The organism is Thauera sp. AutoDN2 (genome assembly GCF_051280715.1).
GTDB lineage: Bacteria > Pseudomonadota > Gammaproteobacteria > Burkholderiales > Rhodocyclaceae > Thauera.
Genome location: NZ_JBNCAR010000005.1, coordinates 56,517 through 162,295, shown reverse-complemented (window position 1 = coordinate 162,295; position 105,779 = coordinate 56,517). Strand labels below are relative to the sequence as shown.

104 protein-coding genes and 1 pseudogene (1 of these 105 only partly in view) are annotated in these 105,779 nt (G+C 64.6%); 56 read left to right on the top strand and 49 right to left on the bottom strand.

Annotation, left to right across the window (positions count from 1 at the left end):
- The 8 genes and pseudogenes from ACPT9U_RS05290 to ACPT9U_RS05255 form a co-directional block, all read right to left on the bottom strand.
- Positions 1–205 (bottom strand): annotated as a pseudogene (locus ACPT9U_RS05290) (hypothetical protein); the annotation flags it as partial.
- 242 nt (positions 206–447) lie between these two features.
- Entirely contained in the window at positions 448–1,527 is a 1,080-nt protein-coding gene (locus ACPT9U_RS05285; protein WP_435750120.1) for a tetratricopeptide repeat protein, read from the bottom strand.
- A gap of 62 nt (positions 1,528–1,589) precedes the next feature.
- Positions 1,590–3,431: a TniQ family protein gene (locus ACPT9U_RS05280; protein WP_341648039.1), complete on the bottom strand. Its 1,842-nt coding sequence runs from the start codon at positions 3,429–3,431 to the stop codon at positions 1,590–1,592.
- A complete protein-coding gene (locus ACPT9U_RS05275; RefSeq protein WP_435750119.1) occupies positions 3,431–4,537 on the bottom strand; it encodes a TniQ family protein in 1,107 nt (368 codons plus the stop codon). The genes ACPT9U_RS05280 and ACPT9U_RS05275 overlap by 1 nt, the downstream gene beginning before the upstream one ends.
- Positions 4,538–4,576: 39 nt before the next feature.
- A complete protein-coding gene (locus tag ACPT9U_RS05270) occupies positions 4,577–5,509 on the bottom strand; it encodes a TniB family NTP-binding protein (RefSeq protein ID WP_341648041.1) in 933 nt (310 codons plus the stop codon).
- A gap of 16 nt (positions 5,510–5,525) precedes the next feature.
- Positions 5,526–7,469 carry a Mu transposase C-terminal domain-containing protein gene (locus tag ACPT9U_RS05265; RefSeq protein WP_435750118.1) on the bottom strand — a complete coding sequence of 648 codons (1,944 nt, stop codon included), beginning with the start codon at positions 7,467–7,469 and terminating at the stop codon, positions 5,526–5,528.
- Complete coding sequence (locus tag ACPT9U_RS05260; RefSeq protein WP_435750117.1) at positions 7,450–8,085, bottom strand: Tn7 transposase TnsA N-terminal domain-containing protein; 636 nt, start codon at positions 8,083–8,085, stop codon at positions 7,450–7,452. Before ACPT9U_RS05260 ends, ACPT9U_RS05265 begins: the two co-directional genes overlap by 20 nt.
- Before the next feature lie 270 nt (positions 8,086–8,355).
- Positions 8,356–8,586, bottom strand: a complete 231-nt coding sequence (locus tag ACPT9U_RS05255) for a helix-turn-helix transcriptional regulator (RefSeq protein ID WP_435750116.1) — start codon at positions 8,584–8,586, stop codon at positions 8,356–8,358.
- Between the two features lie 360 nt (positions 8,587–8,946).
- On the opposite strand from ACPT9U_RS05255, the gene ACPT9U_RS05250 reads away from it, so the two are divergent.
- From ACPT9U_RS05250 to ACPT9U_RS05240, 3 genes are all read left to right on the top strand, one after another.
- Positions 8,947–9,927, top strand: coding sequence for a hypothetical protein (locus ACPT9U_RS05250; protein ID WP_435750115.1), 981 nt, complete (start codon positions 8,947–8,949; stop codon positions 9,925–9,927).
- Between the two features lie 479 nt (positions 9,928–10,406).
- Positions 10,407–11,084 (top strand): DNA adenine methylase, encoded by a 678-nt coding sequence (locus ACPT9U_RS05245; RefSeq protein ID WP_341648046.1) that lies wholly within the window; start codon positions 10,407–10,409, stop codon positions 11,082–11,084.
- Positions 11,072–11,950 carry an 8-oxoguanine DNA glycosylase gene (locus tag ACPT9U_RS05240; RefSeq protein ID WP_435750114.1) on the top strand — a complete coding sequence of 293 codons (879 nt, stop codon included), beginning with the start codon at positions 11,072–11,074 and terminating at the stop codon, positions 11,948–11,950. The genes ACPT9U_RS05245 and ACPT9U_RS05240 overlap by 13 nt, the downstream gene beginning before the upstream one ends.
- Here ACPT9U_RS05240 and ACPT9U_RS05235 read toward each other — a convergent pair.
- From ACPT9U_RS05235 to dnaA, 10 genes are all read right to left on the bottom strand, one after another.
- Positions 11,888–12,571, bottom strand: a complete 684-nt coding sequence (locus ACPT9U_RS05235; RefSeq protein WP_435750123.1) for a nitroreductase family protein — start codon at positions 12,569–12,571, stop codon at positions 11,888–11,890. The genes ACPT9U_RS05240 and ACPT9U_RS05235 overlap by 63 nt on opposite strands.
- Positions 12,555–13,139: a 7-cyano-7-deazaguanine synthase gene (locus ACPT9U_RS05230; RefSeq protein ID WP_435750113.1), complete on the bottom strand. Its 585-nt coding sequence runs from the start codon at positions 13,137–13,139 to the stop codon at positions 12,555–12,557. Before ACPT9U_RS05230 ends, ACPT9U_RS05235 begins: the two co-directional genes overlap by 17 nt.
- An 8-nt stretch (positions 13,140–13,147) precedes the next feature.
- Positions 13,148–14,383 carry a PfkB family carbohydrate kinase gene (locus ACPT9U_RS05225; protein WP_435750111.1) on the bottom strand — a complete coding sequence of 412 codons (1,236 nt, stop codon included), beginning with the start codon at positions 14,381–14,383 and terminating at the stop codon, positions 13,148–13,150.
- Complete coding sequence (locus ACPT9U_RS05220; protein WP_341648050.1) at positions 14,380–14,706, bottom strand: hypothetical protein; 327 nt, start codon at positions 14,704–14,706, stop codon at positions 14,380–14,382. Before ACPT9U_RS05220 ends, ACPT9U_RS05225 begins: the two co-directional genes overlap by 4 nt.
- A 221-nt stretch (positions 14,707–14,927) precedes the next feature.
- Positions 14,928–17,159, bottom strand: coding sequence for a DEAD/DEAH box helicase (locus ACPT9U_RS05215; RefSeq protein ID WP_435750110.1), 2,232 nt, complete (start codon positions 17,157–17,159; stop codon positions 14,928–14,930).
- Positions 17,128–18,423, bottom strand: coding sequence for an ATP-binding protein (locus tag ACPT9U_RS05210; RefSeq protein ID WP_435750109.1), 1,296 nt, complete (start codon positions 18,421–18,423; stop codon positions 17,128–17,130). Before ACPT9U_RS05210 ends, ACPT9U_RS05215 begins: the two co-directional genes overlap by 32 nt.
- Positions 18,420–20,828, bottom strand: a complete 2,409-nt coding sequence (locus ACPT9U_RS05205) for a TerB N-terminal domain-containing protein (RefSeq protein WP_435750108.1) — start codon at positions 20,826–20,828, stop codon at positions 18,420–18,422. The genes ACPT9U_RS05210 and ACPT9U_RS05205 overlap by 4 nt, the downstream gene beginning before the upstream one ends.
- Positions 20,829–21,564: 736 nt before the next feature.
- A complete protein-coding gene (gyrB, locus tag ACPT9U_RS05200) occupies positions 21,565–24,060 on the bottom strand; it encodes a DNA topoisomerase (ATP-hydrolyzing) subunit B (RefSeq protein ID WP_418364086.1) in 2,496 nt (831 codons plus the stop codon).
- Between the two features lie 61 nt (positions 24,061–24,121).
- Positions 24,122–25,234: a DNA polymerase III subunit beta gene (dnaN, locus tag ACPT9U_RS05195; RefSeq protein WP_418364085.1), complete on the bottom strand. Its 1,113-nt coding sequence runs from the start codon at positions 25,232–25,234 to the stop codon at positions 24,122–24,124.
- 45 nt (positions 25,235–25,279) lie between these two features.
- Positions 25,280–26,794, bottom strand: a complete 1,515-nt coding sequence (gene dnaA, locus ACPT9U_RS05190; RefSeq protein WP_435750122.1) for a chromosomal replication initiator protein DnaA — start codon at positions 26,792–26,794, stop codon at positions 25,280–25,282.
- A gap of 322 nt (positions 26,795–27,116) precedes the next feature.
- On the opposite strand from dnaA, the gene rpmH reads away from it, so the two are divergent.
- From rpmH to ACPT9U_RS05110, 16 genes are all read left to right on the top strand, one after another.
- The gene (rpmH, locus tag ACPT9U_RS05185; protein WP_002926183.1) at positions 27,117–27,251 is read left to right on the top strand and encodes a 50S ribosomal protein L34; all 135 of its coding nucleotides are present in this window, start codon (positions 27,117–27,119) and stop codon (positions 27,249–27,251) included.
- A gap of 1 nt (position 27,252) precedes the next feature.
- Positions 27,253–27,615, top strand: coding sequence for a ribonuclease P protein component (rnpA, locus tag ACPT9U_RS05180; protein ID WP_418364084.1), 363 nt, complete (start codon positions 27,253–27,255; stop codon positions 27,613–27,615).
- A complete protein-coding gene (yidD, locus tag ACPT9U_RS05175; RefSeq protein WP_418364083.1) occupies positions 27,612–27,821 on the top strand; it encodes a membrane protein insertion efficiency factor YidD in 210 nt (69 codons plus the stop codon). Before rnpA ends, yidD begins: the two co-directional genes overlap by 4 nt.
- A 20-nt stretch (positions 27,822–27,841) precedes the next feature.
- Positions 27,842–29,500 (top strand): membrane protein insertase YidC, encoded by a 1,659-nt coding sequence (yidC, locus tag ACPT9U_RS05170; RefSeq protein WP_418364082.1) that lies wholly within the window; start codon positions 27,842–27,844, stop codon positions 29,498–29,500.
- Positions 29,472–30,824 (top strand): tRNA uridine-5-carboxymethylaminomethyl(34) synthesis GTPase MnmE, encoded by a 1,353-nt coding sequence (gene mnmE / locus ACPT9U_RS05165; RefSeq protein ID WP_418364081.1) that lies wholly within the window; start codon positions 29,472–29,474, stop codon positions 30,822–30,824. The genes yidC and mnmE overlap by 29 nt, the downstream gene beginning before the upstream one ends.
- 105 nt (positions 30,825–30,929) lie before the next feature.
- A complete protein-coding gene (locus ACPT9U_RS05160; RefSeq protein WP_418364080.1) occupies positions 30,930–31,700 on the top strand; it encodes a sulfite exporter TauE/SafE family protein in 771 nt (256 codons plus the stop codon).
- A gap of 154 nt (positions 31,701–31,854) precedes the next feature.
- On the top strand, positions 31,855–32,241 hold the full coding sequence (speD, locus tag ACPT9U_RS05155; RefSeq protein WP_418364079.1) for an adenosylmethionine decarboxylase: 387 nt from the start codon (positions 31,855–31,857) through the stop codon (positions 32,239–32,241).
- 2 nt (positions 32,242–32,243) lie between these two features.
- Complete coding sequence (gene speE, locus ACPT9U_RS05150) at positions 32,244–33,128, top strand: polyamine aminopropyltransferase (protein WP_418364078.1); 885 nt, start codon at positions 32,244–32,246, stop codon at positions 33,126–33,128.
- A gap of 129 nt (positions 33,129–33,257) precedes the next feature.
- On the top strand, positions 33,258–34,544 hold the full coding sequence (rsmB, locus tag ACPT9U_RS05145) for a 16S rRNA (cytosine(967)-C(5))-methyltransferase RsmB (protein WP_435750107.1): 1,287 nt from the start codon (positions 33,258–33,260) through the stop codon (positions 34,542–34,544).
- On the top strand, positions 34,495–35,106 hold the full coding sequence (locus ACPT9U_RS05140) for a DUF4390 domain-containing protein (RefSeq protein WP_418364076.1): 612 nt from the start codon (positions 34,495–34,497) through the stop codon (positions 35,104–35,106). Before rsmB ends, ACPT9U_RS05140 begins: the two co-directional genes overlap by 50 nt.
- Complete coding sequence (locus ACPT9U_RS05135) at positions 35,103–37,220, top strand: sensor histidine kinase (RefSeq protein WP_418364075.1); 2,118 nt, start codon at positions 35,103–35,105, stop codon at positions 37,218–37,220. The genes ACPT9U_RS05140 and ACPT9U_RS05135 overlap by 4 nt, the downstream gene beginning before the upstream one ends.
- A gap of 8 nt (positions 37,221–37,228) precedes the next feature.
- Entirely contained in the window at positions 37,229–38,476 is a 1,248-nt protein-coding gene (locus ACPT9U_RS05130) for a sigma-54-dependent transcriptional regulator (protein WP_418364074.1), read from the top strand.
- 105 nt (positions 38,477–38,581) lie between these two features.
- Positions 38,582–39,985, top strand: a complete 1,404-nt coding sequence (gene trkA, locus ACPT9U_RS05125; RefSeq protein ID WP_418364073.1) for a Trk system potassium transporter TrkA — start codon at positions 38,582–38,584, stop codon at positions 39,983–39,985.
- A gap of 13 nt (positions 39,986–39,998) precedes the next feature.
- On the top strand, positions 39,999–41,456 hold the full coding sequence (locus ACPT9U_RS05120) for a TrkH family potassium uptake protein (RefSeq protein WP_418364095.1): 1,458 nt from the start codon (positions 39,999–40,001) through the stop codon (positions 41,454–41,456).
- 101 nt (positions 41,457–41,557) lie between these two features.
- The gene (gene hemE / locus ACPT9U_RS05115) at positions 41,558–42,628 is read left to right on the top strand and encodes a uroporphyrinogen decarboxylase (RefSeq protein ID WP_418364072.1); all 1,071 of its coding nucleotides are present in this window, start codon (positions 41,558–41,560) and stop codon (positions 42,626–42,628) included.
- A 385-nt stretch (positions 42,629–43,013) separates the two neighbouring features.
- Positions 43,014–45,194 carry a primosomal protein N' gene (locus tag ACPT9U_RS05110; protein WP_418364071.1) on the top strand — a complete coding sequence of 727 codons (2,181 nt, stop codon included), beginning with the start codon at positions 43,014–43,016 and terminating at the stop codon, positions 45,192–45,194.
- Between the two features lies 1 nt (position 45,195).
- On the opposite strand, the gene ACPT9U_RS05105 is transcribed toward ACPT9U_RS05110, so the two are convergent.
- Together ACPT9U_RS05105 and can are read right to left on the bottom strand one after the other, a co-directional pair.
- Entirely contained in the window at positions 45,196–46,110 is a 915-nt protein-coding gene (locus tag ACPT9U_RS05105) for an ROK family protein (RefSeq protein ID WP_418364094.1), read from the bottom strand.
- A gap of 13 nt (positions 46,111–46,123) precedes the next feature.
- Positions 46,124–46,771: a carbonate dehydratase gene (gene can / locus ACPT9U_RS05100; RefSeq protein WP_418364070.1), complete on the bottom strand. Its 648-nt coding sequence runs from the start codon at positions 46,769–46,771 to the stop codon at positions 46,124–46,126.
- A 214-nt stretch (positions 46,772–46,985) separates the two neighbouring features.
- Between can and ACPT9U_RS05095 the strand changes: the two genes are divergently transcribed.
- From ACPT9U_RS05095 to ACPT9U_RS05055, 9 genes are all read left to right on the top strand, one after another.
- A complete protein-coding gene (locus ACPT9U_RS05095; protein ID WP_418364069.1) occupies positions 46,986–47,975 on the top strand; it encodes a YcjF family protein in 990 nt (329 codons plus the stop codon).
- A 125-nt stretch (positions 47,976–48,100) separates the two neighbouring features.
- The gene (locus ACPT9U_RS05090; protein ID WP_418364068.1) at positions 48,101–48,568 is read left to right on the top strand and encodes a hypothetical protein; all 468 of its coding nucleotides are present in this window, start codon (positions 48,101–48,103) and stop codon (positions 48,566–48,568) included.
- Positions 48,569–48,583: 15 nt separating this feature from the next.
- Positions 48,584–48,946 carry a PepSY domain-containing protein gene (locus ACPT9U_RS05085; protein WP_418364067.1) on the top strand — a complete coding sequence of 121 codons (363 nt, stop codon included), beginning with the start codon at positions 48,584–48,586 and terminating at the stop codon, positions 48,944–48,946.
- The gene (locus ACPT9U_RS05080) at positions 48,946–49,608 is read left to right on the top strand and encodes a response regulator transcription factor (protein WP_418364066.1); all 663 of its coding nucleotides are present in this window, start codon (positions 48,946–48,948) and stop codon (positions 49,606–49,608) included. Before ACPT9U_RS05085 ends, ACPT9U_RS05080 begins: the two co-directional genes overlap by 1 nt.
- A gap of 5 nt (positions 49,609–49,613) precedes the next feature.
- Positions 49,614–50,996 (top strand): sensor histidine kinase, encoded by a 1,383-nt coding sequence (locus tag ACPT9U_RS05075; RefSeq protein ID WP_418364065.1) that lies wholly within the window; start codon positions 49,614–49,616, stop codon positions 50,994–50,996.
- A gap of 85 nt (positions 50,997–51,081) precedes the next feature.
- A complete protein-coding gene (locus tag ACPT9U_RS05070; protein WP_418364064.1) occupies positions 51,082–51,684 on the top strand; it encodes a TetR/AcrR family transcriptional regulator in 603 nt (200 codons plus the stop codon).
- Positions 51,681–52,880 carry an efflux RND transporter periplasmic adaptor subunit gene (locus tag ACPT9U_RS05065; RefSeq protein ID WP_418364063.1) on the top strand — a complete coding sequence of 400 codons (1,200 nt, stop codon included), beginning with the start codon at positions 51,681–51,683 and terminating at the stop codon, positions 52,878–52,880. Before ACPT9U_RS05070 ends, ACPT9U_RS05065 begins: the two co-directional genes overlap by 4 nt.
- Positions 52,877–54,088, top strand: coding sequence for an ABC transporter permease (locus ACPT9U_RS05060; RefSeq protein WP_418364062.1), 1,212 nt, complete (start codon positions 52,877–52,879; stop codon positions 54,086–54,088). The genes ACPT9U_RS05065 and ACPT9U_RS05060 overlap by 4 nt, the downstream gene beginning before the upstream one ends.
- Before the next feature lies 1 nt (position 54,089).
- Entirely contained in the window at positions 54,090–54,815 is a 726-nt protein-coding gene (locus ACPT9U_RS05055; RefSeq protein WP_418364061.1) for an ABC transporter ATP-binding protein, read from the top strand.
- A 53-nt stretch (positions 54,816–54,868) separates the two neighbouring features.
- On the opposite strand, the gene ACPT9U_RS05050 is transcribed toward ACPT9U_RS05055, so the two are convergent.
- From ACPT9U_RS05050 to ACPT9U_RS05015, 8 genes are all read right to left on the bottom strand, one after another.
- Positions 54,869–55,411: a hemerythrin domain-containing protein gene (locus ACPT9U_RS05050; protein WP_435750106.1), complete on the bottom strand. Its 543-nt coding sequence runs from the start codon at positions 55,409–55,411 to the stop codon at positions 54,869–54,871.
- A 52-nt stretch (positions 55,412–55,463) separates the two neighbouring features.
- A complete protein-coding gene (locus ACPT9U_RS05045; RefSeq protein WP_435750105.1) occupies positions 55,464–56,741 on the bottom strand; it encodes a TRAP transporter large permease in 1,278 nt (425 codons plus the stop codon).
- Entirely contained in the window at positions 56,738–57,238 is a 501-nt protein-coding gene (locus ACPT9U_RS05040) for a TRAP transporter small permease (protein WP_435750104.1), read from the bottom strand. Before ACPT9U_RS05040 ends, ACPT9U_RS05045 begins: the two co-directional genes overlap by 4 nt.
- Before the next feature lie 101 nt (positions 57,239–57,339).
- The gene (locus ACPT9U_RS05035; RefSeq protein ID WP_435750103.1) at positions 57,340–58,320 is read right to left on the bottom strand and encodes a TRAP transporter substrate-binding protein; all 981 of its coding nucleotides are present in this window, start codon (positions 58,318–58,320) and stop codon (positions 57,340–57,342) included.
- A gap of 55 nt (positions 58,321–58,375) precedes the next feature.
- A complete protein-coding gene (maiA, locus tag ACPT9U_RS05030) occupies positions 58,376–59,014 on the bottom strand; it encodes a maleylacetoacetate isomerase (RefSeq protein ID WP_435750102.1) in 639 nt (212 codons plus the stop codon).
- Positions 59,015–59,022: 8 nt separating this feature from the next.
- Entirely contained in the window at positions 59,023–60,216 is a 1,194-nt protein-coding gene (locus ACPT9U_RS05025; RefSeq protein WP_418364055.1) for a 3-hydroxybenzoate 6-monooxygenase, read from the bottom strand.
- A gap of 60 nt (positions 60,217–60,276) precedes the next feature.
- Positions 60,277–60,987, bottom strand: a complete 711-nt coding sequence (locus ACPT9U_RS05020; RefSeq protein WP_418364054.1) for a fumarylacetoacetate hydrolase family protein — start codon at positions 60,985–60,987, stop codon at positions 60,277–60,279.
- 32 nt (positions 60,988–61,019) lie between these two features.
- Positions 61,020–62,060: a cupin domain-containing protein gene (locus ACPT9U_RS05015; RefSeq protein ID WP_418364053.1), complete on the bottom strand. Its 1,041-nt coding sequence runs from the start codon at positions 62,058–62,060 to the stop codon at positions 61,020–61,022.
- Positions 62,061–62,227: 167 nt separating this feature from the next.
- Here ACPT9U_RS05015 and ACPT9U_RS05010 point away from each other — a divergent pair, with 167 nt between their 5' ends.
- The gene (locus ACPT9U_RS05010; protein ID WP_418364052.1) at positions 62,228–63,148 is read left to right on the top strand and encodes a LysR family transcriptional regulator; all 921 of its coding nucleotides are present in this window, start codon (positions 62,228–62,230) and stop codon (positions 63,146–63,148) included.
- A gap of 12 nt (positions 63,149–63,160) precedes the next feature.
- On the opposite strand, the gene ACPT9U_RS05005 is transcribed toward ACPT9U_RS05010, so the two are convergent.
- The 4 genes from ACPT9U_RS05005 to ACPT9U_RS04990 all read right to left on the bottom strand — a co-directional run bounded on the left by ACPT9U_RS05005 (position 63,161) and on the right by ACPT9U_RS04990 (position 66,392).
- Positions 63,161–63,883 (bottom strand): uracil-DNA glycosylase family protein, encoded by a 723-nt coding sequence (locus ACPT9U_RS05005; RefSeq protein ID WP_418364051.1) that lies wholly within the window; start codon positions 63,881–63,883, stop codon positions 63,161–63,163.
- 3 nt (positions 63,884–63,886) lie between these two features.
- Complete coding sequence (locus tag ACPT9U_RS05000) at positions 63,887–64,210, bottom strand: AzlD domain-containing protein (protein ID WP_435750101.1); 324 nt, start codon at positions 64,208–64,210, stop codon at positions 63,887–63,889.
- Positions 64,210–65,013 carry an AzlC family ABC transporter permease gene (locus tag ACPT9U_RS04995; protein ID WP_435750100.1) on the bottom strand — a complete coding sequence of 268 codons (804 nt, stop codon included), beginning with the start codon at positions 65,011–65,013 and terminating at the stop codon, positions 64,210–64,212. The genes ACPT9U_RS05000 and ACPT9U_RS04995 overlap by 1 nt, the downstream gene beginning before the upstream one ends.
- 92 nt (positions 65,014–65,105) lie before the next feature.
- Positions 65,106–66,392, bottom strand: coding sequence for an AmpG family muropeptide MFS transporter (locus ACPT9U_RS04990; protein WP_435750099.1), 1,287 nt, complete (start codon positions 66,390–66,392; stop codon positions 65,106–65,108).
- Positions 66,393–66,546: 154 nt separating this feature from the next.
- On the opposite strand from ACPT9U_RS04990, the gene ACPT9U_RS04985 reads away from it, so the two are divergent.
- Entirely contained in the window at positions 66,547–66,864 is a 318-nt protein-coding gene (locus tag ACPT9U_RS04985) for a hypothetical protein (protein ID WP_418364047.1), read from the top strand.
- Between the two features lie 57 nt (positions 66,865–66,921).
- Here ACPT9U_RS04985 and metW read toward each other — a convergent pair whose 3' ends face one another.
- A complete protein-coding gene (gene metW / locus ACPT9U_RS04980; protein ID WP_418364046.1) occupies positions 66,922–67,509 on the bottom strand; it encodes a methionine biosynthesis protein MetW in 588 nt (195 codons plus the stop codon).
- Positions 67,510–67,589: 80 nt separating this feature from the next.
- Complete coding sequence (gene metX, locus ACPT9U_RS04975; RefSeq protein ID WP_418364045.1) at positions 67,590–68,717, bottom strand: homoserine O-succinyltransferase MetX; 1,128 nt, start codon at positions 68,715–68,717, stop codon at positions 67,590–67,592.
- 194 nt (positions 68,718–68,911) lie between these two features.
- Between metX and thiS the strand changes: the two genes are divergently transcribed.
- The 9 genes from thiS to ACPT9U_RS04930 all read left to right on the top strand — a co-directional run bounded on the left by thiS (position 68,912) and on the right by ACPT9U_RS04930 (position 76,622).
- Entirely contained in the window at positions 68,912–69,115 is a 204-nt protein-coding gene (thiS, locus tag ACPT9U_RS04970) for a sulfur carrier protein ThiS (protein WP_418364044.1), read from the top strand.
- Positions 69,116–69,239: 124 nt separating this feature from the next.
- Positions 69,240–70,025 (top strand): thiazole synthase, encoded by a 786-nt coding sequence (locus ACPT9U_RS04965; protein ID WP_435750098.1) that lies wholly within the window; start codon positions 69,240–69,242, stop codon positions 70,023–70,025.
- Positions 70,022–70,828: a tRNA (guanosine(46)-N7)-methyltransferase TrmB gene (gene trmB / locus ACPT9U_RS04960; protein ID WP_435750097.1), complete on the top strand. Its 807-nt coding sequence runs from the start codon at positions 70,022–70,024 to the stop codon at positions 70,826–70,828. Before ACPT9U_RS04965 ends, trmB begins: the two co-directional genes overlap by 4 nt.
- A gap of 30 nt (positions 70,829–70,858) precedes the next feature.
- Entirely contained in the window at positions 70,859–72,700 is a 1,842-nt protein-coding gene (gene sppA, locus ACPT9U_RS04955; protein ID WP_435750096.1) for a signal peptide peptidase SppA, read from the top strand.
- 55 nt (positions 72,701–72,755) lie between these two features.
- On the top strand, positions 72,756–73,388 hold the full coding sequence (locus tag ACPT9U_RS04950; RefSeq protein ID WP_435750095.1) for a YbhB/YbcL family Raf kinase inhibitor-like protein: 633 nt from the start codon (positions 72,756–72,758) through the stop codon (positions 73,386–73,388).
- A complete protein-coding gene (locus ACPT9U_RS04945) occupies positions 73,388–74,323 on the top strand; it encodes a cobyrinic acid a,c-diamide synthase (RefSeq protein WP_435750094.1) in 936 nt (311 codons plus the stop codon). The genes ACPT9U_RS04950 and ACPT9U_RS04945 overlap by 1 nt, the downstream gene beginning before the upstream one ends.
- Positions 74,324–74,339: 16 nt before the next feature.
- Positions 74,340–75,479 carry a toxic anion resistance protein gene (locus ACPT9U_RS04940; RefSeq protein WP_435750093.1) on the top strand — a complete coding sequence of 380 codons (1,140 nt, stop codon included), beginning with the start codon at positions 74,340–74,342 and terminating at the stop codon, positions 75,477–75,479.
- Between the two features lie 23 nt (positions 75,480–75,502).
- Positions 75,503–76,306, top strand: coding sequence for an alpha/beta fold hydrolase (locus tag ACPT9U_RS04935; RefSeq protein WP_435750092.1), 804 nt, complete (start codon positions 75,503–75,505; stop codon positions 76,304–76,306).
- A gap of 91 nt (positions 76,307–76,397) precedes the next feature.
- Positions 76,398–76,622, top strand: coding sequence for an OST-HTH/LOTUS domain-containing protein (locus ACPT9U_RS04930; RefSeq protein ID WP_435750091.1), 225 nt, complete (start codon positions 76,398–76,400; stop codon positions 76,620–76,622).
- Between the two features lie 167 nt (positions 76,623–76,789).
- On the opposite strand, the gene ACPT9U_RS04925 is transcribed toward ACPT9U_RS04930, so the two are convergent.
- The 7 genes from ACPT9U_RS04925 to ACPT9U_RS04895 form a co-directional block, all read right to left on the bottom strand.
- Complete coding sequence (locus tag ACPT9U_RS04925; RefSeq protein ID WP_435750090.1) at positions 76,790–77,098, bottom strand: type II toxin-antitoxin system RelE/ParE family toxin; 309 nt, start codon at positions 77,096–77,098, stop codon at positions 76,790–76,792.
- 2 nt (positions 77,099–77,100) lie between these two features.
- Positions 77,101–77,385: a CopG family transcriptional regulator gene (locus tag ACPT9U_RS04920; protein ID WP_435750089.1), complete on the bottom strand. Its 285-nt coding sequence runs from the start codon at positions 77,383–77,385 to the stop codon at positions 77,101–77,103.
- Between the two features lie 508 nt (positions 77,386–77,893).
- Entirely contained in the window at positions 77,894–79,117 is a 1,224-nt protein-coding gene (gene hemW, locus ACPT9U_RS04915; protein WP_435750088.1) for a radical SAM family heme chaperone HemW, read from the bottom strand.
- Positions 79,118–79,127: 10 nt separating this feature from the next.
- Positions 79,128–79,733, bottom strand: coding sequence for an RdgB/HAM1 family non-canonical purine NTP pyrophosphatase (gene rdgB, locus ACPT9U_RS04910; protein WP_435750087.1), 606 nt, complete (start codon positions 79,731–79,733; stop codon positions 79,128–79,130).
- Between the two features lie 26 nt (positions 79,734–79,759).
- Positions 79,760–80,491 (bottom strand): ribonuclease PH, encoded by a 732-nt coding sequence (gene rph, locus ACPT9U_RS04905; RefSeq protein ID WP_418364033.1) that lies wholly within the window; start codon positions 80,489–80,491, stop codon positions 79,760–79,762.
- Between the two features lie 11 nt (positions 80,492–80,502).
- Positions 80,503–81,420: a PP2C family protein-serine/threonine phosphatase gene (locus ACPT9U_RS04900; protein ID WP_418364032.1), complete on the bottom strand. Its 918-nt coding sequence runs from the start codon at positions 81,418–81,420 to the stop codon at positions 80,503–80,505.
- Positions 81,421–81,432: 12 nt separating this feature from the next.
- Positions 81,433–82,380 carry a serine/threonine protein kinase gene (locus ACPT9U_RS04895; RefSeq protein WP_435750086.1) on the bottom strand — a complete coding sequence of 316 codons (948 nt, stop codon included), beginning with the start codon at positions 82,378–82,380 and terminating at the stop codon, positions 81,433–81,435.
- 92 nt (positions 82,381–82,472) lie between these two features.
- On the opposite strand from ACPT9U_RS04895, the gene ACPT9U_RS04890 reads away from it, so the two are divergent.
- From ACPT9U_RS04890 to ACPT9U_RS04875, 4 genes are all read left to right on the top strand, one after another.
- Positions 82,473–83,339, top strand: coding sequence for a YicC/YloC family endoribonuclease (locus ACPT9U_RS04890; protein WP_435750085.1), 867 nt, complete (start codon positions 82,473–82,475; stop codon positions 83,337–83,339).
- A 75-nt stretch (positions 83,340–83,414) separates the two neighbouring features.
- Positions 83,415–84,029: a guanylate kinase gene (gene gmk, locus ACPT9U_RS04885; protein WP_435750084.1), complete on the top strand. Its 615-nt coding sequence runs from the start codon at positions 83,415–83,417 to the stop codon at positions 84,027–84,029.
- A 2-nt stretch (positions 84,030–84,031) separates the two neighbouring features.
- On the top strand, positions 84,032–84,247 hold the full coding sequence (gene rpoZ, locus ACPT9U_RS04880; protein ID WP_418364028.1) for a DNA-directed RNA polymerase subunit omega: 216 nt from the start codon (positions 84,032–84,034) through the stop codon (positions 84,245–84,247).
- A 17-nt stretch (positions 84,248–84,264) separates the two neighbouring features.
- On the top strand, positions 84,265–86,472 hold the full coding sequence (locus tag ACPT9U_RS04875) for a RelA/SpoT family protein (protein ID WP_418364027.1): 2,208 nt from the start codon (positions 84,265–84,267) through the stop codon (positions 86,470–86,472).
- 28 nt (positions 86,473–86,500) lie between these two features.
- On the opposite strand, the gene ACPT9U_RS04870 is transcribed toward ACPT9U_RS04875, so the two are convergent.
- Positions 86,501–88,195 carry a diguanylate cyclase gene (locus ACPT9U_RS04870; protein WP_435750083.1) on the bottom strand — a complete coding sequence of 565 codons (1,695 nt, stop codon included), beginning with the start codon at positions 88,193–88,195 and terminating at the stop codon, positions 86,501–86,503.
- Between the two features lie 194 nt (positions 88,196–88,389).
- Here ACPT9U_RS04870 and ACPT9U_RS04865 point away from each other — a divergent pair, with 194 nt between their 5' ends.
- Both ACPT9U_RS04865 and ACPT9U_RS04860 read left to right on the top strand, forming a co-directional pair.
- Positions 88,390–88,578 (top strand): DUF3460 family protein, encoded by a 189-nt coding sequence (locus ACPT9U_RS04865; RefSeq protein WP_435750082.1) that lies wholly within the window; start codon positions 88,390–88,392, stop codon positions 88,576–88,578.
- Between the two features lie 56 nt (positions 88,579–88,634).
- Positions 88,635–90,083 (top strand): exonuclease domain-containing protein, encoded by a 1,449-nt coding sequence (locus tag ACPT9U_RS04860; protein ID WP_418364024.1) that lies wholly within the window; start codon positions 88,635–88,637, stop codon positions 90,081–90,083.
- Between the two features lie 25 nt (positions 90,084–90,108).
- On the opposite strand, the gene ACPT9U_RS04855 is transcribed toward ACPT9U_RS04860, so the two are convergent.
- Positions 90,109–90,804, bottom strand: coding sequence for a Crp/Fnr family transcriptional regulator (locus tag ACPT9U_RS04855; RefSeq protein WP_418364023.1), 696 nt, complete (start codon positions 90,802–90,804; stop codon positions 90,109–90,111).
- Between the two features lie 300 nt (positions 90,805–91,104).
- On the opposite strand from ACPT9U_RS04855, the gene narL reads away from it, so the two are divergent.
- From narL to ccmI, 10 genes are all read left to right on the top strand, one after another.
- On the top strand, positions 91,105–91,749 hold the full coding sequence (gene narL, locus ACPT9U_RS04850; RefSeq protein ID WP_418364022.1) for a two-component system response regulator NarL: 645 nt from the start codon (positions 91,105–91,107) through the stop codon (positions 91,747–91,749).
- 72 nt (positions 91,750–91,821) lie between these two features.
- The gene (gene ccmA, locus ACPT9U_RS04845) at positions 91,822–92,448 is read left to right on the top strand and encodes a cytochrome c biogenesis heme-transporting ATPase CcmA (RefSeq protein ID WP_435750081.1); all 627 of its coding nucleotides are present in this window, start codon (positions 91,822–91,824) and stop codon (positions 92,446–92,448) included.
- On the top strand, positions 92,442–93,110 hold the full coding sequence (ccmB, locus tag ACPT9U_RS04840; protein ID WP_435750080.1) for a heme exporter protein CcmB: 669 nt from the start codon (positions 92,442–92,444) through the stop codon (positions 93,108–93,110). Before ccmA ends, ccmB begins: the two co-directional genes overlap by 7 nt.
- A 57-nt stretch (positions 93,111–93,167) precedes the next feature.
- The gene (ccmC, locus tag ACPT9U_RS04835) at positions 93,168–93,956 is read left to right on the top strand and encodes a heme ABC transporter permease CcmC (RefSeq protein WP_418364019.1); all 789 of its coding nucleotides are present in this window, start codon (positions 93,168–93,170) and stop codon (positions 93,954–93,956) included.
- Positions 93,956–94,189 carry a heme exporter protein CcmD gene (gene ccmD / locus ACPT9U_RS04830; RefSeq protein WP_418364018.1) on the top strand — a complete coding sequence of 78 codons (234 nt, stop codon included), beginning with the start codon at positions 93,956–93,958 and terminating at the stop codon, positions 94,187–94,189. The genes ccmC and ccmD overlap by 1 nt, the downstream gene beginning before the upstream one ends.
- Positions 94,186–94,629, top strand: a complete 444-nt coding sequence (gene ccmE, locus ACPT9U_RS04825; protein ID WP_418364017.1) for a cytochrome c maturation protein CcmE — start codon at positions 94,186–94,188, stop codon at positions 94,627–94,629. Before ccmD ends, ccmE begins: the two co-directional genes overlap by 4 nt.
- Before the next feature lies 1 nt (position 94,630).
- On the top strand, positions 94,631–96,613 hold the full coding sequence (locus ACPT9U_RS04820; RefSeq protein ID WP_435750079.1) for a heme lyase CcmF/NrfE family subunit: 1,983 nt from the start codon (positions 94,631–94,633) through the stop codon (positions 96,611–96,613).
- A gap of 21 nt (positions 96,614–96,634) precedes the next feature.
- Positions 96,635–97,228, top strand: a complete 594-nt coding sequence (locus ACPT9U_RS04815; RefSeq protein ID WP_418364015.1) for a DsbE family thiol:disulfide interchange protein — start codon at positions 96,635–96,637, stop codon at positions 97,226–97,228.
- Between the two features lie 40 nt (positions 97,229–97,268).
- Positions 97,269–97,763, top strand: coding sequence for a cytochrome c-type biogenesis protein (locus tag ACPT9U_RS04810; protein ID WP_418364093.1), 495 nt, complete (start codon positions 97,269–97,271; stop codon positions 97,761–97,763).
- The gene (ccmI, locus tag ACPT9U_RS04805; RefSeq protein ID WP_418364014.1) at positions 97,760–98,986 is read left to right on the top strand and encodes a c-type cytochrome biogenesis protein CcmI; all 1,227 of its coding nucleotides are present in this window, start codon (positions 97,760–97,762) and stop codon (positions 98,984–98,986) included. The genes ACPT9U_RS04810 and ccmI overlap by 4 nt, the downstream gene beginning before the upstream one ends.
- A gap of 51 nt (positions 98,987–99,037) precedes the next feature.
- Here ccmI and alr read toward each other — a convergent pair whose 3' ends face one another.
- The gene (alr, locus tag ACPT9U_RS04800; RefSeq protein ID WP_435750078.1) at positions 99,038–100,099 is read right to left on the bottom strand and encodes an alanine racemase; all 1,062 of its coding nucleotides are present in this window, start codon (positions 100,097–100,099) and stop codon (positions 99,038–99,040) included.
- A gap of 95 nt (positions 100,100–100,194) precedes the next feature.
- Positions 100,195–101,526: a D-amino acid dehydrogenase gene (locus ACPT9U_RS04795; RefSeq protein WP_435750077.1), complete on the bottom strand. Its 1,332-nt coding sequence runs from the start codon at positions 101,524–101,526 to the stop codon at positions 100,195–100,197.
- A gap of 134 nt (positions 101,527–101,660) precedes the next feature.
- Here ACPT9U_RS04795 and ACPT9U_RS04790 point away from each other — a divergent pair, with 134 nt between their 5' ends.
- Positions 101,661–102,128 carry a winged helix-turn-helix transcriptional regulator gene (locus ACPT9U_RS04790; RefSeq protein ID WP_418364011.1) on the top strand — a complete coding sequence of 156 codons (468 nt, stop codon included), beginning with the start codon at positions 101,661–101,663 and terminating at the stop codon, positions 102,126–102,128.
- A 257-nt stretch (positions 102,129–102,385) separates the two neighbouring features.
- Here ACPT9U_RS04790 and ACPT9U_RS04785 read toward each other — a convergent pair whose 3' ends face one another.
- The 4 genes from ACPT9U_RS04785 to ACPT9U_RS04770 all read right to left on the bottom strand — a co-directional run.
- Entirely contained in the window at positions 102,386–103,282 is an 897-nt protein-coding gene (locus tag ACPT9U_RS04785) for a LysR family transcriptional regulator (RefSeq protein WP_435750121.1), read from the bottom strand.
- Between the two features lie 303 nt (positions 103,283–103,585).
- Positions 103,586–104,332, bottom strand: a complete 747-nt coding sequence (gene phbB / locus ACPT9U_RS04780) for an acetoacetyl-CoA reductase (protein WP_435750076.1) — start codon at positions 104,330–104,332, stop codon at positions 103,586–103,588.
- A gap of 10 nt (positions 104,333–104,342) precedes the next feature.
- Entirely contained in the window at positions 104,343–104,786 is a 444-nt protein-coding gene (locus tag ACPT9U_RS04775; protein WP_435750075.1) for a phasin family protein, read from the bottom strand.
- Positions 104,787–104,894: 108 nt separating this feature from the next.
- Positions 104,895–105,779, bottom strand: partial view of a PHA/PHB synthase family protein gene (locus ACPT9U_RS04770; protein WP_435750074.1) — the 3' portion only. 876 nt of this gene lie beyond the right edge of the window; only the last 885 of its 1,761 coding nucleotides appear in the window; the start codon falls outside the window, past its right edge; the stop codon is at positions 104,895–104,897.

Sequence of the window (105,779 nt, the reverse complement as noted above, 5' to 3'; positions counted from 1 at the left end):
TGTCGCCCTGGTCACTGCCGGCTCCTCCCTGATGAATGTGGGAGGGATTGTTCCGCGTGGGCGCGGGCGGGCAAAGAACGCCGCTCAGTGACCGGTTACGCTCGAGCAACTGCAGCGCATCCAGCATCACCGCGTGCGCCTGAACGGCGGCGAACCGGTGGCGGGGGTGTCGACGCTCAGCACGGAGCAGAACGAGGTGCTTCATGCCTTAGGGATAGGAAAACCAGCGGCGCCGGAGCAGTTGGCGCTGTTGTAGTGGCATTTTTGAAAGTTCGCTCTAGAAAAAACAAATACTTGCGAGCGTAACTGTCGAACTCGGGAGACTCCTCCCTCAGTCTGCCCTCGTCTGGGTCGAGTTCGCAGTGCATCATTGCAGTCAAAGATGTCTGGAGGCGTGTCTATGGCATTCAGCTAGTGCGGGGCGTTCACTGCTATTGAGTCGCCCTGCTAGCTCACGGGCGCTTTCTCGCCAAATGGATAGCGGCGTGCCCGAGCCCAAGGCCAAACTTCCTTACCAGCTCGAGTAGTTACCTTGCGAACCATCTTTCGTGAGACTCGATCATCAATGCCTTTGACGAACGCATCAGCGCGCGCGCCCCAATCGGCCCGCGTTGCTGTGTCGTTCTCAAAGACGAGAGCTTCGCTGATCGCCATCAGATCGGCACGTTCGCGCAGCACATCGGGCGAATTGAAAACCCAATCGACGAAGTCGGTCTCCTCATACGTCCAGAGATTCGTGGGCGAAGCGAGATACTCGCTCGCGGCGCGAGGCCCGTTGAGGTCGGAGTTGTTACCGGAAACATGCTCGTCAAGGGGGAATCGGCCGGTGAGCCCTTCTGCCACGTAGACGTTGCCTGCGATGCCCTTGCGCAGATATGTGCAGGCGTCGACGTAGTTGCTGACCCGTAGTGCGCACAAAGCCGCGCGGTACCAATTTACGGGAGCTTCGCCGGTGAGGGCGAGGTAGTTCGGTAGTGTGCTTACATAATCGCCGCTGATCAGATTAATGTCATTGACAAGCAGGCGTACGCCCAACTCGTCTTCGGGGCTCCAGCGGAGGAGCTTGTTAGCCAAAGCCTTCGCCTTGCGCTCGTCTCGCGCAGCCATCAAGGTAAGCAAGTAGCCATGAGCGATCCGGAGGAAAGGGCGATTGCCTGGGTAAGCCCATTTGATCTGGCCGCGGAAACCCTTTGGAATGAATTTGATGGCGCGTTTGTATGCCTCCTCATAAACGTCATCCGATTCAAAATACATGACTAGCTTTCGGAATAGGCTGCCCAGGAGGATAGATGTTTCGAGGTTGTCAAAATCCTCGTGGAGATTGATTGCGATTTCCAGCGCATCTTCGAGTTCGATTCGGCCTGAGTCAATGTCTTTCAAAAGCGCGTCCACGGACTTTTGAGCCGTGAAATTGTCGCTAAATACGCCTTCTTTAAAAGGCTTGCCGTTTGGCATACGGCCTTCAATAACTCGGAAAGTATATTTCATAATCGTTTCCTGGTTGCCAAAGTCATCAGCGCTGTTCATTTTCCGTAACATATTGATGAATAAGGCGTGGCGGTTTATTGGGAAGAGGGATGAGCATGAGGTCAAGCACGACAGCGATCAGCGCGACCGGCGGCAAGGAATAGGTCACGGGCGAATTTACCGCTCGTTGTGGTGACGTCTCTTCGCCATACATATTGTCGGCACAGTGCGCCAGCGAGTCTCGGGCCTGCCACCGGTTTGATCCCGGCGGAGATCAACCGCTTTGCCATGCCCCTTGGGTCGGTTTTGAGCAGGGCTGCAAGTTCCGGTGCTAAGACGTAACTGCGCCGAAACCTCTTCAGCGAAGCATCAGATACGGTTTGGGTCTTCCTCTTACCGTGACGCTCTGTGTCCGTGCGCAAGAGTCCGAGTCGGGCAAGTGCGTAAGCCACTTCTTCTTTCACGCCGAGTTCTTTCGCGGCTTGCGAGACCGACATCCCCGACGCTTGACGTTGTCTGGACTGACGCCAGGAGCGTATCTCCTGCTCGTCGAGCAGTAGTTTGCCGAAACGGATGCGAGTGCCGCCGGGGGAAAAGGCACGGAGACGCCCATTCACTATCGATTGGGCCAAGGCCGAAAACTCGGCTTGTGTCATGGCCAGATGTCGAGCGACGTGGGCAACCGACAAGACCGGAGTGTCGGGCGGCGTGGGCAGGAGAGGAGTGTCGTGAAACTGTTCGAGCGACACAGGATCAATCCACCACCTCGCACCTCGGCGAGGCTTACCGCCAAATGTCATGAGAACGCCTGCTTCTGCCAATTGGCGGGTGCGAGTCTTTCCGATGGCGAGGCGTTCCGCTGCCTGCTTAAGGGTGACCGCCTGACGGAGCCGCTCAAGCAATGGGGCTGCGAGGTTTACATCCACCACGCGGGCTTGGCGACCGGACGGGTATCTGTGTTCTCGAGACTGCATCTGCCCGCTAGCTACCAAGTAGTCGATCAGCGGGGCATCGACACCGAGGGAACGCGCCGCTTCGCCGCGAGACACCCAGTGGTGGTTTTCGATCAGATCTTGGCTGAGGTTTCGGTTTCGGAGCGCGACTGGCGCGTGCCAGCAGTCGCGAACATACTCCTCGAAGGCGGATCGAAGAAAGTCGAATTGACTACCTGCCAAAGCCTTGTAGAGGTCATGGTAGAGGGGGCCGATGGCGCGGGGAATCTGCCATGTTTGTTCGCTCTTGCGTCGAGTGCGAATGGAGTCGAGAAGGCGCATGAAGCCGTGTGGCCAGTTGGACAGCGCCTGTCCTGCCTGTGCAGCGATGGGGCTGGCGACGCTTAGCGCACCGACGTTTGAAGTCTTCATCGGTTTTGTTCGCGAAGTTGGAGAGGCTCTGACGCCGAGCCGGAGCGCAACTTCGTGGAAGTCGATAAGACTCAGTATGCCTCCCGGTTTTTCGCTCGTTCTCTTGCTGTACAAGAGTCTTTCCTCGAACTCACGCGCGATCAGAAGCGCACGAGCGTCGGCGGTGGCCTGAATGGCGGGTGTCCCCTCGAGCGGTGTCGAGCATTGGTCGCAAGCGAAGGTCGACATCGTTGAGCTCGTCAGCGTTTCGTTGCACGATGGGCAGCGGTCGATCAGTCCAAGCTTATGACGGGTGCAGCAGGTATAGAGGCTCAAGTGCCATGAAGCGCGCCAGTACGCTGCCTCCGCCAAACAGCGAGGGCAGCACCGAGTGGCGCGGTGAGCCCAGAGGCGAACAGGGCTCGTGCCTGGTCGACGTAGCTCGTCCGATTCGATACGCCAGTGGTCTGGCGCGTCAGGATGCGTCTCTGCTTCGGCATCAGCGCGATAGGCTTCGACCAACTCATCACCGGAGATTCCGTTCATGCCGGCGAGGCGATACAGATAGCCGAGAAGCCCCTCCGCCTTGAGAACCGTCGGCACGAAAGCTAAACCCAGCATCAGCCTCTCCCGCGGGCGCACTCGCATACCGGAAGGCTGTTGCTACGTGCCTTCCAGGCAGAGGGGGTTTGGATGAATGCGGCGACGGCCTCTGCAAACCATTTGTACATACGGGCCGACAGCCAGCGTTCAGCGGCGAGCATGACGGGCTGTAGTGCACGATAGGAGGTGCGCGGGCTGTAGGGAGCTTCCCTCTGATGCGAGTACGCGAAGCGAAGCAGTGGGAAGACGCCTGTTGGCCAACAGGCGAGAGCTTGTGCCGCGAGCTCAAATCGTTTGGAAACGTGTGAAAGTCTTACGACTGGTCGGGTCCGGTCCAGATTCATCTTGGCGTAGTCGGGGTTGACCGAGCCGAGGAAAGTCGCGAGGTCGAGGAGTTCGGAAAGTGTCGTTTCGGGCGGCAACATCGACGAGTTCCGTTGAAGGCCGACTTGTTTGCTGCCGATGGCCGTTTTGTATCGCTGTGCGATCTCCAATGCGAGATTTTGCGCTGCGCTACTGGCGCGCCGACGCGGTTGATCCCGCAGATTCGCACCGCAGGCGCACTGCATATATCCCGGCCTTGTCGTGCTCAAAAGGGTGTTGGTGTTACATGCGCAAGAATCAACAAGGTAGATTCCATGTTCTTCGCATACGGCCAGAGGAGCGAGGCTCCAGTAGGCCTTGCCGTAGCCGTACTGCTCCACACAATCCGGACAGAGTCGGCTTGTCGTGAGTGCCAACTGCCCGCGCTGGAAGCGATGGCCATCCAATAGCACCGTCTTGCGATCTACTTCTGCGGGGATCATGGGTTCAAGCTGCGTATAGCCCTCTCCGAGGCTATTCATGAGCTGACGGCAGCGCTCCAACGAAAGCGCGCGCCCCGGTTTCCAGCGCAGCGCCAGGGCGACTTCCGAGAGTGAGCTGAGCCCATTCAGATCTACTGCGCGGTAAGCGAAGCTCTCTAGGCTCTCCCATGGCTGCGGCGCCACGCGGACCAGGAGGTTCACTTCCGGCATCATCATCTTGTTGATGACACGGCGGGCATGATCGCGCGTGCGTTGTGCCCGCAGCCGTTCTTGGTGGACAAAGACGGCCTCGTAGAACACGTCGTCGTAGACTCTCATCACACAATACCCGGCGTTGCCGCCGGGCATCCTCACGATTCAGGCTGCGGGGTTGTCGAAGTGCTCGAACGGCTCGTGTATCCCGATGAGGGGAACGAAGTTGAACTCGGCAGCAAACGGATTGCGATGGCTCGGAACTTGGCTCCAAACCTCGTCCCTGAAGGCATTTGCCAGCACCTCCAGGTCGACGCCATGACTTCGTCCCTGGGATACAAGCCAGACCGCGCGGTCCAAGATTTTGATCAGGTAGTCGATCAAACCGAAGCAGGCATGGTGGAGCCGGCGGAGCATGTCGTCGGTCACCAACTTCACCGTGGGGACAGGCAGGATCCCACCGATTGCATTGACTAGCGCTGCAAACTGGTTCTGGTCCTCACGATTGTCCCAGCGCAGTCGGTCGTAAAGAACGCTGGCCGAGAATCTTCGGCGGAGCTGCTCGTTCGCCCACAGGAGCTGCTCGGTTCGCGGCAGGCCGACGAGGACGAACGTGGTTCGGGTAGCATTCAGCAAGCTCTTGATCCAATCGGCCGCTTCGTACGCTGTGGCGCGCTTGTAGTCGACAAGGTGTTGTGCCTCATCGAGAATGATCAATTCCACGTCCAGGTTCTCGAGCAGTTTGACGATTCGCTGGAACTTCACCTCGGCTGAATGGCGGCGCGACGTCGCGAAGGGATCCCCCAGTGCGAGCAAAACGGCGGTCGCCAGATTCTTCTTCGACGGAGAGGATGGAATCTCCACCCTGATCGCGGCGCAGCGCTTTCCAGGCACAAAGCCGCCCTGGAATGTGGCGCTGATGAACTCCTGGATCAGCGTGGTTTTGCCAACCCCACTGGGGCCCTGAAGTAAGAGTCCTTTGCTCGTCCGTGAGCGCAAGGTGTCCTGCCGCACCTCCTTGAGGCGTTCAAATGCGCGCTGTGCCTGCAGGGTGTCAATGAACTGCCGCCGCAGGGAGAAATCTTGGGTTGTATTCATGATGATGTCGTCCTTGTCAGATCGAGCGGGGCCGGATGCTCATCGCCGGCAATTCACTGGGCGGCTCATAGATCGGAATTGGCAGGGGTGATGCCGCTGCAACTTCCGTGCCCTGGCTTGACCGAGGTTGGCCGTCTGGATCCGTCTTGGTCTTGGTTGCAAAGCGGCGTTGCCGCATCTTGTTCGACTTCCGCGCTGCTTCCGCTTCGGTCATGATGCTGGCGTATGCGATTCGAACCTGGCGCTGATCGTTGGCGTCACCTTTCTCCTCGCGTACGCGTGCCCGAGCTGCCTTGTAGATGTCCCTGCTCATTCCGACCATCTCCTTGTCCTTGTTGGGGACCTGGAGGAAGGTATTTCTGAACGGGTCACGTACCCACAGATACCCGAGGTCGTCGCGGTAGCGGACGTCAACTCGTGCTTTGGGACCAAGCCGTCGTCCCAATTCGCCTAGCTCCGGAGAGTGGTACTGCTGGCCATCGAGCTCGATGCCGTAATGATGAACGGGTGCAGAATGCCGCAGCCCTAACACCGCCTCGAGCGCGTCCAGATCATTCGGCAAGCGTGGGGTGCGTTCGGTCTCTCCAGCCCGCCATACTTCCGCTGGCGTCTTGCCGTAGAGTCCTCGATGCGGTTTTTGGTGATAGACATCGACGATCCATTGCATGACGAGCGCCTCAAGCTCCTGCAGGGTGAGGCAAGCGCGTTCCTCGGCGGGGTAGTCACCACGTTCTCGTGAATTCGAGAACGTAGTGCCGCGGAGGCAGTGGATAAGGGCAACAGCCAGTGTTCTGAAAAAGCGCTCTACGGCCCCCTTCATCTGCGGCCCCCTCGAGCGAGGGTAGAGGATCTCAATGCCCAGTTCGTCGAAGGCCAGCACCAAGTCCGACGCATGGAACTCCGCGGCATTATCCGGAACGATGACCAGTGGCATGCCGCGCGCTGGCCAGTCGTTCTCCACCTGCGGATGCTTCTCCAGCCATGCGTCCTTCGGTCGAATGGCACGTTCGATGACCCTGAGCACGCTCTCGGTATTTGGCGCCGCCAAATGAATCAAGAACGACATGACAAGGCGGCTGCGCCGGTCGAGCACCACGGTGATGTAAGGCCGGCCTATGACCTTGCCGGTCACAGGGTCGACGACCAAAAGATCCAGGAGGGTGTGATCGATTTCCCAGCGATCCAGAATCTGCTTCACGAGCAGCTTGCCCGTGGCGTCTCGGTGCTTCTTATCCGCTGCGTATTTGCCGAGGCGAGCGCAGTCGACAAGATACGGATCAAGCCGGTCGATGTAACGCCGGACCGTCATCTCCGATGGCAGTTTCAATTGATCAGCTGGCAGGAGACGGGTGTTCTCCTCTGCGACCCGCAAGACGAAGGCGTCATAGAGATGACTCACCGTAGGGCGTTCTGGTCTCAGAAAACTTGTCTCGAGCGTTTCTTCAAGGAGCTCCTCGAGTCGGCCTTTTAGAACATGGGTGCGCCCCTTCTTGGTGTGGGCAGGTACAAGGCGCACGGTACATTTCCCACGCAGGTAGATCCGCGCCCAGCGTCTCACCGTTGAAGGACTGGGCGGCTTCGCGTCGCCCCTGCGCGTCGCGATCCCCTGGATCAAGCCCATCAATTTCCCGTTTCCCGGGAGAACGCCATTTCCCTCCTGGAGCAACTCGTCCAGGTAGGCTGCTCGCCGCAGGGCTTCTTCTGTGTGTGCCTTTGGCCAGCAAGTGAGGTCAGGCGGGGCATTGCGGACGCTTGGAACCCGGCCGAGAAGTGGCTGCTCCTCGCTGACCAGGATGTCCTTCTTCTCATATGCCGAATAGAACTCCTTTTCGGTCATCACCACCGGCTCACCAAATTCATCCTTGAAGGCCAGCTTGCGATTCATGTGGCGTCCCGTCAGTACAAGGTGGCGCCCCTTCATCTCGACAGCGAGATTCTGCTTAAGCAAGAAAGTCAGCATGACGATGCCCTCCCGTCAGGAAAATCTGGGAATCCGCTTGAATCACCTTTTCAAGATCAAGGCCGACGAGGCCCGCGCCCAGCAGACGCCACGCCAGATCCTTGCCCAGGAGTTCCTCAAGGTCGGAAAGGACCTTGGGGCTTGCAACGTGCAACTGACGCTCAATCGCCTTCACCTCGACCGGAGGGAGGGGGGCGCGACGGTGATACATCAGGCCTGCGACGTTGCTGCGGCGCGGTTCTTGATGCAGCCACGTGTCGGTGACGACGACAAACTTGGAGCCGTCGCGAGCGAAACGGGCGTGAGCCGCTGACATACGTGCAGCGACACGAGCGACCGCGAGTCTTGCCTCAGGCTTCACTTCGCACCAGACATCCTTCCCGTCGGTGAGGAAGACGCGAAAGTCCGGGAAATAGCGCTGCATCTCATCCCCGACCTGCAGTTCCAGCTTCATTGGTTGGACGATGAAGCTCGCAACCGTCGGGGAAAGCTCCAGGAAGCGCACGAATTCCGCCTCGAGGATCGACTCGCATGGAGTGGGATGAGGGTTCTTCCGCGAAGGGATGATGGCGCGGAAGTGGTTCGAGCGCCGTGTGACGACTTTTCTGACTGACATGATGGTCTCCTGCTCGCCGATTACTTCTGAGCAATACCTGCCCATCGGCAACCGACCGATGTTTCCAGGGAGCCTTCGGAAGGGCGAATGCAGCCCTCGGAAAGCCCGATTTCGTCGAAAAGATGTGGGGATGATCTTGACGCGTGCCTGGAACAGGCGGAGACTTCAGTCACCACACTGTAGTACCGCTGTACCCAGACGCGATCATGGCTCCCGGCTTTGGTCGCGTTTTACATTGGTGCCTCCTTTATCGCTCTGCGGTCGGCTTTATCAGCCGGGCCGCGTGGTTGATGATGTCCCTGGCAACTCGTCCTCCGGCGGAAGACAATCTGCCCCGTAACGCTGAGCGATCCATGTTCGAACGATCGCGGGCTCCCACCGTCTCGACCGCCCGACCCAGTAGTAGGGCGGAGCCTCTCCTGCGCTGATCAACTTCTCCAGGGTTCGCAGGGAGATGCTGAGGAGCGCTGCAACTTCCTGCGCTGACAACTGTTTTTCCATCGTGAGCACTTCCGTGCAGCTAAATGCATTGGGATGAAGTTTCCTGCGGCGCGCCGGCGCGTACAATGCGGCGGTCAAAACAGAAAGTGTGCACACCTCAGGTCATAAAGCGCTGATGAGAAAGCGTTGTTCTGCTACATGATCTGATAATGCACTAGGCATTGAATGCAGGCGCAGTGGCTGAGAGCTCGACATTTTCGACTTAGTGCATCTGCGTTGCTCGCGGAGGGCTATGCGCTACTCCATCACGCGGCAGCATTCGCTGCGCCGGAAAACCCGCGCTCTCGCCGTGCTTCGAACACACTCTTTCGTGAGCACCTTGCGGGTCTTCCGCTTCGCGTTGCCGAGCAGGCCGCGTCCTTGCGCGATCTTCCGGTCGTAACCTCCAAGTTCCTGGCCGATCTTGGTGCGCTCGGCCTAGGAGACGCCTCACTTCGTCGGCTCACCAACACGACAACCTGGGACCTTGGCAAGGACGTCGACTACGGGGAGTTCTTGCGCCTTGATCCTCATGCCTTGTTTGGCAGGTGCTATGAGTTCCTCTTTTCGAGAAGGCGCCGGGCCCAGGTCAGCGAGCTAGATCTCTATTTACTTGTGCTGATGGGCCTGGCCGCGACAGGCTTGCGGGAGATGCGTTACTGCGAGTTCTGTCCGAGGTGGGCTTGCCCCGGCTCGAGTTTGTGCGTCCATCACAGCCAATCCCGCTTGGCGCCCGGCACGCCGTCAGAGAAGGCGGCCCGGTATCGGATTGGCCGCGAGGTCGGCGAGATCTTTCGTCGCCATGTTCCCCAGGTCCCTGTTCAGGTCGACCTGACGGACTCGACTCTGCCCGCTTTCCTTGCGCACTTGCTGTGGCGCGCGGCGAGCCCAAACGAAGCGAGGACAGCGGGCGCGGTGAGGCGGCAGATTACAGACAGTCCGGCATTGCAGGAGTTGATCGGCGAAGACTTCGACTCCTTGGGCAACGATCGGCTTTACTCCCGTCTCCAGGAAACGGTCGACCCCTACGAGGTGCGTCCTGCGGCGTGGCTGTGGAAGTTGCGGCTGCTCCGGTTGTGGTCAGGTTATGCGGCAGCCGTCGTTGCTCGACCACGTAAGACTCCTTTCGATGCCTGGCTGCGGCTGGTGAAAGCGAGTTTTCTCGAAAGAGAGGGCCTCACGAGGGCAGAGATCGCGCGCCGGCTCAAGCTGTCGCCATCTGCGATCTCGAACTGGCTCCGACGTCATGAGGCGAACTCTCTACAGGAAGCGGTTAAGAAGCATATCGAAGACAGTCGGATGACGTTCAGGACCGATCGGGCGCTACTTTTGGATGTTGAACCTGACGAGAACCTTCCATGACGAGAAGCGCCAGCGGCGCACTTGGGCTGACCTGATGGGTACAGATCGGCGCGCATGCTCTTCGTAAATTTCGTGTTTACGGGTTCCGACCCGGTCTGGGCATAGTGCAAGCCTCTTGTCGGCCAAGAGCGAACGACCCTGCGCGCCTCACATGCAAGCAATGCAATTCAGTTATGACAAAGGAGTTTAACCGAGTCTCAGCTCCAAGGTGGCGGGACAGACACACGTCCTCGTCCTGTTCAGGTTGTGCTGGCGAAGGCAAGCCTCTCGCAACTGAGCTGCCTGGTGAGGCTAGAGCTCTGGCCGGCGACAATTAGCCTGCCCGGCGTGTCAAGGCAATTGACGCTGGGCAGAGGTCAGTAGTCTTTCGCGAAAACTGGGAAACACGACTTGTTCGCCACAGCCGTACGGGAGGGTTTGCCCGTCACCCCGATCAGACCCGCTTGCATTCATCGTCAGAACCGACGATGATTCACGACATGAGCTACCCCGGCGGAAAAGGCAAGTGCTATCAGCGGCTGATCAACCTGATGCCGCCCCATGAAACCTATATCGAGACTCACCTCGGTAGCGGCGCCGTGTTGAGGAACAAGCGACCGGCCAAAACCACGATCGGCATCGACGCTGACGAGCGTGTTGTTTCAGCGTGGTCGCAGAGCACCCCGATGGGGTGCAAGGTGGTTCAGGCCGATGCGGTCACTTTCCTGGAACAGTACGCGTTCCTTGGAAACGAGCTGGTCTACGCAGATCCACCCTACGTGGCGGCTACGCGCCGTCGGACGAAGATATACCGATACGAGTACTCGGACGCAGATCACTCCCGCCTTCTGGATGTACTCGCTGCGCTTCCATGCATGGTGATGATCTCGGGCTACGAGAGCCCCCTCTACGAAGAACGACTTCGAGGGTGGCGAAGAGTGTCGTTCTCTGCCAATACACAAAGAGGGCTTCGCCAGGAATGTGTCTGGATGAACTTTTCGGAGCCCACGCAATTACACGATGCGTCGTTCTTGGGCGCGACGTTCCGCGAGCGCCAAGCTGTCAAACGACGGCACCAGAGGCTGTTTGAGCGCTTTGGCCGGATGGATCCTGTCGAGCGTGAACACGTCTTGCAGGTGCTTAACACCCGCTACAACGAAAGGGCATGCACATCATGATGCAAACTGCCGCGGTATTCACAGGCGCAGTGGTCATCAAGGTCGATCTTCCCCCGCCCGATGCCGAGACACTACCTGGCGTGCCATGGGGCGCGGTCGAAGCCTTCCCTACACCCGCGTACTGGACATACCAGGTGATCGCGCGGCGGATCTGTGGCACCCCAATTCGATATCGTTTGGGAAGCACCCTTGCCGAAGAGGTAGCAGCTTGCCTACTTGGTGGCCATGGCATCCCAGCGGCGGTCGGCGTCGCCGCTTTCCAGAAGCTGAGATCGTGCGGCGCCCTTCAGGGAACGCCCACCGAAGCACAGATCGGGGAGCTGCTATCGGAGCCACTCGATATCGATGGCCGACACATTCGATATCGCTTTGCGCGGCAAAAGGCGCGGTACCTGAGTGCCGCCCTTGCGCGCCTTTCAGTCGAGCAGCCGCCGCTGACAAGCGGGCGGGCTCTGCGCGATTGGCTCATTCAGCTGCCAGGCGTCGGGTTCAAAACCGCCTCGTGGGTCGCGCGCAACTGGCTCGACGCCGACGACGTCGCCATCCTCGATATTCACATCCTCCGTGCCGGAGCACTCGCACGCTTCTTCGACGAGGATATGAGTGTCGAGCGGAACTATCTTGAGCTGGAAGAACGCTTCCTGCGGTTCTCCAAGGCAATCGGCGTCCGCGCTTCCGAGCTAGATGCTGTGATGTGGCACGAAATGATGTCCTCGCCCCGGACGATCACTCAGCTCATGGGCGGGAATCGAAACGGGGTGCGCCCAAGTGAAACGACCATGGCGCCTGTATCTGATCTTCCGCTAGTCCGGCGGCGCCCCCACAAAGGCCGCTCCGACCCCCGCCAAGCCAGGCTGATCGAGTAGCCGTCCCACCCAGGGCTCGCCCGTTACGCCCAAAGGACAGTAGTTCAAGCCTAGAGCCTCCGCGGCGAGCGCAAGAAAACCCAGCAATACCCCTGCATCCCGCCAGACAAGACTTTCCGCAGCTTCGTATTTTGCAGCGGTCTTGCCTGGCTCTGCCGCCAAGATGAGAAGCGTTGCGGATGTTGCCGGCAGGACACTGTGCATCTCAGCCAATACCCCGCTTGGCTCGAGTTGGGTAATCACCTCGTCCAAGGCGTGACTCACTGGGTCATACCTGAGCCATCGGCCGGCCTGCGGATCGATCACCAGCAGGTGAATGGGATGAATCGCTCCGGCAGACGGGCAGGGACGATGCGACAAAGCAAATCCAAGCTCATCGCGTCCTGTCCCTTGCACTTGGCAGGTCAGCCAGGTCAGCTTGCTCAACATCTCCAAGCTTAGTCGCGAGAACACGCGCTTTGTGCGCCTCTGTAGCAATAGCTCTGCGCATGAACGACTCGACCCAGAGGGAAACGCAGGCACGGGCAGGGCGATACGGGCTCCTAGCGGCCACTTCAAGGGCGCGTAGCGCTGCGGAGTCTCTCGCGGTCGGGGACTTCCCAGATCAACCCAGCCGTCCATCAAGCTCATTGAGTACCTCGAAGTACTTGTTGCAGCCACGGCAATTGGCACAAGCAACATTCGCCTTATGGCAACTATGTGCCCAAGCGAGGAGCTCACGGGGCACGCCCGCTTCGCGAACGAGTTCCACAGTCCCAAGGTGAATGGCGGGCGCTTCGACCCGTATACCTCCTTCCTGCAGCGCAACCAGGGCGTTCATCGCGTCGACAAAGTCCGAGGTGCCGTCGCGGTGGGTTGAGTCCGATTTGACCGTGCCGATCATGAGCCTCCCCACGCCAAGTGACAGCGATCTCGCCGCTGCGAACGTAATCAGGATCTGGTTCCGGTACGGCCACCAATCACTTGCTGGGGCATGGCAGTCGGCATCGGCGCCTGCCATGTCGCCGGAACCCAGCGAACGGCAGTCGATCCGCACGACATGGTGCTCAATCCCCAGCCGATTACAGATCAACTGCGACGCGGTGATTTCGGCTTGGGCAGCCAACTGGCCATAGTCGATCGTTATCCCGATCTCGGGCCTTTTCCACCAGGCGATCGAGAGCGAGTCCATGCCGCCCGACAGGAGCAAGGCTGATCTCATAGCCTGCAAGCCGTCCAGAGCGCCTGATAGATCGAACTCACGTAGTCATCGCAGAGCAGGCAGTCCGAGCCGCCCATCATTTTCTTGTTCTCGTCGGACTCGTTCTCACAGTAGACGACGACAGGCTTGCCTTTCGCCCGCGCGTAACCGATCTCATAGACCGTTCCTGGATCCATTCCATCGCCGACTGCGAAGATCAAATCGGCATCGTTGATCCCCTCGAGATCAAGGGGAACGACATCCTCGGCGCTTCCGTGTCCGACGTCATGGTAAGGCGAGAACACCTTCAACCCTGCGGCCAACAGGTCGCATCTGGCCTGCTCGATCAGCCATAGCTGAGCCAGACTGAAAAACGGACCTGCCAGATAAACCTTCGGGCGCTGGCCCTGAAGAAACGCCTCGGATGGAACGATCGGGCTCAGAGCGAAGGACGCCAGCGCCTCAGGGGTCGCAAACCCACGGGTCTGGCAGTAATAGGCAGTCGCACGCGAAGCAAGGTCCGCGCTTTCTGCAGCGCTTCGTCCTTCGTGCAGCCACCGATAAGCAAAGTGAGCCGCGAAGTTATCTCCGGAGCCAATCTTCCAAACCTTCTGCGACTGGTAGGCAGGAACGGTCGCCACGCCGTGTTGATCACGGACCAAGGCACCCATTGCACCGCGTTTGATCACCACGACGGCTGCACGCTGCTGTTGCATGAGTTCGCCGGCCATCGCCTCTACGGAAGCGTCCCTTGCCCCTGTTAACAAGGCAGCCTCATGCTGGTTCAGCACAAGCGCGAGTTCGTCAGCCGTCGAGCCATTTGCGTGAAAGGCTTCAGGGGCGTAAGCATCTTGGGGGTCGTAGACCACCTTTTGGCCATGAACGACTGCATCTCCGTCCATCATTCCAAAACGAAGCACTCGTGAAGCGGACACCCGTAAGGGCGCCTCAACCGCTCCTCGCCCCAGAATTCTCGGCGTTGCAAGGCCATGGTCGTAGTCGAAGGCGATTTCTTGAACGGATTCGTTTCTGGCGACGTGAAATCCTTCGAATGCACCCCTCGAAGCAAGCACCTCGGCAGCTGCCGGATCAAGATACGAGTGCAGCGACACCGACGCCCCCATCGATGCCATTGCAGAGGCCGCCCTGCCCGCCGATCCGTAAATCTCGCGCCAGGCTGGGCGCATGCAACGCTCCCGGTACACGCCCCCTACGACGGCGATGTCGGCGCCAGTGCCATCTTCGCCACTCATCGTGCGCTTACCCGGACAGTCACTTGGCCGTCACTCTTCCCGATCACCGTTGCAACGTAGTGCGTGCCGTCAGCGATGCACTCTCGAAGTTTTTGAACGTCTGGCGACGCAATACCGCCCGCCAGCTCATTATTGAGCATCGCAACGACTGTCGTGGTGCTCCCCATCTGCATCGTCCTCACATCCAGCTCATCGCCGACGGCAATTCTCTCCACCACTGCGGGCTTCGGAGAATTTAGCTGCGTCGTGATCACCAAGGAGTCGCAGCTACTCGCCCCGCTCGAGAAACCGATACCGCCAGAACTGCCGCTGGAACCAGACATTGGAGACTCCTTACGCTGTTTGCTAAGACGCTGAACCGAGAGGATGCGACGGAGATATTTTCATGTCAATAGCAATTCGGGAGGCTCTGAACTATTCAGAGCCGGCAAGAATACTGAGGACATAGATCGCGCTGCCACCATGAAGCAAGGAGCGCAAACGACGATCATCGGAGTCGGTTTAAATGGCTGACTTGGACAAGCGTGCTCAGAACATCGATTGATCAGGGGCTCCTTAAGGCCTGTGCGAGGGCTTGTGCGCCAACAAGGTCTAAGTGCAGCGAAGCAAAGGACCTCCGCAAAAGTGGTTCGGGCAACGCCCAGTCCCATTTCTCGCGGAGAAGGTTCTTCGCCTCCGCGAGAACCTGTATCGGGTCTGGTGCAGGCAACTCGGCAATATCCGCTAGTGCGTCCGATAGCCGGTCAGGCGATATACCCGACACCGTCAATGCAACCCCCTCGTTGGTCGCTGACAGCCCGACATTGGCAAGGAGCATGGCAAGGCCATCGTTCACCCAATCGCCCCGCCAAGTTAGCAGCACCGCGTCGTTGCCCTTGGTGAACAGCCAGTTGTTGCTGAGGTCGGCGAGCTGGTAGAACTCGCGAGCCTCATTCAATAGTGCTGCAGCACCGGCATCCAGGAATGGCACCGGGTTCGCTTCCATCAGGACCTGGCGCATCTCCTGTCGCACGACGTCATGCACCATGCCGGCGCCACCATCGAATGCGGGAGGAGTTCCGCCCTTGTCCGGCGCTACGACGATGATCTTCTTCTCGGAATCTACGTCGATGACACGCCAGCGTTTGCCGCCAAAGATGATGCGTTGGCTGGGTACCAGGGGATGGGAAACGGGGAGTGAGCCCAGCAGCCGTCCGTCGCAGACGATGCGAAACTCCTCGTCAGAGGCGAAGGCAGCATAGAACTCGTAGAGGTTTACCAGCTTCTCGCCGAGTTCACCGTGCAACAAGAGGCCCGAACTGTCTTGGATAAGCAGCTGCTTGTCCCCCAAGTGACGTAGCAGCAGGACGAAGTCATCGCGGGTGATGTTTGAGAACGCGCCGTCCTTGACTAAGCTTGCCCACAGCTCTGCCGCCGTGGCGCCTCCGCGTTCTGCAAGGACTGACAGAAGCTGTTGAACAAGGGTCGACGCGTGCAGCCCGTCGACCCTTGGTGGTTCGAACCATCCTCTGATGAGCAGGCGGACCATCGCTATTGATTGGACCAAGCCCTCGCGGAGGCAATCAGATAGGCCAGATTTCGGATTCAGCTCAGGTTCGATACAGTAACCACGCAGTATGGCTGGTTCGCCTTTGCGGCGCCCCGAACGGCCGAGTCGTTGGCGCAGACTCGCTACGGAGGGCGGTGGACCAATCTGACAGACGCTCTTCACTGAACCGATGTCGATCCCGAGTTCGAGCGTGGTCGTGCAGATGGCGGTCGCTGGTTTCGTCCCGTCCTTCAGTGCCCGTTCGGCTTCCTCGCGAAACTCCTTCGATAGGCTGCCGTGATGCGGCCAGAATTCGTTGGGGACGTTATTTCGCTCGCAGGCCCGCCTTAGCAAGTCGGCGTAGATCTCGACCTGCCTGCGGCTATTCGGAAAAACAAGGTTGTTGGAGCCACGCAGGGCCTTATAAAGCTGTTCGGCCACCTCCAGCGTGCTTCCTTTGACAAGATCCTCCATATCGGGGGCTTCGATGTCTGGCGCTTCCTCTACCCGCGGTGGCTTCTCCACGTAGCCCTTGATGAGCACCTTCAGCTCCTGCCCACCGCTCTTGGCAACAATCAACTCAACCGAACTTGCTCCATCGGGCCGAAGGAAGCTGGCAGCAAGCCCCATATCCCCCAGAGTCGCGGACAGGCCCACGAGAGGGAGCCGTCGCCCAACGGTTCGTTCAAGGCGGTGAAGCAACGATTGAAGCTGCTTGCCTCGCTCGGAGCCAATGAAAGCGTGCAACTCGTCGATAACGACGTATCGAAGGCGGGACATCAGGCCAGGCATAGCGGTGCCGCGTCGCACGAACAGGGCCTCGAGAGACTCTGGCGTGATGAGGAGCACGCCGCGGGAGTCTTTGACGAACCTGTGCTTCTTGCTAGCCGCTATGTCGCCATGCCAGGCAACAACAGGGATGTCCAATGACTCACACAACTCAGACAGCCGACTCCACTGGTCATTGATGAGTGCCTTGAGCGGCCCGATGTAGAGCACCGAGCCGATGTCCGGCTCGTGTCGGAGCATATGGGTCAGGATGGGGAAGAACGCAGCTTCGGTCTTCCCCGCAGCGGTAGCGGCGGCCACGATGACGTCGCGGTCGGCATCGATGAGGGCTGGAATCGCCTTCTCCTGCGCATCGCGCAAGGCGGTCCATCCCTCGCTCCAGATCCACCGCTGGATACGCTCGTCCAGCCGCTGGAAGGCTTGGGAGTCAGAGCTTGAAGCTGGCGAGCTCGTCGTCATCCTCAACCGCCGTGTCCGCGGCGCCGCCCGTGTCTTTCTCGACGGCGACGTGCCCAAGGAGCTCCGTCCAGTCCGCGGTGGGGTTCTGCTCAAGGATGGCCAGGAGATTGATGAAGGCGGTGATGGTCGTCCGCGGCGTTCTGAAGTAGGCCTCCCCAAGGCGTTGAGCGCAGTGCGCCATAAAGGCGGGGATCGCTTCGTCCGGAACCAGGTACTTGGCTGTGTCACCGCCGGCATAGACGTGGCGCAGCTTGTTGAGGAGCACGTAGAAGTCCTCGGGCGTAAGGCTTGCAAGCCGAAGAACGGGCCCCGAATAGTCCACCATGCCGGCCTTGGCGAAGGTGTTTTCCGCCAGGCGGGACTGCAGGGCCGTGTAGCTGTACAAGCCGCGACGCGTGTCCATCAGGAACTCGGGGGTGCCTCCAAGCACTATGCCGAGACCCTCCGCAGAGCCCTGCAACGAGTCGTTGAGGATGCGGAGAATCTGCTCGTAGTTGGCGTTACGCGCCTGTGTGTTGGCGAGTTTGTAGAGGTTCACCAACTCATCCAGGCAGACCATCAGGCCGCTATAACCTGCAAGCCGGATGAATCGGGCGAGCAGTTTCAGTTGGTCGTATATCGAGGCGTCGTCGATGATGGTGCGTACGCCCAATGCAGCGCGGGCGTCCGTTTTGGTCGTAAACTCCCCGCGGAGCCAGCGGATGGCATCTGACTTGAGCTGCTCGTTCCCTTGGTCAAAGCCTCGGCAGTATGCGGCGATGACCTCGGCGAAGTCGTAGCCATTCACCATCTCTGACAGGTGGTCCAGTCGCTCACGCACGATGGCTTCGCTGGGTTTTCCGCTCGTCTTCGCTTCGGATTTGGCCTGCGCGATGAATTTCTCGACGATACCGGGGAGGGCTCCCCCATCCGGCTTTGTTCGCGTGGAAAGATTCTTGGCCAGCTCCGCGTAGAGCGAGCGGGCTTGCCCGCCGGTCGCATGGAGTCGGCGGTCGGGGTTAAGGTCCGCATGCATCGTGACGAGCTTCTTCTCCATCGCGATGGCGCGGACCAAGTTCAAGAAGAACGTCTTCCCCGAGCCGTACTCACCGATGACGACTCTGAACCCGGAGCCTGCGTCGGCGATGCGCTCCACGTCCTTCATCAGAGCCTCGAGCTCTTTCACTCGGCCGACCTGAATCAGATGCTGGCCGACACGCGGAACGACACCCGCGCGTAGCGATTGGATGACCGCATCACGGTCCTTTGCGCGAATTGTGCTCATACGGGGAGCGCCTCCAAGACTTCCTTGTTGATTTCAATCGGGTCGTCACCTTCGGTGAGGGGCGCATCGAGCGCGTCCAGCACGGCCTCGTTGATGTGCTCTAGCGCACCATCGAGCATCAATTCCATGTCAGACGCAGCATCTGCGAGCTCGCCACGGAGCCAAGAGGTCCTTGAGACAAGAATGCGAACAAAGGCCGAATGGTCTGCATCGAGACCAAGAATTCCGGGAGCTGCCGCGGGCTCATCCTCTGGTACCGACCCCATAAGCGGGGCGGACTCCTGCTGCTCTTCGTCCACAAACACCTTCGCGAGCAGTTCCGAGACCTCGGCGGTTTCCTTTTCCAGTTGCGCGATACGAGCGGGATCCAGGGCGAAGCCCGCTGTCCCACCGATGGCGGCCACAACAGGTGTGACTTGCGTGGTGGATGTGGTGGGGACGACGTTTGGCGCGGGGCTCGCATGCAGGTCCGAGTAAACGAGCTTGGTGTCCAGCGCCAAGGCTTTGTAGGTGCGCTCAAGAAACTTCACTTCGGCGGGGCTCACGACGCCGTCAGCTTGCGTGAGATGCGCAAGTAGCCGGCAGATTGAGCGGCGCGCGTCTTCCGCCAAGGGCTCCAGCTTTCTCTTCAGGCTGGCCAGCGTCGCGGGTTGGTCGATGCCCAGGCGCAGGTGTGCTTTGAGTCGCTTCCGTTGGGTGTCGCTCAAATGAGCCCAGGCATTGATCTGCTTGGTCAGCGACATCAGTTCGTGAGCAGACGCCTCGCCATCTGCATGAACGGCCATGCAGGCCAGATCGAGGGTGACCGCCGCCGCACGATACGCGTGTCCGGCCCGGGCGGTGCTGTCCTCCGGCAGGGTAGCGAAGAGTGCAACCTTGTCCTCGGCCTTGGGTGTGCGACTACCGGCAAGAACGTCGGGCTCCAGGCCGATGTGCAGGGATTCAAGTGCGCGGGCTAGGCCAATCACCTTGTCGCGAGACAGTGCCCCAGCGCTCTTTAGGCGGCCGGACAGTTCTCCAAACGCCATCAACAGCATGCCGTCGCCGACGCGGCTCTTGAGGTCATCCAGTTCAGCACGAACTGGGGCAGGCCAAAGCTCGACGGGTAATTGAAGCAAGCCTTCGAGGGCGTGCGCCTTGTCGGGATTTCGTCCGATGAAGCGACTGTATGACTCTAGGGACTTCGTGCAAGCGTCCACTAACGCCTGCAGCTTCTGGATGGGGCCCTTGACCGCCGTGACGTCTGGCAGGTCGCCGACATTTCGACGCATCTCTTGTCTTCCGAGAGCACCTGATGCGGGTTGGTAGGTGACCTGGAGCTTCGTCTTATTGAGCCGGAGCACGAATCCATCGCCGAAGTCTTCGGCGTATTTGCGGTTGAAGAGAGCCTTGAACTCGGCCTCACACCGCGACACGGGAGTGCGGCGGTAGATGTTGGGGTCGTTCAGCGCCCATGCCAAAGCCCATGATGCCGGAATGGGCTTCTGTGCAACCGCTAGGTGCCCGAGGCCTAGCTTCAAGCTCAGGGGAAGCTCGTAGCCTTGCTCGAGGGCCGAATTGACGGTGGGTGGGTCGGGTGCGAAGGGTTGGCTACGGTAGTTGTCGGCCTCGATGAAGGCTAGGAAATGGCTCGCATACCGGCGGAAGGAGTTGTTGTCGCCATAGATGCGAAGTAAGCGACGCACCTCGTTCCTAATGACTTCAACCTCACCACGCTCACTCGTACCTGAGCCGAGGTCGACAAGGACTCTGCGCTCCAGGCCGTAGAAGTACAGGAACACGTATCCGATGTTCGCGTCTGGGGCGCGTCGGCCATCAACCAGCCACTGAAGGTATGCGCGGCGAGCATCGGGCGAGATTGAGGAGTAAGAGGGCCAGTAGTCAGTCAGGCGATCCGACCAGTCGACGGGGCTGCCGGTCACGCGCAGTTTTGGATTGATGGCAGAAGGCTCGGTGTGGCCGTAGTCATCGTGAGGGTTGCTTCCGATGTAAAGCATGCCTCCGGGTACATCGAAGCCCGCAACGTTCACTTTCTCGCCGGCCGGCACCCAACGCAGGCCGCTACTAGCCACGGGTGATGCCGGAACCCGGTACCCATCACTGTTCGTGGCGTCATCCAGGCGGAAGTTAGCGAACTCATCGTCCGGCTCGCCGCGTGCCGTCTTGAGGCTTCCTGTCGCCCGTGCCGGCGCGGATGCCCGATTAGCGGTTCCAGCCTGCGCCGTCGGCGGCTCAGCGGTCGCCTTGGCCTTGCCTCCGAATAGGTTCTTGGCGAGCCAGGCGACTAGCACAACTCCTCCAATGATGAAGAGGAAGACCCAGACGTCCTTGGGTACGGACGCGATAGTCCCGATGATTATGGCTGCCATGATGAGCAGCGGGCTCGACCCCGATTTCTTTGCCATGCGTGCGATGTCCCGGGCTTTTTCAGATGTGCCGACGACCTCTCCGGCTAAACCGGCGTCCTATGGTATTTCGGTAGGAGCGGGCGAACAACCTGCCTGGAGATTCGGCCTACGCATCGTGATGTTGCTCCTCACGGAACGCTGCTTGCTGATATCTCGAACCGGGACTGAAGAAGCTGGGGTCGTTCTGGGCAGTTCAAAGACGCTACCCGGCTCAGCACTCTTGGCTCGCCCTCGGGGGGCAGGGTAAAGCGTGGAGCCCCATCGACCACCCGTGTTGGTGACGACGACATCGATCCGAATGATCTGACGTACAAGGCGGACTTCAAGAAATGGATGTTCGACGGGCTGATGAACTCAGTCTTCTTCCGCTACACCCGTCCCGAGATTCCATCGAGTGTCGCGGAGCCTTCTAGCTGCCTCAAGTAGGCAGCTAGAAGGCTCCGCGCTCTACACGCTCGCCTGCATCAGACGGTTGAACGGACGCCTCGAGTGACCATGCACAAGCCGCAATCGGGAGTCGCCCGATGTGACTAGCTACGACGCGAACCTCGAGAGCGAAAGCATCCGCAATTGCGACATCCTGAGAGGCGGCGACAGGATCCCGCTGCCTTGCCGGTGAACCCGTCAAGAGCCACTGGCTTGCCTCAAAGGATCCAACTCTGCTCAAAGTTCGCCGCCCGTAGCTGAGCAACTATTTGTTAATTTTCTCAAATTTTCTGTGAACCTACAACTATCAGACATCGATGTTCTGCGCGTACAGCGCATTGCCCTCGATGAATGCCCTTCTTGGCTCCACGTTGTCGCCCATCAGTGTGGTGAAGATCTCGTCGGCTGCGATGGCGTCGTCGATCTGCACGCGCAGCAGGCGGCGCACGGCGGGGTCCATGGTGGTTTCCCACAGTTGCTCGGGGTTCATTTCGCCGAGGCCCTTGTAGCGCTGCTTGCTGAGGCCGCGTTCGACCTCACTCAGCAGCCAGCTGATCGCGTCGGAGAAGCGTGTGACCGCCTGGCGCTTCTCGCCGCGGCGGATCTCGGCGCCCGGCCCGATGAGGCCGCTGATGGCTTCTGCAGCGTTGCGGATGCTGCGGTAATCGCCGGACACGAGGAAGTCGTGCTCGACCCAGCCGAACTTGCGGTTGCCGTGGTGCAGGCGCTCGATGGTGAGGCGCCAGCCTTCGGATTCTTCGTGGTATTCGGCGTAGATCTGCAGGCCTTCGGGCAGGTGGGGCTGGATGCGCTCGGCGGAGGCGCGGGCGGCGGCCTCGTCCTCGAGGCTGACCTCGAGGTCGTGGGCGAGCATCACCTGCAGCACTTCGGGGTCGATGTAGCTGGCCAGGCGGCGGATGACGGCCTCGGCGAGCAGGTAGCTGCGGGCGAGGCCGCCGAGCGCTTCATCGGTGATCGGCGCTGCACCTTCGCGCGGGGTCAGGCTGGCGCCGTCGAGCGCGAGCTTGAGCAGATGGCCGTTGAGCTCGTGGTCGTCCTTGATGTAGATCTCGGTCTTGCCGTGCTTGATCTTGTACAGCGGCGGCTGGGCGATGTAGATGTGCCCGCGCTCGACCAGCTCGGGCATTTGCCGATAGAAAAAGGTGAGCAACAGGGTGCGGATGTGCGCGCCGTCGACGTCTGCGTCGGTCATCAGGATGATGCGGTGGTAGCGCAGCTTCTCGGGCTTGTAGTCGTCCTTGCCGATGCTGGTGCCGAGTGCGGTGATCAGCGTGGCGATCTCCTGGCTCTGCAGCAGCTTGTCGAAGCGTGCCTTCTCGACGTTGAGGATCTTGCCCTTGAGCGGCAGGATCGCCTGGAACTTGCGGTCGCGGCCCTGCTTGGCGGAGCCGCCTGCGGAGTCACCCTCGACGAGGTAGAGCTCGCACAGTGCGGGGTCCTTTTCCTGGCAGTCGGCGAGCTTGCCGGGCAGGCCGACGCCGTCGAGCACGCCCTTGCGGCGGGTCATCTCGCGCGCCTTGCGCGCGGCGTCGCGGGCACGGGCGGCTTCGACGATCTTGTTGCAGATGGTCTTGGCGTCGATCGGGTTCTCGAGCAGGAAGTCGCCGAGCTTGTTGGCGACGACTTCTTCCACCGCCGGACGCGCTTCCGAGGACACCAGCTTCATCTTGGTCTGGCTGGCGAACTTGGGGTCGGGCATCTTGACCGACAGCACGCAGGCGAGACCCTCGCGCATGTCGTCACCGGTGATGTCGACCTTGGCCTTCTTGGCGATCTCGTTTTCTTCGATGTACTTGTTGATGACCCGCGTCATCGCCGCGCGCAGGCCGGTAAGGTGGGTGCCGCCGTCGGCCTGCGGGATGTTGTTGGTGTAGCACAGCACCTGCTCCTGGTAGCTGTCGTTCCACTGCATGGCGACCTCGACCGAGAGCTCGGCGTCGTGGCCCTGGCCGGTGGGGATACGCGTGGTGCCGGTGGCGTAGAAGACGTTGGGGTGCAGTACCGTCTTGGCACGGTTGATGTACTCGACGAAGCCCTTCACGCCGCCGGCGAAGGCAAAGTCCTCTTCCTTGCCGGTGCGCTGGTCGACCAGACGGATCTTGACGCCGTTGTTGAGGAAGGAGAGTTCGCGCAGGCGCTTGGCGAGGATGTCGTAGTGGTACTCGACGGTGCCGAAGATCTCCTCGTCGGCGAGGTAGTGCACCTTGGTGCCGCGTTTGGTGGTTTCGCCGATGACGCGCGGCGGGCTCACCTCGACGCCGTCGACGCGCTCGATGACGCGGTTCTGCGGCTTGCCACGCTCGAACTCGAGCAGGTGACGCTTGCCGTCGCGGGCGACGGTGACGTGCATCCACTTGGACAGCGCATTGACGCAGGACACGCCCACGCCGTGCAGGCCGCCGGACACCTTGTAGCTGTTCTGATTGAACTTGCCGCCGGCGTGCAGGACACACATGACGATCTCGGCGGCGCTGCGCTTGGGTTCGTGCTTGTCGTCCATCTTGACGCCGACCGGGATGCCGCGGCCGTTGTCGGTGACCGAGATGGAGTTGTCGGCGTGGATGGTGATGACGATGTCGTCGCAGTGACCGGCCAGAGCCTCGTCGATGGAGTTGTCCACGACCTCGAACACCATGTGGTGCAGGCCGGTGCCGTCGGACGTGTCGCCGATGTACATGCCGGGGCGCTTGCGCACGGCTTCCAGCCCTTCGAGCTGCTGGATGCTGGATTCGTCGTAGTCGTTGCCCCCTTGCGGGGCCGGCGTGTTTTGCGGTTCGGACATGGTCATCTCGGTGATTCGTAAAGAACGGGGTGCTGCGGTGAAGCCTTCGCCTGCTGCTCGATCAGATGCGCATCGGCATCACGACATACTTGAACTTGTCGTTGTCCGGCAGGCTGATCAGGGCGCTGGAGTTGCCGTCGTTGAAGCGCCACTCGACCGTCTCGGAGGAGAGATTGTTGAGCACGTCGAGCAGATAGGTGACGTTGAAGCCGATGTCGAGCTTGTCGCCGTGGTAGTCGATTTCGAGCTCATCCTGCGCCTCTTCCTGCTCGGCATTGCTGGATACGATGCGCAGCAGGCCGTCCTCCAGCACCATGCGCACGCCCCGGAACTTGTCGTTGGTGAGGATGGCAGCGCGCTGCAGGGCAGCGAGCAGGGGCTGGCGCTCGAAAGTGATCAGATTGGGATGGGCTTGCGGGATCACGCGCTCGTAGTCGGGAAACTTGCCGTCGATGAGCTTGGTGACGAGCTCGATGGCGCCGAAGCGGAACACGGCCTGGTTGCCGGCGAGCATGATCTCGAGCGGGTCGTCGCTGTCGGCAAGCTGGCGGGCGAGCTCGAGCACGGTCTTGCGCGGCAGGATGGCCTCGCTGCGCTGCGAGTTGAGCGGCGCGTCGAGGTCGGAGGCGGCGTAGGCGAGGCGGTGGCCGTCGGTGGCGACCATGCGCAGTTCGCCGCCGTCGGCGATGATCAGCAGACCGTTGAGGTAATAGCGGATGTCCTGTTGCGCCATCGCGTAGGACACCTGTGCGAGCTGGCGCTTGAAGGCGCGCTGGCTGATCGACAGGCGCGCATTGGCGTCGGCGGGCGGGTTCAGGCTCGGATAGTCGGCGGCGGGCAGGGTTTGCAGCTGGAAGCGGCTGCGGCCGGCCTTGACCGTGAGGCGCTTGTCGTCGAGCGTGAGGCTGACTTCGTTGGCGTCGGGCAGGGCGCGCAGGATGTCCTGCAGCTTGCGCGCGCCGACGGTGATCGCGACGTCCTCGCCGCCGATGTGGCCGCCGGTGGTGGTGCGAATCTGGATCTCGATGTCGGTGGCCAGCATGGTGAGCTGGTCGCCGTGCTTTTCGATCAGCACGTTGGACAGGATCGGCAGCGTGTGGCGTTTCTCGACGATGCCGGCGACCGACTGCAGCGGGGCCAGGAGCGCATCGCGGGTGGTGGTGAGCAGGAGCATGGCGTCAGATCGGGTCGATGGGTTGATCGGAGGGATTCAGTCGGTTCAGCCGCGCAGGACCTGGGTGAGCACGTGGACGTCGTGGTTCAGTTGCGCGTCGCCGAGGCGTAGCTCGGTGATGGTGCGGCATGCGTGCAGCACGGTGGTGTGGTCTCGTCCGCCGAAGGCTTCGCCGATGGCCGGCAGCGACATCGGCGTGAGTTCCTTGGCCAGCCACATCGCCACCTGGCGCGGGCGCGCTATGACGCGCGTCCGCTTCTTGGAGTGCATGTCGGCAACCTTGATCTTGTAGTAGTCGGCGACCGTCTTCTGGATGTGCTCGATCGACAGCTGGCGGTTGTGCGCGTGCAGCAGGTCCTTGAGCGCCTCCTTGGCGACCTCCAGGCCGATCTGGCGGCCGTGAAAGCGCGCGTAGGCGACCACCTTGTTGAGCGCGCCCTCGAGCTCGCGCACGTTCGAGCGCAGGTTCTTGGCGATCAGGAAGGCGACGTCGTCGTCGACCAGCACGCGCAGGGCCTCGGCCTTCTTCTTGAGGATGGCGACGCGCATTTCGAGCTCGGGCGGCTCGATCTGCACGGTGAGGCCCCAGTCGAAGCGCGAGATGAGGCGGTCTTCGAGGCCCTGGATGTCCTTGGGGTAGGTGTCGCAGGTGATGACGATCTGCTTGCGCGCCTCGGTGAGGGCGTTGAAGGCGTGGAAGAACTCTTCCTGCGTGCGGTTCTTGTTATTGAAGAACTGGATGTCGTCGATGATCAGCATGTCGAGCGAGCGGTAGTAGCGCTTGAACGCGTCGAAGCTCTTCTGCTGATAGGCCCGCACGACGTCGGCGTAGTAGTCCTCGACATGCACGTAGCGGATGACCGCGCGCGGGTTGTGGCGGAACACCGCGTTGCCGATCGCGTGCACCAGGTGGGTCTTGCCGAGGCCGACGCCGCCGTAGACGAACAGCGGGTTGTAGGATGTGCCCGGGTTCTGCGCCACCTGCATGGCGGCGGCGCGAGCGAGGTCGTTGGCGCGGCCGGTGACCAGGGTGTCGAAGGTGAAGTCGGGGTTGAGGCGGGTCTTCTCGTAGGCGAGCTCGAGGCCGGTGGCGGATTCCGGGTCGCGGCCGGCAGCAGAAGGCGCAGACCGGCGGCTGCGGACCGGCGCTGCCACGAGCACATCCTGAGCGGGGGCGCCGTCGCCGTCCGCAGCCGGGTCATCTGCGGTGCTGGCGGTTTCGGTTACAAGTGCAGCGCTGGGCGCCGCTGCCCGAGGAGCGGAGGCAGGCGCCTCGGCTGGGGCACGTGAGGTGTTGCGCGCTCCCCCCCCTGCGCCGGCGGGCGGTAGTTGAAGTTCGATCGCAAGCGGGGTGCCGGCAAACTCATCGCCGAGGGCTTCGATGCGGCGCAGGTAGCGCTCGCGCACCCATTGCAGCACGAATCTGTTGGGCGCCAGCAGTGTCCATGCCCCATCTGCGCCTGCTTCGGCCCGCAGGGTCTTGATCCAGGTGTTGAACTGCTGCTGCGGCAGCTCCTGTTCAAGGCGCGACAGGCAGAAGGACCAGAAATCTTGACTCACGGTGTCGGGGCGATCGGGCAAGGGCGAACGGATCTCGTTGGGTTTCACGATGCACAGCCCCGTGACGCGCGGTGGGCACGCATCGGACTGCGCTGCGGCCTTGCGGGGCCGCGCATTGGGGTAAGGTGCCTGCTGAACACCCGGAGCCGGTTCTCGGCATGCGCTACGCACCGTGGGTGCGCCTTCGGGCGGCGAGCACTCGAGCCTCGCATTCTAACCCCGCGAGCATGACTTATCCACAGGCTTGGCCAAAAATTCTTATTGACAAACATGGGATTATCCATTTAACTCTCGCGTTTGACCTAACACTGGCAGTCCGATCATGAAACGCACTTATCAGCCCTCCGTTGTCCGCCGCAAGCGCACCCATGGCTTCCTGGTCCGCATGAAGACCCGTGGCGGCCGTGCGGTCATCCGCGCACGTCGTGCCAAGGGCCGTCATCGCCTCGCCGTCTGAGGTGACGCTGCCCACGGGCGCTGACCAGGGGTTCCGCAGCGCTCACAGATTGCACAAAACGGATGAGTATTCATCCGTTTTTGCTTTTCGGCGGGCCTTGCGCGGGCGGTTCTACATCGTGCATTACCGGCCGAACGACCGCGACACTGCACGGCTGGGTGTCGTGGTAGCGAAGAAGCTTGCGAAACGTGCAAACTTGCGCAACCTGGTCAAGCGCATCGCGCGCGAGATCTTCCGGCGTCATCGCGAGTCCCTGCCCTGCATGGATCTCGTCGTGCGCTTGCATGCACCGGTCGCCAAGGCGACGCGCGCAGAACTGAACCTCGACCTGCTTGCTTTGTTGCAAAGGCTTCCCCGCTCATGAAATCCGTATTGATCGCGCTGGTCCGTTTCTACCGCTACGCGATCAGTCCCATGCTTGGGCGCAATTGCCGTTTTCATCCGACCTGTTCGGAATACGCGATCGAAGCGATCCAGCGCCACGGTGCGCTGCGTGGCAGCTGGATGGCTGCCAAGCGGGTGGGGCGCTGTCATCCCTTCAATCCGGGCGGGTATGATCCCGTTCCCTGACCTGAGACAGAACGACTCCGATGGATCAACGCCGCCTCATCCTATTCCTGGTTTTTTCCTTTGCGCTGGTCATGCTGTGGGACGGCTGGCTGAAGCACAACCAGCCCCCGGCGCCCGTGGCGCAGCAGACCCCCGCAGGTAGTGCCTCAGCGCAGGACGGCGCCGTGCCCACGCCGACGATCGGCGCGGCCACCGGTCAGGCCGCCGTTCCGGGCGAGCAGGGAACCGCAGTGGCTGCGGCCGCGCGGGCGGTGGTCGAGACCGACTTGCTGCGTGCCGAGGTGTCCTCGCAGGGCGGGGATGTCGTTCGCCTGGAGCTCAAGCAGCACAAGGCCAGCGGCGCCGCCGAGGGGAATTTCGTGCTGCTGGACGACGGTTCGATCCATCAGTACGTCGCCCAGTCGGGTCTGATCGGCGATGGGCTGCCGACGCACAAAACCCTGTTCGAGCTTTCCGCGCGCGAGCTACGACTCAAGGATGGCGATGATGCGCTTGTGCTGCGCCTGCAGGCGCCCGAGCAGGACGGGGTAGCCGTGACGAAGGTGATGCGTTTCACGCGCGGCAGCTACCTGATCGACGTGTCGTACGAGATCCGCAATGGGTCCGCACACGCGATTGCTCCGCATGCCTACTTCCAGATCACCCGCGATGGCAACCCGGCTGAGCAGATCGAGGCTTTCGGCGTCAACACTTTCACGGGACCGGCCTTCTTCACTGAGGCGGCCAAGTTCCAGAAGGTCAGCTTTGACGACATCACCGACAGCAGCGCCAAGTTTGCAAAGACGGCAAACGATGGCTGGGTGGCCATGGTGCAGCACTACTTCGTGAGCGCCTGGCTGCCAGAGCAGGGCGTGCAGCGCGAGTTCTTCGCGCGTGCGCTGGGCAACAACCTGTTCTCGGCAGGCGTGATCCTTCCCGTGGCCGAGGTCGAAGCGGGGGCTGTCGCTACCGTCGGCACCCGCCTGTACGCCGGCCCGCAGGAGCAGGACAAGCTTGAAGCGATCGCTCCAGGGCTGGATCTGGTCGTCGACTACGGATGGCTGACCGTGATCGCCGCACCGCTGTTCTGGGTGCTGTCGTGGTTCCATAGCCTCACCGGCAACTGGGGCTGGGCGATCATCCTGGTGACGGTGGCGATCAAGGCTGTGTTCTTCCCGCTCTCGGCCGCGAGCTACAAGTCGATGGCCAAGATGCGCGTGCTGGGCCCGCGCCTGCAGCGCATGAAGGAGATGTACGGCAGCGACAAGGCCAAGATGCAGCAGGAGATGATGAATCTCTACCGCACCGAGAAGATCAACCCGCTCGGCGGCTGCCTGCCCATCCTGGTGCAGATTCCGGTGTTCATTGCCCTGTACTGGGTGCTGCTCGGCAGCGTCGAGATGCGTCATGCACCGTGGCTCGGCTGGATCCAGGATCTTTCGGCGAAGGATCCCTACTTCATCCTGCCGATCATCATGGGCGCCTCGATGCTGATCCAGATGAAGCTCAATCCGACTCCGCCGGATCCGATCCAGGCCAAGGTGATGATGGGCATGCCGATCATCTTCACCTTCATGTTCCTGTGGTTCCCGTCCGGCTTGGTGCTGTACTGGGTGGTGAACAACATCCTGTCGATCGCCCAGCAGTGGCAGATCACGCGGATGATCGAAAGTGCAAAGTCGGCCGGCAAGCCCGCCTGACACGATCGCCGCGATTGCGACGGCACCGGGTCGGGGCGGCGTCGGTGTTGTTCGCGTTTCGGGAAGCGGTCTCAAGGGTCTCGCGCTTGCGCTGACCGGGCGCGATCCGAAGGCGCGTACCGCACACTTCACCCGCTTCCTGGATGAGCAGGGGCGGGTGATCGACGAAGGGCTCCTCCTTTTCTTCGCTGCGCCGGCGTCCTTCACGGGCGAGGATGTGCTCGAGCTGCAGGGCCATGGCGGTCCGGTGGTCATGCAGATGCTGCTTGATCGCTGCCTGCAGTTGGGCGCTCGCCTCGCCGAGCCGGGTGAGTTCACCCGGCGCGCCTTCCTCAACGGCAAGCTCGACCTCGCCCAGGCTGAAGGTGTCGCCGATTTGATCGAGGCCTCGACGGCGGCGGCGGCGCGTTCGGCGGTGCGGTCGCTGTCCGGGCGATTCTCCGAAGAGGTGCATCGCATCGTCGATGGCCTGATCGACTTGCGCATGCTGGTCGAGGCTACGCTGGATTTTCCGGAAGAAGAGATCGATTTTCTTGAACGCGCGCAGGCGATGCCGCGCCTTGCCGCACTCCAGCGGGAACTGGAGGCTCTGCTCGACCGAGCGCGCCAGGGGGCGCTGCTGCGCAGCGGGCTCAACGTGGTGCTGGTCGGAGAGCCCAATGTCGGCAAGTCTAGCCTGCTGAATCAGCTTGCAGGTGAAGAGCGCGCAATCGTGACTGAGATCGCCGGGACCACGCGGGACGCCCTGCGCGAAACCATCCAGATCGAAGGCATTCCGCTGCACATCATTGACACCGCGGGCTTGCGAGAGACCGGCGATACGGTTGAGCGCATGGGGATCGCGCGTACCTGGCGAGAGATTGAGCGCGCCGACGTGATCCTGCGGCTGGTTGACGCGGGGGCACCTCGTTGTGCCGGAAGCGTGATTGACGAGCGGTTGCCGTCGGGCGTAGCGCGGGTGACGGTGGTGAACAAAATTGATTTGCTGGGTGAACCCGCTGCACGGCTGCAAACGGAAGGTGCCGTCGTGCTGCGCGTTTCTGCGCACAGCGGCGAGGGTATCGATCTGCTGCGCGCAGAGTTGCTTCGCATCGCGGGCTGGCATTCGCATGGTGAGGACGTGATTCTGGCGCGCGAGAGGCATCTCCATGCCTTGCGGGAGGCGCTGGTGCATATGGGCAAGGCAGCAAGTTTGCTGGGTGCGCTCGAGTTTTTTGCGGAGGAGTTGCGTCTGGCGCAGGAACGATTGAGCGAGATCACCGGGGAGTTCTCACCGGACGATTTGCTCGGTGTCATTTTCTCCCGATTCTGTATCGGCAAGTGAGCCGTTCGACCAGTGGTGCGCGATAGCGCAGTCACTGTGTGAGCGAGCTAGTGCACGCGCTCGCCGCCGTCGGATTGCTCCCCTGTTTCACGTGAAACATCAGTCATGGATCTGGATTTTGTTTTTCTCGCCCTCGGACTGGCAGCGCTATTCGCCGGCTTCGTTGACTCGATTGTTGGCGGCGGTGGACTGATTCAGTTGCCAGCGCTGTTCAGTGCCTACCCAACGACCGCGCCGGCGACACTGTTCGGTACGAACAAGGTCGCGAGCATCGTGGGCACGAGTACGGCAGCCTATCAGTACAGTCGGCGCGTGCGGATCCCCTGGCGAGTCGCAGGACCGGGTGCAGTCGCGGCGCTGGTGGGGGCCTGGTATGGGGCGAAAGCGGTGGCCTATCTGGATCCCGCGATCCTCCGCCCCCTGATCCTGGTGCTGCTCGTACTCGTCGCGGTTTACACCTTTCTGCGCAAGGATCTGGGCTCGGTATCGAGGGAGACTGAGCATGGTGCGCGCTCGGTGGTGTTAGCGCTCACGATCGGCGGGGGAATCGGGTTCTATGATGGGTTCTTCGGTCCAGGGACGGGGAGCTTCCTGATCTTCCTGTTCATCCGTGTGCTCGGAATGGATTTCCTCCGTGCCTCAGTCTCGGCAAAGATTCTCAATGTGGCGACGAACCTGGCCGCCATCAGCTTTTTTGCTGGAAACGTTGAGTTGATGTGGAAGTTGGGGCTGACGATGGCACTGTGCAACCTGATCGGCTCAGTACTGGGCTCCCGAATGGCCCTGAAGCATGGAACCGGATTCGTGCGCAGGATGTTCCTGGCCGTGGTTTCGGTGCTGATCGCAAAGCTCGCCTACGATACGTTCCTGCGCTGAGATGCTGTCACGTGGTTGTAGGCGTGGTGTCGGGCACGGTCTGGGGGTTCCGTTGTTTCACGTGGAACACGTCACAATATCTTTGCGGAAATATTGCATTAGTCGCTCGTGATAGAATGCACCGCTTCATTCATCTTCTAATATTGCCGGGGAAATGAACGGACTCCATCTGATTGCCGACATCTATCGTTGCCGGGCTGCGAGCGAGCTTCTTGTAAACCGTGGCCGACTCGAGACGCTTTGTGTCGAAGAGTGCAGGGAGGCGGGGTTGACCCCGCTGGGGGCTTATTTCTATCAGTTCCTGGATGAACAGGGCGGCGATGCCGGGGTCACCGGCACGGTGGTCCTCGCGGAGTCGCATCTCGCTATTCACACTTGGCCTGAGACCGGCGATGTGACGCTCGATGTCTACGTGTGCAATTTTTCCCGCGACAACAGCGAGCGGGCTCGGCAGGTGTTTCAGCGCGTCATCGATGCCCTTGCTCCGGACGAGATCGTCCAACACGAGGTCATCCGCGGTCGCGCCCCAGTGGAGGCTTGAGCATGAGCGCGAGCCCGTTCTGCCTCCCCGAGGGAATGATTGCCGAGTTTCTGAGCGAGGATGCCGGTTATTTCCTGCAGGGCGGTCGGTTACTCGAGCGCGGGCATTCTGCGTGGCAGGCCTATGAGGTATGGGAGACGCCGCGCTTCGGGCGGCTGTTCCGCCTCGACGGCTGCCTGATGACTTCGGAGCGTGACGAGTTCCACTATCACGAGAACATCGTTCATGTGCCCGGCATTGCGCATCCGGCTCCGCGTCGTGCTCTGATCATCGGTGGGGGGGATGGTGGTTCGGCAGAAGAGTTGCTCAAGTACCCCTCGATGGAAAAGGTGCTGCTCGCCGAGTTGGATGAGAAGGTAATCGACATCTCGCGGCGTCACCTGCAGGCCGTACACCGTGGTGCACTGGACGATCCACGTGTCGAGATTCGTATCGGGGACGGCATGAAGTACGTCCATGAGGACGGCCTCGAAGCCGGCGACCGTTACGACCTCATCGTGCTCGACCTGACCGATCCGGTCGGGCCAGCCGAGGCGCTGTATCAGGCCGACTTCTTTGCGGCGTGCCGGGCTCTGCTGGCCAAGGGCGGGGCGCTGACCCTGCATATCGGCACGCCGGTGTATCAACCCGAGCGCGTGCAGGCGCTCGTGCGCCGGCTGCGCAGCGTATTTGCCTACGTACGCCCGTATTTCCTGTACATTCCGCTCTATGGTTCGCTGTGGGGACTGGCGACGGCCTCCGATCACGTCGATCCGACAGCACTGACATCGGCTGACGTGGATCATCGGCTGTGCGAACGGGGCATTGAAGGCCTGCAGTACCTGAACGGCGACGTATACTGCGCGCAGTTCGCACTCCCCAATCATCTGCGCGCCCTGCTCGGCTAAGCCGCTGCGGGGCGCCTGCGGCGGCCCCTTTCTCCGCGAGTCATCGTGACCCACTTCCCCCGAGCTGGTCGCCACCCGGCGCGCCCACCCCATTCCGTTCGTAAGCTCAGTCGTGATCCGTACTCGGCTATGCCGCACCTTGCGCCCGACAGTCTCGCCTACGCGCTCACCCGTGCTGCACGATTGGTGGCAGTGGTGCTTGAAGGTGGCAATCTGACCGATGCGTATGAACGCATGCGGGATGAGGAGCGTGACTGGTCAGATGCGGCCCGTGGTGCGATCCGGGATCTGGCGTGGAGCACCCTGCGGGCTTTCCGCAGTGGCTCCGTGGTGCTCGACCGGCTGACGCACACCTTGCCTGCCCCGCCCATACACGCATTGCTCCTGATAGCGCTGAATCGTTTGCGCCAGCGTCCCGAGCAGGCGCACACCATCGTCGACCAAGCGGTACAGGCGGCGGCGGTGTTGATGCCGGGACTCAAGGGCATGGTCAATGGCGTGCTGCGTAATGCGCTGCGCCAGCACGAGCAATGGGAGGGCTGGATCGCGGCCGATCCCGAGGCACGCCATGGCGTGCCTTCGTGGTGGATCCGTCGGCTTCAGGCAACGCAGGCCGATGCGTGGGAGGCTGCGCTGGCCGCTGGTAATACCCGCCCGCCCATGGCGCTGCGCGTGAACCTGCGGCGCACGACGCTCGAGGCCTGTCTCGCTGACCTTGGTGCAGCGGGCGTCGAGGCTCGGGTGCTCGGCAACCAGGCGCTCCTGCTCGCCGACCCGGTCGCGGTCGGCGTATTGCCCGGTCATGCGGAGGGCAGGGTCTCGGTCCAGGATGCGGGTGCGCAATGGGCTGCACAGCTGCTTGCTCCGACCCCGGGGGCGCGCGTACTGGACGCCTGTGCGGCACCCGGAGGCAAGGCAGCGCATCTGCTCGAATCCGTGGATGTCCAACTGCTCGCATTGGAACTCGATCCGGCGCGTGCGCGCCGGATCGAGCACAACCTGCAGCGGCTCGGGCTGAACGCAGAGGTCAAGGTTGCGGACTGTCGCGACCTGCAGCGGTGGTGGGACGGCAAGCCGTTCGACTTCATCCTGGCCGATGTGCCCTGCTCCGCCTCTGGCGTCGCTCGCCGACACCCGGACATCAAGTGGCTGCGCCGCGAAACCGACATTGCGCAGTTCGCTGCGCAGCAGTCCGAAATCCTCGAAGCGCTTTGGCAGACCCTGGTTCCGGGTGGCAGAATGCTCTACGTCACCTGCTCGGTCTTCGATGAAGAGAACGCCGGGCAGATCGCCCGCTTCTGTGCACGCCACGGCGATGTGCAGCGCGAACCCATCCAGGGACGACCGGATCTGCAGCTGCTGCCCAATGCCGAACATGACGGCTTCTATTACGCGCTTCTCCGCAAGCAGGCCTGAGCGCCTGCTTGCGGGCATTTTGCTTGCCGCCCTGCTCGTGCTGCTGCCCTGGGGCGCACAAGCAGAGACACGCATGCGCACCGGTGAGATCGTGCGCGGTGATACGGGCTATGTGCTGAACGCCGACATTGAGCTCGACCTCAACCCGCGCCTGCTTGATGCGGTATCGCGCGGGATTTCGTTGTATTTCACCACCGAGCTGGTTATCGAGCGGCCGCGCTGGTACTGGCTGAACAAGGCGGTGGTGGAACGCAGCCTCGATTACCGTCTGTACTACCATGCGATCACGCGAAGCTACCGGCTCTCGGTCGGCAGCATCCACCAGAGCTTCGACGACCTCGAGAGCGCGGTCCGCACGATGACGCGTATTCGCAATTGGCATGTTGCCGATTTTGATGTGCTTGAGGCGGGTGTCTCGCACGAGGTTGCGATCCGCTTCCGCCTCGATACCTCGCAACTACCCAAGCCTTTTCAGGTGACGGCCATTGGCAGCAGCGACTGGAACGTAGGCACCGAGTGGCTCCGGTGGACCTTCCTGCCAGGCGTTCCGGGGTTCCGATGAAACGCATACTGCTCGTTGTCGCGGCCTCACTGGCAGGGATCTCGCTGTTCCTGCTCACTTCCGCGAGCGCCAACACCGAGTTCTTCGCCAGCAGCTATCCCTTCCTGATCGCGCTTAATGGCGCGATGGTGGTGGTGCTGGCTGCACTCGTGGGCCTGCAGCTGCGCCAGCTCCTGCGCGAGTACCGTGCGCAACAGTTCGGTTCGCGGCTCAAGATGCGGCTCGTGCTGATGTTTGCCCTCATGGGGCTGGTGCCAGGGCTGGTCATCTATGGCGTTTCAATGCAGTTCGTCGTGCGCTCGATCGAGTCCTGGTTCGACGTGCGTGTGGACGCTGCGCTGGAGGGGGGGATCGGACTGGGGCAGAACGCGCTCGACTACCTCAGTGGTCAGGTGCGCGACAAGGCGGACGAGATGGCCCTCGAGCTCGAGGGTGCGGGGCAGGGCGCAGCCACTCGTCTGAACCGGCTGCGTGAGCAGGCGGGCATCAGCAGTGCGACCATTCTCTCCCCGACCGGCCAGGTGCTTGCCACTGCGGCCGAGAGCGGGCAGGACCTGATTCCGGCTGTACCCGACAGCTATGCCCTGCGCCAGGCGCGGCAGAGCCGCCATTATCAGCATGTGAGCAGCGAGGCCGATGGCCGCCTGGTCATCAGCGTGGTGACACCGCTTCCACTGCGAACGCTTGCGGGCGAGGCCAACCTGCTCATGTTGCGCCAGCCTGTGCCGGAGTCCTTCGGACGGAACGCGGAGGCGGTGCAGGAAGCCTATCGCGAGTATCAGCAACTCACCCTGGGGCGGAGTGGGCTCAAGCGGATCTACACCGTCACGCTGAGTCTGGCGCTGTTGCTCGCACTGTTCGGCGCGCTCGCGGTCGCGGTGCTGATCGCGCGCCGGCTCGCGGCGCCTTTGTTGATCCTCGCCGAAGGCACGCAGGCAGTGGCGCAGGGTGATTTCCGCCCTCGTCAGGCGCTGCCCGCGAGCGATGAGCTGGGGGTACTCACGCAGTCCTTCAACCGCATGACCCGCCAACTGCAGGACGCGCGCGCAGCGGCCGATAGCCATCGTTCGGAGGTGGAGTCCGCGCGCGCGTACTTGGAGTCGGTGCTCGCCAACCTGTCGACCGGCGTGCTCGCCTTTTCGGCCGACGGCTTCCTGCGTGCAGCCAACCACGGCGCCCTGCAGATTCTGGAGGACGACCTGGCCGGCTTCGAGAGCCTCGCACTTGCGGACTGGCCGCGTCACGCTGCGTTGCGTGAGGTGCTGCGCGATGGCTTCGCCCGCCACGAAGGCGACTGGCAGACGCAGATGGACCTGCCGGTGAAGGACAGCACGCCGCGCACGCTACTCATCCGCGGCTCCCGGCTTCCAGCCGGAACTGGCGGGGGCCTGGTGGTCGTGTTCGATGACATCTCCAGCCTGGTGACGGCGCAGCGCACCGCCGCGTGGGGCGAGGTGGCCCGGCGACTCGCCCATGAGATCAAGAACCCCCTCACCCCCATCCAGCTCTCGGCAGAGCGGCTCGCGTTCAAGCTCTCCGACCGGCTGGATGACAGCGGGCGCGAGATGCTTGAGCGGGCGACCACGACGATCGTGAATCAGGTCGAGGCGATGAAGAATCTCGTCAACGCCTTCCGTGACTATGCGCGCCTGCCTGCGCCCGACCTTTCGCCGATCGACCTCAACGGGCTCATTCGCGAGGTGCTCCATCTGTACGAGAGCGCGGCGGTCCAGATCCGCACCGAACTGGCGTCCGGCCTGCCATTGGTGCAGGGTGACCCGACCCAGATCAGACAGGTGATCCACAATATGTTGCAGAATGCACAGGATGCCTTGTCTGCACGGGATGATGGCGTGATCACGGTCGCCACCCGACGCGACGGTGCGCGCGTTGTGCTTCTCTTCCGCGACAATGGCCCGGGGTTTCCTGCCGAGGTGCTCGCCCGTGCCTTCGAGCCGTACTTCACCACCAAGTCGCGCGGTACCGGCCTGGGGCTGGCGATGGTGAAGAAGATCGTGGATGAGCACGGGGGGGATGTCCGGCTCACCAACCGTGAGGAAGGTGGTGCGGAAGTGCGCATCCGGTTGCGTAGTGCCGAAAACAAAGAAGCTTGACGAACACAATGGCAAAAATACTCATCGTTGACGACGAAGTCGGCATCCGCGAACTGTTGTCCGAGATCCTCCGCGACGAAGGTCACGACATCCTCCTGGCCGAGAATGCCGCTGCTGCACGCGCAGCACGCAATGCGGTGCGGCCCGACATGGTGTTGCTCGATATCTGGATGCCGGACACCGATGGCATCACGCTGCTCAAGGAATGGGCCGCGAACGGACAGCTCAACATGCCGGTCGTGATGATGTCGGGGCACGGCACCATCGACACTGCTGTGGAGGCGACCCGGATCGGTGCGATCGACTATCTCGAGAAGCCGATTGCGCTGCAGAAGCTGCTCGCGGCGGTCAAGCGCGGGCTGCAACGTCCGATGGCGCCGGGGGCTCCCGCACCGCTCACGCTGGCAGCCTTCACACGCTCGGTGCCGCTGCGTGAACTGCGACGCAGGGTGGAGCAGATTTCTGGCAGCTCGCGCGTGCTGCTGCTCCGCGTTGGCACTGGCAGCCTCGCAGAGCTCGTTGCCCGCAGCGTTCAGGCGACAAACGCCCCATGGCTGGATCTGTCTCTTGTCACTGCGCCGCTGGACATCAGCCAACTGCAATCCGCGCATGGTGGCATCCTGTTCGTCCCGGAGCTTGCGCGGCTGTCGCGCGCGCAGCAGAAGAACCTCGCTTTCGCGCTGGATCGGCTTGACCGTTATGACCAGCGCCTGGTGGTGGCGACCGAGCGCAGCCACGATGCGCTTGCCGGCGAGGGCTGGGAGGACGGGTTGCTTGCCCGCCTGTTCGAGGTCAGCCTTGCACCGCCCTCGATTGCCGACGTGCGTGACGATCTTCCCGAACTGGCGAGCCAGCTCCTGCTGCACCTGGTCGAGGCGGGCGAAGTACCGCTGCGCCGCTTCTCCACGGCGGCCCTGAACCAGCTGCGCAATCTGCCTTGGCCCGGCGGTTATCCCGAACTGCGTGCCGCGGTGAAATCACTTGCGCTCGGCACCCTGGAGGAAGAGGTCGGTGCTGCAGAGGTGCGGCGACTGTTGCCGCCGGATCTTGCCGGCGGTGGCTGCGGGGTGTCGCTGGACCAGCCCTTGCGCGAGGCGCGAGAAGCCTTCGAACGCATGTATTTCGAGCATCATCTGCGCCTCGAGGGGGGCAACATGACCCGCCTGGCTGAGAAGACGGGGCTGGAGCGCACCCACCTGTACCGCAAGCTCAAGCAACTTGGCTTGCAGGCAGGCCGCCGCCATGAGGAAAGCTGAAGGAGCTCTGCGCAGTACTTTCTGCTGCGCTGCAACAACATGGTGGCTCCGTCCCCGCCGCGCGCGTAGAATCGGCCTCCTGCAGACGATCCGGAATCCCTTCGCGTGAAGATCATCATCCTCGGTGCTGGCCAGGTCGGTGCCTCCGTGGCCGAAAACCTCGTGTCCGAGGCGAACGACATCACGCTCGTCGACACCAGCGAGGAGTACCTCGCCGCACTGCGCGAACGCCTCGAGGTGCGTACCGTGTGCGGCAATGCAGCATCTCCGCGCGTGCTCAGAGAGGCGGGCGCAGACGACGCGGACTTGCTGATTGCGGTGACGCAGTCCGATCAGACCAACCTGTGCGCCTGCCGTATCGCCAAGGCGTTGTACAACCTGCCCACGCGAATTGCGCGCCTGCGTTCGACGGATTACGTCGATCACCCGGAGTTGCTGGGCGAGGAGAACTTTTCGGTCGATTTTTCGATCTGCCCAGAGCAGGTGGTCACTGACTACATCAAGCGGCTCATCGCCTTTCCGGAGGCGCTCCAGGTACTGGAGTTCGCCGATGGCGTGGTCAGCCTGATCTGCGTGCGCGCCTTCGAGGGGGGGCCGCTGGTCGGCCACCCGCTAAAGGCGCTGCGCTTTCACCTCCCCAACGTCGAGGTCCGCATCGCGGCGATCTACCGTAACGGCAACCCGATCATGCCCGAGGGCGACACCATCATCCTGCCTGGTGACGAGGTGTTCTGCCTGGCGGCGACGGTGCACATCCGCAAGGTCATGGGCGAACTGCGCCGCTCCGATCGACCGATGCGGCGGGTGATGATTGCCGGCGGGGGCAACATCGGGTTCCGCCTCGCCCAGTCGATCGAGGAAAACTATCACGTCAAGATCCTGGAACTGAACCGCACGCGTGCAGAAATGCTCGCCTCGCAGCTATCGCATGCGCTGGTGTTGCGTGGCGACTCGACCGACGAAAAGCTGCTCGAGAACGAAGGCATCGATGAAACCGACCTCTTCGTCGCGCTCACCAACGACGAAGAAGACAACATCATGGCGGCGTCGCTGGCCAAGCGCATGGGTGCGCGGCGCACGCTGGCCCTGATCAACCGCAAGAGCTACGTCGATCTGGTGCAGGGCGGACCGATCGACATTGCCATCTCGCCCGCGCACACCTCGATCGGAACACTGCTCGCACATGTGCGGCGTGGCGACGTGGTGGCGGTGCACAGCCTGCGGCGCGGTGCCGCGGAGGCGCTGGAGATCATCGCGCACGGCAGTCGCAAGGACTCCAAGGTCGTCGGGCGCGCGATCGAGGAGATCGCGCTGCCGCGCGGCACCAGCATCGGTGCGATCGTGCGCGATGAGAAGAACGAGGAGGGACGCGTGGTGCGCCGTGCCGTGGTGATGCCGCACCACGATACGGTGATCGAGGAAGACGACCATGTCATCGTCTTCTGCACCAGCAAGAAGCTGGTGCAGAAGGTGGAGAAACTCTTCCAGGTGGGATTCCACTTCCTCTGACATGCCTGCCCAGATGCGTGCCTACAATCCCGCGCTCAACGCGCTGGGCCTGATCATCATGATCTTCGGTCTGCTGATGGGCTTTCCGCTCGCGGTATCGGCCTGGCTTCAAGATGGGGCGACGCTCGCCTATGACCAGGGGCTGTTCGTCACCTTCGTGTGCGGGTTGCTCCTGTGGGCGTTCACGCGTGCTCACCGGCGCGACCTGCGCGTGCACGATGGCTTCCTGCTCGTCGCTGCCACCTGGGTGGTGCTACCCCTGTTCGGGGCGCTGCCGTTACTCGCCTACCTCCCTGAGCTCGGCTTCACGGACGCCTATTTCGAGGCCGTCTCCGGACTCACGGCCACCGGCGCGACCGTGCTCACCGGGCTGGACGACCTGCCGGTGTCGATCAACCTGTGGCGCACCTTCATGCACTGGGTGGGCGGCATGGGGGTCATCGTCCTGGTGGTTGCAATCCTGCCGCTGCTTGGTATCGGTGGACGACAGCTCTACAAGGCCGAAGTGCCCACGCCGATGAAGGACTCCAGTCTCACGCCACGCATCGCCGAGACGGCCAAGGGCCTGTGGCTCTCCTACGTGCTGTTGACCGTGGCCTGCGGTTTCAGCCTGTGGTGGGTGGGCATGGATACCTGGGATGCCGTCATCCACGCGTTCACGGTCGCAGGACTGGGTGGCTTCTCGAGCAAGGACGCTTCGATCGGGCATTTCGACAGTCTGCGCATCGAGGTGGTGGTAATCGTGTTCGCGCTACTGGCGGGCCTGAACTACGCGACCCATTACATGGCGCTGGTGCGGCGCTCGATCCGGCCCTACTACCGCGATCCGGAAATCCCCTTCTACTTTGGCGTGCTTGGCGTCAGCGTCGCCATGCTGACCGCGTTCCTGCTCGCCGAGGGCGAGTTCAACGAGATCGGTGAGGCGCTACGCTACGTCGCCTTCCACGTTGTCTCCATCTCCACCTCCCTTGGCCTGTCGACCTACGATTACACGCTGTGGCCCATGTTCGCCCAGCTCTGGCTGCTGTTTCTCGGCAGCTTCATTGCCTGCTCCGGATCCACCGGCGGCGGCATCAAGATGATGCGGGCGATCATCCTGTATAACCAGGTCTTCCGCGAAATCGTGCGCTCGTTGCACCCGAACGCGGTGCGACCCGTGCGCCTGGGCCGTACGCCGGTATCCGAGAACATCCTGCACGCGGTGCTGGGCTTCAGTTTCATGTACATGGTCAGCATCGTGAGCCTGACCCTGGTGCTGTCGGCGAGTGGGCTCGAGTTGGTCACCGCCTTCTCCGCGGTGGTGGCCTGCCTCAACAACACCGGACCTGGCCTCGACATGGTGGGACCGGCGTCGAACTACCAGTCGCTCGACGCCTTCCACAAGTGGGTGCTGTCTTTCACCATGATCCTCGGGCGACTGGAAATCTTCACCTTTCTGGTCGTGCTGACCCCGACCTTCTGGCGCCGCTGAACGCCAGTAACCCGTCCGATTGACTCGCGACAAGCCCCGGATGCGTCCAGAGCGGCGATAATCACGCCTTCAGCCCGATTGCAGAACAAAGAGGACTCGACGTGAGCAACCTGAAAAACGACACATTCCTGCGCGCCTTGCTGCGTCAGCCCACCGAATACACGCCGGTCTGGCTGATGCGCCAGGCAGGCCGCTACCTGCCCGAGTATTGCGAAACGCGCCGTCGCGCCGGCAATTTCCTCAATCTGTGCAAGAGCCCGGCCATGGCCTGCGAAGTGACGCTGCAACCGCTGGCGCGCTACGATCTGGATGCCGCGATCCTGTTCTCCGACATCCTCACCGTGCCCGATGCAATGGGGCTGGGCCTGTATTTTGCCGAGGGCGAGGGGCCGCGTTTCGAGCGACCGCTCAAGGACGAGTGGGAGATCCGCAACCTCACTGCGCCGGATCCGCATGCCGAGCTTCAGTACGTGATGGATGCGGTGAGCGAGATCCGCCGTGCGCTCGACGGCAGCGTGCCGCTGATCGGCTTCTCCGGCAGCCCGTGGACGCTTGCCTGCTACATGGTCGAGGGCGGCTCCTCCGACGACTACCGCAAGGTCAAGTCGCTCGCCTACAGCCGCCCGGACCTGATGCACCATATCCTCGACGTCACCGCGCAGGCAGTGGTGAAGTATCTGAACGCGCAGATCGAGGCGGGCGCCCAGGCGGTGATGGTGTTCGACTCCTGGGGTGGCGTGCTGTCCGAGGCGGCGTATCGCGAATTCTCGCTGCGCTACCTCGAGCAGGTCGTCGCCGGCTTGATCCGTGAGCGCGACGGTCAGCGTGTGCCGAGCATCGTCTTCACCAAGGGCGGTGGCCTGTGGCTGGAGTCGATCGCTGCGATCGGCTGCGACGCGGTCGGCCTCGACTGGACCATGGACATCGGCCGCGCGCGTCGCCTCGTGGGCGACAAGGTGGCGCTGCAGGGCAATCTCGACCCCAACGTGCTCTTCGCGCCGCCCGAGGCGGTTGCAGCCGAGACGCGCCGCGTGCTCGATGCTTTCGGCAACCACTCTGGCCACGTCTTCAACCTCGGCCACGGCATTTCTCAGTACACGCCGCCCGAGAACGTGAACGTGCTGGTCGACACGGTGCACGCGTACAGCCGCGAGGTTCGCGCTCGCGGGTGAGTCTGCGCAGCGGCGTTTCGCAGATGCGGAACGCCGCCTGTCAAGCAAGAAATCGTGCTTTCGAAACTTGACTTATGCACATCCGTGCGTTCCGTAACCGGCTGCAGTCCGATATTCAAGCATTATGCGTAGGAATTTATAAGCCATTGAAAAATAAGAAATAATATTTCGCATAATGTTAAGGCAATGTGACTGAAAGCCTTATGCCACGCCACTTTCAGGCGGATTCACCCAGCTTTCCCACATACTTGTCCACAGGTTTTGTGGACAAGGGCAAAGCGCCTTTGTTGCCCAGAGACTTGACCGCTGTTTCGTCCACGCCGCCTTACGAAATGCGCGTAAACAGCTGATCGAAAGGCAATTTCCTCCCCCTGTAGATCCACCCATGGCCATCGTCCGCGTCGCCTTGCCGATTCCGCTGCCACAGGCGTTCGATTACCTGGCACCGGAAGCGACCGTCGCAGATATCGGACGCTGCGTGAAGGTGCCCTTCGGGCGCGGAGATCGTAGCGGGCTGATCGTCGGACTCTGCGACGAGGCGGAGGTCGATCCGGCCCGCCTGAAGGCGGTCCATCACATCCAGCGCGGCGTGCCACCCCTGCCGCCCGACTGGCTCGAGTTGGTGGGCTTCGTCGCGCGCTACTATCACGCCCCGCTGGGCGAAGTGGTCGCGCTTGCGCTGCCGCCCGGGCTGCGTCGAGCCGATGGGGTGAGTGATGCCGACGACGACCCGCTGCTCGATATCGCTGCCCAGGGCCAGTCCGCACTTGACAGCGGGCGGCGTGCAAGCAAGGCGCTTGCGCTGCTGCAGTCGCTGGTGGGCAGCGAGGGACCCTGGCGGCGTAGCGTCATCCGCGCCATGGCCGGCGGGGAAATGATCGGTGAGCTGCTGCGGCGCGGGTGGCTGGCGCCCGTCGTGCCCGAGCGTGCCGCACCGGCTCATGGCACAGGCGTCCTGCCGGCCCTGACTGCCGAGCAGTCGTGCGCGGTCGAGTCGATCCTCGGTGGCGGGGCGGGCTTCCGGCCTTGGCTGCTGCATGGGGTCACGGGCAGCGGCAAGACGGAGGTCTACTTGCGCCTGGCCGCGCAGGTCCTGGCGCAGGGCCGCCAGGTGCTGATGCTGGTGCCAGAAATTGCTTTGACGCCGCAGCTCGAACAGCGGGTCGCCCAGCGCTTCGCGGCTGCCAACGTGGTCAGCCTGCATTCCGCGCTGGCCGATGGTGCCCGCTCGCGCGGCTTTGTGCAGGCGCTGAGCGGACGCGCCGATATCGTGCTCGGCACCCGCCTGGCGGTGTTTGCCCCATTGCCCCGGCTCGGGTTGATCCTGGTGGACGAGGAGCATGATGCCTCCTACAAGCAGCAGGAGGGCGTGCGTTACTCTGCGCGCGACGTGGCCGTGTGGCGTGCACGTCAGCGCGGCGTCCCGGTCGTGCTCGGTTCGGCGACGCCTTCGCTGGAGACGTGGTTTCACGCGAGAAGCGAACGCTATGCCCTGCAGACGCTGCGTCAGCGTGCGGTGGCGGCTACATTGCCGGTGGTGCGCTGCATCGACACCCGGCGGCTGAAGCTTGACGAGGGCCTGAGCCCCGCACTGCAGGCAGCGATCGCACAGCGCCTGACGCGGGGTGAACAGAGCCTGGTGTTCCTCAACCGCCGGGGCTACGCGCCGGTGCTGTCATGCCCATCCTGCGGCTGGGTCAGCCGCTGTCCTCATTGCACTGCGAACCTCGTCGTGCACCTGGCCGACCGCCGCCTGCGCTGCCACCACTGTGGCTGTGACGGGCCCATCCCGCATGTCTGCCCGAGTTGCGGCAATCAGGACATCCAGCCCTTTGGCCGCGGCACGCAGCGCATTGAGGCGCGCTTGGCCGAGCTGTTCCCGCAGGCGCGCGTGTTGCGGGTTGACCGAGATGCCGCGCGCACCCGCGCGCAATGGGAAAAACTGCTCGACACCATCGCTGCCGGCGAGGCCGACATCCTCGTCGGCACGCAGATGATGGCCAAGGGGCACGATTTCCCCAAGCTGACCTTGGTGGGTGTGATTGGCGCCGATGCCTCGCTGCATGCCGCCGATTTCCGCGCCCCTGAGCGCCTGTTTCAGCAGTTGATGCAGGTGGGTGGGCGTGCGGGCCGGGGTGCCCTGCCGGGCGAGGTGCTGATCCAGACCGAGTACCCGCTGCAGCCGCTCTATCAGTATCTCGCCCGCCACGATTTCGACGCCTTCGCGCGCATGGCGCTGCAGGAGCGTCGCGCGGCGGGCTTCCCGCCTTTCACGCACCAGGCCATGCTACGCGCGGATGCGCCGGCGCTGGAGGAGGCGGTACAGTTCCTGCGTCATGCCCGCCGCCTGGCGGAAGAGCGTGCGCCGGAAGGGCTGCGCATCTACGATCCAGTGCCGATGCGCATGACCCGGCTCGCGCGGCGCGAGCGTGCACAGCTGCTGCTCGAGGCAGATGGCCGCGGTGTGCTGCAGAACTTTCTTGCCGACTGGGTAGCCGTGCTCTATCGACAGCGAACTGTGCGTGCGCTGCGCTGGCAGCTCGACGTCGATCCGCTGGACGTCTGACTCAGGCGCCTGCTGCCGGCCACAGCCAGGCTGCACCGCGCACACCCGAGGCATCCCCGTGCCGTGCCGGCAGCAGGCGCGTGTCCACGCGGTCGGAAAACACATGCACGCGCCACTTCTCCGGCACATTGCGATAGAGCCGCCCGATGCATGACAGGCCGCCGCCCAGCACGATTACGTCCGGGTCGAGCAGGTTGATCACCCCCGCCAGCGCGCGCGCGAGCCGGTCCTCATAGCGGGCGAGGGTGGATGCGCACAGCCGGTCGCCGGCTTCGGCGGCGCGAACGATTGTGGGCGCATCGAAAGCTTCGCCGCCATGGCGCAGATGATCGGCCGCCATTCCCGGTCCGGAGAGATAGGTTTCGATGCAGCCCCGGCGCCCGCAATAGCAGGCGGGCAGGGGGAGGTCGTCGCCGGCAGGAAGCGGCAAGGGATTGTGCCCCCACTCGCCGGCGATCGCGTTCGCACCGGTGAGCAGCCGCCCATCCAGCACGATGCCGCCACCCACGCCTGTGCCGAGAATCACCCCGAACACCGTGCGGAGCCCGGCACCTGCCCCATCGGCAGCTTCGGACACCGTGAAGCAGTTGGCGTCGTTGGAAAGGCGCAGCGGACGGGCGAGCAGGGCTTCGAGGTCCTGCTGCAAGGGCCTGCCGTTGAGGCAGGTCGAGTTGGCATTGCGGATCCGCCCGTCTACCGGGGAGGGCGAACCGGGGATGCCGATGCCGACGGTCGCCCTCCTGCCCGTGCTGTGCTCGGCCTCCTCGACCAAGGCGGCGATGGTCCGCAGGGTCGCGGAGTAGTCCCCTTGCGGCGTGGGAACGCGCCTGCGCCAGCATGGCTCGCCGTCCTCACGCAGGACGACGATCTCGATCTTGGTTCCGCCCAGATCAATGCCGATGCGCGCGGGCCGCATGTTCAAGGTGCCCTCAGCAGGAGGAGGCGGAGATCTCCGCGTAACGGTCCATCGCCTCTTCCCTGCTGCGCGAGGTCACACCCAGATCCCGCACCAGGCCGTCCTGCAAGCTGTAGCACCAGCCGTGCACGCTGACGTCCTGGCCACGCTGCCAAGCCTCGCGGAGAATCGAGGTCTGACATACGTTGACGACCTGGTGCATGGCGTTGAGCTCACACAGGCGGTCGGCACGCATCGCGCTGTCTTCGATCTGGCCCAGCTGGTCGAGATGGCGGTCACGTACATCCTGGATGTGGCGCAGCCAGTTGTCGGTCAGGCCAGTGGAAACGTCGTTGATCGCTGCCTTGACGCCACCGCAGCCGTAGTGGCCGACGATCAGGATGTGCTTTACGCGCAGCACGTCGACCGCGTAGTGGATCACCGACAGCGCGTTGAGATCGGTGTGCACGATCACGTTGGCGATGTTGCGATGCACGAACACCTCGCCCGGCGCCAGTCCGACCACCTGGTTTGCAGGTACGCGACTGTCCGAGCAGCCGATCCACAGGTACTCGGGTGATTGCTGCTTGACCAACCGGCTGAAGAACTCCGGATCTTCCTCGCGCATGCGCTCGGACCATTGCTTGTTGTTGGCGAAGAGGTGTTCGATCGTCTTGGGCATCTCGGGCTCGGAGAAACGCGGGTGAATTGGGTTATTCATAATTATGAAGAAGTCGCTGTGGTCTTGCCAGCCAGCCGTGCCGGATCCGTGGTGCCGGAACGGATCTGCACCTGGCCCGGTCCATGACCGATAACGATGGTTCACATTGCTCACTGAATGCGCGAAAGTGCCTACCCCTACCCCTTTCCAGAACACGTCACCCAGGAGCCTACGCATGAACATCCGACACGCCCGTTCCCTCGTCGCCATCTGCCTGATGGCGGCCTTTGCCGATGGTCGACAGGACACGGGTGAACGCGAACATGTACGCAAGGTGGCAGAGTCGCTCGGTCGTGACATCGAGATTGATTTCATTTCCTTGTATCAGGAGGTGCTGCTTGGCCGCGTGAGTTTGGAAGATGTCGTGGCCGAGCTGGACGAACCGGGGTTGCGGCAGCTCGCGTTCGAGCTCGCGGTGGGTGTGTGCGAGGCGGATGGCCGCCACAGTGCAGAGGAAACCGCTTTCCTTGGCCGCCTGTCCGCGGCGCTTGGACTGGCGGCCGGCAGCGCCGAGGCTTTCATCCACGAGGCCGAGGCGGTGGCCGAGGCGCCCGAAACCGGGGCGTTGATCGAGCTGCCCGGCTTCGACCTGCAGGTCAGGCCCGATGCTGAAGGAGCCGGACCACGCGTCGCCGCTGCCGACGCGCCCGACGAGGCCGAACTGGACCGCATGATCCTCAACGCCGCCATCCTCAATGGCGCACTGGAGCTGCTGCCGCAGTCCATGGCCTCAATGGCGATCATTCCGCTGCAGGTCCGGCTCGTGTACCGGATCGGGCAGGCGCACGGTCAGGAACTCGATCGCGGCCATATCAAGGACTTTCTTGCCACCATTGGCGTCGGCATGACCGGGCAGTACGTCGAGCAGTTCGGCCGCAAGCTCATCGGCGGCCTGCTCGGCAAGGTGCTGGGTGGTGCAGGGCGCGCGATCGGTAGCCAGGCGACCGGTTCTGCGTTCTCCTTCGCGACCACCTGGGCGATCGGCAAGGTGGCGAGGCAATACTACGCTGGCGGGCGAACCCTGGACGCAGCAGGGCTCAAGCAGTCCTTCGCCGACGTGTACGCGCAGGCTCGGTCGCTGCAGGCGCGCTACGCGCCCGAGATCGCACAGCGCGCGCGCACGCTGGACCTCGGGCAGCTGACCGCCGAGCTGCGTGGACGATAGCGCCGCCTGTGCTCGATCCGTTCATGTCCTGTTCAGATGCGGAGGGCTATATTCGAGGCAGGTGATCGCGGGTGGCTTCACGGCCGCCGTGATCGTGACGTGTAGCGATTCATGAGGAGTCGATCATGCTCAGAAGAACCATTGGATTGTCTGCGCTGCTCGTAACCCTGCTGGCTTCGGGTTCGAGTGTGCTGGCTGCCGAGCCAGTGCCCGAGGCGATGTTCGGTAGCCAGCTGATGACCGAGCAGGAGCGCACCGTGTATCGCGGGCGCATGTGGGCGGCGCAGAGTGACGAGGAGCGCGCAGCGATCCGTGCCGAGCACCACGAACAGATGCGTGCCCGTGCCGCAGAGCGCGGTGTAAGCCTGCCGGAAGTGCCGCCCGCGGTCGGCGCCGGAATGGGGCCCGGGCGTGGCGGCCCGCAGGGCCCCGCGCGCGGGCCGGGTCGGGCTGCAGCGCAAGGCGTTGATCCGGGTGCCGGAGCAGGTGTCGGCCCTGGCCGAGGCATGGGGCCGGGGCAGGGCATGGGACCTCGTCAGGGCGCTGGTCCCGGGGATGGCAGAGGGCCGATGGGGCCGGGTCGCAGCCGCTGAACACGGACGCCGCTGATGCCGCATCCGTGGGTACGCAGTCGAGCCCTGCACGGGACGTGCGCGGCCGCCTTCGCGGCGCTTCTGCCGTGGGGTGCGCTGTATGCGGGCGATGATGACCATGAGCGCGCTCGCCAGGCCTTCGAAGCGGGCGAGGTGATGCCGCTGCGCGCCGTGCTCGAGCGGGTTGAGGGCGCTTATCCGGGCGAGATCCTTGAGGTCGAGCTCGATCGTGAGGAAGGCGTCTGGGCCTACGAGATCAAGCTGCTGCGCAAATCCGGTGATGTGCTCGAACTCGAGCTCGATGCGCGTGATGGGCGGGTCTTGGGGGTACGTGGACGCGACGTGCGCCCGGGTGACAGAAACCGGAACGACGACTGATGCGCATCCTGGTTGTCGAAGACGAACCGACGTTGGCCGTGCAGCTCTCCACCGCGCTGGTGTTGGCTGGCTATGCGGTCGACAGGGCGGCTGACGGACGCGAAGCGGCCTACATGGGCGAGGCCGAGCATTACGACGCCATCGTCCTCGATCTGGGACTGCCTGTGATCGACGGGCTCACGGTGCTCAAGCGCTGGCGCGCGGAAGGGCGCACGATGCCCGTGCTGATCCTCACCGCTCGTGGTGACTGGGCCGAGAAGGTGGCGGGCATCGATGCCGGTGCGGACGATTACCTCACCAAGCCCTTTCACATGGAAGAGTTGCTTGCCCGTATCCGCGCGCTGATCCGTCGTGCGGTGGGTCAGGCGAGCGCCGAGATCCGGTGCGGCCCCCTGGTGCTCGATACGCGCAGCGGACGTGTCGCCGTCGAGGGCCAGCCCTTGAGCCTGACCAGCCACGAATTCCGCGTGCTCGCCTATTTGATGCACCACGCGGGTGAGGTCGTCTCGCGCACCGAGCTCACCGAGCACATCTACGCGCAGGATTACGACCGCGATTCCAATACGATAGAGGTGTTCGTGGCCCGCCTTCGCAAGAAGCTGCCGCTCGGCCTGATCGAGACCGTGCGCGGGCTTGGCTATCGCATCGCGGTGCCGGAGTGAGGGGCGTGTCGTCCGCGGCAGCTGGCTCTCTGCGTTTGCGCCTGCTTGCAGGCACGCTGGTGTGGGTGTTGCTCACCGTCGTCGTGGCAGGCTGGGCATTGGGGCGGCTGTTCGATGAGCATGTCGACCGCCAGTTTCGGGTTGAGTTGCGCATGCACCTGGCACAGCTCGCTGCGCAGCTCATGATCGACGCCGAAGGGCGCCCGGCGTTGCGGACCCCGCTCAGCGACCCGCGCTTCGTGCGTCCCTCTTCCGGGCTGTACTGGCAGGTGGATGTGCTGGTGCCCGAGTCACGGCAGGCTGTGCTGCGTTCGCGGTCGTTGTGGGACGTCGTCCTTTCCGTACCGCAGGACCTGCCTGCCGCAGGGGTGTTTCATTCGCACCGGATCGAGGGGCCGGATGGCGAGCCCTTGCGCTTGATCGAGCAGATGCTGTACCCAGCGGAGCAGCCCGAGATGACGCTGCGCGTCATCGTCGCGGCAAACGCCGCCCTCGTGGAGGAACCAGTGGCACGCTTCAATCGCCTGCTTGCGATTGCTCTCGGTGTGCTTGCGGGCGGGCTCGTGCTTGCGGCGCTGGTGCAGGTACGGGTCGGCCTGCGTCCGCTGGTGCGCCTGCGCGACGGCCTGGCCGCGGTGCGTGCAGGGCGTAGTGCGGCGCTCCAGGGCAGCTTCCCGGCCGAGGTCCAGCCCTTGGTTGAGGAGTTCAATGCCGTGCTCGCACGCAATGCCGAGGTGGTCGAGCGCGCCCGCACCCAGGCCGGCAACCTCGCCCATGCGGTCCGGACGCCACTCACGGTGCTCGCCAACGCTGCTGCGTCATCAGCGGATGAGCGCGGCGACCCCGCGCTTGCGCGGCTCGTGCGCGAACAGGTCGCGCTGGCCCATACCCAGGTCGACCACCATCTCGCGCGTGCGCGCGCTGCAGCGGCGGTCGGCGCGACCGGCCAGCGTACGCCCCTGCGTCCGGTACTGGAGGGGCTGTTGCGCCTGATGGCGAAGGTGCATGCAGAGCGAGGGTTACGGCTATCGCTGTCCTCCTGCGATGCGGCGTTGGCCTTTCGCGGCGAGACACAGGACCTGCAGGAAATGCTCGGCAACCTCATCGACAACGCCTGCAAGTGGGCAGCACACCGGGTCGAGATCAGCGCGGACGTGGACCTTGGGCGACTACGGGTCAGCATCGATGACGACGGCCCGGGCCTGGACGAAGCGGTCCGTGAGGCCGTGTTCGCGCGTGGTGTGCGAGCCGATGAGCACATCCCCGGCTTCGGCCTGGGGCTTTCGATCGTGCGTGACCTCGCTCAACTCTACGGGGGCGAGGTTCATCTGGAGCGCTCGCCGGCGGGTGGGGCGCGTGCGGTGCTGCACCTTCCCACCCCGATGTGACACTGGAGCGTCGAGGTCGCTTGCATACCGGCTTTAAAAGTGAGTAAATACTCACTCACTACGAACCCGATGCCGAGTATCGCCCATGAGCTCCCGACACCTTCCTGCAGACGAGCGCCGTAGCGTGACGGTCGAAACCGTGATTGAGCTCGCCGCGGAACAGAACCCCAGCGAGATCACCACCGCCGCGATCGCCGAGCGCATGCAGCTCACCCAGGGCGCCCTGTTCCGCCACTTCCCCACCAAGGAGGCGCTGTGGACCTCGGTGATGGAGTGGGTGGCCGATCGGCTGATGGCGCGTATCGAACGTGCTGTCGAGCAGGCGCCCGGCCCGCTTGCGGCGCTGCGTGCGATGTTCCTCGCCCATGTCGGCTTCGTGATTGAGCACCCGGGGGTGCCGCGCATGATGTTCGGCGAATTGCAGCGTGCCCAGGCGAGTGCGCCCAAGCGCATGGCGCAGGCCTTGATCCGGCGTTACGGTGAGCGTGTGCGCGCACTGCTTGAGGCGGGACAGCAGGCGGGCGAGGTGGCGCACGGTATCGACCTTGATGCGGCGGCCACGCTCTTCGTGGGCACCATCCAGGGGCTGGTGATGCAGTCGCTGCTCGCCGATGACCATGGGCACATCGACCGCCAGGCGCCGGCGGTGCTCGAACTCTATTTGCGCGCCATCCGGAGCGGATCATGAAGAACTGGTTCTCCCGCCACGCCCGCCTGCTCGGGCTGCTCGCGGTGCTGGTGCCGCTGATCGCGCTGCTGGCCTTCGTGGCGCTGCGCGCGGGGCCGCTCGCCGCGGTGCCGGTCACGGTGGCGAAAGTGGATGCGCAGCCCCTGGCGCCGGCCCTGTTCGGTATCGGTACGGTGGAGGCGCGCTTCACGCACCGCATCGGGCCGACCTTCGCGGGCCGCCTGCGCACGGTGGCGGTGCAGCCCGGTGATGTGGTCAGCGCCGGACAGGTGCTGGGCGAGATGGACCCGGTTGATCTGGAGGAGCGCCTGCTTGCCCAGGAGGCGGCGCTGCGCCGGGCGCAGGCCGGGGTGTTGAGCGCCGAAGCGCAGCTGCGCGAGGCGTTGGCGCGCAAGACCTTTGCCGAAGCGCAGGCAACGCGCTATGCGCGGCTGCTCGAGTCGAACAGCGTCAGCCGCGAGGCCGCTGCAGCCAAGCGCCAGGAGGGGGATGCCGCCCGCGCCGGGCACCAGGCGGCGCAGGCCGGGCTGGACGCCGCAAGGCACGAGCTCGACCGCCTGCGTGCCGAGCGCGATGCGCTGCGCACGCAGCGAGCGAACCTGCGCCTGCTCGCGCCGGTTGCCGGTCTCGTGGTGCGTCGCGAGGCGGACCCGGGCACCACCGTGGTTGCAGGCCAGGCGGTGGTGGAAGTGGTGGAGCCCGATCAGGTGTGGATCAGTGCGCGTTTCGACCAGCAACGCGCGAGCGGCCTCGCCGCCACGTTGCCAGCGAGCATCGTGCTGCGCTCGCGTGCCGATGAAGCATTGCCGGGCACAGTCGCTCGTGTCGAGCCGATGGCCGATGCGGTGACCGAAGAGGTGCTCGCCCGCATCGGCTTCGAGCGCCTGCCGGCGCCGCTGCCGCCGCTGGGTGAGCTTGCCGAGCTCACCGTGTCGCTGCCGGCGCTGCCCGAGCGGCCGGTGGTGTCGAACGCCTCGGTGCATCGCGTGGACGGCCGGCTGGGCGTGTGGACGGTGGACGACGCGGGTGCGCTGCGGTTCGTGCCCGTTCGCCTCGGGCGCAGCGATCTCGACGGTCGGGTGCAGGTGCTCGATGGCCTGTCGGGCGGCGAGCGAGTGGTGGTCTACAGCCAGAAAGCGCTCGCCGCCGGCACGCGTATCGAGGTGGTTGAGCGCATCCCGGGGCGCGCGTCATGATCAGCCTCGCCGGACGCGACATCCTGCATGGCTGGGGCAAGTTCGTGTTCACCGGTATCGGGCTGGGTCTGCTCATCGGCGTCACACTGACCATGGCCGGCGTCTATCGCGGCATGGTAGACGATGCCCGGGTGCTGCTCGACAACAGCGGCGCCGACCTCTGGGTGGTGCAGCAGGACACGCTCGGCCCCTATGCCGAATCGTCGAGCGTGCAGGACGATGTCTGGCGCAGCATCGCCGCCATGGAGGGCGTTGAGCGGGTGGCCAACATCACCTATCTCACCATGCAGGTGCGGCTGACCGGGCCGAGTGCGCGCGACGTGCGCGCCATGGTGGTGGGCGTCACCCCCGACGGCCCCGGACATCCGGGGCAGCCGGTGCATCTGGTTGCAGGGCGTCATATCACGCGCAGCCATTACGAGGCGGTGGCCGATGTCGCGACCGGTTTCGCGCTCGGCGACACCATCCGCGTCCGCCGCAACGACTACACGGTGGTGGGGCTCACCCGGCGCATGGTGTCCTCGGGCGGCGATCCGATGGTCTTCATCCCGCTCAAGGACGCCCAGGAGGCCCAGTTCCTCAAGGACAACGACGCCATCGTGCGCCAGCGTGCGCGCACCGCACGGAATCCGGCGCTCAACCGCCCCGGCGTACCCGGCCTGCTTGATGCGGTGATCGCCTCGCAGAGCACCAATCCCTACGTCAATGCAGTGCTGGTGCAACTGACGCCGGGCTACGACCCCGAGCGTGTCGCCGAACCCATCCGGCGCTGGCAGCGGCTTACGGTCTATACGCGGGCGCAGATGGAAGAGATCCTCATCGCGAAGCTGATCGCCACCTCGGCGCGTCAGATCGCGATGTTCCTCGTGATCCTTGCGGTCGTCAGCGCGGCGATCGTGGCCTTCATCATCTACACGCTCACGCTGGGCAAGATCCGCGAGATCGCGGTGCTCAAGCTCATCGGCACGCGCAATCGCACGATTGCCGCCATGATCCTGCAGCAGGCCGTGGGCTTGGGCCTGATCGGCTTCGTGGTGGGCAAGATCGCAGCGACCTTCTGGGCGCCGGCGTTTCCCAAGCACGTGCTGCTCGAGACCGGCGACACGGTGCGCGCGCTGGTCGCGGTGGTGGTGATCTGCGTGCTCGCCAGCGTGCTCGCGATCCGGGCCGCATTGCGGGTGGATCCGGCCGAGGCGATCGGAGGCTGAAATGAAACAGAATACCCAGGCCGCGCGGGGGATCCGCATCGAAGGCTTGCGAAAGCGCTACGGCAGCGGGGACACCGCGGTGGAGGCACTCCGGCAGGTCGACATGGCGGTCGCGCCCGGCGAGGTGGTCGGCCTGATCGGGCCGTCGGGGTCCGGCAAGAGCACCCTGCTCAAATGCCTGGGCGCGGTGATCGAGCCCACTGCCGGGCGCATGACGCTGGGCGACGAAACCATCTACGACGATGGCTGGCGGATTGGCGACCTGCGCGCGCTGCGCCGCGATCGCATCGGCTTCGTGTTTCAGGCGCCGTACCTGATCCCCTTTCTCGACGTCACCGACAACGTTGCCCTGCTGCCGATGCTGGCCGGGCGGCCGAACGCCGAGGCCCGGCGGCGCGCGGTGGAGCTGCTCGAGGCGCTGGACGTCGGCCATCGCGCCCGCGCCATGCCCTCGCAACTCTCCGGAGGGGAGCAACAGCGCGTAGCGATTGCCCGCGCCCTGGTGAGCCGCCCGCCGGTGATCCTGGCCGACGAGCCGACCGCGCCGCTCGATAGCGAACGCGCCTTGAGCGTGATCCGCATCCTCAACCGCATGGCGCGCGAGTACGACACCGCCATCGTCGTCGTCACCCACGACGAGAAGATCATCCCCACCTTCCGCCGCATCTATCACATCCGGGACGGGCGCACGCACGAGGAGACGGGCGAGGGACGGTCGGTCGAGTGATGGTTCGTTTGCGCGTGACGACGCTTGTGGCGGCTCGTGGACGACGCTGTGCGCTAGATGTAGGTGGCTGGTCGCTTGGGCGCGTGGCGCATGTGCAGTGAGAGGCCGAGGGCCGCCATGTGATGTGAATTGCGCCCCAGAATGGTCTTGGACAGCGGGAGGAACTCGTTCTCCTCCAGTTCCGCGTGGGCCTTGTAGCGTGCGACCAGGCGTTCCACCTCGGCGATCTCCAGGCGGCTGTCCTGACCCTTGGCGACACGCTTGAGCTCCGGCTCGAGGCGTTTCCAGCTCGCTTCCAGCTCGCGGTGCTCGTCGGTGAGGCGCTTTGCGAGCGCCTTCACCTGATCGTATTCCGCGCCCTTTTCGGCGCTTGCCAGCACGGCCGGGAACAGTTCGCGCTCCTCGTCCTGGTGGTGCTCGAAGATGGCTTCGCGAAAGAACTCCAGTGCCCTGGCTGCGATCTCGCGTGCGCGCGATGCGGCATCGAGCAGTGCGGGCAGTTCGCCCAGCATGTCCAGTTTCTTGAGAATTCCGGAATGGCATTCGGCGAATTCGTTGATCGGTTGCTTGTTTGCAGCGTCGGACGGGGTGGTCATGTGGGTCTCCCCAGAGTTCGTCGGGTCGTGGTGGCCAGCCGTGCCTGGCCGGTCAGTTGCGCGTCATCAGGTTCGGCAGCCAGGTCGAGATCTCCGGCACGGCCGCGATCAGCACCAGAACCAGCAGCACGACCAGAAGGAAGGGGGCGGTCGCCTTGAACAAGGGACCCATGCGGATGTCGGCCTGCACCATGGCGATGTAAAGGCCGGGGCCGACCGGGGGCGTCACGAGACCGATCACCGTGGCCACCGTGCACACCACACCGAAATGGATGGGGTCGATACCCAGGCTGGTCACCACCGGCATCAGCAAGGGGACGACCACGATCAGCACGCTGATGCTCTCGAGGAACATGCCGAGCAGCATCATCAGCGCAATCACCAGCAGCAGGAACACGAAGGGTGAATCGGTCAGGCCCTGCATGAATTCGACGACCATGTCCGGCACGCCCTGGAAGGCGAGTACCCAGCTTAGTACCGAAGCTGCGGCGATCAGGCCGGTGATGGTTGCGGTGTTGACGCCGACGTCGAGCAGGATCTTGCCGAGGTCCCCCACCTTGATCTCGCGGTAGAACAGGCCAAGGGTGAGTGCCATGACAGCAGCCACCGCACCGGATTCTGTCGGTGTCATCACGCCGGCCATGATGCCGCCGATCACCACCAGCGGAATCAGTCCTGGTACCAGACCCTCGACGAGGATCCGTATCGAGGCCGCCCTTCCGCTGCGTTCGCCAGCAGGCAGGCCGGGCCCGAAGAAGCCGAACATCAGGATGACGAATGCAAGCCCTGCGATCAGGAGCATGCCGGGCACGATTCCGGCGATGAACAGCGGCGCGATCGGCTGCACCGCAACCACACCGTAGATGATCATCAGCATGGAGGGCGGGATGATGGGACCGAGCAGGCCCGCCGAAACGGTGACGGCGCCGGAGAATGCGCGGTCGTAGCCCAGGCGTTCCATCGCCGGGATCATGACCTTGCTCATCACGCCGATCTGGGCGACTGCGGAGCCGAGAATCGATGCGGCCATGGCGTTCGTGAACAGGTTGGCGTACGCCAGGCCGCCCTTGAGGCGCCCGACCAGCACTTCGGCTACGGCGATCAGGCGCTGGGTAAGACCGGCCCTGTTCATGATCTCGCCCACGAGCAGGAAGAGCGGGATGGCGAGCAGGCTGTTGATCTCGAGCGCGCCATAGAGCTGGATCGGGATCGAATCGAACAGCACGGCAAGGTCGCTGGTCGCCATGAAGACCACCGCCGAGATCAGGATCGTGCCGACGATGGGCACGCCTGCGAAAAGCAGGATGAAGAAGACGATCAGGGTGGTCATCTGGCGGCTCCGGTGAAGGCTGCACGCGTCTCACGCAGGACTGCGGCGAACTGATGCAAGGTCATCGTTGCCATCGCGGCAGGTAGCACGGAATAGTTGTACCAGCGCGGCAGCTGGGTTGTGGCGCCCAACTCCATGCGCACGTCCGGGCGGCTCACCCACTCCACGCCTAGCCAGCACAGGAATGCGAACAGGCCCAGCATCACCACGCCGGCGAGCGCAAGCAGCAGGTGGCGCATGCGCTCGGGCAGGGCCTGCGGCAGAAAGTCGATGGAAACGAGCTGGCTGTGATGCACGAGCAGCGAGAGGCCGAACAGCGTCGCGAACACGAGCAGCTGGACCGAGATTTCCTCGGCCCAGAACAGCGGGGCGCTGAGGAAATAGCGCATGAACACCTGCGTGGTCATGACGCAGGCGATTCCTCCGGTGAGCGCGATCACAAGCCAGCGCTCGATCGTGGCCAGGCTGCGGTCGATTTTCTGTATCTGGGCATACATCGCGAGAACTCCCGAGGGGGTGCGATCGTGCGGAGCGTGCCCGGCGGGCCCGCTCCGCACCGTACATCACGGATCTGGCGCGTGTGCGTCAGGCAGTGCGGTCAGAGGCCCTTCGCCTGCGCGTAGAAGTCGGCAATGAGCGGGTTTCTGGCGATGTACTGCGCGCGGACCTTCTCCGCCACGGCCTGGAAGGAGCCGATGTCCGCCTCGACGATCATCGCGCCATCCGCCTTGGCCTTCGCGAGATTGCTCTCGTCAGCATCGATTGCGGTCTGGTAGCCCCATTGCTCGGCGTCAGCCACGACCTTGAGGATGAGATCGCGATCCGCCTGGCTGCGACTGTCCCACCACTTCTTGGATACCACGATCACCGACGGGAAGGCCATGTGGCGGGTCAGGGTCAGGTTGGGCGCCTGCTGATGGAACTTGAGGCCGACGAGGGCATCGAGGTCGATATCCACGGCATCGAGCAGCTTGGTCGTCAGCGATGGCGCGACTTCGGACAGCGGCAGGGCGGTGGGGGCCGCGCCGTTCGCGTTCCACCAGTCGTTGTACACCGGGCTCGGGAAGGAGCGGATCTTCTTGTTGGCGAGATCTGCGGCGGAGGCGACCGGCTGGAGCGAGAGCACGTGGCGCATGCCGGCGAACGCATAGCCCAGACCGACCAGCCCGTGTGCCTCGAGGCGCTTGAGCATCTCCTTCGCTGCAGGCGTGTTCGCGGCGCGGGTGGCGTGGGCAACGTCCTGGAACACATAGGGCAGCGACCAGGCGAGGAAGGACTCTTCGCGGTTGGATAGCCCGCCGACGGTGAAGATGCCGAACTGCTGCGCGCCTGCCTGCATCAGGTTGATCATCTGCGCTTCGTTGCCGAGCTTCTGCAGCGGACTGACCGCGAGCTTCATCTTGCCGTCCGTGGCAGCGGCGAGATCGGCCGAAATCTTCTCGCCCACCTGGTGCCAGACGTGGGTCGGCGGGGTGATGTGGCCGAGCTTGAGCGATTGAGCATGGGCGCCGACGGCGGCGACCGACAGCACGAGGCCGGTGATCAGGCCGCAGGTGAGTTTCTTGAACTGGGATTTCATTGGGTGTCTCCTCGGGGGGCTGTATATGTGTTCTGAATCCGTCCGGATGGCCGATTCACTTCGCATCCGGTTGTGCGGCGGGGGTCGCGCGGCGGAACGCATCGAGCTCGCTGCATGCGCGGTCGATCGCGACGATGTTCGGGTATGCGCTCAGATCGACGTTGAAGCGGCGGGCGCTTTCAATCTGGGGGATCAGATACACGTCTGCGATCGTGGGCACATTGCCGAAGCAGAAGTCGCCGCGCTTGTCGTCGGCCGACAGCATCGCCTCCAGCGCGTCGAAGCCGGCCCGGATCCAGGTATTGCACCATGCGAGCACGGCCGCTTCGTCGCAGTGCAGTGTCTTGCGCAGGTACTCCAGGATGCGGCGGTTGTTGATCGGGTGGATGTCGCAACCCACGATCGCAGCCAGCGCGCGCACGCGCGCACGGTCCTCGGTGTTCGCCGGCAGCAGCGCCGGGTCCGGATAGCGCTCCTCGAGCCACTCGATGATCGCCGGAGTCTGGGTCAGGATCATCTCGCCGTCGGTGAGCGCAGGCACCAGAGCCTGCGGGTTCAGCGCCCGGAAGGCCGCGCCGAGGTGCTCCTCGGTGCGGAGGTCGACTGGCACGTAGGCGTAGTCGATGCCCTTCAGGTTCAATGCGATGCGCAGCCGGTGCGAGGTGCCGCTGCGGAAGAAGTTGTGCAGTTCCATGGGGCGGCTCAATCCTTGCTCAGGCAGTTGGTGACGTTCCACCCGTACAGCCATTCCATGGCATCGTAGAAGCGCTCCTGGCTACGGCCCTTCCACAGGTCGTTGCGCACCAGGCGCTCGACACCCTTGGCGTGATACAGGCGGCCCATCTCGCGCGACGACAGAACGATGCGTGCGGTACGGGCAATGCGCGAGCGCTGGTAGAGGTCGAAAGCCTTCTCGAAGTCGTTGTCATGCATCCGGAGCGCTTCGCCGAGTGTCACCGCGTCCTCCAGCGCCATGCAGGCACCCTGCGCCATGTACTGTGTGGTCGGGTGTGCCGCGTCGCCCAGCAGCGTGACCCGGCCGAAAGTCCATTGGCTGATCGGTTCGCGGTCGGCGGTCGCCCAGCGCTTCCAGGTCTTGGGCAGGTCGATCAACTGGCGGGCCTTGGCACAGATGCCCTGGAAGTAGCTCTGCACTTCCTCGCGGCTGCCTTCGGTGACGCCCCATTCCTCCTGCTGGCGGCTGTGGAAGGTCACCACGACGTTGTATTGCTCGCCGCCGCGCAGCGGGTAGTGCACGAGGTGACAGTTGGGCCCGGCCCACAGGCTCGCCGCGTTCCACTGCAGATCCGCCGGGAAGTCCTGCCTGTCGACCACGGCGCGGTAGACCACGTGGCCGGTCACACGTGCCGGGTCATTCACATACTGCGCGCGCACTACCGATTTCACCCCGTCGGCTCCGATCAGTGCGATGCCGCGGAAGGTGTTGCCGTGCTGGTCGTGCACCGTGACGCTGCTGGCATCCTGTTCGATGCGTTCGACGCGGGTCGAGGTGCGGAACTCGACGCGCCCGGTTTCCTGCGCGCCCTCGAGCAGGGACAGGTGCACGTCGACCCGGTGGATGACTGCATAAGGGTTGCCGAAGCGTTTGCGGAAGGCCTCGCCGGTGGCGATACGGCCGATCAGCTTTTCGTCGAGCGCATCGTGCATCACCATTTCGTCGGTATACACGGCGCGGCCGCGCGCCTTCTCTCCGACGCCGAGTGCGTCGAAGGCGTGAAAGGCATTGGGCCCCAACTGGATGCCAGCGCCGATTTCGCCGATCTCGTCGGCCTGCTCCAGAACCAGAACGTTGAAACCCTGGCGCACCAGTGCGAGCGCGGCAGCCAAGCCGCCAATGCCACCGCCGGCGACGATTACGGGTAGTTTCTCGGTCATGAATGTCTCCTCCTGCTCGATGGGTGGCGGCGGAGCGTTTGCTGCCCCGCCACGCGGGCTCTATTCGGCGGCGCCGATCGTCAGTTCGATGTCGCCGACCCGGTCGACATGGCCGGTGATGCGGTCGCCACTCTTGACTGCACCCACACCCTCCGGCGTGCCGGTGAAGATCAGGTCGCCGGGCTCAAGGTGGTAGAACTTCGACAGGTCGGCGATCAGCTCGGGGATGCTCCAGATCAGTTGTGACAGGTCGGCGGACTGCCGGGTCTCTCCATTCACCTGCAGCTTGATCGTGCCGGTATCGAGGAGGCCCAGGTCGCCGATCGGCACGATCTCCGTGCATACGGCGGAGAGCTCGAAGTCCTTGCCCAGGTCCCAGGGGCGGCCCTGTTCGCGGGCGACCAGCTGCAGGTCGCGGCGGGTCATGTCGAGGCCGGCGGCGTAACCGTAGATCAGGCGCTCAGCGTCCGCTTCGGCGACGCGGAAGCCCGGTGCGCCGATGGCAACGACCAGTTCCATCTCGTAGTGGTAATTGGAGGTTCCGGTCGGATAGGGCACGGTGGCGCCGGATTCGACCAGGGTGGACGCGGCCTTGGTGAAGTAGAACGGCTGTGCGGTGGATTTGTCGACCGGACGGCCCATCTCGACGGCGTGCGCGTGGTAGTTGCGGCCGACGCAGAAGATGCGCTTGACCGGATACCGCGGCTCGATGCCGCGTACCGGCAGGGAGTAGATGGGGGCGGGCGGGAAGAGGTATTGATTGTCGGACATCGTTTGTTCTCTGGGTGTGTTGGGGTCGGGGGTCAGGTGCGAACTTCGTAGACGCCGAGCTTCTTGTGCAGCGGGCTTTCGTCGGCGATGAAGATGAAGGCGGGTTCGGACGGGGACGGATTCTTCAGGGTGACCGGCACATAGCCCGGCGTGCAGCAGGTGTCTGCGGGGGCAAGGGAGAATGTCTTGTCGTCCGCCCAGACTTCGGCGCCTCCCTCGATGACATGGAACACCATCGCAGGCGACCGCGCCGGGAGCGGCAGGGTTTCGCCCGGGCGCAGCATCAGGGCCGAGAAACCGAGGATGTTCTGGCAGTCGCTGCCACTCTCGGGATTGACGTATGCGACCTGGACTGCCTCCACTTCGGGCTGCGCTTCGGCAAGGTTCAGCAGCGCGCTGCGGGCGTCGGCCCACGGGTAACGCAGCATTGGGTAGGTGCGGGCGCTGCCGCGGGTAAATACGGGCGACGGCACGACACCGCCACGAGCGTAGTTGCGCTCCAGGCGCGTGCCCGTGACGGCCTGTTCCCGGCCTTCGGTCGCGTAGGAGGTTTCGGTGTAATACACCAGCGGCAGATCGAGCACGTCGAGCCATACGACCGGATCCTCGCCGTCATGGCCGTGTTCGTGCCACAGGCCGGTCGGCGTCAGGATCAGGTCGCCGCGGTGCATCGGGCACTTCTCGCCGTCGACCGTGGTGTAGGCACCTTCCCCTTCGACGATCATGCGCACTGCGTTCGGGGTGTGCTTGTGCGCAGGCGCCCACTCGCCGGGCAGCAACAGTTGCATGCCGAGATAGATCGCGGCGCTGGCCTGCATCTTTTCGAGGCCGTGACCGGGGTTGGAGAGCACCAGCACGCGGCGCTCGGCTTTCTCGATCGGTGTGAGCTCGCCAGCCTGGATCAGCAGCGGGCGCAGCGCCGAGTACGACCATTTGACGGCTTGCGTGCGCCGTGCGGGTGTGCCTGGAGGGAGCACCGAACGCAGGCTGGGCCACAAGGGCACAAGATTCTGCGCTTCGAGAGACTCGCGGTACACGAGCGGTAGATCATCGAGACGACCGAGTTCCTGCATTTCTGACTCCTCCGTTCTGGACTCGTCGCCCCTCGATCAAGGCTTTTGCGTTAGATCAAAGCAAGCGGCGATGCGTTGTGGTGGGAGCCAATTTATAGGGCGATAAATATTGCGTCTACGCAGGTCGGAGAATAGAGTTAATTCGGATTTCGAATAGAGGTGTGCCGATGGGCAATCCCGACCAGCGTCTGCTGCAGATCTTCGATGCGGTCTACAAGACCTGCAGCGTGAGTCGTGCGGCCGAACTGCTCGAGATTGGCCAACCCGCGGTCAGCGTGGCGTTGGGCAAGTTGCGCGAGCATTTTTCGGATCCCCTGTTCGTGCGGACCTCTGGAGGCATGGCGCCGACGCCCCTGGCGGAGGAACTGGTTCAGCCGATCCGTCATGCACTCGATGCGCTCGAGGGCGCGTTTGGGCTCCGCAGCGTGTTTGACCCTGCGACTTCAGCGCGGCGCTTTCGCATCTGCATGACCGACATCACGCACCTCGTCCTGCTGCCGAGGCTGTGGGGGGCGCTACGCGCCGCTGCGCCAGGGGTCAGTATCGATATCGCCTCGCTGGACGACAGCGCGGGCCGCCAGCTGGAGTCGGGGGAGGCCGATCTGGCAGTGGGCTTCATCCCCGGTCTTGAGGCGGGCTTCTACCAGCAGGCGCTGTTTCGTCAGCACTACGTCTGCCTGGCCAGCGCGGATCACCCACGAATCCGGGGCGGACTCACGCTGGCGCAGTTCGAGGCGGAGGGGCATGCCGCCTTCCGTGCAACCGGAACCGGACATCAGATCATCGAGCAGGAGATCGCCCGTCAAGGGATCAAGCGGCGCATCGTGCTCGACATCCCCAACTTTCTTGGCGCCGCATTTGTGGTGGAGCGCACCGACCTTCTGATGACTGTGCCGCGCCGCTTGGGCGAACTGCTGCGCGGGCGGGGTGATTTCAGCATCCTGCCGGTACCCTTTCCATTGCCGGAGTACACGGTGAAGCAGCACTGGCATGAGCGCTTTCACCATGACCCCGGCAACCGTTGGCTGAGGGGCTTGATTGCCAGTCTGATGTCCGAAGCCGGCGGTCAGGTATCTCCGCCTGCTTGAGCGGCTGCGCCTTCAGTCTTTCCAGACCTGCAGCGCCAGCAGTTGCTTCGTTGCCGCCTCGGCCCAGCCACGGTTGGCGGCGGGGCTGGCAGGGCTGGGGTGCAGCACGCGGCCGAACTTCAGTCCGGGCAGGTCCGCGAGCGCTTCGGTGGCACGCTTTTCTGCCCAGTTGCCGATGCCGATCACCCACTCGGGCTGCAGGGCTCCGATCAGGGTGCGCAGGTGGGTGTCGCAGGCGGCAAGCAAGGGGCGCTGCTCGGCGACCGGCAGCTTGTCGGGGGTGAGGTTGCGGCCATTCTCGAAGAACACCAGCGGGCAGTAGTTGGCTACGAAATGCCCTGCGAAGAAGGCTTCGGGAGTGCCGAAGCGGGCCCGGAACAGGCCCCACAGGCGCTGGCCGCTGACCTCGGACCGGGTGCAGGCGAAGCCTTCCACGGGGCGCTTCGGGTTGGTGATGCGCGGCTGCCCGACCGGACCCTCTAGCCCCAGCCAGTCGCGTGCGCTGGCGATCTCGCCGAAGGGGACGCCGATCTGCGCCATGCCGAAGGGGCCGGGGTTCATGCCGATGAAGACCACCCGCTTGTGCCCCGCGCCGTAGCGTTCCAGATAGCGCCGATGCACGTTCCAGGCGTAGTCGAGCGGGTTGTAGACGTGGGTGACGGGAGGCGCAAAGGGCAGTGCATCGACTGCATCGGAGAGTGTGCGGGCGGCGTCGATCAGGGTCTGTGTGGTCATCGGTCAGAACAGCAGCTTGAAGAGGTAGAGCGCTGACATGCCGGCAGCGATGGTGGCCAGCACGCTGCGCGTGCGCCAGGCCACCAGCACCGCGACCAGCGCGGCCCAGGGGCGTGGCGTGTCGAAGGCGAGCACCACTTCCCCGCCGGCTACGAAGAGCCCGCTCGCGGTCAGTGCGGCGAAGCTCGCCGGTGCGATGTGGCGACACAGCGCATGCAGCCATCCGGGCAGGCTGCGGCTGGCAAAGAGGCCGATCATTGCGTAGCGGTACAGGTAGGTCAGCACCCCGACCAGCACCAGCAGCAGAACGAGGCTTGTCGTGCTCATCACGCGCGCTCCAGGCGGCGCACGGTCCACGCGCCTGCGGCCAGGCCGAGCAGGATCGCTGCGACCAGGCCGAGCTTGTAGGGCAGGGCGGCGAAGACCAGCGCACCGAGCCCCGCGGCCAGTGCTGCGGCCTGGCCCGCACGCTCGCGCAGGAGCAGGGTCAGCAACGCGATGAAGGTCAGCGGGACGGCGAAATCCAGCTCCCACTCGGGTGGGATGGTGGCGCCGAACAGCAGGCCGACCGCGGTGGACAACTGCCAGCCTGCCCACAGCGTGAAGCCGGCGCCGAGAAAGTACCAGTGGCGCAGGTCTTCGGCAGGCGCTCGAGCCCCGATGGCCGCATCGCTGGCGCTGCATGCCGTGCTTGCCGCGGATGGGGGCGCTTCGTCAGGGTTTCCGGCCTGGGCGGCAGCGGGCTCCGGCCCGCGCCGCTGGTAGCGCAGCACCGCCACCGCGTAGGCCTCGTCGGTCAGCACGTAGGCCAGCAGCAGTCGCCAGCGTCGCGGCAGGTGGCTCACGTACTCGGCCATCGAGGCGCTGTAGAGCACGTGGCGCAGGTTGAGCAGGCCCGAAGTCAGTGCGATCGGCATGAAGCCGGCCCCGGCAGCGAGCATCTGTACGATCACCAGTTGTGCCGCGCCGGCAAAGACGATGGCCGAGGCGAGCTGTGCCAGCCAGGCGGGCACACCCGCGGCGAGCGCGGCGATGCCGTAGATCATGCCGAAGGGTGCGACGCCGAGCAGCAGCGGTGATTCGTCGCGACAGCCGGCGAGGAACTCCGTCAGTCTTGGACTATTGCGCATCGGTCAACGCGCTCGTCCTGTCTGGCCGACGCCCGCTGAGCGAGCGTGCGGCGTGCGCGCCCTCGCGGCGATGGCGGGCAGGCGTGCGTGCCTCATGTCTGGGTACGCTCCCCGTTCCACGGCGCGACCTTGAGCAGCAGCACCATGCCCGGTACCGCGAGCACGAAGCACAGCCAGAAGAAGTTGGTCCATCCCAGCGCCTCCACCAGCCAGCCCGCGGTTGCGTTGATGAAGGTGCGCGGCACCGCCATCAGGCTGGTGAACAGCGCGAGCTGGGTAGCGGTGTAGGCCGGGTGGGTGGTGCGCGCCATGAAGGCGACGAAGGCGGTGGTGCCCAGTCCTGCACCCACTGCTTCGCCGGCGATCACGGTGGCGAGCACCACGAGCCGTGCCGGAGTCGAATCCCCCGGGCCCAGCCAGGCCATCCACACGAAGCCGAGGATGGTGACGAACTGCACCACACCAAAGATCCACAGCGCGCGGTTGATGCCGAGCTTGAGCATCCAGATGCCGCCCAGGATGCCACCGATCACCATCGGCCACAGCCCGGCGTTCTTCGCGATCACGCCGATCTCGGTCTTGCTGTAGCCCATGTCGAGGTAGAAGGGTGTGGCGAGCGCGGTGCACAGCGAGTCGCCCAGCTTGTAGAAGAACAGAAAAGCCAGCACCAGCAGCGCCGACTGCACGCCGTGGCGGCCGAAGAACTCGCGAAAGGGCTCGACCACCGCGTCGCGCAGGGTGCGCGGTGTGCCGGCATCGGCGAGCGGCTCCTTCACCAGCAGTGTCATCGCCAGGCCGGGGATCATGAACGCCGCAGTAATGAGAAAGACCTGCGCCCATGGGAGGTGGTCCGCCAGAATCAAGGACAGCGACCCCGGCACCAGCCCCGCGATCCGGTATGCATTCACATGAATCGCATTCCCCAGCCCCAGCTCGGCGTCGGGCAGGATCTCGCGGCGGAAGGCGTCGAGCGCGATGTCCTGCGTGGCCGACAGCAGCGCGATCGTCGCGGTCAGGCCCACCACCATCGGCAGGTGATCGACCGGCGACACCTGCCCCAGCCAGGCGATCGCCGCCAGCAGGCCGAGCTGCGACACGAACATCCAGCTTCGCCTTCGCCCCAGCCAGGGGAGAATGCCGTAGCGGTCGAGCAGCGGCGCCCACAGGAACTTCCAGGTGTAGGGGAACTGGATCAGCGCGAAGGCGCCGATCGCCTTCAGCGATAGGCCCTCGGTCTTGAGCCAGGCCGGCACCAGGTTGAGCAGCAGGTACAGCGGGAGGCCGGATGCGAAGCCGGTGAAGATGCAGATCAGCATCCGCCGGTTGAGCAGGGCGGCGAGCCAGGCGGGCGTCCGGGGGGCTGCGGAGGGCGAGGACAAGATGCGGGGCCGGGGCGTTGCGGAGCCGCGCATTATCGCAGATCATCGCCACCCCCTTCCGTTTACACAATTCGATACTTTGCTTGCATCCGCTGCGCTCTGCGCCAACAATGCGGGCAAAGCAAAGATCCCCCAATCGAGGAGGTTGTTTTCCATGTCCTACACCGTGACCGTGGTATTCGGCGGTGACCGCGAGTACGAGTTCGCGTTGCACGACGCCGAGGTTGCCTCGACCACCAAGGAGCAGGCGCGTAGCTGGCTCGCGAAAGAGTTCGATGAGCTCGAGTGCTCGCCTTCCAACCCGATGGGCAAGGTACTGGTGCTCGACATGATCCTCAACGTCGCCAAATACGGCGGCGAGAGTCGCTTCGAGCAGGGCGCTGAATGGGCGAAGAAATTCGCTATCGTGACTGCTGCAGCGCTCGAGCGCCCGGCCGTGCGCGTGGACGTCTCGTCCTTCGTCGTCGGCTGACGCCATGCCCGGGGGTGTCCCCCCGGGCTCGCCTGCCGGCCCGCACCCAGGCCGGTTTCAGGCTCTTCCCAGACGATACACCGCGACGCTGGCGAGGAAGTTCGGCTCGTCCAGCACCAGCTTGCCCTCGTCGAAGGCGAGGCGTTCGTGCACTGCGATGCCATTCATCTCGCACAGCGCGTCGAAGTCGGCGATGGTGAAGAAGCGCACGTTGGGGGTGTTGAACCACTGGTGGGGCAGGCTCTCCGACACCGGCATGCGGCCGTTGAGGATGCTCTGGCGGTGGCGCCAGTAGCCGAAGTTGGGAAAGCTCACCACGGCCTCGCGGCCCACGCGCAGCATCTCGTGCAGGATGCCCTGGGTGTTGTGCATGGCCTGCAGCGACAGGCTCATGATCACGTGGTCGAAGAAGCCGTCCTCCAGGCCCACCAGGCCCTTCTCGAGGTCCATCTGGATCACGTTCACGCCGTTCTTCACGCTGCCCAGCAGCTTGTCGGGGTCGTTTTCGACACCGTAGCCCTGCACCTGGCGCACTTGCATCAGGTGGCGCAGCAGATCGCCGTCGCCGCAGCCGAGGTCGAGCACCTTTTCGCCGGGCTCGATCCACTGGGTGATCACTTCATAGTCGTAGCGGTAGGAGGTCATGTCAGTATGCGCCGAGCCGTCTCAAGCGTACTGGCGCCCCCTCGGGGGGCAGCGAACGCAGTGAGCGTGGGGGTTGTCATTCAAACCTCGATGCGGTCGAACCAGGCCGACAGCAGCTTGTGGTAGCGGGTCTCGTCGAGCAGGAAGGAGTCGTGTCCGGCCGGACAGTCGATCTCCGCGTAGCTGACGTTGCGCTTGTTGTGCAGCAGCGCGTAGACGATCTCGCGTGAGCGCTCGGGCGAGAAGCGCCAGTCGGTGGTGAAGGACACCACGAGGAAGTCCGCCGTGGCACGCGCCAGGGCGGCGGCGAGGTTGCCGCCGTACTCGAAGGCAGGGTCGAAGTAGTCGAGCGCCTTGGTGGTCAGCAGGTAGGTGTTGGCGTCGAAGTAGCCGGCGAACTTGTCGCCCTGATAGCGCAGGTAGGACTCGATCTCGAACTCGACGTCGTAGCTGTAGGTGTTGCGCCCATGACGCAGGCTGCGACCGAATTTCTCCGCCATCGAGTCGTCGGACAGATAGGTGATATGCCCCACCATGCGCGCCAGCTTGAGCCCGCGCGCCGGCACCACGCCGTGCGCGTAGTAGTGGCCGCCGTGGAACTCGGGGTCGGTGAGGATGGCCTGGCGGGCGACCTCGTTGAAGGCGATGTTCTGCGCGGTGAGTTTGGGCGCGGCGGCAATCACCGCGACGTGGCCCACGCGCTCGGGAAACTGCAGCGCCCACGACATCGCCTGCATGCCGCCAAGCGAGCCGCCCACCACCGCGGCGAAGCGCTGGATGCCGAGGCGGTCAGCCAGGCGCGCCTGCGACTCCACCCAGTCTTCCACGGTCACGAAGGGGAAGTCCGCCCCCCACAGCGTGCCGGTGGTGGGGTTGATCTGGTTGGGTCCGGAGGAGCCGTAGCAGCCGCCGAGGTTGTTCACCCCGATCACGAAGAACTTGCGCGTATCCAGCGGCTTGCCCGGGCCGATCAGGTTGTCCCACCAGCCGACGTTGTGCGGCGCGTCGGCGTAGGTGCCGGCGACGTGGTGCGAGCCCGACAGCGCGTGGCAGACGAGCACCGCGTTGCTGCCATCGGCGTTGAGCGTTCCGTAGGTCTCGTAGACGAGATGGTATTTGTCCAGCGTACCCCCGCTACGCAGCGCGAGCGGCTCGGTGAACTCGGCCCGCTGCGGCGCGACGACGCCGACCGATTGGGGTGGGATCAATTTCGTCATCTGCAAACAAAAAACCCAGTCGGCTACAAACGCGGACTGGGTGCCCTCGCTTTAGCCGTATTTGTTGAGCGCCCGCAAGCTGTTGATCAAATCGGCGCTAGGTGGCAGGAAGTTAGCGCCGCGCCGGGCAAAAGTCAAACCCACGGCATGATAAGATTTTTCGCCTACGGACAGCCCCGAACGCCATGATCCAGGTCATTCTCAACGGCCAGCCCGAGACGCTGGCACCCGATTTCACCGTGCTTGCGCTGCTCGAGGCGCGCGGCCTCGTCGGCAAACGGCTCGCGGTCGAGCGTAACGGCGAGATCGTGCCCAAGGCCCGCCATGCCGACGTGAAACTCGCCGATGGCGATCGACTCGAAATCGTCGTCGCAGTCGGCGGCGGCTGAAGCCATCTCGGTGGATGCGGGTATGGTGGAAGCGGGATCGCCCGCTCCTGCCAAATCCGTTCCCGCAGGGTCGCCCCCCTGACGCATCTTCCTTCCAGACAACCCCGCACAACAGGTTCCCAACATGAACGACCCCCTGGTCATCGCCGGTAAGGCCTATAGCTCGCGCCTGCTCGTCGGCACCGGCAAGTACAAGGGTTTCGCCGAGACACGCGAAGCCATCGACGCCAGCGGCGCCGAGATCGTCACTGTCGCCATCCGCCGCACCAATATTGGCCAGAACCCGGGTGAGCCCAACCTGCTCGACGTGTTGCCGCCGGAGAAATTCACCATCCTGCCCAACACCGCCGGCTGCTACACCGCCGACGATGCGGTTCGCACGCTGCGCCTGGCGCGCGAACTCCTTGATGGTCACCCGCTGGTCAAGCTCGAAGTGCTCGGCGACCCCAAGAGCCTGTTCCCCAACATGCCCGAGACGCTCAAGGCCGCAGAGACTCTCGTGAAGGATGGCTTCGATGTCATGGTGTACTGCGCGGACGACCCCATCCAGGCGAAGATGCTGGAGGAGATCGGCTGCTGCGCGATCATGCCGCTGGCTTCGCTGATTGGCTCCGGCATGGGCATCCTCAACCCGTGGAACCTGCGCCTCATCATCGATAACGCCAAGGTGCCGGTGCTGGTCGATGCCGGCGTGGGCACTGCCTCGGACGCTGCGATCGCGATGGAGCTGGGCTGTGACGGCGTGCTGATGAACACTGCGATCGCCGCCGCCGGCAAGCCGGTCCTTATGGCGGGCGCGATGAAGAAGGCGGTTGAGGCCGGCCGCGAAGCCTTCCTCGCCGGGCGCATGCCGCGCAAGTTCTATTCGGCCGACCCGAGCTCGCCGACCCAGGGGCTGATCGGTTCATGACCAAGGTTCGCAACGAAGCCATGGCCGCGCCAGAGGTTCGGGAACGAGCGGGCGGAGCAGGCGTGCCGGTGTCTGCCGAAGTCAGCTCGCAGGTCGAGATCATCGGTCGCGACAGCCCTGAGCACCGCTTCTCCAGCCGCAGCATCCGCAGCTTCGTGCTGCGCCAGGGGCGCATGTCCGAGGCTCAGCAGCGTTCTCTGGATGAAGTGCTGCCCAGCGTCGGCATCGACTACCGTGTCGCGCCGCTCGACCTCGACGTCGCGTTCGGTCGCGAAGCACCGAAGATCCTCGAGATCGGTTTCGGTATGGGTGAGACCACGGCGCAGATCGCTGCTGCAATGCCCGAGAAGGACTTCCTCGGCATCGAAGTGCATACCCCCGGCGTGGGTGCGCTGTGCAAGCTGATCGCCGAGGGCAGTCTGTCCAATCTGCGCATCATGCAGCACGATGCCGTCGAGGTGATGCGCGACATGGTTGCCGACGGTGCCCTGGCCGGCGTACATCTGTTCTTCCCCGACCCTTGGCGCAAGAAGCGCCACTTCAAGCGTCGCATCGTGCAGCCCGACTTCGTCGCCCTCGTCGCACAGAAACTCGCCCCGGGCGGATACTTCCACTGCGCCACCGACTGGGAGGACTACGCGCACTGGATGCTCGAAGTGATCTCCGCCGAGCCACTGCTGCAGAATACCGCCGACGGTTTTGCGCCGCGCCCGGACTACCGCCCGCTGACGAAATTCGAAAACCGCGGTCTCAGGCTCGGACACGGTGTCTGGGACCTGGTGTTCCGCCGCCGTACCGATTGACCACCGCCTGACCGACGAGGAAACCGCCGCGTGATCCGAGGCCTGTTCCGCTTCATCTACAACGTGCTGCGCATGTTTGTGCGCCTGTTCGACCTGCTCGTGCGGGGCGTCTTCTACGCATCGCTGATCTTCGGCCTTGGCGTGCTGGTGTCGCTGTTCTTCCGGCCCGCACCCGAGGTGCCGGCCGGGTCTGCGCTGGTACTGAGCCCCGTTGGCACGCTCGTCGAGCAGACCGAACTCGAGCCGCCGCTCGCGCTGTTGCGCGCAGGTGGCGCGCCCGCTGGGCATGTGCGTCTTGCCGACCTGGTTGAGGCGGTGCGTAGCGCGCGCGACGACCACCGCATCGCGGCGCTGGTGATCGAGACGGACGAGCTCATCGGTGGCGGTCTGTCCAAGCTCGCAGAGCTGCGTGCCGCGATCGCCGACTTCAAGGCCTCGGGCAAGCCAGTGCTGGCGCGCGGCGAACGCTTCACCCAGTCGCAGTACTACCTCGCCTCGGTGGCTGACGAGGTGCACCTGTCACCCGACGGCTTCGTCCTGCTGCGCGGCCTGGCACGCTACGGAACCTATTTCCGCGATGCGCTCGACCGGCTCGGCGTGAAGATACACGTCTTCCGCGTCGGCGAATACAAGTCCTTCTCCGAGCCTTTTACCCGCAACGACATGTCCGACGAAGACCGCGAGGCCACGCGCGACCTGCTCGGCGGCCTGTGGCGCATCATGCGCGACGACATTGCCACGAGCCGCAAGCTCGCGGCTGAGGCAGTCGATGCACACGTCAATGACATCCGCGGCGCTCTCGCAGCTGCCGGGGGGGACGCTGCGAAGGCCGCGCTCGATACGGGCCTGGTCGACCGCTTCAGCACTCGCGACGAATGGCGTGCGCGCCTGATCGAGGCCGTGGGCAAGGCCCCGGATGGCGAAGAGCCGCGCCGCATCGACATAGACCACTATCTGGCGGTGGTCGCCGGCCAGCAGGAGGCCTCGCCCGCGAGCGTGGCGGTGATTGTCGCCCAAGGGACCATCGTCGACGGGGCCGAACCCACGGGCGTGGTCGCTGGCGACACTTTCGCCCACTTGATCCGCGCGGCGCGCGAGAACGAGCGCATCAAGGCGGTGGTGTTGCGCATCGACAGCCCGGGCGGTAGCGCCTGGGCGTCCGAGCTGATCCGCCGCGAGCTTGAGCTCACGCGCGAGGCCGGCAAGCCGGTGATCGCGTCGATGAGCTCGGTGGCGGCCTCGGGTGGCTACTGGATCGCCTCCGGCGCCGACGAGATCTGGGCTGCGCCGGCCACGGTGACCGGCTCCATCGGCATCTTCGGCCTCTTCCCCGAGTTCTCCGAGCCACTGCGGCGGCTGGGCATCGGTGTCGACGGCGTGGCCACCGCGCCACTCGCCGGGGCGCTCGATCCCCGTCGCCCGCTCGACCCTGCAGCGGCCGAGGCCATGCAGCTCAGTATCGAGCATGGCTACCGTCGCTTCCTGGAGGTCGTCGCCAAGGCCCGCAACATGACGGTGGACGAGGTCGACACCGTTGCGCGCGGGCGGGTGTGGACCGGAGAGGCCGCGCTTGGCCTGGGCCTGGTGGACAAACTCGGCGGCCTGCAGGGTGCGATCGATGCTGCGGCCGCCCGCGCCGGCCTCGCCGACTACGAGGTGGTGTGGCCCGAGGCGATCGAGTCCCTCGAACAGCGCCTGCTGCGCCGGCTGCTGCGCACGGGCGAGGATCTCGGCCTGGAGTTTGCCTCCCGAGGCCTGGCTACCGGCCCGCTCGCTGGGCTGGTCGGCGAGGTGCAACGCTCCACCGCCGATCTGCTGCGCTGGAACGACCCGCGTCACCTGTATCTGCACTGTCTGTGCGAGACGCCCTGATCGGGCTGCCGTGCAGGCTTCGACCACGTCCCGTTCAATCCACGAGGAGAGTGCCTTGAAACTCACCAGCCAGAGCTTCACCGACGGCGCCCGCATCCCGGGCGAATTCGCCTTCTGCATTCCTGCAGAGGAAGGTCACGTCTGCCTCGGCGGGAACCGCAACCCGCAACTGGCGTGGAGCGACGTACCCGCCGGCACGCAGTCCTTCGTGCTCATCTGCCATGACCCCGATGTTCCGAGCAAGGGCGACGACGTGAACCAGGAGGGGCGCACGGTGCCGGCCAGCCTGCCGCGGGTGGACTTCTTCCACTGGGTGGTGGTGGACCTGCCCGCCGACCTGCGCACCATCGACGCTGGCCACTTCTCCGGCGAGGTCACGCCCGGCGGCAAGCCCGGGCCGGAGACGGCGCTCGGCGCGCGTCATGGCGTCAACGACTACACCGCCTGGTTCGCCGGCGACGATGCGATGAAGGGCGACTACCACGGCTACGATGGCCCCTGCCCGCCGTGGAACGACTCGATCATCCACCATTACGTGTTCACGCTGTACGCGCTGGACGTGCCGCGTTGCGCGGTGGAAGGTCGCTTCACCGGCCAGGACGTGCGCGCGGCGATCGCCGGCCATGTGCTCGGCGAGGCCCGGCTCACCGGCACCTACACGCTCAACCCGGCGCTCGGCGCCACGTAATGTTCGATTTCCTCCAAGGGCTTGCTTTCGGACTGCTGGTGTCGTTCATGCCCTGGTTCATGGCCGGGCTGTACGACCCGCGGCTGGTCGTGCCCGAGGAGGTGGCCTCGCGCTGGCAGGTGATCCTGCGCTACGCGGTAGCGATGCCCACGGTGGCGATGCTGTTGCTGATGACGTCCTTCTGGGGCGGCTTCGGCGCCAGCCTCGGCGGCTGGCTCGTCGGGCTGGCCGCGGTGCCGATCGAGCTGTTCGTGGAGAAGCGCTGGCGCCGCTGGCGTGCCGCGCGTGCCGGGCGTGAACGTGCCGCCGCCCGCGAGCGGCAGCGCCACGAGGTCGCCAACGCGCGCCGCGAGCGTAACCTGCTGACGCTGGACCCCGACCTCGCACCGACCGATGCCGATGTGGTGGTGCTCCAGCTGTGGGAGGTCAAACGCGAACTCGTTGATCTGCGCCGCCCGGACCTCGCGGTGCAGGCCGATCGCCTGTTCACCCGCTACCAGCGCGCGCTCGACGTGCTCGATGACAAGTTCGACGCGCGCGAAGTGACCTACGAGCGCGCCCGCGGGCTGGTCGGCGAGGTTGGGCGCGAGGCGGCCGCCGGGCTGGGCGCAATGGTCGAGCTGGTGCACGGCAGCGCTGGCCTCGATGCCGATTTCGTCCGTACGCGGCTCGAAAGTGAGGCCGCTCGCCTCAACCCCACCGAGCGCGAGGCGCTGCGGCGCCGGCTGGCGATCGCTGACGAGACCGAGCGCCGGTTGGGTGAGATCGCCGCTGGCAACGAAGCCGCGCTGACCGCGCTCGATGACGTCGCGGTCGCCGTCGCCCGTATCGACACCGGCCGCAGCCAGGGTGCCGCCGCCGGCAACATGGAGCAGGCGCTGCAAGAGCTGCGCCGCTTCGCCGAGCGCGCCGGCCTGTACGGCCGCAAGCCGTAGAACAAGGAATGCTGCAATGAGCCTGTCACTGCCCCCGATCGAGGACATCGCGCGCGAAACGGTTCCGCCGCAGCCTGTGGAGAGGCCCGAAGACCCCGAGCTTGCGGTCACCGCCGACGCCTTCGTGCGCGACGCCCTTGCCGCCGATGAGGCCGAGCGCCAGCGCCAGCGCGAGGCGGTGGACACCATGGGCGTCGAGCTGCAGCGCCAGGCGGCGTGGCGCAGCGAGATGCTGCAGGCACCGATCCGCAAGCTTGCCCACCAGGGCGACGAAGGCGGTCCGGTGGCGCAGGCGCTGATCGCACTGCGCGACAAGATGCAGGACCTCGACCCCGCCCGCCAGCAGCTGAGCGGCGAAGGATTGTCACGCGCGCTGTCCTTCATCCCCGGCGTCGGCAAGCCGATGCAGCGCTACTTCCAGAAGTACGAGAAGGCGCAGGACGCGCTCGACGCAATCATTCGCGACCTACAGGCTGGCGCCGACATGCTGCGCCGCGACAACCTCACCCTCGCCGACGATCAGCAGTCGTTGCGCGCCATCCTCGCGCAGCTCGAACGCCAGGTCGAACTCGGCCGCATGATCGACCGCCGCTTGGCGCGCGAGGCTGCCTCCGCCACGCTGCCCGCGCCGCGGCGCGCCTTCGTCGAGGAGGAACTCCTCTTCCCGCTGCGGCAGCGCATCGTAGACCTGCAGCAACAGGTCGCGGTGAGCCAGCAAGGCGTGCTCGCGCTCGAGGTCGTCATCCGCAACAACCGCGAGCTCATCCGCGGCGTGGATCGCGCGATCAACGTCACCGTGTCGGCGCTCAACGTCGCCGTCACCGTCGCCCTCGGCCTGGCCAACCAGCGCCTGGTGCTTGACCGCGTCGCCGCGCTCAACGAGACGACCTCGGCGCTCATCGCCGGTACCGCGCAGGCGCTGCGCACCCAGGGCGTGGATATCCAGAAGCGTGCGGCCTCGACCATGCTCGACATGGGCCAGCTCGAGCAGGCCTTCGCCGACGTGATCGGTGCCATTGATGACCTGTCGCGCTACCGCCAGGACGCCCTGCCCAAGCTCGATGCCCAGATCGACCGCCTCGCCGCGCTGGCCAGCCAGGGCGAACAGGCGATCCGCCGCATGGATGAGGGCAATCGCGTCGAGTCGAAGCCCTGACAACCCGCCCCGAGCCTCCTCGCATGAACATCCGATTGCCGCACACCACCAGCCAGGACGCCTGGGTCGAGGGTCGTCACGGCCGCCTTTTCGTCCGTAGCTGGGCGCCGACCGAGTCCTTGCCGGGGGCGCCCATTCTGCTGCTGCACGACTCGCTGGGGAGTGTCGAGCTCTGGCGCGGGTTTCCCGCAGCGCTGTGCAAGGCCACCGGGCGCCGGGTGGTGGCCTATGACCGCTGCGGCTTCGGCCATTCCGACCCGCATCCCGGTACGCTCGCGCTCGACTTCATCGCCCGCGAGGCGGAGGGCGACTTCGCAGCCGTCATCGACCAGCTCGGCATCGCGCGTTTCATCGTCTTTGGTCATAGCGTCGGCGGTGGAATGGCGGTGAATTGCGCCGCGCACCACGGTGCGGCCTGCGTCGCCCTGATCACCGAATCGGCCCAGGCCTTCGTCGAGGACCGTACCGTTGCCGGGCTGGAGGATGCGCGCGCCCTGTTCAGCGACCCGGGCCAGGTTGAGCGTCTCAAGCGCTACCACGGGGACAAGGCGCGCTGGGTGCTCGACGCCTGGATCGAAACCTGGCTGCACCCGGACTTCGCGGCCTGGTCGCTGTGCGCCGTGCTGCCGCAGGTTACCTGCCCGAGCCTGGTCATTCACGGCGTCGATGACGAATACGGCTCACCCGCTCACCCGCAACTGATCACCGAGCGCAGTGCCGGGCCGGCGCGGCTGGAGTTGATGGCCGATACGTGCCACGTCCCGCATCGTGAGCGCGAGGCGAAAGTCGTCGCCATGGTCCGCTCCTTCGTCGCCACGGTGGGCTGAACCGGCGCCCCGGTCGGAGTGGCCCGCCGCCGGGTCTGCGGTCACGCCTACAACGACGATGGAGCGCCCGGCTTTTCCGACCGATTTTCTGATGGAGGCGCTCGAGAAATCGGCTGACGATTCTGGATGGGCTCATCTCGGCACGTTCGGCAGTTACCTGCAGAAAATCCAGCCGGATTTCGACTCGCGGCTTCACGGATTCAAGAAGCTGTCCGATCTGGTGCGGGGGCGGGATGATCTGTTCCTGACCGAGGAGTGGAACGCGCCGGGTGGTACGAGCAAGGTGCTCTATATTCGGGCGAGGAAGAAGCAGTAGAGACTCGTTGCGGCGTTTGCAGCGAACGCACACGTTCGGCCACAAGCAGGCGTAGCCGCATGGAAGAATCTGGTAACGCGAATAATGTTCAACTTATCCGGAACCTGCCACTCGGGGCGTCCAGGCCGACCGCGAAAGGCGGTGACGCCGTTACGGTGGCAAGCGTATTACCCGGCCGAATCCCGCTCGACGTACCCGGCCTCACGCTGGCTCCGTATCGCCAGCACGAACACCGTATCAATCTCGGGCACATAGCGATACAAGGCTACATACCCATGTGAACGACGACCAATCACCAGCTCGCGCTTGGCATTCGCCACCAGACGACCGATCGACGGGTTCTGCACCAGAACTTCCAAGGCAGCAATGATTTCGCCAATGCGCTGCCCAGGATCTGCTACCTCGTACTTGGTCAGATGATCGAGGATACGATCAAAATCCTCTGCAACCTCCGGCGCCAACTCGATGCAGGACACCTTCAGCGTGCCAGTTTGCGCGCAACAGGGCGTTTCGCTGCCTTGCCGGCCATGTGCGCTTCCAGATAGCCGCGCATTTCCTGCCACGGGATGGTCTTACCGGTGACCACAATGCGTTCATAGCGAGCTTCCGCTACTGCATCGAAATCAGCACGACGTTCCGCCTGCTCGGTCTTCTCGGCGATCGCTTGGAGAATGAAGCCATGAGCCGTCATTCCGGCGTGCTTTGCAGCAGTTGCAAGTCGGGCTTTCAGCTCATCCGGCAGGCGAATGGTGGTCGTGGGCATGGCAAACTCCGTAGTGTGGTACCGAAAGTCAATGTAGCACCTCGGTGCTACATTGCGCAAACAGTGAGTTCGTACATGTCTGAGCTGGCGAGACGACGCATCCAGACAATCTTGCCCGCAAGCTGTCAGCGCGTTTGAAAATGTCATCAAGCGGCTTTGGGTCGGGTCGAGACAGCCAGGGGCGGGTTGTACCCCCACGCAGGTCGGGGCTGCAAGTCTCAGTCCGGCCAAAACAGGCCACATGAATGGCGCTTCGATGAGCGGGCCGTGATTGCTGGGCCTTGGCGTCTCGGCCGATCGCTGCCAGGCGATGGCGTCAGGGGCCTGCATCCAGGCGGGAATGTCGCGCCGGCCGTGCAGTATGCGCAAGACATCGATGTGATCCGTTCGCACACGTACTCGCTACGGGTGCTGTAGCCCCGCTCGCCGACCCGCTCATCGACAAGGGATTTCAGGCTGTTGGGCAAGGAAACACTCCTCGACGCCCCCCTCGCAAGATGCAGGGTGTTCAAACCTTCAGAAACACCTGCAGCAACTCGTTCAGAAACCGACGCCCCTGCAGCGTCGGCCGCAATTGCCCCCCTGCCATCTCCAGCAGCCCGCGTTCGCGCGCCTGCGCGAGCTCGTCGGCGATCGCCTCGATCGGCACGCCGGTGCGTGCTGCGAACAGCTTCGCCGGCACGCCTTCGGTGAGGCGCAGCGCGTTCATCATGAACTCGAAGGGCAACTCCGCCACCGACACCTCGCGCGCTTCCTGGATAAAGTCGCCGCTCGCCGCGCCTTCGAGGTAGCGCCCGGGGTGTTTGTGGCGCATCTCGCGGCGGATGCCCTCGTGGCTGGAGAGCTTGCCGTGGGCGCCGGGGCCGATGCCGAGGTAGTCGCCGAAGGTCCAGTAGTTGAGATTGTGGCGGCTTTGCTCGTGCGGGCGGGCGAAGGCGGAGGTCTCGTAGTGTTCGAAGCCGGCCTCGGCCAGGCGGGCTTCGATCGCCTCCTGCATGTCGGCGGCGCTGTCGTCGTCGGGCAGCGGTGGCGGGTTGTGCGCGAAGGGGGTGTTGGGCTCGAGGGTGAGGTGGTAGCAGGACAGGTGCTGCACGCCGAAGCTGATCGCGGTCTCCAGGTCGGCGAGCGCCCTGTCCAGGGTCTGGCCGGGCAGGGCATACATCAGGTCGAGGTTGACGCGCTCGAAGTGGGTGCACGCCGCGTCGATCGCACGCCGCGCATCAAGGCCGCCGTGGATGCGGCCTATCTTTGCCAGCATGGTGTCGTCGAAGCTCTGGACGCCGAGCGACAGGCGATTGACGCCGGCGGCGCGGTAGTCGCGGAAGCGTTCGGCTTCCACTGTCCCGGGGTTGGCTTCCAGGGTGATCTCGGCGAGCGGGTCGAGCGGCAACAGCATGCGGATGCCGGTGAGCAGACCGTCGAGCGTGGCCGCCGACATCAGGCTGGGGGTGCCGCCACCGATGAAGACGCTGTGCACCCGCCGCCCCCAGACCTGGGGCAGGGCGTGCTGCAGGTCGGCGAGCACTGCGTCCAGCCAGGCCTGTTCGGGGATGCCGCCCTCGCGTGGAGCGTGCGAGTTGAAGTCGCAGTAGGGACACTTCTTCACGCACCAGGGGAAATGCACGTACAAGGACAGCGGCGGCGGGGATTCGAGTTGTGGGCGTTCGGGCAGCGGCAGGGCGCGCGCCGGCGTGGTGAGCGGCGTCAGCGGGATGGTGCGGCGGGTGGTCACGGCGGCGGGGTCAGAGCGGATGTGCGGCAAGCCGGTCGAGCAGGTGGCGCATGGCGGCGCCACGGTGGCTGAGGGTGTTCTTGAGCGCGGAGTCGAGTTCGGCAGCGGTCTGCTCCAGTTCGGGGACCCAGAACAGCGGGTCGTAGCCGAAGCCGCCCTCGCCGCGCGCGGCGGTGAGGATCTCGCCGTGCCATTCGCCGTCGGCGATGAGCGGGCGGGGGTCTTCGGCGTGGCGCACCAGCACCACCGCCGAGTAGAAGTAGGCGCGGCGCTGGGCGGGCTCGGTGAGATGGGCGAGCTTGTCCAGCAGCAGGGCGTTGTTGCGCGCGTCCGACTTGGGCTCACCGGCGAAGCGGGCGGAGATCACGCCCGGTGCGCCGCCGAGCGCCTCGACGCACAGGCCGGAGTCGTCCGCCACCGCGGGCAGGCCGGTGGCGGACGCGGCGTGGCGGGCCTTGGCAAGCGCGTTCTCGACGAAGCTGGGGTGCGGCTCTTCGGCCTCGCCCACGCCGAACACGGACTGCGGGACGACCTCGATGCCGAGCGGGGCGAGCAGGGCCTGCATCTCTGCGGCCTTCTTGGCGTTGTTGCTGGCGAGGACGAGTCGTTTGCTCATGCGATGGTGCTCCTGGCGCGAGGGGGTCAGGCCTTGGGGATGGCGGCGTGCAGCACTGCGCGCTGCAGTTCGAAAAGCTGACGCCCGCCGCGTTCGGCGAGGTCGAGCAGGGCGTTGAGTTCGGTGCGCGAGAAGGCCGCGCCTTCGGCGGTGCCCTGGACTTCGATCAGGCCGCCGCTCTCGGTCATCACCACGTTCATGTCGGTGTCGCAGTCGGAGTCCTCGGCGTAGTCGAGGTCGAGCACGGGCACACCCTGGTGGATGCCCACCGACACTGCGGCGACGAGCTCGCGCATCGGGTTGTGGGCGAGCTTGCCGGCGGTGATCAGGCCGACGAGCGCGTCATGTACGGCGACACAGGCGCCGGTGATGGCGGCGGTGCGGGTGCCCCCGTCGGCCTGCAGCACGTCGCAGTCGACGACGATCTGACGCTCGCCGAGCGCGACCAGGTCAACCACTGCGCGCAGGCTGCGACCGATCAGGCGCTGGATCTCCTGGGTGCGCCCGCTCTGCTTGCCCTTGGCGGCCTCGCGCGCGCTGCGGGTGTGGGTGGCGCGCGGCAGCATGCCATATTCGGCGGTTACCCAGCCCTGGCCCTTGCCGCGCAGGAAGGGGGGCAAGCTCTCTTCGACGCTGGCGGTGCACAGCACGCGTGTGGCGCCGAACTCGACCAGCACCGAGCCTTCGGCGTGGCAGGTGAAACCGCGGGTGAGGCGGACGTCGCGGAGCTGGTCGGGGTGTCGCTGGCTGGGTCGCATGGGGATTCCTGTCAATTCTGGTCGAACTTGCGGATGGTTTCGTTGATCTCGCGGATGGCGCGCTCGATCTCGTCCTCGTCGAGATCGGCGCCGCCGTTGCTGGCGCTGCCCGAGCCGAGGCGGGTGCTGAACATGTCCATCTCCATGGTGCGCGTGGAAATTGCGTCTACCGTTGCCGGGCCGAGGTTGTTCTCGTCGTGCCAGCACATCGCCACCATGGAGAGATTGTCTGCACTCGGGCCAGCGATATGCTCAGCCTGGTCCATGAGCTGAGGTGCAGCCTGACCGAGCGGGCCATTGGTGAGCCCGGTGACGAGGCGGTCGTCCCCCACGGGCCCCCACACGCCGTCGCTGCACAGGGCGATGATGTCGCCATCGCACAGTGGCGTGCGCGGCGAGTGCTCGACCTGGGGTTGGTGCGTGCCGCCCAGACAGGAGTAGACCCGATTGCGGCCGGGGTGGTGCTGTGCGTCCTCGGGGCGCAGCAAACCCTGATCCACGAGCATCTGCGTGCGCGAATGGTCGCGCGTGCGTGTGACCATGTGGCCGCGGCGCAGCAGGTACAGCCGGGAGTCGCCCGCGTGCGCCCAAAATGCCGCACCGTGCTGGATCACGCAGGCGACGATGGTGGTCCGGGGCGCCTCGGCCAGGCCGCGATCGAGCGTATGGTCAAGGATGGCATGGTGCGCGTTGGTGAGCGCCCGTGACAGGAACAGCGAGGGGTCGGCGAGCATGGGCCGCGCTTCGCGCTGGAAGGCGAGCGCGATGTGCTGTACCGCGACGTGGGCGGCCAGTTCGCCGTGCTGGTGTCCGCCCATGCCGTCGGCCACCACCAGCAGCAGCGCATCGCGCGAATAGCAGTGCGCGATGCGGTCCTGGTTGTTGCTGCGCTGGCCGACTCGGCTTTCCTGATAGATGGTGAAGCGCATGGTTACACGGCCTCAGTTGCGGGCGATGAAGGACTTCAGGCGGCTGCCTAGGTCCGAAAACCACTTCTCCGGCCGGTCCGCCCCGCGTTGACGGTGAACCAGTGCCTTCTGCAGCGCATATACGCTTTGTGGGCGTTTGAGCGGATCGAGCAGCAAGGTCCAGTCGATCAGTTCGAGCAGCTGGTTCTGGTAGCGGCCCGCGTGGGTGCGGACCAGGGGCTGCAAGGTGTCGTGCTGGGTACGCTCGTCGGCGCGCGGCGGGGCGCTGCCGGTGACGCAGGCGTACAGGCTGGCACCCACGCTGTAGATGTCGGTCCAGGGGCCGAGCTGGGCGCTCTTCTCGTATTGCTCGGGCGCGGCGTAGCCCGGCGTGTACATCGGCTTGAGGACGGGCTGGTCGGTGAGCAGGGTCTGGCGGGCGGCGCCGAAATCGAGCAGCACCGGGGTGCCGTCGGTGCGCAGGTAGATGTTCGAGGGCTTGATGTCCAGGTGCAGCAGCTTGTGCGAATGCACCTCGCGCAGGCCGTTGAGCATGCGCGCGAACACCGCGCGAAGCATGCCTTCCTTGATCTCGCCGCGGTGCTTCTGGATGTACTCGTGCAGCGTGCGGCCGCGCTCGAACTGCATGACCATGTACACCGTGCCGTTGGCGCGGAAGAAGTTGAGCACGCGTACGACGTTGGGGTGCATCAGCTTGGCGAGGGCGCGGCCTTCCTCGAAGAAGCACTTCATGCCGTAGCGGAAAGCCGCGCGGTGCTCCTCCGGGACCTGCGGTTCGGTCTCGCCTTCCTTGCGCAGCGCAAGGGAGTTGGGCAGGTATTCCTTGATCGCGACCGGGGTGCCTTCGGTGTCGTAGGCGAGGTAGACGATGGAAAACCCGCCCAGCGACAGTTGTCGCTCGATGCGGTACTGGTCGAGCTGGAAGCCCTGTGGCAGCGCGCAATTGGCTTGAGGCGGCATCTTCGGGGGCGCTAGAATCGGAACCTTCGCGGTTTCATTTCACAGAGGAACGCCCAGTTTAATCGATGGGGCGGTGTTCCCGGAGCGCTTCAATGGTCCAAAGCATGACAGGTTTCGCGGTTCAGACGCGAGACTTGGGCAGTATCAGCCTTCATCTCGAGCTGCGCAGCGTCAATTCGCGTTATCTCGACCTGGGATTCCGCATCGTCGACGATCTGCGTGCGGCCGAGCCGGCCATTCGCGAGCGGATCACGGCCCGCCTCGGGCGCGGCAAGGTCGAGTGCAGGCTCAATCTCCAGGCCGGGCACAGTGCGCCGCGCAGCATGGCGCTCAATGCCGCGCTCCTCGATCAACTGGCCGAGGCCCAGGCGACCCTGCGCGCGCGCTTCGCCGACGCCGCGCCGCTCAGCGTAAACGAACTGCTGCGCTGGCCCGGCATGCTCGCCGACGACAGCCTTGGCTTTGACGAGATGCTGCCGGCGATCGTCCAACTCGCCGAAGCCGCGCTCGACGACATGGTGGCGACGCGTCGTCGCGAAGGCGAGAAGCTCGCTGACATGATCCGTGAGCGGGTGGCGCGCATGCGCGAGCTGGTCGCCCAGGCGACGCCGCGCATGCCGGCCGTGGTCGCCGAATACCAGGAGCGCCTCACCGCACGACTGCGCGATGCGGTCGCCAGCCTGGACGAGGATCGTGTCCGCCAGGAGGTCGCGCTCTACGCCCAGCGTATCGATGTCGATGAGGAGTTGACCCGGCTTGCGACGCATCTTGATGAGGTCGAGCGCATCCTCAAGGCTGGCGGCGCAGCCGGCAAACGGCTCGACTTCCTGATGCAGGAGCTGAACCGCGAAGCCAACACCCTGGCCTCCAAATCGCCTGCAACCGACATCACCGGCATCGCCATGGAGATGAAGGTGCTCATCGAGCAGATGCGCGAGCAGGTGCAGAACCTGGAGTGAGCGCTCGCGCTCCAGCCAGACCGCGCCGCATAGCGCGCGCGGGCGACCGCCCTAAGCCAAACGAGGACGCGCACCATGCCGGGAACCCTCTTCATCGTCACCGCACCGTCGGGCGCCGGCAAGACCACGCTGGTGCGCGGCCTGCTGCAGCGCGATCGACGCGTGCAGCTGTCCATCTCCTATACCACGCGCGCACCGCGGCAGGGCGAGCAGGATGGGCGCGAGTATCACTTCGTGGATGTGCCGACCTTCCGCAGCCTGCGCGATCGCGGCGAGTTCCTCGAGTGGGCCGAGGTGCACGGAAACTACTACGCCACGTCGAAGGTCTGGTTGAAGGAGCAGATCGCGGCGGGGCGTGACACCTTGCTCGAGATCGACTGGCAGGGTGCGCAACAGGTTCGCAAGCATTTCACCGATGCGGTGGGCGTGTTCATCATGCCGCCGTCGATGGAGGCGCTCGAGTCCCGCCTGCGCGGGCGTAACACCGACAGCGACGAGGTCATCAGCCGCCGCCTGCTCGGTGCGCGCGGAGAGATGCGCCATGTCGCCGAATTCGACTACGTTATAATCAACGACGAAATCGATGCCGCGCTCGACGATCTGGTCGCCGTAGTGCGCGCTGCGCGTTTGCGTTATGCGAACCAGCATTTGCGGCATCCCGAATATTTCGCCTTTCTCGAACAGGACTGAACATGGCCCGCATCACCGTAGAAGACTGCCTGAAGAAGATTCCGAACCGCTTCCAGCTCACGCTGGCGGCGACCTACCGTGCCCGCCAGCTCACCGCCGGCGGCACGCCGCAGATCGAGCTCGACCCGCAGGACAAGGACAAACCCACCGTCGTCGCACTGCGTGAAGTTGCGGCAGGCAAGGTCGGCCTCGAGATGCTCAATCGCGGTCAGGCCTGATTCCGCCCGGGGGTTGCATGAAAGCCGCAGACGCGAGCCCAGCCCCCCAATCCTTCCGCCCGCCGGTGTCGAGCGTGCTCGCGCTCGACTTCCAGCAACTCAAGGCCAAGCTGCAGACCTACCTCAAGCCCGAGGACGTTGGCCGGGTCGAAGCGGCCTATCATTTTTCCGCCGATGCCCATGCCGGGCAGTTCCGCGTCAGCGGTGAGCCCTATGTCAGCCACCCGGTGGCGGTGTGCTCGCTGGTGGCGGACTGGCACCTCGACTCGCAGGCGCTGATTGCGGCGCTCCTCCACGACGTGATGGAGGACACGCACATCAGCAAGGCCGAGATCGCCGAACGCTTCGGCAAGATCGCCGCCGAGCTGGTAGATGGGCTCTCCAAGCTCGACAAGATCGAGTTTCGCTCGCACGAGGAGGCGCAGGCGGAGAACTTCCGCAAGATGCTGCTGGCGATGGCGAGCGATCTGCGCGTCATCCTCATCAAGCTCGCCGACCGCCTGCACAACATGCGCACGCTGGACCACATGCGTCCGGCCAAGCGCCGCCGCATCGCCAACGAGACGCTCGAGATCTATGCGCCGATCGCCAACCGGCTCGGGCTCAACGACCTCTTCCGCGAACTCCAGGAACTGTCGTTCCAGAACAAGTACCCGCTGCGCTACGAGGTGCTCGCCAAGGCGATCCGCGCCGCACGCGGCAACCGCCGAGAAGTGGTGGGCAAGATCCTCTCCAGCATCGAGGAGCGCCTCGCGCAGTGGGGCATCGCCGCGGAAGTGCAGGGGCGCGAGAAGCACCTCTATGGCATCTACCGCAAGATGGTCGAGAAGCACCTGTCCTTCTCGCAGGTGCTCGACATCTACGGCTTCCGCGTCATCGTCAATGATGTGCCCAGCTGCTATCTGGCGCTGGGCGCGCTGCACTCGATGTACAAGCCGGTGCCGGGCAAGTTCAAGGACTACCTGGCGATCCCCAAGGCAAACGGTTACCAGAGCCTGCACACGACACTGATCGGCCCCTTCGGCATGCCGGTCGAGGTGCAGATCCGCAACCGCGAGATGCACCACATCGCAGAGACCGGCGTGGCCTCGCACTGGCTGTACAAGGAAGACGAGAAAACCCTCACCGAACTGCAGCAGAAGACGCACTCCTGGCTGCAGTCCCTGCTCGAGTTGCAGTCCACGTCGGGCGAGGCCACCGAATTCCTCGAGCACGTAAAGATCGACCTGTTCCCGGGCGAGGTATACGTGTTCTCGCCGATGGGCAAGATCTTCTCCATGCCCAAGGGCTCGACCCCGGTCGACTTCGCCTACGCGGTGCACACCGACGTGGGCAACCGCTGCGTGGCCTGTCGCGTCAACGGCGACCTCATGCCCCTGCGCAGCGAGTTGCGCAACGGAGACCAGGTCGAGATCATCACCGCAGCGCATGCCAACCCCAACCCGGCCTGGCTGGCCTATGCCCGTACCGGCAAGGCGCGCGCGCAGATCCGCCATTTCCTTAAGAACGCGCAGCAGGACGAGGCGGTTGCGCTTGGCGAGCGCCTGCTCAACCAGGCGCTGCGTCCGCATGGGCTTACGCTGGGGCAGATTTCCACCTTTGCCTGGGACCGCTTCCTGCGCGACCGGGGCGTACGGCACAAGCGTGACCTGTTCTCCGATCTCGGTCTGGGCAAGCGCCTGCCTGCGATCATCGCCCGCCGCCTTGCCGAGGCGCAGGACATGGAGTCGGGGCGCCCGGACGTCGTCAAGCCCAAGCCCGCCGGGGCGATCACCATCCGTGGTTCGGAAGGGGTGGCTGTTCAGCTGGCGCGCTGCTGCCATCCGATCCCGGGAGATCCCATCATCGGCACCCTGCGCAAGGGGCAGGGCCTTGAGGTGCATACGCACGACTGCCCCAATGTGGCGCGCCTGCGTGGCGACCGTGGACGCTGGGTCGATGTCGAATGGGAGCACTTGACCGACGACCGCCTGTTCGACGTCGGCATCCGGGTGCTCAGCCGCAATGCGCGTGGTGTGCTCGCGCGCGTGGCCAACGCCATCGCCGAGGAAGACTGCAATATCCAGGGCGTGTCCATGGAAAGCGAGCAGGGCGACTACACGGCGCTGAGCTTTACCGTCCAGGTTCGCGACCGCATGCACCTGGCGCGGGTGATGCGCGAGGTGCGGCGGCTGCCGGATGTGGTGCGAATCGGTAGGGTGAAGGGCGACGGTCGCGTGGGCTGATCCTGCGCGAGCGTCCCCGTCGGCTGTTTCAGCCGCTGACCACGACCCGGTTGCGTCCCTGATTCTTTGCCCGGTACAAGGCCTCGTCGGCGCGGAGCAGGGCGTGTTCGTCGCTTTCACCCGGCTGGGCCAGATAGGCCCCGATGCTGAGCGTGATTGGCCGGCCATTGGCCAGGCTCAATGTGTGCTCGGCCTCGGCGCGTATGCGTTCGCTCAACGTGACCAGCGCCGTACGATCGCAGGGCGTCAGCAGCACCAGGAACTCGTCGCCACCCCAACGCGCCGCACTGTCGTAGGGGCGGATCTGGCTACGCAGGAGCTGGGCGACGCTGGTCAGCGCACGATCACCCTCTGCATGGCCCAGCATGTCGTTGATCTGCTTGAAGTGGTCGACGTCGATCCAGATGATGCCGAGCGCGCTGTGCTGGCGAGCGCTGCGGCTAAGCTCTTCGACGATCAGCTCGGTCATGCCGCGCCGGTTGGTCAGGCCGGTGAGGTCGTCGATGCGCGCAAGGCGGTTGAGCGCCTCGGTCCTTTCCTGCACCCGGTGTTCGAGCTCGGCGTGGGTGCTGCGAACCGCGTTGGCCATGGCCTCAAAATGCTGGATCAGCTTGCCGACCTCGCCCTTGCCCGAGGGAAGGGCGACGGGGTCCGGGTCGCCGTCGCGTACCTGCAGGATTGCGCGCTCGAGTGCGCCGAGGGGTCTGAAGATCAGGCGGGTCATGCTCAGATGCACGATGGCCAGCGTTACCAGCAGCGCAGCGCTGAAGGCGAGCGCCGCCACGTTCAGGCTGCTGACCGGCATCAGTACGTCGAGGTCGAGCAGCGTGATCTCGAACCAGTCGAGCTCGGGAAGGTAGGCGATCCCCGCCAGATTGCGCTCGCCACCCACCTTGACGAAGTGGCTCAGGACGGTCATGGGCAGGGCTCCACTTGCGCGCAGCTGCGCCATCATCGCACGCAGCTGTGCGCGGTCCTCCTCGCGCTCGAGGAGCCGGTCCACCGTCTTCTTCTCTGCTGCCTGCTTGACGATGCTGGCGTAGTCGATCAGCTCACGGTCGCGGAAGAGCTGGATGGCCCCGCTATGATCGACAAAGAGCGTGCTGACGCCCGGAGGCGAGACGTCGATCACATCGCGGATGAAGCCGTCGAGCTCCAGGCCCGTACCGACCACGCCGAGAATGTGGCCGTCATCGCCGCGGATCAGCACATCGATCCAGAGTTTGGTGACGCCGAGCGGGACGTCCGGATTGATGTTGAGGTGAAAGTCGCGCTGTTCGCGGATCAGGGTGAAGAACCAGGCGTCGGCCGGCTCGCTCTCCTTGAGGTGGTAGCGCAGCGGCGCCTCCCCGAATTCGTTGGCCGCATTATTGTGGTAGTAAGCCCCCGTTTTGCGCAGGGCGACGAAATAGCTACGGTCCTGGAAGTTGTTGCGGAAGCTCTCCATCTCCGCCAGAGCCTCGGTGTATAGCGCGACATCGTCCGGATTCTGCGCCCAGCGGCGCAGCACCTGTGAGTGCGCCATCTGGCGGGCAAGCGCAATCTCACGCCCGATCGGCTGCAGCAGGCGCGCGCTGTCGTAGCGCACCTGGGTCTCGGCCAGGCGGACGCCCCAGTGCTCGATGATGCGCTCGGCCGCGCGCTGGAACAACGCGAAGGCTACGGCTGACGCTGTCAGCATGAGCAGCGCGGTAAGCAGCAGGAATCGGGTTCTCAGGTTCATGTATGCGAAGTCTGTGGCGTGACGGGCGCTGTTGGATCCGGCCAGGTCCGTGAGGCGTGGCGCTGGAGCATGCTGTCCGCGTGGCGGCGCAGTATGCGCTGGGTCGAATATAACTAGCCTATCATCAAGCCGGTATCCCGTGCCCTGCCTTCTGCGTGCTGCTAAAATCGCGGTCCAACCTCGAGGACCCGATCATGGCGATGTACGAATCCGAGCACACCAAATTCATGCGCGAATGGATGGAGAAGCATCCCGAAGAGCGCGCAGAGCAGAAGACGGGCCGTGCCTTGTGGTGGGACAAGCCGCAGAGCGTCGAGGAGCAGCAGCGCCTGGCGGCCGCGCGTGTGCCGGTGAAGTCGTACTATTACGACGCCAACCACTGAGCCGCGGCCTGAAGGATTCGCTTGCGGCTGTTCGATTCCGTCTGCGGCCCTGACGCATGAGTCTGCCGCGGCGATTCGCCATCATCGATGTCGAGAGCACCGGTGCGCATCCGGTGCGCGACCGCATCACCGAGATCGCCATCCTGCGCGTGGAGGACGGAGAGGTGCGTGCGCGCTGGGAAAGCCTGATCGCGCCCGGCCAGCCGATTCCGCCACTGATCGAGGAAGTCACCGGTATCTCCGATGCCATGGTCGCCGATGCGCCGACCTTTGATACGGTGGCGGACAAGGTTGCAGGACTACTCGAGGGCTGCGTCTTTGTCGCCCATAGTGCACGCTTCGATTTTGGCTTCATCAAGAACGCGTTTGAGCGCATCGGTCGGAGCTTCGACGCCGAGGTGCTGTGCACGGTGAAGCTCTCGCGCGCGCTATACCCACAGCATCACAAGCACGGACTGGACGCACTCATCGAGCGTCACGGGCTGGTGTGTACGATCCGCCATCGTGCGATGGGCGATGTGGATGTGCTGTGGCAGTTCGTCCGTCAGGTGCAGGCGGCGTTTCCGGAGGAGATCCTCGCGCGTGCAGTGGCGCGAGCCATGAAGGCGCCTGCCCAGCCGCCGGGGCTGGCCGAAGGCGAGTTGGAGGCCATACCCGACGTGCCCGGGCTGTACCTGTTCTACGCCGAGCCTGAAGCCATGGCCGGGCGGCGCGAGGTGCCGCTGTTCGTGGGACGTGCGCAGAGCCTGCGCGCACGGGTGCGCGAGCATTTCGGTGCGGCGGCGCGCAAGGGTCGGGACGCGGAACTGGCTGCGCGGGTGCGTCGCGTCGAGTGGGTCGAGACGGCCGGCGAGCTCGACACGTCGCTGCGCGAAGCAGCTCTGCTGCGCAATTTCCAGCCCCGCTTCAACCGCCCGCATGAGCCCGCGGATGGCGCTTTTGCGCTTCGCCTGCTGCCCAACCGGAAGCGTCCGCCGATCTTCGAGGCCGTGCCGGTGGCCGGCACGGATCCGGCCGCATGGAGTGGTCAATATGGTGTGTTCCGCAATCGGCGCGAAGCGGACAATGTGCTGCGCGAGCTTGCGATGCTGTACCGCCTGTGCCCGCAAAGGCTGGGCCTGGAGGGCGGGACGGGGCCGTGTTCCGCGCACGGGTCCCGGCGCTGTGCGGGCGTTTGTGCACGGCGTGAAAGCGCCGCCGAGCACGACGCGCGCCTGGCAGGTGCCCTCGAAGGGGTCGGGCCGAGGGCTTGGCCGTGGGGTGGAGCAGTGGCGGTCGAGGAGACGCATGCAGTGAGCGGGCGGCACCGACTTCAGTTGTTCGACCGCTGGTGCCACTTGGGCAGCGTGGATGCCGAAGCGGGCGAAGTCGCACTACGCGAGCGCGCTGTCACCACGCCGCGCTGCTTCGATGTCGACCTGTGGCGCATGTTTGCTCGCTGGCTCGCCGTGCCGGCACACCTGGCTCAGGTCCGGCCGCTCGAGCCGTCCGCGGTGGCGCGCTGAGGCGTGCTGTGCTCCAGATTGTCGTTCAGTGTGCCGCGCAGTCGCGCAGCGCCGACAACTTGTTGAGGACCATGCTGCGTCGACCGCGCTGCTGGATCATGCCGTCGCGCGCGAGCTGGGCGAGGATGCGCGAGAGGGTCTCCGGGGTCAGGTTAAGCTGCGCGGCGATGGTCTGCTTGTCGGTGTCGAGCCGGATCTCGCAGCACTCAGCGTCGTCCGGGGCCAGCCGGGTCAGGTAGTGCGCTACCCGTTGTGTGCCGCTGAGCTGGAACTGAACCTGCATCGTGGACATGAGGTCGTAGCTCGCAGCGGCGAGATGAGCCGCCATGGACACCGAGAAGGCCGTCGAGGTCACCATCGCCTCTCTCAGCGATGCGGTAGGTACGAGCAGAAGCTCGCTTGTGCACATGGCCTGGGCGTTGGCGAGGTGTGGACGGTTGAGCAACGCCGCCTCCTCGCCGAAAAAGCTGCCCGGCTCAGCGAGGCGAACAATCTTCTCGCCACCGGACGGTGACAGGATGAAGCATTTCACTCTGCCGGAAAGCACGATGTGGATGCCGCGCGGACAGGACTCCTGTTGGGTGAGCAGTTCGCCGCGCGCAGCATGAATCGGGCGTGTCGCGGCCTGGATGCGGGCGCGCTCCTGGCTGTCGAGCATGTTGAAGGGCGCGCAGCGTGCGAGAAGGTCGGTCGTGTCGATGTAGGGGACGGTCTGTGCCATGCGGGTCTCCTGCGGACGGCTACGAACTCTCTGTAGATTAGACGACCATCGCTTGCGTGTACGTCAAATGCGATTGGTATAAAAGCAGAGCGTGATGTAATGCATACCTCTTTGGAGGTATGTATATGTAAAGTCAAGACTATGAATAATTGGCGTTTATACAATTTGGCAGGCGCATGAGCCGGCCTGAACAGGTGAAAGGGGTATGTCTACAGCGCCAGCAAAAAGGGTCGTATGCCACTGCGCGAAGGTCCCGTCCTGTACCGGCCGTCGTTCCATGGACGCTGGAGGCCTCGCCTGATGCTCCGCTGCAGAAGCGTGCTGATCCTCGACGACCACCCCTTGTTCAGGCAGGGCATGGTGCAACTCCTTCATCAGGCTCCTGACATGCATGTCGCGGCCGAGGCCGCCGGCAGTACGGACAGCCTGAACCTTGCCTTGTCTCTGGATCCGGATCTCGTCCTGCTCGACCTCGCGATGCGGGAACTGAGCGGTCTCGAGGCCCTGCGGGCCATGCGCGCAGCGCGACTGAGGGCGAAGGTCGTAATCGTTACCGCCTCGGACTCGGGTGAGGACGTGGTTGCGGCCCTGCGCTGCGGAGTGGACGGTTACCTGCTGAAGGACATGGCGCCGGAAGCCATGCTTGAGGCGCTGCGGGCGATAGTTGAGGGGCGGGTGGTGATTCCCGAGCAGTTGAATCAGCTTCTCGTTGCCGCGCTGCGCAGCGAATCGCGCCCGCAGTCGCCCGAGGCTGCGGGTCTCACCGAGCAGGAAACGCGTATCCTCGAGAAAATCGCCACGGGCCTGTCCAACAAGGAGATCGGCCGCGAACTCGACATCACCGAGGGCACAGTGAAGGTGCATGTGAAGCACATCCTGCGCAAGCTGGCATTGCGTTCGCGCGTGGAGGCGGCGGTGTGGGCCGTGGAGCGGATGCGGGTGTGAGGCCATGTTCCCGCTCCCCGCAGGGCCGGCAGGATGGCGCGACCGGCCACGCCTGTGGTTCAATCCGTCCCCATGCTCGAAGTCGCTGATCTCGCCTGCCTGAAGGGTGACCGCCTGCTGTTTCGCGAACTCGCCTTCCGCCTGCAGGCGGGCGGGTTGCTGCGCGTCGCCGGTCCCAACGGCGTCGGCAAGACCAGTCTGTTGCGACTGGTGACCGGGCTCGCAATGCCTGAGGCGGGGGAGGTGTGCTGGCGTGGCGCTTCGATCCGCCGCGAGCGAGAGGCCTTTCATGGCGAGTTGCTCTATCTCGGACATGCGCCCGCGCTCAACGACCTGCTGACTCCGCTCGAGAACCTCCGCTTTGCCTGCGCCGCATCGGGTGACCGGGCCGAAGCGCAGGCCTGCATCGACGCGCTGGTGCGCATCGGGCTGGAGGACCAGCTCGACCTGCCCGCTCGCGTGCTGTCTCAAGGCCAGCGCCGGCGCGTGGGGCTGGCGCGACTCTTTCTGTCCGCCCGCCGTCCGCTTTGGGTGCTCGACGAGCCCTTCACCGCACTCGACGTCCATGCGGTGGCCGACCTTGCCGCGACGCTTTCGGATCACTGCACTGCGGGTGGCATGGTGATGCTCACCACGCATCAGGATGCGCCCTTCGCGCGCCCGCCCGAGGTGCTCGACGTGGGGGCCTTCGCATGCTGAGCACCTTCTTCGCGGTGCTGCGCCGCGACCTACTGCTCGCCTGGCGCGGTCGTGCCGACGTGCTGGTGACGCTGGCCTTCTTCGTCATCGTGGTGTGTTTGTTTCCCTTCGGCGTGGGCGCCGAGCCCAACCAGCTGCGCGCGATTGCGCCGGGCGTGCTGTGGGTTGCTGCACTGCTCGCCTGCTTGCTGTCGCTGCACCGGCTGTTCGCCCAGGACTACGTGGACGGAACTCTGGAGCAACTTCTCCTGTCCAGGGAACCGGCTGCCCTGTGGGTGATGGCCAAGGTGTTGGCTTTCTGGATCAGCACTGGGCTGCCGGTGGTGGCGGTGGCGCCGGGCATGGCTTTGCTGCTTGACCTGGAGCAAGGCGGTTTGCCAGTGCTGGTACTAAGTTTGGCGCTCGGTACGCCGATCCTCGCACTGCTGGGTGCGGTGGGTGCGGCGCTGACCCTGGGCCTGCGTGGCGGCGGCATGTTGCTGGCGTTGCTGGTGCTGCCGCTGTTCGTGCCAGTGCTGATCTTCGGCGCTGGGGCGGTTGAGGCAGAGCTTTCCGGTACGGGCGCGGCGGCACACCTGCTGCTTTTGGGAGGTGGGCTTGCGGGTGCGCTGGCACTGGCACCGCTAGCCTGTGCCGCTGCATTGAGAATATCGACCGATTGACGACTGGGTCGGGGCGCCGAGGCGGCCCGACCGACCGAGTGAGCGAAGTATCCGAGCATGACAAGACCCGAACGCGGCCGCAGCCTCTGGCGCTTCGCCGCGCCGCAACACTTTTATCCCCTCGCGGGCCGTCTCGCGCCTTGGTTCGCTGCGCTCGCGGTGGCGCTCACGCTCGTGGGTCTGTGGCTGGGGTTCTTCGTCGCGCCCACCGATGCGACGCAGGGGCAGGTTTATCGCGTCATCTTCATCCACGTGCCGGCGGCCTGGATGTCCATGTTCATCTACCTGATCATGGCCTTCTGGTCGGCGGTGGGGCTGATTATGAACACGCGGTTGTCCTTCGTGATGAGCCAGGCGCTGGCGCCCACCGGGGCCATGTTCTGCTTCGTCGCGTTATGGACGGGAGCGCTGTGGGGCAAGCCCACCTGGGGCGCGTACTGGGTGTGGGACGCGCGACTTACCTCGCAGTTGCTGCTGCTCTTCCTTTATTTCGGCTTCATCGCGCTCACGCGTGCCATCGAGGACCCGCGCCGCGGCGACCGCGCTGGCGCCATCATCGCCCTGGTCGGTGCGGTGAACGTGCCGATCATCTATTTCTCGGTGCAGTGGTGGAACACCCTGCACCAGGGCGCCTCGGTGAGCCTGAACAAGGCGCCGTCGATGGCCGCGACCATGCTTGCCGGCATGCTGGTGATGGCGATCGCTTCGTGGATGTACACGATCGCGGTGGTGCTGTGGCGGGTGCGGCCGATGATCCTCGAGCGTGAGCGCCACACCGAATGGGTGGCGACCGAGCTCGACAGGCTGGCGCCGGCCGGTGCCCTCAACAGCGGAGGACGTGCCTGATGCAGTGGCAGTGGGAGAGCTGGTCCGCGTTCTGGGACATGGATGGCGCCGCCTTTTTCGTCTGGGGCAGCTATGGCGTCACTTTTGCTTTGATCGCGCTGGAACTCGTGCTCGTGTTCCAGCGTCGGAAGGACACGGTTCGCCGCCTGCTGCGCTGGCGGCGTGCGGTCGGCAAGGATTCAGCAAAGCGTAACGGCGAAGGCCTCGTGCCCGCCATGGAGTCGGAACAATGAAAGCTCGTAGCAAGCGTCTGATGCTCGTGGGTGGAGGCGTCGCACTGCTCGTCGCCGCGGTGGCCCTCGTGCTGAGCGCCTTCCAGCAGAACCTGGTGTTCTTCCATACGCCGTCCGAGGTTGCCGAAGGCAAGGCGCCGGTGGGCAAGACCTTCCGTATCGGCGGCATGGTCGAGGATGGCTCGATCGCACGCGAGGCCGATGGCGTCACGGTGCGGTTCGCCATCACCGACACTGCCAAGGTCATCCCGGTGACCTACAAGGGCACGCTCCCCGACCTCTTCAAGGAGGGCAAGGGCGCCGTGGTGCAGGGCAAGCTCGAGGCCGGCGTGTTCCGCGCCAGCGAGGTGCTCGCCAAGCACGACGAGAACTACATGCCGCCCGAAGCTGCGCACGCCGTGGAGCAGGCGCAGAAAGCCGCACAGACGCTGAGCCAGTGACATGATTCCCGAACTCGGACATTTCGCCCTCATCCTCGCGCTGGTGCTCTCGCTGGTGCAGGCGGTGGTGCCGCTGGTCGGCGCGCATCGCAACAGCATGGCCCTGATGGCTGTCGGTCGCCCGGCAGCGCAGGGCCAGTTCTTCTTCATCGTCTTCAGCTACGTCTGCCTGACCTGGGCCTTCGTCACCAGCGACTTCTCGGTCCAACTCGCGGCGACCAACTCGCACAGCGCCACGCCGCTGATGTACAAAATCACCGGCGTGTGGGGCAACCACGAGGGTTCGCTGCTGCTGTGGGCGATGTCGCTGGCGCTGTGGACGGTGGCGGTGACGGTGTTCTCGCGCCACCTGCCCGAAGCCTTCATGGCGCGCGTGCTCGGCGTGCTCGGCTGGGTCAGCGCGGGCTTCATCTCCTTCACGCTGGTCACCTCCAATCCCTTCGACCGCCTGCTCCCGGGTGCGGGCGAGGGGCGCGACCTCAACCCGCTGCTGCAGGACCCGGGGATGATCATCCACCCGCCGCTGCTCTACATGGGCTACGTCGGCTTCTCGGTGGCTTTCGCGTTCGCGATCGCGGCGCTGCTCTCGGGCCGGCTCGACGCCGCCTGGGCGCGCTGGTCGCGGCCGTGGACCACGATCGCGTGGGTGTTCCTCACCGCCGGCATCGCGGTCGGTTCCGGCTGGGCCTACTACGAGCTCGGCTGGGGTGGCTGGTGGTTCTGGGATCCGGTGGAGAACGCTTCCTTCATGCCCTGGCTGCTCGGCACCGCGCTGATGCACTCGCTCGCCGTCACCGAAAAGCGCGGGGCCTTCCGCAGCTGGACGGTGCTGCTGGCGATCGGCGCCTTCTCGCTGTCGCTGCTCGGCACCTTCCTTGTCCGTTCGGGCGTCATCACCAGCGTGCATGCCTTCGCAACCGACCCCAAGCGTGGCCTCTATATCCTCGCGTTGCTGGTGATCGTGATTGGCTTTTCGCTGCTGCTGTACGCGATGCGCGCGAACAAACTGACCGGCGGTGGCAGCTTCGCCCTGGTGTCGCGAGAGACCTCGCTGCTGGCGAACAACGTGCTGCTCACAGTGGCCTCGGCATCGGTGCTGCTCGGCACGCTCTATCCGCTCTTCCTTGACGCGCTCAACCTCGGCAAGATCTCGGTCGGCCCACCCTATTTCGAGGCGGTGTTCGTGCCGCTGATGACACCGGTGGTGGTGCTGATGATGTTCGGCCCCTTCCTGCGGTGGAAGGACGACGACCTGCTTGCTGCCGTGCGCAAGGTGGCGCCGGCATTCATCGCCAGCGTGATCATCGGCGTCGGCACGGCGGTGGCGGTGGATCATCTGACCTGGCGCACGGCGCTTGGCCTGTCGCTTGCGGCCTGGGTCGTGCTTGCCAGCCTCCAGTTGCTCGCGCGCCGGCTCAAGGACCGCGCCGGCGCATCCGCCGGGGTGCGCCTGCGCTTGATCACCGCGTCGTGGTGGGGCATGTGGCTGGCGCACCTGGGTGTGGGCGTGTTCATCATCGGCGTGACGATGGTCGGCAGCCTGGATCGTCACATCGACGTGAAGATGCTCGAAGGCCAGCATGCCGAACTTGCTGGCTATACCTTCGTTTTCCGCGGCGCCGAGGAGATCGAGGGGCCGAACTACACCGCCGCGCGCGGGCGGATCGAGCTGGTGCGAGACGGCGAGGTCATGGACACCCTGACGCCTGAAAAGCGCCTGTACTGGGCGCAGGGCATGCCGATGACCGAGGCCTCGCTCAACATTGGTCCCTTCCGCGACGTCTATGTCTCGCTCGGCGAGCAGCTCGAGGACGGCGCCTGGATCGTCAGCCTCTACTACAAGCCCTTCATCAGCTGGATCTGGCTGGGCTGCGTGCTGATGGGTCTGGGCGGGATCTTCGCCGCCGCGGACGTCCGCTACCGTCGCCTTGCCGCGCGTGATGCAGGGGCGGTTGCGGGACAACGCGTTGCGGCCTCGGCCTGAGCGCGATTTGCAAGGACTTCCATGAAAGCCAAGTTTCTCGTTCCTCTGCTGCTCTTTTTCGGCCTGGCCGGTTTCCTCGCCTTCGGCCTCACCCTCAATCCGCGCGAGGTGCCCTCGCCGCTGATCGACAAGCCTGCACCGAAATTCAGCCTCGCACGCCTCGATGCCCCCGAGACCCAGTTCTCCCTCGAGGAGATGCGCGGCGAGGTGTGGCTGCTCAACGTGTGGGCATCCTGGTGCGTGGCCTGCCGGCAGGAGCACCCGCTGCTGGTGCGCATGGCGCAGGACAAGGTCGTGCCGGTGGTGGGGCTGAACTATAAGGAGGTGCGCGGTGACGGCGCGATCAACGCTCGTGGTCTGTCGCTCGAGGCCGAGACCTCCATGGCCGTGGAGCGCGCGCAGCGCTGGCTTGGCGACCACGGCAATCCCTACATGGTCTCGGTGATGGACATCGATGGCCGGGTCGGTATCGACTTTGGCGTCTATGGCGTGCCCGAGACCTTCCTCATCGACCGCGAAGGTCGCATCCGATACAAGCACATCGGTCCGATCACGCCTGATTCGCTACAGAACGTGTTGATGCCCAAGATCGAGGAGCTGCGCCGTGCGGGCTGAGCACATGCCGTCCTTCCTGCGTCGTTCCCTCGCCTGGCTGATGCTGGGCGCCGCGCTGGGCCTCGCTCCCGCGAGCCACGCGGCCGACGCTGATCCCTCGGTAGCGCCTACGGTGGCTGCCGATCCGCAACTGGAAGCAGACACCATGGAGCTGTCGCACAAGTTGCGCTGCCTGGTGTGCCAGAACCAGTCCATCGCCGAATCCAACGCCCCGCTCGCCGTCGATCTGCGCAACCAGGTGCGTGAACAGCTCGCCACTGGCAAGAGCAAGGATGACGTGGTCGAGTATCTCGTCGAGCGCTATGGCGACTTCGTGCTCTACGAGCCGCCTTTCAAGGGCACCACGTTGTTGCTGTGGCTTGGTCCCCTCGCGCTGCTCATCGGCGGCGCCGCTTGGCTGGCGTACCGGCTGCGTAGGCGTAGCGTCGAGCTTGCGGCCGACCGCGGCCTGTCGGCAGCCGACCGTGAGCGCGCGCGTGCGCTGCTCGAGCGCGCCGACGAGCAAGATAACGCATCTCCGGAGTCCCGTTCGTGACCGCTTTCATCGTCTTTGCCGGCCTGCTCCTGGCCGGCGCTCTGCTATTGGTCCTGCCGCCGCTGCTGGGCGTGGGCGCGCGACGCCGCCGCGAGGAGGCGCGCCAGAGTACCGTGGCGCTCAGGGTGCTGCGTGAGCAGCTTGCCGAACTCGACGCCGAACTGGTCGCAGGACAAATCGATGCCGCCAGCCACGCCAAGAGCCGCGAGGAACTCGAGCGCCGCGCGCTGGAAGAGGGTGAGGCCGCGGTCGAGGTAGCGGAGGCCGCAGATACCCGCCCAAGCCGCGCCTGGGCGGTGATGGTGGGCCTGGCCATTCCTGCTGCGGCCATCGGCGCCTACCTGGTGATCGGCGAGCCCGATGCGCTGAACCCCGAGAACGTCGCCACCCAGCAAGGCTTCACGCAGGACCAGATCCAGGACATGGTGGGCTCGCTCGAGGCGCGCCTGAAGGAAGAGCCGGATAACGCCGAAGGCTGGGCCATGCTCGCCCGCACCTATCTGGTGCTCGAGGACCTGCCCAAAGCCTCCACTGCCTATGAGCAGCTCGACCGCGTGGTGCCGAACAATCCCAATGTACTCGCCGACTGGGCGGACGTGGTGGCCGCGATGGAAGGCTTCGATGGCAAGGCGGCCGAACTGGTTCAGCGCGCGCTTGCGGCCGCTCCCGGCCATCCCAAGGCGCTCGCACTGGCCGGCACGGCCGCCTACCAGCGTAAGGACTTCAAGGGGGCGGCGGAGTACTGGGAGCGGATCCTGGTTCAGATCCCCTCCGGTGACGAAGCCGCGGCTGGCGTGCGTGCCAGTATCAACGACGCGCGCGCCAAGGCCGGGATGCCGCCGCTGGGTGAGAACGAAGGTACAGCGCCGGCGGCGGTCGGTGCCTCCGCGCTCAGAGTTGCCGGACGGCTCGAACTCGCCGGGGCGCTGGCGGACCAGGTTGCGGCCGGGGACACAGTGTTCGTCTTCGTGCGCGGCGAGGCGGGCGGTCCGCCGCTGGCTGCGCTGCGCTTCACCGGCGGGGAACTGCCCCTGGCGTTCGACTTCGACGGCGCCACACTCATGATGGGCGATGCAGCGGTGCCCGAGCGCGTGGTGATCGCGGCGCGGGTGGCCAAGGGCGGTGACGCCACTGCGCGTGCGGGTGATCTCGAAGGGGAGAGTGCGCCGGTTGCCCCCGACGCCTCCGGAGTGACGGTGGTCATCGACCGCGTGCGGCAGTGATGCCTGCCGGGATGGCCGCGCCGTCGCCGGCACGGTCATTCCGGAATACCTTCAGTCGCGGTACTCGAAGCGTACGCGCTTCACGTTGCACAGCAGCTCGTAGGCGATCGTGCTTGCGGCCTGCGCCACGGTGTTGACCGCAACCTCATTGCCCCATAGTTCCACCCGGCTGTCGATGCGTGCGCCGGGGTGGTCCGTGAGGTCGACCGTAAGCATGTCCATCGACACCCGCCCGATCACGCGAGACGGCCGTCCGTCCACCGTGACCGGCGTGCCGTCCGGCACCACGCGCGGATAGCCGTCCGCGTAGCCCATGGCGACCAGGCCGATGCGGGTCGGTCGCTGGGCCACGAAGCGCCCGCCATAGCCGAGCGGCTCGCCCGACCCGATCTCCCGTGTCGCCATGACTGCGCTCTCGAGCGTCATCACCGGCTGCAGGCCGTGTGCGGCGTCGGGCATCGGGTCGGCACCGTAGAGCAAAATGCCGGGTCGCGCCCAGTCGCGTCTTGCCTGCGGCCAGCCCAGGACGGCCGCAGAGTTCGCCAGGCTGCGCGCGCCGGGCAGGCCGGCTGTCGCCGCGTCGAAGCGTGTGATCTGCTCCAGCGTTGCCTGCTCGCCAGGCTCATCGGCGCGCGCGAAGTGGGTCATGAGCGTGATTTCGCCCACCCGCTCACAGGCGCGCAGGCGCTGCCAGGCGGCCGAGGTGGTTTCGGGCGTGAAGCCGGCGCGGTTCATGCCGCTATTCACCTTCAGCCAGACCTGCAGCGGATGGTCGAGCGGCGTCGTCTCCAGCATGCGCAGCTGTGCTTCGTGGTGCACCACGATCCAGAGTCGGTGTGCGGCCGCCTGCATCAGCTCGGCGGCGTCGAAAACCCCCTCAAGAAGCAGGATGGGGGCGACGACGCCGGCCTCTCGCAGCGCGAGGGCTTCGTCTAGAAAGGCCACCGCGAAACCGTCCACTTCATCGGCAAGCGCCTGCGCACAGCGCGTGGCCCCATGGCCGTAGGCGTTCGCCTTCACCACGGCAAGCGCCCGACCGCCATGCAGGCGGCGGGCGATGCGGTAGTTGTGGCGTAGCGCGGCGAGGTCGACGAGGGCGCGTGCAGGTCGCATGTGGGCTTCCGGGGGCGGGGCGATACGGGTAAACGCGTGATGGTGCGGGGAAATGCGCTCGCCTGCAATGCCGCTGGGGCGGGGGGCGCCCGGGATCAGGCGGTGCCTAGCATGCGGCCGCCTTCCGTCCGGGGTTGCCGCCCGGCGTTCCCGCCGTGGTAACGGGTGAGGCCCAGGTCCTCGTGACGGATTGCGGGCTGGCGGCCGGTGACCAGATCGGCCACGAGCTGGCCGGCGCCGCAGGCCATGGTCCAGCCCAGAGTACCGTGCCCAGTGTTCAGGAACAGCTCCGGGAAGGGCGTGGCGCCGATGATTGGTGTCGAGTCGGGCGTCATCGGACGCAGGCCGGTCCAGAACTCGGCCTTGTCCACCGCGCCGCTGCCCGGGAAGAGGTCGCTTACCACCAATTCCAGGGTCTCGCGGCGGCGCGGGTTCAGGCGCAGATCGAAGCCGCCCAGCTCAGCCATGCCGCCGACGCGGATACGGTCGTCAAAGCGGGTCACGGCCACCTTGTAGGTTTCGTCGAGCACGGTCGATACCGGCGCCCGGGCTGCGTCGATGAGCGGAATGGTCAGCGAATAACCCTTCACCGGGTACACCGGGAGATCCAGTCCGAGGCTGGCAGCCATTGGGCGCGAATAGCTGCCGAAGGCGAGCACGTAGCGGTCAGCGGTAAGCAGCTCGTTTTCCGCCTGAGCGTCATTGCCGGCGATGCGTACGCCCGCAATGTGGCCACCACGCTGCACCAACTCGCGCACCTCCACGCCAAAACGGAACTGCACCCCCGCCTGCTCTGCCATCTGTGAGAGCCGCTCGGTAAATAGGCGGCAGTCGCCGGTTTCGTCGTTGGGCAGACGCAGGCCACCTGCGAGCCTGCTGGGACGCTGCGCCAGCGCCGGCTCCGCCCGCGCCACATCATCGCCGGTGAGCAGTTCATAGGGTACGCCGCACTCATCGAGCACGGCGATGTCGCGTGCCGCCGCGTCCAGCTGCGCCTGGGTGCGGAAGACTTGCAAGGTGCCGCGGCTGCGCTCTTCGTAGTGCAGGCCGGTCGTTTCGCGCAGCGTGCGCAGGCAGTCGCGGCTGTATTCCGAGACGCGCATCATGCGTTCCTTGTTCACCGCGTAGCGTGCGCCTGAGCAGTTGGCCAGCATCTTCGCCATCCAGCGCAACTGGAAGAGGCTGCCATCGGCGCGGATGGCGAGTGGGGCGTGGCGCTGAAACAGCCACTTGAGCGCCTTGAGCGGGATGCCGGGTGCGGCCCAGGGCGTGGAGTAGCCGGGTGATACCTGACCGGCATTGGCGAAGCTGGTCTCGAGGGCTGCACCAGGTTGGCGGTCGATCACGGTGACCTGTGCACCTTGCTGCGCGAGATACCATGCTGTCGTGGTGCCGACGACGCCGCTGCCGAGTACGATGACGTGCATTTCAGGTCTCCTGCCGGATATAGGTTGAATATCGGCAGTGTAGGAATGCTTGTGCAGAGAAAGTCACCTATTATTGGCGGTTAAATAGCGATAACGCCTGAATCAGGTGGTGCCTTGGTAGGGATGGGAGTGAAATGCGCGAACTCGACCGTATCGACCTGAAAATCCTCGATCTTCTGCAAAAGGACGGGCGCCTTTCGATGACCGAGTTGGCGCAGCGCGTCGGCCTGTCGGCGACCCCGTGCACCGAACGCGTGCGGCGCATGGAGCGCGAGGGTGTGATCACGGGCTATCACGCGCGCGTGGATCCACACGCGCTCGGCCGGGCGTTGCTGGTGTTCGTCGAGCTCAAGCTGTCGGCCAAGTCCAATGATGCCTTCGACCGGGTGAAGAAGGAGCTCGCCTTCGTGCCGGAGGTGATGGAATGCCATCTCGTGTCGGGCGACTTCGACTACCTGATCAAGGCGCGTATCGCCGAGATGAGCGACTACCGCCGCCTGCTCGGCAACATCCTGCTCAAGCTGCCCTCGGCGACCGAGTCGCGCAGCTACGTGGTGATGGAGGAGGTGAAGGAGTCGCTCTACCTGCCGCCCGAGCTGTGAGCGAGGGCGGGCGTGCAAAAGCAAAAAGGCCAGTCCGGTGCGGGACTGGCCTTGTGCAGGAATGGGGCTGGAGCGGGTGAAGGGAACAGCACCCACAACCCAACTGGTTGATCAACAAAGAATTTCTTGGGGTCAGCTTCCCAAGAAGGCCTCTATTCTGGACTCAAAAATCCAAGTCGGTCAACGTGACGGACCAGTTAAGTCCACCCAGAGCCGGAGACGGCTGCCAATAGCCAACGTACCCGGACCGATGCGGGTCAAGGAGCGTGCACATCGCCTTGCGGCCGGAACAACCTCCGAGCACGCTGCAAGAACCGCTTCATCGGTTCCGAGGGCTCGCTCTGGCGGCGCAGCAGGTAGGTCGTCAGCGTGGGCGTGATGCCCGCCAGCGGGCGTGTCGCAATGTCGGGCCGCTGCCAAGTCTGCACCTGTGCGCCGATGGCAAAGCCGATGCCATAACCGGCTCCCACCAGCGTGAGCATCACGCCAAGGCTCGTCACGTGGTCGGCTACCTTGGGCGTGATGGCCGCGCCGTCGAGCAGTGCCTGAATCTGGTCATGGCAGCCCGACGCCGCATCCGGGTGACACAGCACCAGCGGAAACTTCAAGGCGTCCTCCAACTTGACCTGTGCATGCGCGAGCAACGGATGGCGTGTCGGCACGATCACCGATAGCGGATCGCTCCAGGCAGGCTCGGCGATCAGCCCTCCGTTGATCGCATCGGACAGCGCGAAGCCGACATCCAGCAGGTCATCGTGCAGGCCCTTGAGCTGCCGCGAAAACGGCAGCTCGAAGACCCGAATCCCCAATTCAGGCTCTTCCTCGCGACTGCGCGCCAGTAGCGAGGCGATGCGTGGCTGGGCAAGGCTGTCGCAGATGGCGATGCGCAAATAGCTCTGGTAGCCCTGCGCTGCAGCCTTGGTAGCTTGAACTGCTTGGTCCACGGTGGCCAAGACGCGCCGAGCTTCGCCCAGCAGCACCTGGCCGGTCCAAGTCAGCCGCGTCTGCCGGGCACTGCGGTCGAACAATGACACGCCCAGCAGGCGTTCGAGGTCGCGCATTGCCCGCGAAACCGGAGATTGCTCGATGCCGAGACGCTCGGCCGCGCGAGCGAGATGCAGCTCTTCCGCGACTGCAACGAAATAGCGTAGCAATCTAAGCTCCAAGGCGGCCTCCTATCGGCCCTTTCCAGCAGGTCTTGGTACGAGCCAGCCACCAAGCGATGGGGGTGTCGACCAGTGTCAGGATCAGGGTAACGACGCCTGCTAGACGTGCGGTCAATCGGAGAGCTTGCAGATCACTATCCGTCACCGCGAAAGCACCCTCATGTCAATGCGCATGCTTCGTGACCGAGCACCCGGGTGTGCCAAGGATGCTCTTCGGTGAATTGCAGCGAGCGGGGAAGACACTGCCCAAGCGAATGGTCCAGACTTTCATGCCGCAGGCCCCTCGACTACTCAATACATATGCTGGCCGCCGTTCATCGCCACGTTGCTGCCGGTCATAAAGGCGGCGGCTTCGCTGGCGATGAAGGCGACAAGTGCCGCAATCTCGTCCGGCTGGCCCAGACGGCCAACCGGAATCGCATCGATGATCTTCTGGCGCATGTCCTCCCGCACCGCCATCACCATCTCGGTGGCCAGATAACCCGGCGACACGGTGTTGACCGTCACACCCTTGCGCGCGACCTCCTGCGCCAGCGCCTTCGTGAACCCGTGCACGCCGGCTTTGGCCGCCGAATAATTGGTCTGCCCGAACTGGCCCTTGCTGCCGTTGATCGACGAGATGTTGACGATGCGACCCCAGCCGCGCTCGACCATCGGATCGACGAACGGCTTGGTGACGTTGAACATGGAGTCCAGGTTGGTGCGCAGTACGGCATCCCACCCGGCCTTGTCGAGCTTGCGCAGCGTTGCGTCGCGGGTGATGCCGGCGTTGTTCACCAGGATATCGATCCGATGACCGTCGGCGTGGATGCGCCGCGCCAGTTCCTGCGTTGATTCGTAGTCGGATACATCCACCCCGTAGGCAGCAAATGTGTAGCCCTGTGTCGCTTGCGCTTGCTGCCACTGGCCAATCGTGATGTTGCCGGGGGTATGCGTGACGATCACGCGGTGGCCGACGTCGTGCAGGGTACGGGCGATTGCAGCGCCCAACCCCCGGTTGCCTCCCGTCACCAGCGCCGTCCGTTGCGTCGTATACATTGCCGTCCCCTCATTTCTTGGTCTTGCCTTGGGGTACGGCGCTTGGGGCGGTCCAGGGCTGCGCCCAGCGCTGGCAAAGCTGCGTGAAAGAGGCTGCGTCGCCACTGGCGCCGAATGCCTCGGAGACAGACTCCTGCCAAGTCGTGAGCGCCTGGCGCAGTCCATTGGCAAAGGCCGTCTGGCTCTTGGCTGCTACTTGCCCGACCGCTTGGGCATCGCCCATGCGGCCTTGACACAGACGCCAGAACACCTCGGACGGCAAGGTCGCGAGCGCCTGCCAGTCGGCCGCCTGTTGGAGGCCCTGGATGCGCGAGGTCGTCTCCAGCACGCCGCCAGCGCTGAGCTGTTGCATGGCTTCGAGCCAGTGATGGCTGCTCTCCTGCAGCAAGCGCGTGATCTGCAGTTGCAGCTCGGCATTGGCTTTGTAGAGATGGATTGGCAGTTCGTTGCTCATTGCAGTGCCCTTCGGTCATGGTGGGCCCCCTTCGGGGCGGGTGTGGGCCATCCCTAGTGATGTCCCTGTTGAAATGGCCTGGCCTTGTCTCGGCTTCGGCGAGTCGTATCAGCGCATTGCCACATAGGTTCCCGGTGCATCACCAAGCGGTCCCTGCGTGCCGCCCATGGCAGGCGGCGATATCCGCTCGGTCGAATGTCGTGCCAGCCACTGCTGCCAGGCTGGCCACCAGGAGCCCTCGTTCAGCGGGGTTTCGGTACGCCACGTTTGCGGATCGACGTAGCGAGCGCCGACGCTGCGGGTCGCAATCTGATAGCTGCGCCGGGGGTGCCCCGGCTCGCTGACCACGCCGGCGTTGTGCCCACCGCTGGTCAGTACGAAGGTCAGCTCCGCATCACTGAGCAGGTGCATCTTGTACACGGATGGCCAGGGGGCGACGTGGTCGCGCACCGTGCCGACGATGAGCATCGGCACTTCGATGTCGGCGATCGCCACCGGCCGTCCGCCGACCTGGTAGCGTCCCTCGGCCAGATCGTTGTTCAGATACAAACGCCGCAGGTACTCGCTGTGCATGCGATACGGCATGCGCGTCACGTCGGCATTCCAGGCCATCAGGTCATTGAACTCCTGCCGTTCGCCCAGCAGGTACTCGCGCACGCGGCGCGACCAGATCAGGTCGCGCGAGTTGAGCATCTGGAAAGAGGCGGCCATCTGCTTGCCGTCGAGATAGCCCTTGTCCCACATCCCGGCTTCCAGCCAGGCGAGTTGGCTGTCGTCGATGAAAAGCGCGATTTCGCCCGACTCGCGGAAGTCGGTCTCCGACGCCAGCAGCGTCAAACTGTGCAGCCGTTCGTCGCCATCGCGCGCCATCGCGGCTGCGGCGATCGTCAGCAAGGTACCGCCCAGGCAATAGCCAACCGCCTGCACCTTGCGCTCGGGCACGATGGCCGTGACCGCGTCCAGTGCATCCATGACCCCCAGCCACCGGTAATC

Bases quoted from the DNA above. Each gene is read 5' to 3' on its own strand.
- speE (WP_418364078.1), top strand. From the start codon at position 32,244: ATGAGCGCGAGCCCGTTCTGCCTCCCCGAGGGAATGATTGCCGAGTTT.
- ACPT9U_RS04790 (WP_418364011.1), top strand. From the start codon at position 101,661: ATGCGCGAACTCGACCGTATCGACCTGAAAATCCTCGATCTTCTGCAA.
- ACPT9U_RS05210 (WP_435750109.1), bottom strand. From the start codon at position 18,423: ATGAGCACAATTCGCGCAAAGGACCGTGATGCGGTCATCCAATCGCTA.
- ACPT9U_RS05260 (WP_435750117.1), bottom strand. From the start codon at position 8,085: ATGTCAGTCAGAAAAGTCGTCACACGGCGCTCGAACCACTTCCGCGCC.
- yidC (WP_418364082.1), top strand. From the start codon at position 27,842: ATGGATCAACGCCGCCTCATCCTATTCCTGGTTTTTTCCTTTGCGCTG.
- thiS (WP_418364044.1), top strand. From the start codon at position 68,912: ATGATCCAGGTCATTCTCAACGGCCAGCCCGAGACGCTGGCACCCGAT.
- ACPT9U_RS04860 (WP_418364024.1), top strand. From the start codon at position 88,635: ATGAGTCTGCCGCGGCGATTCGCCATCATCGATGTCGAGAGCACCGGT.
- ACPT9U_RS05245 (WP_341648046.1), top strand. From the start codon at position 10,407: ATGAGCTACCCCGGCGGAAAAGGCAAGTGCTATCAGCGGCTGATCAAC.
- ACPT9U_RS05110 (WP_418364071.1), top strand. From the start codon at position 43,014: ATGGCCATCGTCCGCGTCGCCTTGCCGATTCCGCTGCCACAGGCGTTC.
- ACPT9U_RS05225 (WP_435750111.1), bottom strand. From the start codon at position 14,383: ATGAGTGGCGAAGATGGCACTGGCGCCGACATCGCCGTCGTAGGGGGC.
- ACPT9U_RS05255 (WP_435750116.1), bottom strand. From the start codon at position 8,586: ATGGAAAAACAGTTGTCAGCGCAGGAAGTTGCAGCGCTCCTCAGCATC.
- ACPT9U_RS05105 (WP_418364094.1), bottom strand. From the start codon at position 46,110: ATGCGGCCCGCGCGCATCGGCATTGATCTGGGCGGAACCAAGATCGAG.
- ccmE (WP_418364017.1), top strand. From the start codon at position 94,186: ATGAAAGCTCGTAGCAAGCGTCTGATGCTCGTGGGTGGAGGCGTCGCA.
- ccmB (WP_435750080.1), top strand. From the start codon at position 92,442: ATGCTGAGCACCTTCTTCGCGGTGCTGCGCCGCGACCTACTGCTCGCC.
- ACPT9U_RS05135 (WP_418364075.1), top strand. From the start codon at position 35,103: ATGAAACGCATACTGCTCGTTGTCGCGGCCTCACTGGCAGGGATCTCG.
- alr (WP_435750078.1), bottom strand. From the start codon at position 100,099: ATGCGACCTGCACGCGCCCTCGTCGACCTCGCCGCGCTACGCCACAAC.
- ACPT9U_RS05065 (WP_418364063.1), top strand. From the start codon at position 51,681: ATGAAGAACTGGTTCTCCCGCCACGCCCGCCTGCTCGGGCTGCTCGCG.
- rsmB (WP_435750107.1), top strand. From the start codon at position 33,258: ATGCCGCACCTTGCGCCCGACAGTCTCGCCTACGCGCTCACCCGTGCT.
- ACPT9U_RS04935 (WP_435750092.1), top strand. From the start codon at position 75,503: ATGAACATCCGATTGCCGCACACCACCAGCCAGGACGCCTGGGTCGAG.
- ACPT9U_RS04815 (WP_418364015.1), top strand. From the start codon at position 96,635: ATGAAAGCCAAGTTTCTCGTTCCTCTGCTGCTCTTTTTCGGCCTGGCC.
- ACPT9U_RS04855 (WP_418364023.1), bottom strand. From the start codon at position 90,804: ATGGCACAGACCGTCCCCTACATCGACACGACCGACCTTCTCGCACGC.
- ACPT9U_RS05010 (WP_418364052.1), top strand. From the start codon at position 62,228: ATGGGCAATCCCGACCAGCGTCTGCTGCAGATCTTCGATGCGGTCTAC.
- ACPT9U_RS05050 (WP_435750106.1), bottom strand. From the start codon at position 55,411: ATGACCACCCCGTCCGACGCTGCAAACAAGCAACCGATCAACGAATTC.
- ACPT9U_RS05005 (WP_418364051.1), bottom strand. From the start codon at position 63,883: ATGACCACACAGACCCTGATCGACGCCGCCCGCACACTCTCCGATGCA.
- gyrB (WP_418364086.1), bottom strand. From the start codon at position 24,060: ATGTCCGAACCGCAAAACACGCCGGCCCCGCAAGGGGGCAACGACTAC.
- rpoZ (WP_418364028.1), top strand. From the start codon at position 84,032: ATGGCCCGCATCACCGTAGAAGACTGCCTGAAGAAGATTCCGAACCGC.
- ACPT9U_RS05275 (WP_435750119.1), bottom strand. From the start codon at position 4,537: ATGAGAGTCTACGACGACGTGTTCTACGAGGCCGTCTTTGTCCACCAA.
- ACPT9U_RS05000 (WP_435750101.1), bottom strand. From the start codon at position 64,210: ATGAGCACGACAAGCCTCGTTCTGCTGCTGGTGCTGGTCGGGGTGCTG.
- ACPT9U_RS05035 (WP_435750103.1), bottom strand. From the start codon at position 58,320: ATGAAATCCCAGTTCAAGAAACTCACCTGCGGCCTGATCACCGGCCTC.
- trmB (WP_435750097.1), top strand. From the start codon at position 70,022: ATGACCAAGGTTCGCAACGAAGCCATGGCCGCGCCAGAGGTTCGGGAA.
- ccmC (WP_418364019.1), top strand. From the start codon at position 93,168: ATGACAAGACCCGAACGCGGCCGCAGCCTCTGGCGCTTCGCCGCGCCG.
- ACPT9U_RS05215 (WP_435750110.1), bottom strand. From the start codon at position 17,159: ATGACGACGAGCTCGCCAGCTTCAAGCTCTGACTCCCAAGCCTTCCAG.
- ACPT9U_RS05080 (WP_418364066.1), top strand. From the start codon at position 48,946: ATGCGCATCCTGGTTGTCGAAGACGAACCGACGTTGGCCGTGCAGCTC.
- ACPT9U_RS05120 (WP_418364095.1), top strand. From the start codon at position 39,999: ATGCGTGCCTACAATCCCGCGCTCAACGCGCTGGGCCTGATCATCATG.
- ACPT9U_RS04890 (WP_435750085.1), top strand. From the start codon at position 82,473: ATGGTCCAAAGCATGACAGGTTTCGCGGTTCAGACGCGAGACTTGGGC.
- ACPT9U_RS05235 (WP_435750123.1), bottom strand. From the start codon at position 12,571: ATGGACGGCTGGGTTGATCTGGGAAGTCCCCGACCGCGAGAGACTCCG.
- ACPT9U_RS05280 (WP_341648039.1), bottom strand. From the start codon at position 3,431: ATGCTGGGTTTAGCTTTCGTGCCGACGGTTCTCAAGGCGGAGGGGCTT.
- ACPT9U_RS05095 (WP_418364069.1), top strand. From the start codon at position 46,986: ATGAACATCCGACACGCCCGTTCCCTCGTCGCCATCTGCCTGATGGCG.
- ACPT9U_RS04775 (WP_435750075.1), bottom strand. From the start codon at position 104,786: ATGAGCAACGAACTGCCAATCCATCTCTACAAAGCCAATGCCGAGCTG.
- ACPT9U_RS04795 (WP_435750077.1), bottom strand. From the start codon at position 101,526: ATGCACGTCATCGTACTCGGCAGCGGCGTCGTCGGCACCACGACAGCA.
- ACPT9U_RS05085 (WP_418364067.1), top strand. From the start codon at position 48,584: ATGCCGCATCCGTGGGTACGCAGTCGAGCCCTGCACGGGACGTGCGCG.
- gmk (WP_435750084.1), top strand. From the start codon at position 83,415: ATGCCGGGAACCCTCTTCATCGTCACCGCACCGTCGGGCGCCGGCAAG.
- ACPT9U_RS05220 (WP_341648050.1), bottom strand. From the start codon at position 14,706: ATGTCTGGTTCCAGCGGCAGTTCTGGCGGTATCGGTTTCTCGAGCGGG.
- ACPT9U_RS05070 (WP_418364064.1), top strand. From the start codon at position 51,082: ATGAGCTCCCGACACCTTCCTGCAGACGAGCGCCGTAGCGTGACGGTC.
- ACPT9U_RS05270 (WP_341648041.1), bottom strand. From the start codon at position 5,509: ATGAATACAACCCAAGATTTCTCCCTGCGGCGGCAGTTCATTGACACC.
- metW (WP_418364046.1), bottom strand. From the start codon at position 67,509: ATGACCTCCTACCGCTACGACTATGAAGTGATCACCCAGTGGATCGAG.
- ACPT9U_RS04870 (WP_435750083.1), bottom strand. From the start codon at position 88,195: ATGAACCTGAGAACCCGATTCCTGCTGCTTACCGCGCTGCTCATGCTG.
- ACPT9U_RS04810 (WP_418364093.1), top strand. From the start codon at position 97,269: ATGCTGGGCGCCGCGCTGGGCCTCGCTCCCGCGAGCCACGCGGCCGAC.
- ACPT9U_RS04940 (WP_435750093.1), top strand. From the start codon at position 74,340: ATGAGCCTGTCACTGCCCCCGATCGAGGACATCGCGCGCGAAACGGTT.
- ACPT9U_RS05015 (WP_418364053.1), bottom strand. From the start codon at position 62,060: ATGCAGGAACTCGGTCGTCTCGATGATCTACCGCTCGTGTACCGCGAG.
- ACPT9U_RS05055 (WP_418364061.1), top strand. From the start codon at position 54,090: ATGAAACAGAATACCCAGGCCGCGCGGGGGATCCGCATCGAAGGCTTG.
- ACPT9U_RS04930 (WP_435750091.1), top strand. From the start codon at position 76,398: ATGGAGGCGCTCGAGAAATCGGCTGACGATTCTGGATGGGCTCATCTC.
- ccmA (WP_435750081.1), top strand. From the start codon at position 91,822: ATGCTCGAAGTCGCTGATCTCGCCTGCCTGAAGGGTGACCGCCTGCTG.
- ACPT9U_RS05130 (WP_418364074.1), top strand. From the start codon at position 37,229: ATGGCAAAAATACTCATCGTTGACGACGAAGTCGGCATCCGCGAACTG.
- speD (WP_418364079.1), top strand. From the start codon at position 31,855: ATGAACGGACTCCATCTGATTGCCGACATCTATCGTTGCCGGGCTGCG.
- ACPT9U_RS04965 (WP_435750098.1), top strand. From the start codon at position 69,240: ATGAACGACCCCCTGGTCATCGCCGGTAAGGCCTATAGCTCGCGCCTG.
- ACPT9U_RS05140 (WP_418364076.1), top strand. From the start codon at position 34,495: ATGCCGAACATGACGGCTTCTATTACGCGCTTCTCCGCAAGCAGGCCT.
- ACPT9U_RS04895 (WP_435750086.1), bottom strand. From the start codon at position 82,380: ATGCCGCCTCAAGCCAATTGCGCGCTGCCACAGGGCTTCCAGCTCGAC.
- ACPT9U_RS05205 (WP_435750108.1), bottom strand. From the start codon at position 20,828: ATGGCAAAGAAATCGGGGTCGAGCCCGCTGCTCATCATGGCAGCCATA.
- rdgB (WP_435750087.1), bottom strand. From the start codon at position 79,733: ATGAGCAAACGACTCGTCCTCGCCAGCAACAACGCCAAGAAGGCCGCA.
- dnaN (WP_418364085.1), bottom strand. From the start codon at position 25,234: ATGCTCCTGCTCACCACCACCCGCGATGCGCTCCTGGCCCCGCTGCAG.
- ACPT9U_RS04875 (WP_418364027.1), top strand. From the start codon at position 84,265: ATGAAAGCCGCAGACGCGAGCCCAGCCCCCCAATCCTTCCGCCCGCCG.
- ACPT9U_RS05160 (WP_418364080.1), top strand. From the start codon at position 30,930: ATGGATCTGGATTTTGTTTTTCTCGCCCTCGGACTGGCAGCGCTATTC.
- ACPT9U_RS05020 (WP_418364054.1), bottom strand. From the start codon at position 60,987: ATGTCCGACAATCAATACCTCTTCCCGCCCGCCCCCATCTACTCCCTG.
- ACPT9U_RS05265 (WP_435750118.1), bottom strand. From the start codon at position 7,469: ATGCTGACTTTCTTGCTTAAGCAGAATCTCGCTGTCGAGATGAAGGGG.
- ACPT9U_RS04865 (WP_435750082.1), top strand. From the start codon at position 88,390: ATGGCGATGTACGAATCCGAGCACACCAAATTCATGCGCGAATGGATG.
- ACPT9U_RS05040 (WP_435750104.1), bottom strand. From the start codon at position 57,238: ATGTATGCCCAGATACAGAAAATCGACCGCAGCCTGGCCACGATCGAG.
- ACPT9U_RS04995 (WP_435750100.1), bottom strand. From the start codon at position 65,013: ATGCGCAATAGTCCAAGACTGACGGAGTTCCTCGCCGGCTGTCGCGAC.
- ccmD (WP_418364018.1), top strand. From the start codon at position 93,956: ATGCAGTGGCAGTGGGAGAGCTGGTCCGCGTTCTGGGACATGGATGGC.
- can (WP_418364070.1), bottom strand. From the start codon at position 46,771: ATGCCCAAGACGATCGAACACCTCTTCGCCAACAACAAGCAATGGTCC.
- narL (WP_418364022.1), top strand. From the start codon at position 91,105: ATGCTCCGCTGCAGAAGCGTGCTGATCCTCGACGACCACCCCTTGTTC.
- ACPT9U_RS05285 (WP_435750120.1), bottom strand. From the start codon at position 1,527: ATGAACAGCGCTGATGACTTTGGCAACCAGGAAACGATTATGAAATAT.
- ACPT9U_RS04900 (WP_418364032.1), bottom strand. From the start codon at position 81,420: ATGCGCTTCACCATCTATCAGGAAAGCCGAGTCGGCCAGCGCAGCAAC.
- ACPT9U_RS04945 (WP_435750094.1), top strand. From the start codon at position 73,388: ATGTTCGATTTCCTCCAAGGGCTTGCTTTCGGACTGCTGGTGTCGTTC.
- phbB (WP_435750076.1), bottom strand. From the start codon at position 104,332: ATGTATACGACGCAACGGACGGCGCTGGTGACGGGAGGCAACCGGGGG.
- ACPT9U_RS05090 (WP_418364068.1), top strand. From the start codon at position 48,101: ATGCTCAGAAGAACCATTGGATTGTCTGCGCTGCTCGTAACCCTGCTG.
- ACPT9U_RS05240 (WP_435750114.1), top strand. From the start codon at position 11,072: ATGCACATCATGATGCAAACTGCCGCGGTATTCACAGGCGCAGTGGTC.
- ACPT9U_RS04985 (WP_418364047.1), top strand. From the start codon at position 66,547: ATGTCCTACACCGTGACCGTGGTATTCGGCGGTGACCGCGAGTACGAG.
- maiA (WP_435750102.1), bottom strand. From the start codon at position 59,014: ATGGAACTGCACAACTTCTTCCGCAGCGGCACCTCGCACCGGCTGCGC.
- ACPT9U_RS05060 (WP_418364062.1), top strand. From the start codon at position 52,877: ATGATCAGCCTCGCCGGACGCGACATCCTGCATGGCTGGGGCAAGTTC.
- ACPT9U_RS04820 (WP_435750079.1), top strand. From the start codon at position 94,631: ATGATTCCCGAACTCGGACATTTCGCCCTCATCCTCGCGCTGGTGCTC.
- ACPT9U_RS05025 (WP_418364055.1), bottom strand. From the start codon at position 60,216: ATGACCGAGAAACTACCCGTAATCGTCGCCGGCGGTGGCATTGGCGGC.
- rph (WP_418364033.1), bottom strand. From the start codon at position 80,491: ATGCGACCCAGCCAGCGACACCCCGACCAGCTCCGCGACGTCCGCCTC.
- ACPT9U_RS05045 (WP_435750105.1), bottom strand. From the start codon at position 56,741: ATGACCACCCTGATCGTCTTCTTCATCCTGCTTTTCGCAGGCGTGCCC.
- rpmH (WP_002926183.1), top strand. From the start codon at position 27,117: ATGAAACGCACTTATCAGCCCTCCGTTGTCCGCCGCAAGCGCACCCAT.
- yidD (WP_418364083.1), top strand. From the start codon at position 27,612: ATGAAATCCGTATTGATCGCGCTGGTCCGTTTCTACCGCTACGCGATC.
- ACPT9U_RS04920 (WP_435750089.1), bottom strand. From the start codon at position 77,385: ATGCCCACGACCACCATTCGCCTGCCGGATGAGCTGAAAGCCCGACTT.